This is a genomic window from Vibrio sp. LQ2 (genome assembly GCF_023920125.1).
Taxonomy (GTDB): Bacteria; Pseudomonadota; Gammaproteobacteria; order Enterobacterales; family Vibrionaceae; genus Vibrio; species Vibrio fluvialis.
Genome location: NZ_CP085308.1, coordinates 3,280,157 through 3,395,499, shown reverse-complemented (window position 1 = coordinate 3,395,499; position 115,343 = coordinate 3,280,157). Strand labels below are relative to the sequence as shown.

The window sequence follows — 115,343 nt, the reverse complement described above, 5'->3', positions numbered from 1 at the left end:
GATACGCTTCCACCCGGCTGCGGGCACGGGCGAGGATCTTCATGCGCGGGAAATGATGCTGACACAGCTCGACAATTTTCATCACTTCATCCGGTGCGTCGGTACAAATCACGATGGCTTCCGCCTCATCCGCTCCCGCCGCGCGCAGCAGTTCGAGATGTGTGGCATCGCCGTAAAACACCTTGTAACCATATTTGCGCAGCAGTTTAATCTGACTCGGGTCACTCTCCAGCACGGTGATTTTAATCTTATTCGCGTACATCAGACGACCGACAATTTGGCCAAAGCGGCCAAATCCGGCAATGATCACACGGGGTTCTTTGTTGACGATATCACTGTCGAGCGCTTCATCTGCCGATACATTGAGGTTGCGCGCAAACCATTTGCGTTGCGCAGCGAGGATCAGCGGTGTCGTCACCATCGACAAGCTCACGACCACCAGCAGGAATGACACCTGCTCACTGTGCAGTAAACCTTCACCCCTGGCCGCAGTGAAGATCACAAACGCAAATTCACCGCCCTGACTGAGAATCGCCGCCATGTTACTGCGCGCTTTAGCCCGCGTGCCGGATAAACGGGCCAGCAGATACAAAATCAGCCCTTTGACCACCACCAAGCCAACGACCGCCAGCAGCACCTGCACGGGCAATAAAGCCAGCAGGCCGAGGTCAACCGCCATACCGACCGCGATGAAAAACAGACCGAGCAACAGACCTTTAAACGGCTCAATCGCAATTTCCAGTTCATGGCGAAATTCACTCTCCGCCAGCAGTACACCCGCAAGGAAGGTACCCAGCGCCATCGATAAACCGAGATTTTGCATCAGCAGCGCAATGCCGATCACCAGCAACAGCGCAGCGACGGTGAACAACTCACGCACGCCACTCAGCACAATATAACGAAACAGCGGACTGAGCAGATAATGACCGCCAACCAGCAGACCAACTATGCCACACAGCATCCACACGCCATCCAGCCAGTTTCCCGCAGTATTCCCCGCCAACACTGGCATCAATGCCAGCATCGGGATCACCGCGATATCCTGAAACAAGAGCACCGCAAATCCCGACTGCCCGGTTTCACTGCGCGACAGCCCCTGCTCTTCAATCACACGCAGCGCAATCGCGGTCGAAGAAAGCGCCAGCCCCATTCCGACCACTAGGCTGCTCTGCCAGGCAAGCCCCAATAAATGAGAAACACTGGCCAGCACTGCCCCCGTGACCAACACCTGCGCGCCGCCCAGGCCCAGAATCGGACCGCGCATCTGCCACAGTTTTTTCGGGTTCAACTCAAGACCAATCAGAAACAGCAGCAGCACCACGCCAAATTCGGCGAAATGCAGAATCGCGTTCACATCGCTGATGAGTCCCAGCCCCCACGGACCAATCGCGACCCCAGCCAGCAAATAGCCGAGTACCGACCCCAAGCCCGCGCGCTGCGCCAGCGGCACTGCCACCACAGCAGCCGTCAGGAACACCACTCCGCTCTGCAGGAAATCTCCGGTTAACGAGGCCATGTTACAGTCCTCCTCCGCTGAATGGGTCTTGCAGCCACTGATAATATTCTTCCGCGTGCTGATAACGTTCTACTTCGCTGACGTTGCGCGCCCAGTACAACACCAACGGTTCCACCCACTGCATGCAGCACAGTGCTGCGGTCAGTTCAAATGGCTGGAGAATTTCGCCGATGGTATAGCGGTTGTAGCCCTCTTTGGTGAATGCATCCCGATGACCACCGGTGGTCACCACGCTACGCCACACTTTGTCTTTCATCGCGCTTTCATTGCCGAACGCAAAGCCTTTGCCGAGCACGCGGTCAATCCACTCTTTCAACAGTGCCGGGCAGGAATACATGTACAACGGATGCTGGAACACAATGACGTCATACTGCAGCACACGCTGGTGCTCGGTATTCACATCAATGAAGAAGTCAGGATAAGTGGCATAAAGATCGAGGATAGTGACGTGTTCCAGTGTGGCGATCTTTTTGATCATCACCTGATTGGCAACCGAATGATCCGGCTCAGGGTGTGCGTACACCACCAGAACTCTGGGCTTATTGGCTGTGAACGTTTCAGCGTTTGTCATTCCTTGACCACACTCCGTTTTGTTAACAATAAGTGACTTAGCATCATAACCCAATTTGCATAATGATCGACATTTATCCTTATTCCCCCTACTATTCCGGGCGAAAAAGTTTAAGGCCAAGACAGACGATATTTTTATGATTACCTTCTCTGACATTCAGTTACTGCGCGGTGGAAAACCACTGCTCGATCAGGCTTCGGCCACCATTCAGCTCGGCGACAAAGTCGGCCTGGTCGGGAAGAACGGCTGCGGTAAATCCACGCTGTTCGCACTGCTGAAAGACGAACTGAGTATTGATGCCGGTTCGTTCAGTAAACCGGCGCAATGGGAACTGGCCTGGGTGGCACAGGAAACTCCGGCACTGGATCGCAGCGCACTGGAATACGTCATTGACGGCGATCGTGAATACCGTGATTTAGAACGCCAGTTGGCCCAAGCCGAGCTGGCGGATAACGGCAACAAAGTGGCCGAGCTGCACGGCCACATCGAAACCATCGGCGGCTACAGCATTCGTGCCCGCGCTTCCGAGCTGCTTGATGGTCTGGGCTTTTCTCAGGAACAGATGAGCTGGAGTCTGACTCAGTTCTCCGGTGGTTGGCGTATGCGCCTCAACCTGGCTCAGGCGCTGATTTGCCGCTCAGACCTGCTGCTGCTCGACGAACCGACCAACCACCTGGATTTGGATGCCGTCATGTGGTTGGAACGCTGGTTACAAAGCTATCCGGGCACGCTGATCCTGATCTCGCACGACCGCGATTTTCTTGATCCGATCGTCGGCCGCATCATTCATATCGAAAACGAAAAGCTCAACGAGTACACCGGTAACTACTCATCGTTTGAAACTCAGCGCGCGCAGAAGATGCTGCAACAACAAGCCATGTTCCAGAAGCAACAAAAGCAGATGGCACACATGCAAAGTTACATCGACCGCTTCCGTTACAAAGCATCCAAAGCCCGCCAGGCGCAGAGCCGTATTAAGGCTCTGGAGCGGATGGAGAAAGTGCTGCCGGCGCAATTTGATAACCCGTTCAGCTTTGAGTTTCGCGAGCCATCGGCGCTGCCAAACCCCATTCTGATGATGGATGAAGTCAGCGCAGGCTACGGTGATCATCTGATTCTGGAAAAAATTCGCCTCAATCTGGTCCCGGGCAGCCGCATCGGTCTGCTGGGTCGCAACGGCGCCGGTAAATCCACGCTGATCAAACTGCTGTCGGGTGAACTGAAACAGCAAGGCGGTGACCTGACCTATTCGCAGGGCGTGAAGATCGGTTACTTTGCCCAGCATCAACTAGAAACACTGCATCCGGAAGAAACGCCGCTGCAACACATGATGCAGATTGCCCCCGACAAGAACGAGCTGGAACTGCGTAACTATCTGGGCAGCTTCGGTTTCCACGGCGACAAAGCACTGGATAAAGTTGGCCCGTTTTCCGGCGGTGAAAAAGCGCGTTTAGTCTTAGCGCTGATCGTGTGGCAAAAACCCAACCTGTTATTGCTCGACGAACCGACCAACCACCTGGATCTCGACATGCGACAGGCGCTGACGTTTGCACTGCAAAGCTTTGAAGGCGCAATGGTGATCGTCAGCCACGACCGCTACCTGCTGCGCGCCACGACCGATGATCTGTACTTAGTGCATGACCACCAAGTTGCGCCGTTTGATGGTGACCTGACGGACTACTACAAGTGGCTGACCGATCAACAAAAAGCCGAACGTAAAGAGACACAGGCGCAAGCTCCGGCGAAAGACAACACCAACAGCGCCGCGGCGAAGAAAGAGCAGAAACGCCGTGAAGCCGATTTTCGCAAACAAACCGCACCAATTCGCAAAAAGCTGACACAGCTGGAAACGAAAATGGATAAGTTGAATGCCATTGTCGCCGAGGCTGAGGAACAATTGTCCGATTCCTCACTGTATGATGCGGAAAATAAAGCTAAACTTACTCAAGTACTCGCTACTCAGGCCAGTGCCAAGTCCGAACTCGAAGAAATCGAAATGGACTGGATGGCAGAGCAGGAAGTCTTGGAAGAGATGGAACAGGAGTTCAACAGTCAATGAGCCAAGAGCACGTCAGAATCCCTCTAACGCTGGAAAGATTATGGCAATTCAGTTTGCAGTATTACAGCGTGCGCGAGGTGAAAGAGGCGTGCTTAAGCCTGCAGAATAACTTCAACGGCAACGTCAATCTGCTGCTGCTGCTCAAGTACCTCGACGAGCAGCAGGTGACGCCGCAGGAACACGACTGGCAACAGGTGGTTGACTGTCTCAGCCGCTCCGAAACACTGATCCACAGCTATCGCGACATGCGCCGCAAGATGAAAGCGCATCTGCCGGATACGCTCTACCGCGAAGCGCTGCAATTTGAACTGCAACTCGAAAAACAGCAGCAATCGGATTTGGTCGACTGCATCAATCGGCTGACGCTGGAAAATAGCCACGGTGAAGCCCTGACACTGCGTTACTGTCGCCAACTCGGCGCAGAGCATCTGGGCACCGTGTTTATGAAGCCAGTACCACCATCCTTCTGATCCCGCCTGTTTTGGGCAACGCTTCATAAAAAACCACCACGACTCGCCGAATACGCCAATCTGGGGTAACTTGGGTATATACTCATTAAATCACTTTGTATTGGTTTGAATTATGACCCAGTTTGTTGCCGCAACCGGCCTGAAAAACCCGCATCTGCAAACGCTGTTTCCGCGTTTTATTCGAAAGAAAGCACTGTTTGAACCGGTGTGGCAGACGCTGGATACTCCGGACGGCGACTTTCTCGATCTCGCCTGGAGCGAAGACCCACACCACGCTAACGCGCAAAACAAACCGCTGTTTGTGCTGTTTCACGGTTTAGAAGGTTGCTTCTACAGCCCTTATGCCAATGGCCTGATGCACGCGTTTGCCCGCGACGGCTGGCTGTCAGTGATGATGCATTTTCGTGGCTGCAGCGGCAAACCGAATCATCTGGCTCGCGCTTACCACTCCGGAGAAGTGCAGGATGCGCGCTTTGTGCTGGAAACCCTGCGCGAACAATTTCCTGAGCAGACCATGATTGCGGTCGGCATTTCGCTCGGCGGCAATATGCTGGTCAACTATCTGGCCGAGTTCAATGCCGATCCCATAGTCAGCGCAGCGACCGTGGTCTCGGCGCCGCTCGATCTCGCTGCCTGTTCTGAGCGCATTGAACGCGGCTTTTCCAAGCTCTACCGCACTTACCTGTTGTCGTCGCTCAAACACAATGCGCTGCAAAAGCATCACCTGCTCAAGGGCGAACTGGGCTTGTCCTATCACAGCATCAAACGCGTGACCCGTTTGCAGGAGTTTGATGACCTGATCACCGCGCCGCTCCACGGTTTCAAGGACGCGCAGGATTACTACCAGCGCTGCTCGGGGATCAACAAGCTGAAAGACATTCGCGTGCCCACGCAAATCATCCATGCCAAGGACGATCCGTTCATGACCGATGCGGTGATCCCGAAATTTGTCCTGCCGGAAAACATCGATTACCGTCTGTTTGATCAGGGCGGCCATGTCGGCTTTCTCAGCGGGTCGCTGCTCAAGCCGCAATTCTGGCTCGAACAATCCCTGCCGGCTTACTACGCCAGTCTGCGCGATAAAACCTAGTGCGTTGCCAAGTTGCTGCGACCTGACGCTGGACCGCTGAGGCGTTATACTTGGCAGCATTCAACCACGAACATAAAAGCAAGAGGTATTTATGATCGTTCCGTGGCAGCAAATTGCGCCCGATACGCTCGACAGTCTGATTCGTGAATTCGTGCTGCGCGAAGGCACCGATTACGGTGAAGTCGAGATTTCTCTGCAAGATAAAGTCGATCAGGTTAAGGCTCTGTTGCAATCCGGAGAAGCCGTGATCGTCTATTCAGAATTGCATGAAACCGTTGATATAAAAGTCAATCATCGTTAACGGGTGACAACAGCAAAGTTTTACGTGCTATAGTGATTCGGCTTGGGCTGTACTGATACAGCCCTGTTTTAAGGACTCAGAGACAAGGTTTGTCATGTCAGCGAAACACCCAATTATTGCCGTCACCGGTTCGTCGGGCGCCGGCACAACCACGACCTCAGAAGCGTTCCGTAAGATGTTCAATATGATGGACATCAAGCCCGCTTGGGTGGAAGGCGACAGCTTCCACCGCTTTACCCGTCCGGAAATGGACGTCGAGATTCGCAAGGCGCGCGAGCAAGGCCGCCACATCAGCTATTTTGGTCCGCAAGCCAACGACTTTACCGCACTGGAAGACTTTTTCCGCCAGTTTGGGAAATCCGGCACCGGCCAGGTCAGACGCTATCTGCACTCGTTTGACGAAGCCGTGCCCTACAATCAGATGCCGGGCACCTTTACCCCATGGCAACAACTGCCGGAAAACTCCGATGTACTGTTCTACGAAGGACTGCACGGCGGCGTGGTGGATGGCGAAGTGAACGTCGCGCAGCACGTCGATTTTCTGATTGGCATGGTGCCGATTGTGAACTTGGAATGGATTCAAAAATACGTACGTGACACGCGCGATCGCGGCCATTCCCGGGAAGCGGTGATGGACTCCATCGTGCGTTCCATGGACGATTACCTCAACTACATTACGCCGCAGTTCTCGCGCACCCACATTAACTTTCAGCGTGTGCCGACCGTCGATACCTCCAACCCGCTCAACGCGAAAGGCATCCCCAGTCTGGATGAAAGTTTTGTCGTCATTCGCCTGCGTGGGATTAAAAACGTCGACTACCCTTACCTGCTGGCGATGATTGATGGTTCGTTCATGTCGCGTCACAACACCATCGTGGTGCCGGGCGGGAAAATGGGATTTGCGATGGAGCTGATCGTCAGGCCGCTCCTGCAACAATTGATAGAATCAGGGAAAATTGGCTAGTCAACGCCCTACTGTGTCGATTACTTTTCATACCGTGATCATGTGCACAGTTTTGCGTAGATTATCCCCTGTCCTACACGATTAAAATCAAGAAATCGTTTTGGAAAAAGGATACTATTCCATACCGAAACACAAGATAACTTGCAGCAATAAGAAAGTCCTCTTATTCTAGTGAATCCAAATAAGGCTTCGCTAAAATATGGATAGCAGCAAGCGTACCCTGCAGAGGAAGTGAGATATTATGGTTCTAGGTAAACCTCAAACCGACCCGACACTAGAGTGGTTTCTTTCACATTGTCACATTCATAAGTACCCTTCAAAAAGCACGCTAATTCACGCGGGCGAAAAAGCAGAGACTTTGTACTACATCGTTAAAGGTTCTGTTGCGGTACTGATCAAAGATGAAGAAGGTAAGGAGATGATTCTGTCTTACCTGAACCAAGGTGACTTCATCGGTGAGCTTGGCTTGTTTGAAGAAGGTCAGGAGCGTACTGCCTGGGTTCGTGCAAAATCTCCTTGTGAAGTCGCGGAAATTTCATTCAAGAAATTCCGTCAGCTGATTCAGGTTAACCCGGACATCCTAATGCGCCTGTCTGGCCAGATGGCTCGCCGTCTGCAAGTGACTAGCCAAAAAGTGGGTGACCTGGCGTTCCTAGACGTAACTGGTCGCATCGCGCAGACCCTACTGAACCTGGCGAAACAACCAGACGCCATGACCCATCCAGACGGTATGCAAATCAAGATCACTCGTCAGGAAATCGGTCAAATCGTTGGTTGTTCTCGTGAAACCGTTGGCCGCATCCTGAAGATGCTGGAAGAGCAGAACCTGATTTCTGCACACGGTAAGACTATCGTGGTATACGGTACTCGTTAATCGTCACCGAGACAGAATAAGAAAAGCCACCTTGCGGTGGCTTTTTTATTTGCTTGTGGCCAGGAGAGAGGAAGGTTGTCCGCCACTGGACTACAGACAACCCAAAGCCACTCGCGAAATTACTTGCTGTCGGTACTTTCGAAAATCTTGTCTGCAGAAGCGGCCACAAAGCCGGTGTAAAGTTCACCGTTGCCCATTGGGTAGCGCTTGGCAAACTCATAAAAGCCGCCCGGAATGATTTCTATGCCTTCAATGAAGGTCACCGGCACTTTGTCTGCCATCGTTGATGACTGCTCCAGCAGCACCTCTGGTGAGCCCTTCACTTCGCCACCAGATTCGTTGATGGTAAAGCCTGCGCTGCGCAGATGATCGTTCACCTGTTTCACTTCATCCAACGCATTCAGCTGGTTAACGCTCACCGTAAAATGGTTGGCACCATAACCGTGTGCTGCCAGCCAAGAGGCGTATTCGCTCTCTTTCGCCAGTTGCAGATAATCGGCATAGCTCAGATCCCACAGACGGCCACCGTAGAGGAAAGCATCGCCTTCCAGCTTCGTGGCATCAACTTGCGCCACCAGCTTAGCAACAATCGCTTGTAGCTCTGGTGAACACTCTTCCACTTTCAATTCACTGATGAACACTTTGGGTTGCAGCGGATCCGGATGCTCGAAATGTTTCGCTACCAGTTTTTTGCTTTCAAACACGTAATCACCGCACGGCTTGTAGCCCAGCGCCAGAAACGGTTTCGCCAACGTATCAATCCCCAGCGGTGCCACGTTAAACGTACGCAGGGCGATGTGATCGTTGATCAGCGCTTCGTCTTCCTGAAGCAACTGGTGTACTTTGTCGGCCGACGGGCAAAGACGTCGAATATAGTCATTCCATAGGGATTCAAAGAGAACTGCTGGCGTCATAACGCCTCCTTGTCTGCGCTGCTCTGCAAGCAACCTGGGTTATTGGATTCTGTTGCCCAAGTGACCACTCACTACTTGGGGCTAATATGAATATTTATTGTTGTAATAGTAAAAAGTGGCTACCCGGTCCGAAGCCCGAGAAGGACCGGGTAGCCTTCAGCCTGTGACGTTAGCTAAATCATCAATTACAGTTCGATACCCGGACTCAACGTGGCTGGCAGTTCGGTTGCCGAACCTTCCATCGACGCCATCGGGTAGGCACAGTAGTCCGCCGCGTAGAACGCGCTTGGACGCAGGTTACCCGACGCACCCGGACCACCGAATGGCGCATCGCCACTCGCGCCCGTCAGCTGACGGTTGCGGTTCACAATGCCGGCGCGAATGTGGTCAACAAAGTATTCCCATTCGCTGTCATCGGTGGTGACCAGGCCAGCCGACAGGCCAAACTGGGTGTCATTGGCCAGTTCAACCGCCTGAGCCAACGTTTCGTAACGCACCACTTGCAGCAGCGGGCCGAAGTACTCTTCGTCCGGCAGCTCGGCAATCGGGGTCACATCGATAATACCCGGAGTCACAAACGCCGCTTCCAGACCGCGCGCTTCAACCAGAATTTCGCCGCCTAAAGATTGCAGGTTTGCCTGCGCTTTGAGAATAAAGTCCGCGGCCGCTTTGGATATTTGTGGCCCCATAAACGGTGCGGGTTCAGCAAATGGCTGGTCGATGCGCAGTTTCTGAGTCGCTTCAACCAGACGCGTGATCAGCGCATCGCCTTTATCGCCGTGTGGTACGTACAAACGACGAGCACAGGTACAACGCTGACCGGCACTGATGAAGGCCGATTGAATGATGGTATAAACGGTGGAATCCAGGTCGCCGTAGTGATCAGAGATCACCATCGGGTTGTTGCCGCCCATTTCCAGCGCCAGCATTTTACCTGGCTGACCCGCAAACTGACGGTGCAGCAGATGACCCGTGTTGGCACTGCCAGTAAACAGCAGCCCATCGATACCTTTTGACTGTGCCAGCGCAATCCCGGTCTCTTTACCGCCTTGTACCAGGTTCAGAACGCCCTTAGGCAGACCCGCTTCTTCCCACAGTTTCATCGCGACTTCACCCGTCCAAGGTGTTTGTTCAGACGGTTTGAATACCACGGTGTTACCCGCCAGCAGCGCTGGAACGATGTGGCCGTTTGGCAGATGGCCCGGGAAGTTGTACGGCCCAAAGACCGCCATCACGCCCAGCGGACGATGACGCAGCACGATTTGGTTGCCCGCCGCTTCACGCACGGTTTCACCGGTACGGTCGTGGTAAGCACGAATCGAGATCGCAATCTTACCAGCCATCGCAGCGGCTTCCGTGCGGGTTTCCCAAATCGGTTTACCGGTTTCTTTAGCAATCACTTCAGCGATCGCTTCAGCGTTGGCTTTGACCTTTTCAGCAAACGCCAGCACTACTTTTTCGCGTTCCGCGAATGGCAGTTTCTTCCACTCAACAAACGCAGCGCGCGCGGCTTTTACGGCATCTTCAACCTGAGCTGGCGTGGCACTGTCGCCCTGCCAGACAATTTCGTTGTTGTATGGGCTCAAAGAGGTGAAGTGTTCACCCTGACCAGCCACCCATTGACCGGCAATCCACTGAGTCATTGTCTTATCCTTCAATTCGTTACTGTGCTCTGACTATTGAGCAAGGATGCGCAGGAAGTCGCCATTGTCGACTTGCAGCGCTTCAGCCACTTTAGGCGCAATAATCACGGTTCCACGCTCACGGTTATAGGCTGCTTTCGCCGCCGTCGCGCGGAAATGTTCAAAAGAGGTATTACACATCAGGAAATCCTGCGAGCTGGAGTGCTCGGCGATTTCCACTTTGGCACGCACGGAATCACGTACCGATTCGATATTGCGCAGGTCACATTCTACTGACGGGCCCGCATCAAAAATGTCCACATAGTTGCGGCAAGTGAAGCCTTCTTTTTCCAGTAGCGCCAGCGCCGGGCGGGTTTTCTCATGCACCTGACCAATCACTGCCTGCGCTTCTTTGCTCAGCAAGTTGATGTAAATCGGCAGTTTCGGCATCAGATCGGCAATGAAGCCTTTCTTGCCAATACCTGTCAGGTAATCCGCCATGGTGAAGTCGATTGAGAAAAAGTGTTCCTGCAACCATTTCCAGAACGGTGAGTTACCCTGTTCATCAGAGACACCGCGCATTTCAGCGAAGATGGTTTTAGAGAAACGATGCGGATGTTCCGCCATCATCAGGAAACGACATTTCGACATCAGACGCCCGTTCAGGCCTTCACGGAACGGAGCGCGCAGAAACAGCGTGCAGATTTCCGAACAACCGGTGTAGTTGTTACCAAACGTCAGCAGCTTAACCACATTGTTGACGCCCAGTTTTGGCGATGCGTGCACGATGGTGCTGATGTGGTAAGAGTAAAACGGAATATCCCAGCCCACGGAAGCTTCAACGCCTGTGGTGCCCGCAACTTCCCCCGTTTCGGAATCAAAGCCAACCATCAGGTAGCCTTCATCGCCCGGCTGGTTCACGTCGGGTTTGGTAAAGCTGTATTCGGAATGTTTAATGCGATTGGTTAACAGTTCTTCGTTAACCGGCAATGAGGTGAATCCATGACCCGATTCCACTGCGCAGGTGTGCAGCGCCTCGTAGTCTGAAATTGCAATAGGGCGAACAACTAGCATCAATACTCCCTCCAGATGCAAACAGGTCTGAATGCCTCGACCTGATAACGTCGCCATACCGCCCCCATCCCATGGGTTTGGTATGGCGTACGGGCTCGCTTAAACTAGGGTAGCAATTGCTTTGTCTAGTCGTGCTAAGCCTTCTTCGATTTCTTCTTTAGTAATAATCAATGATGGGGTCATACGAACAACGTTCGCACCGGCCACCAACAGCATCAGACCTTGTTTACCTGATGCGACCAACACGTCACGCGCACGGCCTTGCCACTCGTCGTTCAGCGCCGCACCTAACAGCAGGCCCTGACCACGAACTTCTTTGAACAGGTTGTACTTCGCGTTGATCTTTTGCAGACCTTCACGGAACAGTGCTTCACGCTCTTTGACGCCAGCCAACGTTTCTGGCTTGCTCACCACATCCACGACGGCTTCTGCAACCGCACATGCCAGCGGGTTACCGCCGTAGGTCGAACCGTGCACGCCCACTTTCATGTGCTCTGCCAGTTTCGATGTTGTCAGCATCGCGCCGATTGGGAAACCGCCGCCCAGTGATTTGGCTGTGCTCAGAATGTCCGGCGTCACACCGATACCTTGGTAAGCGTAGAAGTGACCGGTACGACCGTTACCCGTTTGCACTTCATCGAAAATCAGCAGCGCATTGTGTTTGTCACACAGCTCACGCACAGCCTGAACAAATTCTGGTGTTGGCGACACAATACCGCCTTCGCCTTGCAGAGGTTCCATCATGACAGCACAAGTGCGGTCAGAGATGTGCGCCTGCAGCGCTTCCACATCGTTGTATGGCAGATGCGTCACATCACCTGGTTTTGGACCAAAACCGTCCGAGTAAGCCTCTTGGCCACCCACAGTCACGGTGAAGAATGTACGGCCGTGGAAACCTTGTTTAAATGCAATGATTTCAGACTTTTCAGGGCCATAAACATCCGCAGCGTAACGACGTGCCAGCTTCAGTGCCGCTTCGTTTGCTTCGGCGCCCGAGTTAGCAAAGAACACTTTTTCCGCAAAGCTGATTTCAGTCAGCTTCTTCGCCAGACGCAGTGCTGGTTCGTTTGTCATCACGTTGCTCAGATGCCAAAGCTTGTTGCCCTGCTCTGTCAACGCGTTCACCATTGCTGGATGACAATGACCTAAACAGCTCACCGCGATACCGCCGGCAAAATCGATGTACTCGTTGCCCTGCTGATCCCACACACGTGAGCCCTGTCCCTTAACCGGGATGAATTCCATCGGGTTGTAACAAGGCACCATTACCTCATCAAACAAACCGCGTTCTACTTTAATTTCCACTGTCATTGCACATTCCTTCTCGATACCGCATGCCTGGCAGAAAGGCAGTCCTTTCACAAAATCCCGACGTTGAGATTTTGTTTTGCATATAAGCCGATGCAGCATTGTATTTACAAATTATTAACCAATTCAATAGTGATTTATTCTTTCAGCCAGCCGATTCAGCTCACAATCTTCACCACTCGTGATTATTTATGCACCAAGTAAACGCTTTTATGAAGTACTTTTTCATTATGGGTAAAAAAAGCCGTGCCACACCACGGTCAGATCAGGCGTAGCAATGGATCGGCAGGATCTACGGCGAATAAATTTTCAATGTAGAAAAAAAGAAATTTAGATGACGAAAATGTTAAGAATAGTGATCGTGATCAGGAAAAATCGCGCAGGCACCCACGACCACGATTCGGCGGCAGCGTACGGTTTTACTGGGATGAGGGATTATCGGCGCAGGAAATTGGCCAGCAGTTCATGGCCTTGCTCGGTTTTGATCGATTCCGGATGGAACTGCACTGCATCAATAGGCAGAGTTTTATGCTGGTAGCCCATGATCTCGTCCGGAGTGCCATCCGGCAGCTCCGTCCAAGCCGTCAGCTCAAAACAGTCCGGTAAGGTGCCGTTTTTCACCACCAGCGAATGGTAGCGCGTGACGGTGAGCGGATTATTGAGTCCGGCGAACACGCTGCGCCCAGTATGACGCACCGGAGAAGTCTTTCCGTGCATCACCTGACGGGCACGCACCACTTCACCACCGAACACCTGCGCAATCGCCTGATGGCCGAGGCACACCCCCAGAATCGGCAGCCGGCCGGCAAAATGCTCAATCGCCGCCAGTGAAATGCCGGCTTCATTCGGCGTACATGGCCCCGGTGAAATCACCAGATGGCTTGGCGCCAGCGCTTCAATTTGCTCCAGCGTGACTTCATCGTTACGCACCACTTTCACCGTCGCACCCAACTCGCAAAAGTACTGGTAGAGGTTGTAAGTGAATGAGTCGTAATTATCGATAATCAGAAGCATAACGTCGCCAGCGTGAGACAAGAATCCCTCGCATTCTACAAATCAGCGCGCCAGATTCAATCAATAAAGCAGATTTCATCACGTTTCTCTCATCTTCGACTTAAGAATAATGGCACGGCCATTTTCATTAGCTACCATTAATTTAGTTATTGCTAATTAATAAGGAAGAACGAGATGAAGAGGACCATCGTTATCGGCGCCGGGTTAGGCGGCATGTCCGCCTGCTACGAACTGCGACAAAAACTGCCTGCTGACCATGAAGTCATGTTGATCAACGAAGGCTCTGAATTTCACTTTATTCCGTCCAATCCCTGGGTCGCATTGGGAGAACGGACCAAAGAGCAGGTGATTCTCGAACTGAGCCCCTACGTAGACAAATTCGGCATTCCCTTCAACACGTCCGGGGTCACCGCCATCGACGCCCAAGCGCACTCACTGAGTACTGGAGATGGTCAGCAGTATCGCTACGACTACCTTGTCATTTGCAGCGGTCCGAAACTGGCATTTGAAGCGGTACCGGGATCAGGGCCGGAGAACGGCTACACCCAATCGATCTGCACGGTTGATCACGCGGTGAAAGCTTACCAAGCTCTACAGCAACTGGTCGACAATCCGGGACCGGTCATCGTTGGCGCCATGCAGGGTGCAAGCTGTTTTGGCCCCGCCTACGAGTACATTTTGTCGCTCGAAAGCCATCTGCGTAAACTCAGAATCCGCGATAAAGTGCCTATGACGTTTGTCACCAGCGAGCCCTATATCGGCCACATGGGCCTGGGTGGCGTGGGGGACTCCAAAGCGCTGATGGAACATGAATTCCGTGAACGCGGTATCAAATGGATTTGCAATGCTCGCGTCACTCAATTTGAAGCAGACGTGGCACACATTGAAGAGCTCAATCGCAAAGCCGAAGTCGATTTCGAACATGCACTGCCCTTCAGCATGGCGATGTTCCTGCCTCCGTTTAAAGGCTCAGCGGCGATTGCGGCCGTACCTGACCTGTGTAACCCGAAAGGTTTTGTCATGACTGATGAATACCAGCGCAGCCCGGTGTACGACAATATTTTTGCCGCTGGCGTGTGTGTGGCTATTCCGCCTCTGGAGCAAACTCCCGTGCCGGTGGGTGCTCCCAAAACGGGTTTTATGATTGAATCGATGACCACGGCCATTGTGGAGAATATTCTCAGCTTGGAGCGCGGTGAAGCGATGCACACCAAGCCGACACTCAATGCGGTGTGTCTGGCAGATATGGGCGATAAAGGGGCAGCTTTTGTCGCATTGCCACAAAATCCTCCGCGCAACACGAACTGGACGGGGATGGGGCAATGGGTGCATTTGGCCAAAATTGCGTTTGAGAAATACTTTCTCTACAAAGTGAAGAAAGGCACCAGCGAGCCGATTTATGAGAAATACATAATGAAAGCAGCCGGCATTGAGCGCACCAAATAGCCGTTAGTGCTTACCTGCCCCGGCAGCAGACACAAAAAGGGGAGCATTATGCTCCCCTCAGTTTATCACTCGACTTAAGCCGATTTACGACGCCACCAACCTAAACCCAGTAGCAACCCCAACCCTGCCACGCTGAATGAGCCGCCGTAGATATTGAGCTCAACCACGGCTGGATCATGGTCAGAAGCGCGGAAATGGTCCTCATATTTCGGCAGATCGCCTTTGTATTCATCGTTGTAGTCAAACAGCGTCGATTCGCCGCCGTTGATGTGCCAGTCAATGGCATCGACGACACGCAGCTTCAGACTGTCGCTGACCAACAGATGATCGAGCGCGCCCACTTCGTCGTTGTACGAGTAGCTCCAGCTGTTGTCTTTGTGCGCCAGTTCCATCGCACTCAGGTAACCGAAACCTTGCGTGATCACCGCGCCGTCATCGCCAAACTGGGGTTGTTCACCAATCACGGTATTGCGCGCTGCCTTAATGACTTTGCCGTATTTCTCTGGCGTGTAGTCAGTCAGAACCAGCATCGGATCTTCCTTGCCGTACGAGTTCATGTCGCCAAGAATCACTTTGTGACCGTCGATTTTCGCCAACGCTTCACCCAGTGCCACCGCTCCGGCAACACGGAAGTTCTCACACGAACCCTGCAGATCGGCATCCGCGCCGCCCTGCCCGCCTTCACTGACCGGCGCCGCATCTTCCCAGCAAGCTGAACCTTTGGATTTAAGGTGGTTGACTGCAACGGTGATGGTCTCGTTCCCGCCTTTGACTTTAAAGGTCGGCGCCAGCGTATCACGCTGGTAGTTCTTACCATCTTCAATCACTTTGCCTTCCTCATTCAGCACTTCAGGTGCTTGCTGACTCGGCATTGGGATCACTCGGCTTTGCAGCAGTTTGACCACTTTGTCGCGATAAATTACGCCCGTGGTGATCGCGTCGCTGCCAACCGAATCTTTCTCATCGGTCTGACCATCCTGATTCGAATCCACAGCTACAAACTGGTAGCGTTTTTTCTTGTCATCGATACGTTCATTGAGTTGATCGACCAGTTGGCGAATCGCCGCACCATCACCAAAACCGTTGTTCTCAATTTCCATCAAGCCGACGATGTCCGCATCCAGACGCAAAATCGCATTGACGATCTTCGCCTGCTGCATCGAGAACTCAGTAAAGTTGCTGGCACCGCGGTTATCACCGTGCTGATTCGCGTCACCACCATAAGGAGAATTGAAGTAGTTGAGGACGTTAAACGACGCGATGCGCAAATCCCCTTCGTACATCTTAGGTTTTGCGGTACGCGGATCGTTGTGGACCAGATTGTCCTGGCTGATGGTGTTGGTCACCACCAGACGGTATTCGCCGTAGCTGTAGGTCACCACGCCTTCCACATCGAACAGCGTATCATCCACACGAATGTAGTCTTCCGTTGAGCCATCCTGATCGATATCGCTGCGGCCAAATTGCGGGTAGTAAGGGATCTGACCATCACCCGCTTTGGCATCCGATTCGACAAACAGTCGGCGCTGAGCGTTGTCGAGGCTCTGTTGCTGAGCCTGTTCGGAACCTGCCGGGAACAACTGGTTCGGCTGCATGTTCACACGCCCTTGGGCGAGCACCATATTGTTGCGGCGCGCATCGTAATCGTAACCAAAGGTGCGGGTGACACGCATATCCAGCGCTTTAGGCAGCGTCACCAACATGCCTTCGTAGCGTTCCATGGTTTGGGCAAAGTGCTCGTCGCTGCCCAAAATGGTGACCTCGTGTGCGGTCGGTGCGGCTTGTTCGGACAATTTTTCCCACTGATTGTTCTCTACTTTCAGTTGGGTCAGATTGTAGTACTCCTGCACTTTACCGCGGGTACACACGACATCCCCCGGCTGAAGATCGCTCGACGACTGACCGGTAAACACAAACAGCCCTTCTGAAGTCAACGGATTGTTATCATCGTCCAACGCTTGCAGATAGAACCCTTTGGTCAGGCCACCCGTCACCGCACTGACCACCCCTTTCACCGTGTATTCGTCGTCGGTGATGTACGGATAACCGTTGATAAACGGTGACGTATCGCCCTCGCCCTGAATATCCTGAATAGAGGTAAAGGTTGGCTCGTTGCCATCCTGATTACAGGTGAACGCCTCAGGCAGCTCTGTATCAAGCGAACCCAAACCGTCGATGACATTGGCATCCCACACCATCCACTGCTGTGGCTGATACACCGCCGATGGCGTCAGCGCATCAGCTTGGCGCACCAGAGTGCGGTCTTTCCCGAAATCGGCGCCGCCCATGTCGCCAATGACATCATGCACGGAACCATCACTGTTAAGCAGCGCCACCGGGTCGTTGCCGTTAAAATTGATCACGCTGTTGTTGCTGATATCGGTGACCGCCTGAATGTCACTGTTGGCGCCGGAGTTAGACAGCACCAACACATCGTGTGCGGCGATCACTCGGCCGCTCAGCGGCAGGGTTTTATCCCAGCTGCCACTGCCGTTGGCCGACATTGCCAGCGAGTAGCCATCCAGACTGACCGACGCGTCGCCCGTGTTGGCGATCTCGATCGCTTTGTTGTAACTGCTGCCCTCAACGTATTGCGACAGCACAATCTCCGCGCGCGCTGGCGCACTGAGTCCCGCCGCAATGGCCAGCGCCAGTGCCGAAAAAGAAACTGAAAAAGTGGGTTGGGTATGCATGATTAGCCTCGTCATCCCTACGATGTAATCTAGGTATGAAGTTAAGTGCGATGTGTCACATTCATCACTGCAACACGGTTAAAAACATCAACCAGTGTTGTGCTTTTGACTGCAAAGACAAACCATTCACTATGCATATCGAGACATATCTCGCATTCTTATGATCAATGTTTGAACCGAACGCAAAGTTTCAACAGTTAACGTAAAAACTTAAATGAAGGTTAGATTAAACATTGATTACAAAGAGATTTCTTCAAGGCATAAAAAAGCCCCGGACAATGCCGGGGCTTTTTACATTCAGAGAAAGTTTACGGGCGAGCCACAAAACCAACGGCATCAAACACTTTCTTCAGGGTTTGCAGTGCACGCGCTGAGGCCTTCTCTGCGCCATCACGCATCACACTGTCGAGGTACGCGCGATCCGCACGCACGCGATGATATTCAGCTTGAACCGGTTCTAACATCGCCACCAGCGCTTCACCGACGTCTTTCTTAAACGGACCGTACATTTCCACGCCCGCGTATTGCGCTTCAATTTCGGCAAACGTTTTACCAGTAGCCGCTGCGTACAGCCCCATCAGGTTCGAGATGCCTGCCTTCGCTTCTACATCGTGTGCGATGCGTGGCGGCGTGTCTGTGTCTGTCTGGGCTTTGTTGATCTTCTTAATGATCGACTTCGGATCTTCCAGCAACGTGATCACGTTCTTGCGGTTGTCATCCGACTTCGACATTTTCTTGGTCGCATCTTGCAGGCTCATCACGCGTGCATTCACGGTCGGAATGTACGGCTCCGGCACTTCAAAGATTGGCGTTTCAGGACTGTAGATGTTGTTGAAACGGGTGGCGATATCGCGCGCCAACTCCAAGTGCTGCTTCTGGTCGCTGCCTACAGGCACTTGGTGCGCGCCGTACAACAGAATATCCGCAGCCATCAGAACCGGGTAGTCAAACAGACCGGCGTTTACATCGTTCGCGTAACGCGCAGACTTGTCCTTAAACTGAGTCATGCGGCTCAGTTCGCCCATTTGTGTGTAACAGTTAAGAACCCAACCCAATTGAGCATGCTCTGGTACATGTGACTGAACAAATAGCGTGCTCTTTTTCGGATCAACACCAACGGCCAGACAGATTGCCAATGCATCCAGTGTTGCTTCATGCAGCGCTTTCGGATCCTGACGAACCGTGATCGCATGCAAATCCACTACACAGTAGTGACAATCATAGTCGTCTTGCATCTGTTGCCATTGACGTAGAGCACCCAAGTAGTTACCGATACTTAGTTCACCTGACGGTTGAACACCACTCAATACGATGGGTTTGCTCATGAGTATGATTTCCTTGTTACTTAATATGAGATAAGACAGAACAAATCTGTGAAAAAGGCGCGCCCAGACCACTCTGAGCGCGCTTTTATTTGAAAAACATCAAACCAGCAGTGTACTCATTAACGAGTATTTTGCCAGCGAAGATTGCGGTCTTTTACGCAGAAACGAGCACAACATCGAGCAATTGCGCAATGTTATCCGCCACCACATCCGGCTCAGACACAGCGATTGGCTCACCGTGGTTGTAACCGTAAGTCAGACCGAACGACGCACAGCCGGCATTTTTCGCAGCCAGAATGTCGTTCTTGGAATCACCGACCATCAGCATTTCGCTGGCGCTCAGCTGGTGTTTGTCCAGCAGCCAGTTCAGTGCCATCGGATCCGGCTTCTTGTTCGGGAAGGTATCGCCGCCAATCACGTCACTGAAGTAGCCATCAATACCATGCTGAGCCAGCACGTGCGGCACAAACTTCGACGGTTTATTGGTCACCAGCGCCAGAGTGAAACCCGCGCGGTGCAGCTGCGCCAGCGTCTCTTTAACATTGGCGTAAAGGTGGCTCAGCTTGTGGCCAGTCTGCTCATAGAAATCATCAAACAGCACGCGCGCTTTGCTGCGCACTTCGTCGCTCAGTGACGGGTCAATCGTCAGGCTCTGGCTCAGAGAGCGGGCAATCAGCACATCGGCACCATTACCGACATAATCGCGCACCTGCAGTTCAGTCACGCCAGGGAATCCCATCGCGCGCACCGCTTGATCGGCGGCAACCGCCAAGTCTGGCACGCTGTCGAGTAACGTGCCGTCGAGATCAAAAGCGATCAACTTAATTTGGTTCAAAACAATCTTCCTAAGGCTTTTTAATTGTAATCGGTTGTTATTCTACGCGAGCCAGCTCTGCACGCATCGCGTCCACGACCGCTTTGTAATCTGGCTGACCGAAAATCGCCGAACCAGCCACGAACATATCCGCACCGGCTGCCGCGATTTCGCGAATGTTGTCCACTTTCACACCGCCGTCGATTTCCAGACGAATATCACGGCCGCTGTCATCAATCAGTTTGCGCACCGCACGCAGTTTATCCAGCGTATGCGGAATGAATGACTGACCGCCAAAACCCGGGTTGACCGACATCAGCAGAATCATATCCACTTTGTCCATGATGTAATCCAGATGGCTGAGTGACGTTGCCGGGTTAAGCACTACGCCCGCTTTACAGCCGTGCTCTTTGATCAGTTGCAGTGTACGGTCAACGTGCTCAGACGCTTCAACATGGAAAGTGATCATCGAAGCGCCGGCTTTAGCGAAATCAGGAATGATGCGATCGACCGGTTTGACCATCAAGTGAACGTCAATCGGTGCGGTAATGCCATAATCACGCAGCGCTTTACAAATGGGCGCGCCAAACGTCAGGTTAGGTACGTAGTGGTTGTCCATCACGTCAAAGTGAACCACGTCGGCACCCGCCGCCAGGACTTTTTCGACGTCTTCCCCGAGACGGGCAAAATCTGCAGAGAGAATGGATGGAGCAATGAGAAAATCTTTCATACCTGACCTCTTAGGCGATGGAATGCAGTGAACAGTTTATGTTCGACATTCTACCTAAGGGAGCGGAGAGATCCTAGCGCCAAGGGCCAAGCCAGCAGGCAAATCTGCACATTCGGCGCCAGTTATTACAAATCCTGTTGAGCCGGGCTGAACAGCGCCAGCAGTTCGTCCACCTTGTTGCGACCCGCGCCGTTGCGGCTGATGGTACGCTTCACTTTCACCACATTGAGCTGCGCGCCATGGTACAAACGGCGGGTCAGAATGGTGTCGTGGTTGGAAATCAGCACCGGAATGCCGCGTTCTGTCGCGGTTTTTTCGGCGATATCGGCCAACGCTGCCTGGTCATCAAGTGTAAAGCCATTGCCCGCGTAAGACGTAAAATTGGCCGTCGATGACAGCGGCGCGTACGGGGGATCGCAATACACCACGCTGCTGGCTGCCGCGCGGCGAAACGTCTCGTCGTAACCAGCACAGATAAAGGTCGCGCGCTGCGCTTTTTCGGCAAAGAATTCCAGTTCTGCTTGCGGAAAATAAGGTTTTTTGTATGAACCAAACGGCACATTGAAACCGCCTTTTTTGTTGTAACGGCACAAGCCGTTAAAGCCAAAACGGTTCATATACAGAAAGGCCAGTGAGCGGTACATGATATCGTCCGTCTGATTAAACTGCTGACGAATCGACAGGTACGCTTCTTTGCGATTGTTTTCCGGCGTAAACCAGCGCTTGGCTTCGTCGATGTAATCGCTTGGACGCTCTTTAAGCAGATTGTAGAGATTGATCAGATCCGGATTGATATCCGCTAGCAGGTAATGCTTAAACTCGGTGTTGAGGAAGATAGACCCAGCGCCGACAAACGGTTCAACCAGTTCATCAGCCGGTGGCAGGTGGCGTTGAATGTCTTCGACGAGGCCAAACTTTCCCCCCGCCCATTTCAGAAAGGCACGCTGCTTTTTCATCTACTGCTCTAATCAATCACCGAAAAAATAAGGCTGCGGAATGTAACACATTTTGAGGCCAGACCCAACGTAAATGGCACCTAACGACGCAGCCTTACTGGCCACGCTCAATTTCCCGGTGTACCTGACTGAGCGATTTGGCCCATGGCCCCATCGCCTGCAACGATTTCGGCAGCGTTTCCACCGCATCGCGCGCCATCTGAATGGTTGGGTAGTTATTGTAGGTAATGATGTACCACTCGACATCGTTGCGCAGTGTCGGGTAGACATTCACTTTACCTTGCAACTGATGACGTTCGATGAACGTCTGCACTTCGGCCAGCGAGTTGACCGCCGCCAGTTGCAACGTGTAGCTGCGTGGCGACATCGCTTTCAGCTCTTCACGGCCAAAAGAGAAAGTAATCTTGGTTTGCGGTGGCGTTTGCTCTGCTGCGGCTGGTTGTTCTACCGCCGGTGGTGATGCCGGTTGCGCCGCTTGTACTGTTTCTGCGGCCACTTCTGGTTGTGCGTCAACTTGAGGCGCCGCTGCCACGACCTTATCGATCGCTGAGGTATCGGCGGCCTGCGGTTTGCCTTCCAGCAACGCATCAACAACATCAGAGGTGATCACGACACGCTGCTGAGTACTGTCTGCCTGACCCACACCTTCGGTGGACTCTTTCACATCCGGTGGCAAGGCAGAAGAATCGTCTTCTAACTGCGCGGGCTGAGTATCGCTCTCTGCCAGCACTGAATCCATTTTGGTTGACGAACCGGAAGCCGTGTTGAGCGTGGGAATCGCCGTTTGTTCCTGATTTTGCGCCAGTTGCTGCGCTTTGTCGTCCGGTGATGGCTGCGACAGCATCCACCAGTAACCACCGCCAATCAGCAGTAACAGAATCAGCACCAGCAGCGTAATCTTCAACGGCGAACCGATGATGGAACGAATCACAATACGTTTTTCCATTTTCTGATCTGCGAGTGCCATAATCTCTCCCGGTAACGGCTGCACTTTTTTGTAGGCCTGACGAACCTGACGTTCCATATCGTCTTCAACATAACGCATGACGCGCTGCTCAAACAGCCTGTCACACTCATCTTGTGAGAGCGCCTCAATTTCGAGGTCAATCGGTTTGAGTTCCTGACCATAGCTCAGACGAGTCAGCAGAGCGTCCAGACTGTTGGACTGCGCAAACAGCACAACGTTCACTGTCCAGCGCGGGTTGCTCTGCGCTTCCAGCACCCACATCCACAATTCTGAAATCATCGTGTCCGTGAGCAGATGAGCGTCGTCGACCACCACCACGATATCGCAGCTGCTGTCTTCAAACAGGCGGGAAAAGCTTTCGACCAGGGAGTCTTTAGGATTGAACAGCGGTTCCGACACCAGCTGGGTCAGCAACGTGGTGCGGCGCTGCTCGTCATCCTGATTCGGATGGCACATCAATAGCGACTGGTTTTTGTCGTCTGCCCAATGTTCCAGATAACGTTGGGCCAGCCAGGATTTACCCGCACCCAGCGGACCGACCACATTGACGAAGTTGGAACCAAAACGGGTCAGCAGCTGCAAGCGTTCAAGCAGCTCCACCTGGGAATCCAACGTCAACTCATGTGCCAAACTCATGAAGATTCCTAATGACAGTCAGTAGTCATACTGAAAAAGTTCGAATTACACCGTACGGCAGTAGTCGATGGCTTGTTCAATCACCGCTTCAGGTACCCCTTTGACCACGTCGGATGTACCGATACTGGTCGGTAATACCAAGCGTAGCTCACCTGCCAACACTTTTTTGTCGCGCATCATGTGTTTCATGAAATCGTCGAACGACATGCTGTCCGGTGTATGAACCGGAAGGTTGGCTTTTTGCAAAATCGCCTGAATGCGATCCAGTTGCTCTTGAGAGATAAGCCCTTGAAGCTGAGCGGTTTTTGCCGCCATCACCGTACCTGCTGCCACGGCTTCACCGTGTAGCCAGTTACCATACCCCAGTTCTGCTTCGATCGCATGACCAAATGTATGACCCAGGTTCAACAACGCGCGAATACCCGACTCTTTTTCATCCTGCGCCACCACTTCCGCTTTGATCTGGCAGCAGCGGGCAATCGCATAGGAGAGTGCCTGTTCATCCAGCGCATAGAGTGATTCCATGTTCTGTTCCAGCCAGACAAAGAAGTCGTAATCATAAATGATGCCGTATTTGATCACTTCCGCCATTCCCGCCGCAAATTCACGCGCAGGCAGTGTCGACAAACAGTTGGTATCAATGATAACCGCTTTAGGTTGGTAGAAAGCACCAATCATGTTTTTGCCCAGTGGATGGTTCACCGCGGTTTTACCACCAACGGAAGAGTCCACTTGCGAAAGCAGTGTAGTGGGAATCTGAATAAAATCGACACCGCGTTGATAGCAGGCAGCTGCAAAGCCAACCAAGTCGCCAATCACGCCACCACCGAGAGCCACAATCACCACATCGCGGCTGTAGTTGTGCTCAAGCAGATAGCTCATAACGGTATTGAAGGTATCGAGGCTTTTGTATTGCTCGCCATCCGGCAGTTCTAACACTGCAGACTGACAGCCTTTTTGATCGAGCAGAGCCGTGATTTTACCAGCATACAGCGGAGCCACTGTATGGTTGGTGATGATCAGAACTTTTTGTTTTGCGGATAAAGAAAGAAGAGCCGGATCATTGAATAATCCGGCACCAATTGAGATTGGGTAGCTACGCTCATCTAAACTGACCGTAATCCGTTCCATGGTTCGTACTCCAGGTAAAAGAACAACTTAATGTTCTTCTAGCATTTTTACGATCTGGTTGGCTACCACTTTTGCACTTTGATCGTCGGTACGTACCGTAATATCTGCAATTTCTTCGTACAGAGGGTTGCGCTCACCCGCTAGGGTTTCAAGAACTTCGCGCGGATTATCAGTTTGCAGCAACGGGCGTTTCTTGTCGCGGTTAGTGCGCGCCAGTTGTTTTTCAATCGTCGTCTCAAGGTAAACAACAATGCCACGTGCAGAAAGACGGTTGCGGTTCTCTTTACTCTTTACGGAACCACCACCTGTGGCAAGAACAATACCTTGCTCTTCAGTGAGATCGTTAATCACAGCTTCTTCGCGTTTGCGGAAGCCTTCCTCACCTTCGACATCGAATACCCATGCGATATCGGCACCTGTGCGTTCTTCAATCACTGTATCAGAGTCGACAAACTCCATATGCAGTTGTTGAGCAAGGTGTCTACCAATTGTGCTTTTGCCGGCGCCCATTGGGCCAACAAGGAAAATATTGCGTTTTTCAGCCATGTTTAGCAGTAATTTACAACGTTAATTCAATGACATCGCCACAAGGTTGCGCCAGACAGCAGTCAGCGATAGGAATGCTTGTGGCACCTATTCCTCACAGATATTTCGTGATAAGACCCGAAATTATCTAGATCTGGTGCCACTAATGCAACTTTAATTTTCTTTGGCTGACAAGAATGACGATAAGTTACTGAATCACAACTTTCGGTGTTACGAAGATCAGCAGCTCACTTTTGCCCATTTGTTCGTAGCTGCGACGGAACAGCGCGCCTAACACGGGCAAGTCCCCCAGCAGCGGCACCTTGTCGACTGAATTCGTAATACTGTGCTGGAAAATGCCGCCCAGAACCACGGTTTCACCGTTGTTGACCAGCACCTGTGTACCAATACGCTGCGTGTTGATCGCCACCGCCTCGCCAGTGCCGGTTTTCACCACTTCACCCGGCCGATCCTGAGTGACGCTCAAATCCAGCACCAGACGGTTATCGGGGGTGATTTGTGGCGTCACTTTGAGGCTGAGTACTGCCTTCTTGAAGGCCACACTGGTGGCGCCACTGGATGAGGATTCCAGGTACGGAATCTCAGTACCCTGCTCAATATACGCCGGCTGCTTGTTGGTCGTGATCAGTCTCGGACTGGAGATGATTTCCGCTTTTGACTCGCGTTGCATGGCTGACAGTTCAAGATCGAGCAAGGTATCGGCGCCGAGCTTGGCGACCTGAAACGCAATGCTGGACGCATTGGCTGAGGTGGCTGCGAGGTTAACATTGAGGAAATCATCAATCGCAACGCCATCACCAGAACCGCCACTATTATTACCGCCATCGTACAAACCAATTGCCCCCAGATTGCTTTCAATCGAGCCACCCGTGGTCGTGCTGCCATTGGTGGAGCTAAAACCCCAGCGCACACCCAGTTCATCCAAGTTACCTTCATTGACCGTCACAATACGCGCTTCAATCTGTACTTGCTTGACCGGAATATCGAGCGATGCCACGATATCGCGAATCACAGCAATGTTCTCCGGCAGTTCACGAATCAGCAGCGCATTGGTGCGTTCATCAATGCTGATCGAGCCACGCTCCGACAACATATTGACCGCCCCATCGCCGCCAATCATCTGCGCAATGTCAGACGCTTTGGCAAAGTTGATGATGAGAATATCCGATTGCAGATCGCCGAGTTCTTCCGCCATGCGGGCTTTTTCCAACTGCTGCTTTTCACGCAGATCCAGCTCTTCTTTGGGCGCCACCAGAATCACATTGCCGTCGACGCGCTTATCCAGACCTTTGACTTGCAGAATAATGTCCAGCACCTGCTGCCAGGGCACGCCATCAAGGCGCAGCGTCAGGTTGCCGCGCACTGAATCGGAAACCACCAGATTGAACTCATTGTAGTCTGCGATCAACTGCAGCACATTGCGCACCGGAATATCCTGAAAGTTAATCGAAATCAGCTTGCCTTCTTTTTCTAGTACGCTTTTGGGTTTGGCTTTCTCCTCGGCTTTTAGCTTGCGGATCACCACTTCCAGATAGTTACCCTTCAGACTGTAATCATAATTGAACTCCCCCTGCACCGTTGCGACCAACAAGGTGCTGGGCTGCTGGCGGAACACTTCGATGTTTTCCACGGCGGTGGCAAAGTCGCGCACATCGAGCAGGTAGAGTTTGTCGTCGCTGACATCGGTTTTCAGCAGTTCGATATTCAGGCCTTGCTCGGTTTTCTGCACATCCACCACGGCCGAGGCGGAAGCCAGTTCGACAATCAGTACCGCCGCTTTGTCTTTGTTGATGCGAAAATCGATATTCTTCAGCTGATTGGCCGCCGCCTCCTGAGCAAGTGTGGCGGCAGATAACAGCAGGCATACGCCCACAAACAGACAACGTATTCCCCACGCCGTGGAGGCATTTAGTCCTTTAATCATAGTTATGTCTCTAAACTCAAAATTTTATTTCAAAGCCAATTTAACGTTGCGTTGATTCCAACATCCCAATCCATCCGGCAGGGTTTCTTTGATCAGCAGATAATCGTCTGCCACGCGGGTCACTCGACCGTTGTTCAATCCCAGGTACTGTCCTGCTTTAATTTTCATTACCGAACCTTGCGGCGTTTGAATCAACGCGGAGACAGAGCCACCACTGCTCATGACACCTCGTAAACGCAGTTGACTGAGAGGGTAACGCTCCAGCGAACCACTTTTGGCGCGCGGTGAAGGTTGCCAGCAATCCGATTTCATTCGCGGCTGGTTTTGCACCAGCGCTTCCTGAGGCAAGACAAACGGCTCACGCTGATGATGTTGGGCATAATGAAACACGTCGAACTGAACTACCGGAGCCAGTGTCGCCACTTCACGCTGCGCCTGCTGTTCGACGTGTTTAACGTAATCGGATAGCGATTCCTGATTGGCTTTACAACCACTGAGCAGTAGTGCTCCTAACAGCCAGCAGCGCTTATTTTTCATCGCTCACCTCCGGTTTGAACTGATAGGTGTAAGCGCGGACGCGAAAGTGCAGCGTGCTGCTCTCCTGACTGACGCGCTGCCAATCGACATCGTCAAAGTTGATGATGCGTGGCAAGCGCGCAATCGCTTCGGAAAAGTCGCCGATGTTGTGATAATTGCCGGTCAGTTCGATATTGAGTGGCAGACGATAGAGGAATTCCTGATTCTGCTTCTCCCCCCAGTCAATCCGCGTGAACGTCAGCGTATTTTCCAGCCCCAGCTCGTTAACCGACGCCAGCATACTGGCAAGCTCTTTTTGCACCGGCAGTTGACGCAGCAGGAAGTCATACCGTTCTGCCAGTTCATCCAGTTGGGTTTTGAGTTTGGGTAACGTGGCCACTTTGCTGGCTTTGATACGTATCGTCGATTTGAGCGTTTGTTCCTGCTGTTTTAAACCTTCGAGCGCATCCTGCTTGGGCAACATATATAACCAATAGCCCGCACCTTGCAGCGCCAGAACCAGCAGTAACAACACGGCCAGCTGAGGCAACAAAGGCCATTCAGCGATTTCATCCAGTTCCAGTTCCTGCAAGTTAGCCATGTTTCTCTCCTGTCACGATGGCGAGCGGTTTATGAGCTGACGCATGAAACAGAAATGACACCTTAAAGCTCTGAAATTGTTTACCAAAACGTCGATTACCTGACACGATCGAATGCATACCGACCTCAGACAGTTGGGTCGATTTTTCCAGATTGTCGAGCATGGTGGCGAGTCGGGCAGTACTGTCACTGATGCCGCTGATTTCAATTTCTTCGCCGTTCATTTTGATCTTGTCGACGTAGACACCTTCCGGAATCAGTTGCGGCATCAGGTTCATGAACTCTGTGGTCTTATTGCGCTTTTGCTGTAACGATTCGACGATATTGAGCCGGGTCAGCAGCGCTTTATGTTCTTGCTCGGTCACTTTCAGCTCGGCAATCTGCGCATCCAGTTGGTGAATGTGCTGATTGAGAAATGCCAGTCGCTGCTGCTGAGCCTGAGTTTGCTGATCGAGATAAAAGCCAGCGCCCCACTGCACGCCCAATGCCACCATCAACGCGAGCACGCACAGTCCGACGAAGCGGCGTTTGTGCGCCTCGCGCTGCGCTTCACGCCAGGGAATAAGGTTAATGTTATCCAGCATGGCCGTTCTCCAGCCAATTCAGGCCGCGCAGCGCCAAGCCGGCCGCAGTACTGAAACGCTGCAAATCAGCCTGAGGCTGGCGGCGTAGCGATGCGCGGCAAGTAAACTCCGCCAGAGGGTTAAACAGCTCGCAAGACAGAGCCAGACGTTCGCTAATCGCCTGCGCCAAACCTTCCGTTGCCGCGCCGCCACCGGATAGCCAGATACCGGCCAGCGGTTGATGGCCTTGCAGAGAAAGAAACAGCTGGATCTGGCGCGCCAGACGATCAACCAACTCCTGAATGAAGTGTGCTTGCGGGCTGGTAAGGTCAGCGTTACCACCGGAGGTCGCCGCAACTAGTTGGCGGGTTCCCAACGGAATGTCTTTGTAAAACGGCGTTTTATCGGCAAAGTCGATGCACAATGAGGTTTGGCTGAACCCGACATCGACCAGCATCCAATCGGTGCGTTGCTGAGCACGGCTGACCCATTGCCAGATATTGAGCAGGCCGTGAATCTGCATATCAAACAGCAGCGGCTCAAAACCCGCTTTGCTCATCGCAGACAAACGGTTGTCGATCACTTCACGTCGGGTTGCATAGACCTGATACGTCAACGAACTGCTGCGCCCCAGTGTTTTTTCTCCGGTGACAACGAAATCCAGGCTCAACTCTTCGATGGGTAGCGGAGATTGATGGGAAAAAGCCTGATAGACCGCGAACTCTTGTTCGCTGGCATCCAGTTCGCTATCTATCTGTAATACCTTACTTATTACTGCGTTGTCCGGTACAGCCAGCGCCACTTTACGACTAAATAGCGGTAATCCCTTTTTTAGTTCTTTGAGTTTCTTTACAATTTTCTGATAATTCAGCGTGTGGTTATCAGCGAAAATATCCTCGGATACGACTATCTCTTGGTAACCGACCAGCGAATACGATTCGCCTTTCGGTTTTAAAACCACCGCTTTAATACTGTGGTGGCCAATATCGACACCTGTAACTAATGATTTACCCATGCCATTTACTCCGGTGACTACACTCAGTGGCGCGCATTTATTTATTTGAAAAATAGTCACGCTACATTTTTAAGTGCTGCGTTTTTAGTCTAGAGTACAAGGGTTTGCATTAGGGCAGCCTCTACTAAACAGGGATTCTCCGGTGAAGTTCATAAAGCGTTTATTAGTATTTTCATTGATTTGCATTATTCTTGGAGTCACTACAATCTTTGGCTTCTACTTCTATGTGAAGTCTGATCTCCCAGATGTGGCAACGCTGCGCGACGTGCAGTTGCAGACGCCAATGCAGGTTTTCAGTCAGGACGGTAAACTGATTGCTCAGTTTGGGGAAAAGCGTCGTATTCCACTCAAACTGGATGAAATGCCGAAAGAGCTGATCGAAGCGGTCATCGCAACCGAAGACTCCCGTTTCTACGAACACTATGGTTTTGACCCGATTGGTATTACCCGTGCGGCGTTTGCGGTATTGGCGTCCGGTAGTGCTTCTCAGGGCGCGAGTACTATTACTCAGCAGCTCGCTCGTAACTTCTTCCTCTCGAACGAGAAGAAGATCATGCGTAAAATCAAAGAGATTTTCATCGCTGTCCACATCGAGCAACTGCTGACCAAAGACGAAATTCTTGAGCTTTACCTGAACAAGATCTACCTCGGCTACCGTTCATACGGGGTTGGCGCCGCAGCTCAGGCTTACTTCGGTAAAGAAGTGAAAGACCTGACGCTGGGTGAAATTGCGATGATTGCCGGCTTGCCAAAAGCGCCGTCGACCATGAACCCGATCTATTCTGTTGAGCGTGCGACCAACCGTCGTAATGTGGTTCTGCTGCGCATGCTGAACGAAAAATACATCACCCAAGAGCAGTACGATGTGGCGCGCAACGAGCCGATGGAGTCACGTTATCACGGTGCGGAAATCGAGCTTAACGCCCCGTATGTGGCGGAAATTGCCCGCGCGTGGATGATCGACCGCTACGGCGAAGATGCCTACACCTCCGGCATGAATGTCTATACCACGGTGGATTCAAAACTGCAGAAAGCGGCAAACAAAGCCGCGCTGGATAATCTGCTGGCGTACGATGAACGTCACGGTTTCCGCGGCGCGGAAAAAGAGCTGTGGAAATCAGGGCAAGCCGCCTGGGATGAAGACAAGATCGCTGACCACCTGAAAAACGAGCCGACTTACAACGACCTCTACCCAGCGGTGGTTCTGAAAGTCGACAGCAAATCAGCGCAAATATGGGTGAAGGGCTCGGGCCTGCAAACCATCGCTTGGGATGATATGAACTGGGCTCGTCGTTTCATTACTGATGAACGCCAGGGCCCACTACCAGGCACAGCGGATGACATTCTGGCTGTTGGCGAACAAATTTGGGTTCGACAGCTACACGAAGACGGCGCCGAGCAACAACACTGGAAACTGAGTCAGGTTCCGAATGCGCAAACAGCCTTTGTCGCCATGAATCCGGAAAATGGAGCCGTACTGGCGCTGGTTGGCGGTTTCAACTTTGTGCACAACAAATTTAACCGCGCGACCCAATCGGTACGTCAGGTGGGTTCAAGTATCAAACCGTTTATCTACTCAGCGGCATTGGAGAAAGGTCTGACGCTGGCGACGCTGATCAACGACGCGCCAATTAACCAGTGGGATGAAAGTCAAGGCACCGCATGGCGTCCGAAGAACTCGCCACCAACTTACGGCGGCCCGACTCGCGTACGCATCGGTCTGGCCCAGTCGAAAAACGTCATGGCGGTACGCGTGCTGCGTGAGGTCGGCCTTGACGATACCCGTCAATACCTGACTCGTTTTGGCTTTGAACTCGACAAACTGCCTCGTTCTGAAACTATTGCACTGGGCGCAGGCAGCCTGACCCCGGTCAAAATGGCGCAAGGTTATTCAGTCTTTGCTAACGGCGGCTACTATGTGGAACCGTTCTACATCAGCAAAGTTGAAGGTCCTTATGGCGACCTGGAATTCGAAGCCAGCCCGAAAGTCGTGTGTCACAGCGGTTGTGAGTCAAGACTGAGCAACGGCGTTGACGAGCAGGATGTGGATACTCCGTACGCACCAAAAGTGATCTCTGAACAGAACGCTTTCCTGGTTCGTCAGATGATGTACAGCAATATCTGGGGTGGCGGTGACTGGCGTGAAGGCACCGGCTGGAACGGTACTGGCTGGCGGGCACAGGCGCTCAAGCGCCGTGATATCGGTGGTAAAACTGGTACGACAAACGATTCGAAAGACGCATGGTACAACGGTTATGGCCCGGGTATTGTCGCCACCGCCTGGGTTGGTTTTGACGAGCACAGCCGCAACCTCGGCCACACTGTCCCTAACCCGGCGATTGAAGATGATGTCTCGGGTGCCGAAGCGGGTGCGAAAACCGCACAGCCAGCGTGGATTGAGTTCATGGGCTTAGCTTTGAACGGCGTGCCTTATCAGGAACAAAGTATTCCAGATAATATCGTCCGCGTTCGTATCGACCGTGATAGCGGCTTACTGACCAACAAGCTTGATTCCAGCTCCATGTTTGAGTACTTCATTGACGGAACTGAGCCAAAAGACTACGTGACGGAATCGACGACCAACAGTATCTACACCAGTGAAGACAACGAATCGCTGTTCTGATGGCAGAAAATAAAAAAGAGGCTGAATATTCAGCCTCTTTTTTTATGCGTAGCATCAGAGTCAGTGCACGGTTGCCATCAAGCAGTCACGCATCGCACTGGCCAGATTTTCAAATCGTTGACGCAGCGGAGAACCCGGGCGGTACACCAGCACCAAACGGCGCGACGGTACAGGGTTGACTGCTTTGATGTAACACACGCCATCTTTTTCTTTTTCCCCCGGCAGAGACAATTGCGGCAACAGCGTAATACCAGCACCCGCCGCGACCATATTACGCAGCGTTTCTAAACTGGTGGCTTTGAAACGTTCGTCATCTTTGGCGCCTGCGGCGAAGCAGAAACCCAGCGCCTGATCGCGCAGGCAGTGGCCGTCGCCAAGCGCCAGCACGGTTTTACCATTCAGTTCCAGCATGTCCACTTCGTCACGTCCGGCCCATTCATGGCCGCACGGCACTGCGATGCTCATCGGTTCGCTGAAAATCTCAATCTCTTTAAACGGCGCGGTCTCTTCCACCGATGCCAATACCAGACAATCCAGCTTACCCTCTTCCAGCTGGCGCACTAACTGGTGAGTCTGCGCTTCGTGCAGATACAGCTCCAGTTCCGGAAAACTCTCTTTCAGGGTCGGTACAATCCGCGGCAGCAGATAAGGCCCCAGAGTCGGAATAAAGCCAATATGCATCGGGCCAGTCATCGCGCCACTCTGACCGCTCGCCATATCTTTAAACGTTTTAACTTCCGTCAGAATCCGCTTGGCCTGATCCACCAGCTGCAAGCCCGCATCGGTAAACAGCACGCGGCGACTGCTACGCTCAAGCAACACGGTTCCCAGTTCGTCTTCCAGCTTACGAATTTGACCACTTAAGGTAGGCTGACTGACAAAGCAGGCCTCAGCGGCTTTACGAAAATGCTTGTGCTCAGCCAATGCCACCAAGTATTCAAAATCTCGAATGTTCATCTTGTACCTCGATAGAATGCACCTATCAAAACCATAACATCAAACGATTAGAGCTATCAAAGTTTTTCTTTAATAATAACCACAACTTTACGGAGACCACGCTCTCCCTTGAACCTCATTTCAAAACTTAAGAAGGAAAAACCATGTTTGCATCGAAAGAAGGCCAGGCTGTCCCACAAGTGACCTTTCCGGTTCGTCAGGGTGATACTTGGGTCAACGTGACCAGCGATGAGCTGTTCAAGGGTAAAACCGTGATCGTATTCAGCCTGCCGGGCGCTTTCACTCCAACCTGTTCATCCAGTCATCTGCCGCGCTACAACGAGCTGTTTCCGGTATTTAAAGATCACGGTGTAGACAGCATTCTGTGTTTGTCGGTCAACGACACCTTTGTAATGAATGCATGGAAACACGATCAGGAAGCGGAACACATTCAGTTTGTTCCTGATGGTAACGGTGAGTTTACCGATGGCATGGGCATGTTGGTCGATAAAAAAGAACTCGGCTTTGGCAAACGTTCATGGCGCTATAGCATGCTGGTCAAAGATGGCATCGTTGAGAAAATGTTCATCGAACCGAATGAGCCAGGCGACCCATTCAAAGTATCGGACGCCGATACCATGCTCAGTTATCTGGCCCCGGACTTCAAAACGCAGGAGTCAATTACCGTCTTCACCAAACCCGGTTGCCCGTTCTGTGCCAAAGCCAAACAAAACCTGATTGACGCCGGTCTGCAATACGAAGAAGTGATTCTGGGCAAAGATGCCACCAGCGTGAGCCTGCGCGCTATTACCGGCCGTACCACAGTGCCGCAAGTTTTCATCGGTGGACGCCACATTGGTGGCAGTGAAGAGTTAGAAGCGCACTTGCTCAACCGCTAATTTCATGCCGATAGCCCCTTCGTTCAGGGGCTTTTTTTCGTCTGCATCGGGATGATTTCGCTTTGCCGCTCTGCTTACGTATACTGAGTGCGGTGTCGTATCAGAAAATATCAAAGTGAGGCGATTCGATGGCGTGTAATGATTGCCGCGAAAACTGGTTCTGGAAAAAAATTGGCCGCTGTCAGCGCTGCATGGATCAACTGACGACGCTGTCGGTCCTGTGTTGGGTGGTGTGGTACTTTGCATTCAAAGACGATCCGCGCAGCATTCAGTCGATCGCCTTGATCGTTGCCGGTTTTGCGTTTAACGCGTTGCTGTTTCTGCATCTGTGGATGAAGTATGTCATTCTGCCATGGCGCAAACGCCAAGGTAATGATAAGCCGGGTGAATAGCAGGCTAAAACTTTGATTTGGCGGGGCCAGAAAAGAAAAAAGCCCTAAAACGAATCTTGTTTCAGGGCTCTCTTAGATTCTTCTAAGAAAAAGCAGTGGTACAGTTATAGACCGAGCTTCCTCTCAATGGTTCCCCAAAAAATCGATCTTTTTTTGATCTTTTTGAGCAATAAAATCTAACTCTTTATATTCAATCGCTTATGCAACACTAGCCTTAATGATCAATTGATCATCCAGATTCACTTCCAGTGCCACTTCATCACACGCATGCTGACGCGGACACTGCTCGCAATCTTTCAGCACTTTCTCAGGCAGCAATGTTTTCGAAGTCGGAATGAAGTCCAGCTTCATAAAGAACTCTGGTGTACGCGTCAGCACAAACACTTTCTTGATCGCCATCTGACGGGCTTTCTTGACGAGATAATCGACAATCGCAGTGCCTTGACCTTGCCCCTGCCAGCCAGCTTCAACACCCAGTGAGCGAATCTCGGCTAAGCCGGAGTCATACACATAGAGTGACGCGCAACCGGTGATTTCACCATTATGTTCCGCAACGGCAAACGAACCGATATCGCGCACAATTTCATTACGTGAGCGCGGCAGGTTTTCCCCCATGTTAGCCCAGTAAGTGACCATGCCTTCCAACGTTTCAATGTCGGTCAGACGTGCAGGACGTACTTTCACCGATGACGCATCACGTTTGGACAGACGTTTCTCGGCCTGTTCCACCGCATACGCGACCTGATGTGGAGCCACGCCGCCGAGAGCGCTACGTTTTTCCAGACACGACTCAATGGTCAGAATCGCATACACATCATTTTCAATCACTGGTGAGAAGGCTTTCAACTCTTCCAGTGACAGCTCTTCCAGCGCGCAGCCTTTGGCAATGGCACCCACGACCGCAACCCCGACAATATGGTGCGCTTCACGGAAAGGAATGCCTTTCGCGACCAGATAGTCTGCCAGCTCAGTGGCGTTGGCATAACCTTGTTTCGCCGCTTCCAGCGTACGTGCACCGTTCACTTTGATGCCTTCAAAACACAGTGCCGCCATTTCCATACAATCGTTCCAGGTGTCGAGCGCGTCGAACAGACCTTCTTTGTCTTCCTGCATGTCTTTGTTGTACGCCAGTGGCAGCGCTTTAACGGTCATCATCATACCGGCCAGTGAGCCATACACACGGCCGGTCTTGCCACGAATCAGCTCCAGCGCATCCGGGTTTTTCTTTTGTGGCATCAGTGATGAACCAGAAGTGACGGTATCCGCCAGTTCAATAAAACCCGATTCACCTGAGTTGTAGAAGATCATGTCTTCAGCCAGACGTGACAGGTGCAGCATTGAAATTGACGCGGTGGTCATCAGTTCCATCACGTGGTCACGGTCCGATACGGAATCGAGCGAGTTACGGGTCGCACGACGAAAGCCGAGATTGTGTGCCAGTTTTTCACGGTCAATCGCATAAGCGGTCCCCGCCAGCGCGCCAGAGCCCAATGGGCAAGTATCCAGACGTTTGATGGCATCACTCAGACGTGAGTAGTCACGCTCAAACATTTCGACATACGCCAGACACCAGTGCGCAAATGTCACTGGCTGAGCGCGTTGCAGGTGAGTGTAGCCCGGCAGAACCGTGCCCTGATGTTCTTTGGCCACTTCCACCATTTTGTTTTGCAGGCGGTCCAGCGCGATCAGCAATTGCTGGCCCTGTTGACGACACCACAGTTTCAGGTCGGTGGCCACCTGGTCGTTACGCGAACGGCCAGTGTGCAGTTTTTTTCCTAAATCGCCGACTTTGCTGATCAGTTGCTGCTCAACCCAAGAGTGAATATCTTCCGCATCCGACAGCAGAATCTGTTCAGGATCTTCCATCACTTCCAGCTTGAGCTCATTGAGTGCCAGTTCCAGCTTTTGCTGCTCTTCTTCACTCAGGACATTCACTGACAGCAAAGCTTTAGACCAGGCTATTGAGCCGACAATATCCTGCTCAGCCAATCGGTAATCGAAGCGCAATGAATCATTAAAGTCTTTGAATCTTGTATCTGCCGCTTGGGTAAATCTTCCGCCCCATAATGCCATTGCGTGTCTCCTAATGCTCACTCGTCACTTGCTGTGCTAGTATAATATCCGACCTGAATCAGGCGATTTATTGTGTTTGTCAAAGTTACGGGAAGTTGAACAAAAAATAAAGTAAAAATTCATTTTTTAAACATAGTTATTCAATAGCCATTCCCACATAAATCTGCTTATTATCTCAGACACAACAAAGCCCGCTTGCTACGCAAACGGGCTTTTATATTTATGTCAGGTTTTGACTATTTATTTCACTGATTATTTCTTCGCCGCGGCGCTTAACGCACGGATACGGCTAGACAGTGAGTACAGACGGATGAAGCCGCCAGCGTGGCTTTGGTCGTACACGTCGTCCGCACCGAACGTTGCAAACTCTTCAGAGTATAGGCTGTTTTCAGAACGTTTCTGAGTCGCCGTTGCCTGGCCTTTGTAAAGCTTGATCACCACTTCACCATTCACGTCCTGCGCTAGCTCTTCTGCCGCGGCAAACACTGACTTACGCAGTGGCGTAAACCAACGGCCATCGTACACCAGGTGAGACGCTTTGATGCCCAGCTCTTCACGGAACTCAAACGCGGTTTTGTCCAGAACAAGCTGTTCTACTGCACGCAGCGCTTCCATCATGATGGTGCCCCCCGGAGTTTCGTAACAGCCGCGAGACTTCATGCCCACCAGACGGTTTTCCACGATATCGATACGACCCACACCGTGTTTCACACCTTTCTCGTTCAAAGCAACCAGTGCGTTGTAAGGTGACAGCGCTTGGCCATCAACCGCAACCACTTCACCTTTCTCAACTTTCAGCGTCACGTATTCCGCTTCGTTTGGTGCTTGCTCTGGATCGACTGTCCACGCCCAGCAATCCTCGTTAGGTGCGTTCCAAGTGCTTTCCAGCACGCCACCTTCTGTGGAGATGTGCCATGCGTTCGCGTCACGCGAGTAAATCTTAGTCAGTGAAGCCGCACATGGAATGTTACGCTCTGCGAGGTAATCCAGACACTCTTCACGGCTGACCAGATCCCATTCACGCCAAGGCGCAATCACGTGCAGATCCGGAGCCAGAGCCGCAAAGGCACCTTCGAAACGAACCTGATCGTTACCTTTACCGGTACAACCGTGAGCCAGTGCATCCGCACCCACTTTACGTGCGATTTCAACTTGCGCTTTAGCGATCACCGGACGCGCCATTGAGGTTCCCAATAGGTATTTACCTTCGTAGTAAGCACCGGTTTTCAGCGTTGGGTAGATGTAGTCTTTGACCAACTCTTCTTTCAGATCGACGACGTAACACTCAGAGGCACCTGATGCGATCGCTTTCTCTTCGATGCCGACCAGCTCGTCCGCGCCTTGGCCGACATCGGCCACGAACGCCACGACTTCACAGTCATAGTTTTCTTTCAGCCATGGAATGATGACTGATGTATCCAGACCGCCAGAATATGCGACAACCACTTTGTTTACTTGAACTTTGCTCATTACTTCTCTCCAACTTCCTGGCTCTGCGCTTGGCGGTCAGTGCTCAGGTTTATGTCCATTAATTCGTTTGTTATTTCAATTCGTTTATTCAGGCAGAAACTGCGTGCCGATGCTTTGTCCGGCGAACAGCTTGGCCAGCTTTTCCGGATAGCGCCAGGTCGCCACTTCAATCGGGCGGCCCAGATCTTTGGCCGCTTCCAGCGCTGCTTTGACCTTAACGATCATGCCGTCAGTAATCACTTTGCCGGCAATCAGGGCATCCGCCTGCTTCTCATCCATGCTTGGGATCAGATGACCTTTGCCATCCAACACACCACTCACATCCGACAGCAGCACCAACTCTGCGTCCAGCGCGCCAGCAACGGCAACCGCTGCCTGGTCAGCATTGACGTTCATCATCTGCCCCTCAGCGGTCAGGCCGATTGAGCTGATGATTGGCAGTGCACCCGCCGTCAGCAGCGCTTCAACAATCTTGGCATCGCCCGCTTTCGCCAGGCCCACCGCGCCCAGTTCCGGATCCAGCTCGACCACCTGACACAGGCCGCCGTCAGCCAGACACAGGCCCACCGCATTGAGACCATCTTTGATCGCCTGCCCTTGCAGCATTTTGTTCGCTGTCCCCGCCAATGCTCCGGCAATCACCGGGATCTGGTCATAAGGCGTCACACGTAAACCGTCTTTTTTCACGGTTTTCAGCTGCAGTTTTTCCATCAGTTCGTCCACGAGGTAACCACCGCCGTGTACGATCACAATTCGTCGCTGTGCTTGGGCTTGATACTGGGCGATTGCGCCGAAAAGCTTGCTGAGTGTCTCTGCACACGACAGAGCGGCACCACCTAACTTAATCACCAATGGATTTTGCTTTGTATCCGTCATTTTTAACCCTTACACCAAAGCGGTTAGTTCATCGAAACCGTAGTGAATGTTTAAACACTGCATCGCTTGACTCGATGCACCTTTCAATAAATTGTCTATCGCCGAAACGACGATGATGTGCTCACCCTGCACTTTCCAACCGATATCGCAGAAAGGTGTGAATTCCACATCCTGAATTCTTGGCAGTGTGCTGGTATGCAGACGCACTGCTGGTTTGCCGTGGTATGCCTGCTCAAACGCTTTAGCAACCTGAGCCGCCGTCACACCCGCGGCGAGCTTCATCGTGATGGTGGCCAGAATGCCACGCTTAAAGTTGCCCAGATGCGGAGTAAAAATCACATCGCAATCGAGATGCGTCGCGATTTCAGGCTGGTGACGATGGGTAAACACACCGTAAGGCTGCAGGCTGACTTCGCAAAAGCTGTTGGTCATGCTGGCTTTACGCCCGGCACCGGAAACACCGCTTACCGCATTGATGACTGGCCACTGAGATTTATCCACCAGGCCCGCCACCAGCAGCGGCTTAATCGCCAGTTGCGATGCGGTTGGGTAGCATCCCGCAACTGCGATCAGCTGACTATTAAGAATAGCTTCCTGATTCCACTCGGCCAGTCCGTAAGCCGCTTCAGACAACCAGTCACCATGCTGGTGTTCGAAGCCATAAAACTGTTGATAGAAACCTTCACTTTGCACGCGGTACGCACCTGACAGGTCGAATACCTGACAGTTGTTGGCGAGAAACACTGGCGCTAGGTCATGGCTGACTTCATGCGCGGTCGCAAGAAACACCACGTCCGACGCTTTGGCCACCTGCTCTACATCCAACAGCGCATGGACGGGCATATCCACCAGCCCAGCCAGTTTGCCGTGCAATTGAGCAATCGACTTTCCGGCATCTGCGCTGTTGGCGGAAACGTATAAACCTGATAGCGTGAGCTCTGGGTGTTTGTGAACCATAAGAGCGAGCTCTGCTCCGGTATAACCGCTTGCGCCGATGATGGTGGTTTTTAGCATCTCAAAACATCCAAAAAGAAGGTGAATAACAACATTTAAAACTGACTATTAATTTCAAAAAAGACCACTTTAATCGGTTTTTTATTCATTAAAAGTGATTTAATATGTGTTTTACATTTTCAGCGTTATTCTGTCAATAGTAGGAGCGAAGATAATATGCAATTACCCAGTTTCCTCGAAGTCTATGAAGGCTTGATTTCGACCCCGTCGATTAGCGCCACGGATCCCAAGTGGGACCAAGGTAATGAGCAGGTGATTGCCAAACTGGCAGGCTGGCTGGCCGATCTCGGCTTTAAAGTAGAGATTGATCAGGTTGCGCCGGGTAAACAGAACCTGATCGCCAAAAAGGGCGAAGGTGAAGGCGGCCTGTTACTGGCTGGCCATAGTGATACCGTTCCGTTTGATGAAGGGCGCTGGAACTACAATCCTCATGCGCTCACGCAGGATAACAACCGTTTTTACGGGCTCGGCACCGCCGACATGAAAGGCTTCTTTGCCTTTATTTATGAAGCCGTGAAGAAGGTGGACTGGAGCAAGCAGAGCAAGCCGTTGTATGTGCTGGCGACCTGTGATGAAGAAACTACCATGCTGGGCGCGCGCCACTTCACGCAAAACGCGCCGTTCAAACCGGATTACTGCATCATCGGTGAGCCGACCAGCTTAATACCGATCCACGGCCATAAAGGTCATGTGGCCAACGCCATTCGGGTGACAGGTAAATCGGGCCACTCATCCAACCCGGCACTGGGTGTGAACGCGATTGAGATCATGTACGAAGTGCTGTTTGCGATGATGCAACTGCGCGATAAGTTGGTGAAAGAGTACCATCATCCGGGATTTGAAATTCCTACCCCTACGCTGAACCTTGGCCATATTCACGGCGGCGATGCGCCCAACCGTATCTGTGGCTGCTGTGAACTGCATTACGATGTACGTCCGCTGCCGGGCATCAGTTTGGATGGCTTGGATAATATGCTGCGCGGCGCGCTGAAAGAGGTGCAAGAGAAATGGCCGGGCCGTATCGAACTGGAGCCGCTGCACGAAGCGATTCCAGGTTACGAATGCGCGCACGATCATCCGTTTATTACCGGAGTAAGTGAAATTTGTGGTCATGAACCACAAACCGTTAACTACTGTACGGAAGCACCGTTCTTGCAAGGGCTGTGTCCGACTTTAGTCTTAGGCCCGGGCTCAATCGATCAGGCACATCAGCCGGACGAATTTCTGGCATTTGACTTTATCGATCCGACCATCAATGTGCTGTCCAAAGCCATGGTCAAATACTGCTTTTAAAGTGTGAACAAGCTGTTACGTGGCCCTGAGGCGGTTTTACCCTTCAGGGCTTTTTGTAAGAAAATTTCAACAAAAATGGATATTTATCCTAACAGATGTTCAAAAGATCCAACCGAGAAATAAATGGAATCTTAGTCTGCTGCGTTTGACGGCACTAGACAAATTTCGTTAGATTGTGTACTTAAAGAAAAGAACAATGGATGTAATTTTTTTACAAGGCAGGATGACAATGAACGAAAAATACGCCGCGCTCAAAAGTAACGTGAGCATGCTCGGTCGACTACTGGGTCAGACTATCCAGGATGCGGATGGTGACGTTATTTTAGAGAAAGTGGAGACCATCCGAAAACTTTCTAAATCTGCCCGCGCCGGCAATCAAGCTGACCGCGAGAATCTCATTGAAGAGATTAAAAGCCTGAATAACGATGAGCTGACTCCGGTCGCTCGCGCCTTCAACCAATTCCTGAATCTGACCAATATCGCCGATCAGTACCACACCATTTCGCGTCATTGCGAAGAGCATGTGTGTGAACCGGATGCGGTGCATTCGCTGTTCAGCAAACTGAGCCAGAACGGCATCAGCAAGCTGGATACCGCGCAGGCGGTTCGCGATCTGAATATTGAACTGGTATTGACTGCGCACCCGACGGAAATCACCCGTCGCACCATGATCAACAATCTGGTCAAAATTAACGAATGTCTGTCCAAACTGGAACTGAGCGATCTTTCTTCTAAAGAACGCCTAAAAACTGAGCGTCGTTTAGAACAGTTGATTGCCCAGGGCTGGCATTCTGATGTCATCCGTAAACAGCGTCCAACCCCGCTGGATGAAGCCAAATGGGGCTTCGCTGTGGTTGAGAATTCACTGTGGCAAGCCGTGCCAGAATTTTTGCGTGAACTGAATGAGAGCGTAAAAGAGTATCTGGACGAAGGCCTGCCTATTGATGCCCGCCCAGTGCACTTCTCATCGTGGATGGGCGGTGACCGCGACGGCAACCCGTTTGTCACCCACTCCATCACACGTGAAGTAATGCTCCTGTCGCGCTGGAAAGCCGCGGACCTTTATCTGGGTGACATTAACGAGCTGGTTGCCGAGCTGTCGATGACCAAGTGCAATGATGCGCTGCGCGCGCAGGCTGGTGAAGAAGAACATGAACCGTACCGCGCGGTACTGAAACGCGTTCGTTCCCTGCTTCAGGAAACACTGGAAATTCTGGATGCGAAAATTCACGGCCAGAAGCTGGCAGTGAAAGCACCGCTGCAGAATGTCAGCCAGCTGTGGGACCCTCTGTACGCGTGTTACCAATCCCTGCATGAATGTGGCATGGGCGTGATCGCCGACGGCTCACTACTCGATACCCTGCGCCGCGTCAAAGCGTTCGGTGTTCATCTGGTACGCCTCGACATTCGTCAGGAAAGTACTCGCCACGCCGATGCGCTGTCTGAACTGACTCGTTACCTTGGTATCGGTGATTACAATCAGTGGAGCGAACAGGATAAGATTGCCTTCCTGACCAACGAACTGGCCTCAAAACGTCCGCTGTTGCCGCGTGACTGGGAGCCGTCAGCACCGGTCAAAGAAGTGTTCGACACCTGTAAAATCGTTGCCGCGCAACCGCGTGAGGCGTTTGGCGCTTACGTCATTTCGATGGCGCGCACCGCATCCGACGTGTTGGCGGTTCACCTGCTGCTGCAAGAATCCGGCTGCCCTTACCGTATGGACGTATGTCCGCTGTTTGAAACGCTGGACGACCTCAATAACGCTGAAAAAGTCATTACCCAACTGATGGGGATCGATCTGTACCGTGGCTTCATTCAGAACCATCAGATGGTGATGATTGGCTACTCTGACTCAGCCAAAGATGCCGGTGTCATGGCGGCGGGTTGGGCTCAGTACCACGCGATGGAGTCACTGGTTAAAGTGGCCGAAGAAGCGGGTGTTGAACTGACCCTGTTCCACGGCCGTGGCGGTACCATTGGTCGTGGCGGCGCTCCTGCGCACGCAGCACTGCTGTCTCAGCCACCGAAAAGCCTCAAAGGCGGTCTGCGCGTGACGGAACAGGGTGAGATGATTCGCTTTAAACTCGGTCTACCGGAAGTGGCGGTCAACAGCTTCAGCCTGTACGCCAGTGCAGTGCTGGAAGCGAACCTGCTGCCACCACCAGAGCCAAAACAGGAATGGCGCGATCTGATGAACGTGCTGTCGGAAGTCTCATGCGAAGCTTATCGCGCCGTGGTGCGCGGCGAGCCGGATTTCGTCCCGTACTTCCGTCAGGCCACGCCAGAACTGGAACTGGGCAAATTGCCGCTCGGTTCGCGCCCGGCAAAACGTAACCCGAACGGGGGCGTAGAGAGCCTGCGTGCGATTCCATGGATCTTCTCCTGGAGCCAGAACCGTCTGGTGCTGCCAGCCTGGCTGGGTGCCGGTGAAGCGATTCAATATTCGATCGATAAGGGTCATCAAGCACTGCTGGAAGAGATGTGTCGTGAGTGGCCGTTCTTCTCGACCCGCCTGGGTATGCTAGAGATGGTGTACACCAAATGTAACATGGACATTGCACGTTATTATGATGAGCGTCTGGTGGATGAATCACTGCGTCCACTCGGTCAGCGTCTGCGCGATCAACTGCAAAAAGACATTAAGACGGTGCTCAACGTAGAGAACAATGAGAACCTGATGCAGAGCGATCCGTGGGGCCATGAGTCAATTCGTCTGCGCAACATCTACGTGGAGCCATTGAACATGCTTCAGGCCGAACTGTTGTACCGTACGCGTCAATCTCAGGATGCGGATCCGGAACTGGAAGAAGCGTTGATGGTGACGATTGCGGGTATCGCAGCAGGTATGCGCAATACTGGCTGATTACCAGCATAAAAATCCAATTGTTAACAAAAGATCGCCAAATGGCGGTCTTTTATTTTTTGGGATGATTTTATTGAGAATAATATCAGTTTTTTTATGAAAAACGTCATTGTATTCTACTTTATGCTTATTATTTAGATATACTACTGCTCCTCTGCGACATCTATTCAAACACTACAAGTCGCAGTCCGATATGCAAAGACATATCAATCCTAGGTGATAAACGGCTTTAAAGGTGACAAGGACAGCACTCCGTTGCTGGCAAGACTCAAACCCAGAATCTTAGTGTACCAATAGAAGTATGCACGATGGCTGAGTCTACTGTTAGAAGTTTATTAACCATTTGGATTGAAGACATGTCATTACCACACGTTATCCTTACTGTTCTTAGCACACGCGATGCAACCGGATACGACATCACTAAAGAGTTTTCTGCAAGCATTGGCTATTTCTGGAAAGCCAGCCACCAACAAGTTTACCGCGAACTGAACAAGATGGGTCAGCAAGGCCTGGTAACTTGCGTACTGGAACCTCAGGAAGGCAAACCGGATCGTAAAGTTTATTCGATCACGGACTCTGGCCGCAGTGCTCTGGGCGAATGGTTCGATCAACCAACCGCGCATCCGACAGTAAGGGATGAATTCAGTGCTAAATTGATGGCTTGTGCCGTTCAGCCAGCCGACCCATACCGTGTTCAGCTTGCTGAACTGGTGGAAGAGTCACGCAAACTGGTCGCACATTACAAAGAAATCGAAGCGGCGTACTATGCTAATCCAGCGGTCATGGACAAGCAGCAACGTCTTGAGCGTCTGACTCTGCGCCGCAATCTGCTGGTGCGTCAGGCCTGGATTCAGTGGGCCGAAGAAGTGGTCGCTGAGCTGGACGCCATGGCGTAAACAGAAAAAAGGGATGATGCTCAGCACCATCCCTTTTTTGTTGTCTGTAACCGGCGGATCAAATACCGTCGCCACCGATGAAGGTTTGTGAGCGACCGTTAAAGTTCTGGTCCATATCCAGTGAAGGTTTGTCGGTTTTCGGACGACCGACGATACGCGCAGGTACACCGGCCACAGTGGTGTGCGGCGGAACCGGTTGCAACACCACCGAGCACGAGCCGATTTTCGCCCCTTCGCCAACTTCGATGTTGCCAAGAATTTTCGCCCCGGCACCAATCATCACCCCTTCGCGGATTTTCGGGTGACGGTCGCCGCACTCTTTACCAGTACCACCCAGCGTCACGTCTTGCAGAATAGACACATCGTCTTCCACCACCGCCGTTTCACCGATCACAATACCAGTAGCGTGGTCGAGCATGATGCCGCGGCCAATACGCGCTGCCGGGTGAATATCCACCTGACACGCGACAGAAATCTGGTTTTGCAGGTAGGTCGCCAACGCCTGACGTCCCTGGCGCCATAGCCAGTTAGCCACTCGGTAGCCTTGCAGCGCATGATAGCCTTTAAGATACAGCAGCGGCATCGAATACATGGACACTGCCGGGTCGCGGTTCACTGTCGCACAAATATCACACGCCGCCGCTTCAGTAATTTTAGGATCGGCGGCAAACGCCTCCTCCACCACTTCACGCACAGCCATCGCCGGCATCGACGCGGTATTGAGCTTATTCGCCAGAATATAACTCAGCGCCGCCGACAGGCTTTCATGTTTAATAATGGTCGCATGGTAGAAGCTCGCCAGCATCGGCTCCTGCTCTGACTGCTCGCGGGCCTCATTAATGATGGTCTGCCAGACTTTGTTTTGTGCGCACTGTTTCATTGATCACTCTGCCTCGGGCTTTTCCCGGCATGGCCTCACGCCGGGTCGCTCTTTTAATCCTTCAAAAAATGCCAAGCAGCTTAGAAGCTGTGGTTATCGTTCTGCTTTTTTATCGCGCGCCAGCAGATCTTGTGCTGCCATACGTGCGTCTTTTCCTTGATACAATACTTGATAAATTTGTTCAACTATTGGCATCTCAACACCCATGCGTTGAGCCAGCAGCCACACCTCTTTGGTGTTGCGATAACCTTCCACCACCTGGCCGATTTCCTGCTGTGCCGTATCGACATCTTTACCTTGACCTAAGGCCAGACCAAAGCGGCGGTTACGCGATTGGTTATCGGTACAGGTCAGCACCAAATCACCGAGTCCAGCCATGCCCATAAAGGTTTCCGGCTGCGCGCCGAGTGCTGCGCCCAGGCGAGTCATTTCCGCCAGACCACGGGTAATCAGTGCGGTACGCGCATTGGCACCAAACCCAATACCATCAGACATCCCCGCGCCAATCGCAATCACGTTTTTCACCGCGCCGCCAAGCTGCATACCGATGAAATCGCTGTTGGCATAGACACGGAACGTTTTGCTGCAGTGAATTTTCTCCTGCAACTCTTTGACAAACTGCGCATCCGGTGATGCAACCGAGATAGCGGTTGGCATCCCCATGGCTAACTCTTTAGCAAACGTCGGACCCGATAGCACCGCCAGCGGGTGCGATTCGCCCAACACTTCGTGAGCCACGTCCTGCAGGAGGCGTCCGGTTTCCGGTTCCAGACCTTTGGTTGCCCAGCAGATACGAGTGTCTTCACGCAGGTAAGGTTGCAGATTCTTAAGCACAATCGCAAACACATGGCTCGGTACAACCACCAGCAGATCGCGGCTCGCTTGCACCGCTTTTTGCAGATCAGACTCAATGATCAGCGACGGTGGAAAATCGATACCCGGCAGAAACTCGTGGTTCGCCCGATCAGCTTGCAGCTGCGCCATATGCTCGGGATCGTGTCCCCACAGCACGACATTCGCGCCATTACGAGCCAGAGAGATGGCCAGTGACGTACCGTACGAACCCGCGCCAATGACGGTCATTGAAATCGCTTTACCGTAGGCATTGTTTGTGTGTGAATCGGTCATTGTTCCGCCTGATGGATAACAGTTGTTCTAATTCTATACCCAAAACACCTTGGCATGCAGACGCAGCTTGGTATTTCTCCGGGGGTAAAAACAAAAATGCACATCGCACCATGCTAGGAAGATGCGCTGTGCATTAGCGTTGCCCCTCAACGCCTATGGTGAAGAGAGGCATGCAGTGAGAAGCGGCAGCTTATGCTTGCGCTTCTTCACCTTGTGCAGCTTGTTGTTGCAGGTAGTTCATGAACAGAGCGTCAAAGTTCACTGGCGCCAGGTTCAGTTGTGGGAACGTACCTTTCACAACCAGGCTAGCAATAGTTTCGCGCGCGTATGGGAACAGGATATTCGGGCAGAATGCACCTAGGCAATGTGCCAGTTGGCCAGCTTCCATTTGGTCTGCAGTAAAGATACCCGCTTGTTGTACTTCACACAGGAATGCGTTTTCTTCTGCGTTTTTCACGGTCACAGTCAGACGTAGCACCACTTCGTATACACCGTCGCCCAGTTCACGGCTTTGCGTGTCCAGATCCAGTTTCACATCTGGGTTCCACTCTTTTTGGAACATCGTTGGCGAGTTTGGTGCTTCAAAAGATACATCTTTCAGGTAGATGCGTTGAATTGCGAAGTTTTGTTGTGGAGCTTGTTGTTGTGCTGCTTCAGCCATGATTTTGTCCTTAATACAGAGAATTTCGAGTCATTGTCCTGAGACTAACCGAGAGCAGGCGGGATCACTAGAGGGGAAACCCAATCCGTGCCAAGCATCACAACTCTTGGTTTCAGGCGCCGACATTTTATTCAGCGCCTGTTACAGAACGTTCGTGACCGATTATTTTTTGCCACGAACCAGAGGTAGATTCGCTTCGTTCCAAGCTACCAGACCATTTTTCAGCAGGTTGACGTTTGCAAAGCCTGCTTTCGCCAGCAGCTCAGCACTTTCACGCGCTGTCTGACCAGTTTTGCATACTACGATGATTGGGTCAGATTTGTGGCTTTCAAGGGCAGCCAGGTTACCGGCTTTGATGTCCGACGGTAAAATGTGAACTGCGTCGGTAATGTGACCACGTTTGTAATCTTCTTTGGTGCGAATATCCACCACCACACCGTTTTCACGGTTCATCAGGTGCGTCACCTGAGAAGCGGTCACTTCTTTGTAAGCAGCCGTTGATGATTTATAGATGCTGACGATCAACGCCACCAAAATACCTACCCAGGCCAGTGATAGGATCATGTTCTGTTGGAAAAACTGAATGTATTCTTGCATATCCTGCGCTCTTGCAATGGTGGATCAAAACAGCCAAAGAGTATAACGAGGTTGCCAGCCTGACGCGAGCGCTTACCGCGCAGAATCGCTGACTTAGGCCACGAAAATGATCCTCGTCAGGCTGCCAACTGGCCAACCGTCTTCATTCGGGGTCAGCCAGTTTGTCTGTGTTACGCACGTGGAAACGGAAACGCGGTAACTGTATCAATATGATCTTCACCCAGCGCCAGCATGATTAAACGGTCGATACCCAGCGCCACACCAGCACACTCGGGCAACCCGGCTTCCAGCGCGGCAATCAGATGATAGTCAATCGGTTGTGGCGTAAGCCCCATTTCGATGCGTTTGGCATTGTCGGCTTCAAAGCGCGCCAGCTGTTCGCGAGGGTTATCCAGTTCGTGGAAACCGTTCGCCAGTTCAATACCTTTGAAGTAGACCTCGAAGCGATCCGCCACACGCGCATCGTTCGGGTTAATTTTCGCCAGCGCCGCTTGCGAGGCCGGGAAATCATACACAAATGCCGGCACGTGCTGACCAATCTTCGCTTCAATACCCATGCTAAACAGTAATTGCAGCAATGTATCGCGATCCTGTTCCGGCTCGGCGATATCGCTCAGCCCCAGCGTTGCCGCGGCCTGCTTGAGCTCGGTCATGCAGCCTTCCAGCGGGCACACGCCCAGCACATCAAGAAAGGCCTGCTGGTAGGTCATGCGTTCGGCGGGGCCGGTTTGCAACGTCATTTGCAACAGCGCATCCATCTCATCCATCAGATCGTGATGGTCGAACCCGACTCGATACCACTCCAGCATGGTGAATTCAGGGTTGTGGTAGCGGCCGTTTTCTTCATTACGGAACGCTTTCCCCATCTGATAAATCGAACCACTGCCGGCAGCCAGCAAGCGCTTCATGTGAAATTCCGGGCTGGTCATCAAGTGCAGCTTACGTCCGTCGGCGTAACCCGGGCCGACAAATTCGGTCTGAAAAGTATGCAGATGCACATCGGTCACGGTGGCATGACTCATCGCTGGTGTATCCACTTCCAGCACATCACGCTCAGCAAAAAACTGACGAATGCTACGCAGCAGCGTGGCACGTTGTTTGAGTTGCTCAATTGATGCGGTCGGCATCCATTCTGACTTGCTCATATTCGGTCTTCACATAATCACAGAGGAGGCCGATTTTACTCTGAAGTAGAAAAAATCCAAACCCGTGCGTGATCGAAATCACACAAAGAGGAATAAGTATGCTCGCACTTGCATTACCGAAGCAAAAGCCCAACAGAATCAATTTTTTCAGCCTACTCCTCTTCTACACTAGCCCTACCACTTTGGTACAAGTGGAAAGTAGCGAGTACCGAGAAGAAGCTTCCCTTCATATCGAACAAGCTGCGAATAATAATCAGGGACCGTTGTCTGGTCCCAATAAAAAACTCACTACACTGGAGGATAACTGTGCAAACTATCACCACAGATATCGCAGTCATCGGCGCCGGCGGCGCTGGTCTTCGTACTGCTATTGCAGCGGCTGAAGCAAACCCGAACTTGGAAGTCGCGCTTATTTCCAAAGTTTATCCAATGCGCTCTCATACGGTCGCTGCAGAAGGTGGCTCCGCAGCAGTTATCAAGGAAGAAGACAGCCTGGACAACCACTTCAACGATACCGTTGGCGGTGGCGACTGGCTGTGTGAACAGGATGTTGTTGAATATTTCGTTGCGAACTCGACACGCGAAATGATCCAAATGGAGCAATGGGGTTGCCCTTGGAGCCGTAAAGAAAACGGCGAGGTCAACGTGCGCCGTTTTGGTGGGATGAAGGTCGAACGTACTTGGTTCGCGGCCGATAAAACCGGTTTCCACATGCTGCACACCCTGTTCCAGACTTCAATGAAGTACCCTCAAATCAAACGCTTTGACGAATACTTTGTGGTTGACCTACTGGTGGTTGACGGCGAAGTGCAGGGTCTGATCGCCATTCACATGTCAGAAGGTGAACTGGTGACCATCAAAGCGAAATCTGTCGTGCTGGCGACTGGCGGTGCAGGCCGTGTTTATCACTGCAACACCAACGGTGGCATCGTAACCGGAGACGGCATGGCGATGGCTTATCGCCACGGCGTTCCACTGCGTGACATGGAATTCGTGCAATACCACCCAACGGGTCTGCCAGGCACTGGTATCCTGATGACCGAAGGTTGTCGTGGTGAAGGCGGTATTATCGTCAACAAAAACGGCTACCGTTACCTGCAAGATTACGGTATGGGACCGGAAACACCGGTTGGGCAGCCAAAGAACAAATACATGGAACTGGGTCCACGCGACAAAGTTTCTCAAGCGTTCTGGCATGAGCAGCAAAAAGGCAACACCATCAAACACCCACTGGGTGATGTGGTGCACCTCGACCTGCGTCATCTGGGCGAAGAATATCTGCAAGAACGTCTGCCATTCATTTGTGAACTGGCGAAAGCGTACGTCAACGTCGATCCGGCGAAAGAGCCAATTCCAATTCGTCCGACCGTGCACTACACCATGGGTGGTATCGAAACCAACGGCGAATGTGAAACGCGTATTCAGGGTCTGTTCGCGGTAGGCGAATGTGCATCGGTCGGTCTGCACGGTGCAAACCGTCTCGGTTCTAACTCGCTGGCTGAATTCGTGGTGTTTGGTCGCGTCGCGGGTGAACACGCCGTGAAACGCGCAGAAGCCTTCCAAGGCTGGAATGACAGCGCCATCGACGAGCAAGTGAAAGCGGTTGAAGCACGCATCCAGGCACTGCTGAACCAAGAAGGCGACGAAAACTGGGCTGACATCCGTACTGAAATGGGCCATACCATGGAAGCGGGTTGTGGTATCTACCGTCAGGAAGATCTGATGGAAGAGACCATTAAGAAATTGGCTGAACTGAAAGAGCGCTACAAGCACATCAGCATTAAAGACAAAGGTAAAGTGTTCAACACTGACCTGCTGTACGCCATCGAAGTCGGTTACGGCCTGGAAGTCGCGGAAACGATGGTTCACTCTGCGCTGCTGCGTAAAGAATCCCGTGGCGCGCACCAACGTCTCGACGATGGCTGCACAGAGCGTGACGATGTGAACTTCCTGAAACACTCGCTGGCGTTCTACCAAAACGGTGATGCACCGAAGATCGATTACAGCGCGGTCACCATCACAAAATCTCAGCCAAAAGCACGTCTATACGGTGAAGCGGCAGAGAAAGCCGCAGCGGCCGAAGCAGAGAAGAGCGTAGAGGAGCAGAAATAATGTCAGCGAACCGCATTCAAAAAGTGGAAATCCTGCGCTACGACCCGGCAAAAGATGCAGAACCACATCTACAAGGGTTTGAAGTTCCGTTTGATGAAACCATGTCGGTACTGGACGCGATCGGTTATGTGAAAGACCATCTGGATAAAGATCTGTCTTACCGCTGGTCTTGTCGTATGGCGATCTGTGGTTCATGCGGCATCATGGTCAACGGCGTGCCAAAGCTGGCATGTAAGAGCTTTTTGCGTGACTACCCAGACGGCGTGAAAATCGAGCCACTGGCGAACTTCCCGATCGAGAAAGACCTGATTGTTGACATGACCCCGTTCATCGAGCGTCTGGAAGCCATCAAACCTTACATCATCGGTAACGATCGTAAACCGGAAGACGGCACCAACCTGCAAACGCCGGAGCAGATGGCGAAATACAAACAGTTCGCTGGTTGTATCAACTGCGGTCTATGCTACGCAGCCTGTCCTCAGTTCGGTCTGAACCCAGAGTTCATCGGCCCTGCGGCTCTGACACTGGCTCATCGTTACAACCTCGACAGCCGTGACAACGGTAAAGCCGAGCGTATGAAGCTGATCAACGGCGAAAACGGTGCCTGGGGCTGTACGTTTGTCGGTTACTGCTCTGAAGTGTGTCCAAAACACGTTGACCCAGCAGCTGCGGTAAACCAAGGCAAAGTGGAGTCTTCCATGGACTTCGTCATTGCAATGCTGAAACCACAGGAGGCCTGAGGATGAGTAATCGTAAACCTTATGTTCGTGAAGTGAAACGTACCTGGTGGAAAGATCATCCGTTCTACCGCTTCTACATGGTGCGTGAAGCGACCGTACTGCCGCTCATCCTGTTTACCCTGTTCCTGACCGTCGGTCTGGGTGCATTGGTGAAAGGGCCTGAAGCGTGGGATAGCTGGCTGGCCTTCATGGCGAACCCAATCGTCATCGCGATCAACATCGTTGCGCTGGCAGGCAGCCTGTTCCATGCGCAAACCTTCTTCAGCATGATGCCGCAGGTGGTGCCAATTCGCCTCAACGGCAAGTTGCTGGACAAGAAAATCATCGTACTGACTCAGTGGGCAGCGGTAGCTTTCATCTCACTGATTGTTCTCTTCGTGGTGTAAGGAGCCTATTGTGATTAATACCAATCCAAAACGTTCAGACGAACCCGTATGGTGGGGCCTGTTTGGTGCCGGTGGTACTTGGTTTGCCATGATCACGCCAGTGACCATTCTGGTGTTGGGTATCCTTGCGCCGCTCGGCATCATTGATGCTGAAGCGATGAGCTACGAACGTGTGTCTGGCTTTGTCACCAGCATCATCGGCGCGCTGTTTGTGATCGGCACATTGGCGCTACCGATGTGGCATGCGATGCACCGCGTGCACCACGGCATGCATGACCTGAAATTCCACACTGGAGTGGCAGGTAAAATCGCGTGTTACGGCTTTGCGGGCATCATTTCAGCGCTGGCTGTTGTGTTTATCTTCATGATCTAACACGCTGTAAAAACGCAAAAGGCAGGTATCTCACCTGCCTTTTTTTGTGCTCAATTCCTTTTCAGGCAACAAAAAACCAGCGCTAAGCGCTGGTTTTTTTATCAAGCGTTAACTTACTTCACGCGGCTTACGTATTCGCCGCTGCGAGTGTCAACTTTGATCACTTCACCGATTTGGATGAACAGTGGAACACGCACAACTGCACCAGTTGATAGTGTTGCTGGTTTACCACCTGTACCCTGAGTATCGCCTTTCAGGCCTGGGTCAGTTTCAGTGATTTCCAGTTCCACGAAGTTTGGTGGCGTGACTGAAATTGGGTTACCGTTCCACAGAGTCAGCGTACACGTGTTGTTCTCTACCAACCATTTTGCGTTTTCGCCAACCGCTTTCATGTCAGCTGGGATCTGCTCGAACGTTTCGTTGTTCATGAAGTGATAGAACTCACCGTCGTTGTACAGGTAGTCCAGGTCGATATCCATGACGTCGGCAACTTCAACAGTGTCACCAGACTTGAATGTTTTTTCCAGAACTTTACCAGAAAGCAGTTTACGGATTCGTACGCGGTTGAACGCCTGACCTTTGCCCGGTTTTACATACTCGTTTTCGAGAATGACACACGGCTCATTATCAAGCATAATTTTAAGACCGCCTTTAAATTCATTCGTGCTAACAGTAGCCATTATTTCCTCTTACATTCTTCGAGTTAAAGTTAATGCCGCACATCATAACCCGAAAAGTCGATTCTGTTGAGCAAAACTGGATCCAACAGCTCGCGAATGGGATCTCCGATCCTGCTCAATTACTTCAGCAGCTCGGCATCGATCCTCAGCCATGGCAAAACGGCTTTGACGCGCGCAAATTGTTTGCGCAGCGGGTGCCGCAAAGTTTTGTCGATCGGATGGAAAAAGGCAATCCGTACGATCCGCTGTTGCGTCAGGTACTGCCGCTCAGTGAAGAGTTTGAGGTCCATCCGGGCTACTCCGAAGACCCGCTCGAAGAGCAGAACAACACCGTACCTGGTTTGTTGCATAAGTATCGCAACCGCGCGCTGATGATCGTCAAAGGTGGTTGTGCGATTAACTGTCGTTACTGTTTTCGGCGTCACTTTCCCTACGCCGACAACAAAGGCAGCAAAGCGGTATGGCAGCAAAGCCTGGATTACATTGCTTCGCAACCAGAGCTCAATGAAGTCATCCTTTCCGGTGGCGATCCGCTGATGGCCAAAGATCAGGAACTGAGCTGGCTGATTGAGCGTATCGGCGCCATCAGCCACATCAAACGCCTGCGCATTCACTCGCGCCTGCCCGTGGTGATTCCGGCCCGAGTGACCGATGAACTGGTAGAACTGCTGGCGAATACCCGCCTTCAGGTGGTACTGGTGACGCACATCAACCACGCCAACGAAATCAATCTCGAACTCAAACAGCAGATGGCACGCCTGCGTGCGGTCAATGTTACCCTGCTGAATCAAGGCGTGATGCTCAAAGGTGTGAATGATAGCGTTGCAGCGCAAGTGGCGCTGAGTGAAACCCTGTTTGATGCCGGCATTCTGCCTTACTACATGCACGTGTTGGATAAAGTGCAGGGCGCGGCCCATTTCTACATCAGCGATGCAGACGCCAAAGCCATCATGAGCGGGCTGCTGGAACGCGTCTCCGGTTATCTAGTACCAACCTTAACGCGTGAGATTGGCGGCCGTAAGAGTAAAACCCCTCTCGATCTTCACCTTGAGTAACAAGTAACCGTTATCCACACCACTAAAAGCTTTTATTCGCTTCGGATTCTGATTGCGCGCATACTGCGCGTTTTTGTTCCTCAGTACGTTTAAGGCCATTATGTTTTCGTTGGATACTGTTTTTGATTTTGGCCCGTTCAGTTGGCCAGCGCTGATGTGCTGCGCGATTAACGGTTTGCTGATTGGCATTGAGCGCCAAACGCGCGGCAAGCCCGTCGGCATTCGAACCTCGATTCTGATTATTTCCGGAACCTATCTGTTTATGGCAATGGCGGTATCGCTCTCCCCCAACACGCTCGATCAGGCGCGCGTATTGGGCCAGATCATTACCGGCGTCGGCTTTCTTGGTGCGGGCGTGATGATGACTCAGGATGGCAAGATTCACGGTGTGACGTCCGCGGCAGTGATCTGGGTGTTGGCCGCGCTCGGGCTGATGATTGGTTTGGGGTATCAGTTGCAATCGGTGGTGATTACCCTATTGGTGCTGTGCGTGTTGTACGGGGTGGATAAGGTCGAAAATACCTTTCAGGGTCTGCGCCGCGGCGTACATCAGCGTTTTCGCCGCCGCCATTAAACTCCCTAGAAATAAAAAAGCGTTGCTCACAGGCAACGCTTTTTTCATTCAACCAACGCTTATTTCGCGAAGTTGATGATCGGGAAACATTTGAAGAAACCGTTGTCGGCGCAGTTGATCAGGCCAACCTGCACCCCTTCAATCTTCGACGTTTTGTTAAAGATACCGACCTGCACGGTTGAGGTGTCAGAGAAGTTCGCTGCACCTACATCCACCATGGTGTTGCCTTCTGAGTAGTTCACAAAGCTGACGTTTGCCCCTTTCACATCATTGGTGATGTTGACCGCACCGACGTTCGCACCCACCGTTTTACCGGTGTTCCAGTTAAACAGACCCAGTGACGCACCAGTCATTTCTTGGTTGATTTTGTGCGCGCCGAAAATACCCAGGTTCACACCTGTGGTGGTTTGCGTTTCTGACATACCGATGATGGCTAAGTCCAGGCCTTTGACCTGATCCACATTGCCGTACAGTGCCGCCACGCGCACACCCGCAACCGCGTTATCATCCGGGGCATTAAAGTTGTTGATTGAAGAGAACATGACCGGCGTTGATGCCATCGCAGAAGTTGAAGCCAGAGCGGCAGCCACTGCCAGCGCTGAAACGATCTTTTTCATACTAACCTCCATCGTTGGGATAGTTTTGCTTGTCTACCCGCCTATTATGGCCGACAAATTGACCAACAATTGTTAGTTTTCGGTCATGCTTATGGCTAACCAACTGAATTCACGCTGTTGAGTGAATTTTCACGCAGTAGCCTCCACACTCCTGAGCCTCGAAGTCGACAAAATGCTGAATCGCATCCAGTGCATCTTCCTCGTGGTGCGTCACATACAACAGTTGGCTAATTCCCGCTGAGGCAATACGATTGAGCGCGTGAAACACCAGCTTGCGATTCAGGTAATCCAGCCCTTGATACGGTTCGTCGAGGATAAGCAGTGCGGGCTGTTTTATCAGCGCGCGGCCAATCAGCAGCAGACGCTGCTGGCCGTAATCAAGATTGCGGAAGCCGACTTTCTCCAGTTCACTCATCTCCAACAGTTGCAGCCACTCACGAGCCAACAGAATCTCTTTTTTGCTCGGCTGCTGATAGAGGCCAATCGAGTCGTAAAAGCCCGATACCAACACTTCCAGCGCACTGCAATTGACGCGGTATTGCAGATGCAGCGCCGACGACACCACGCCAATGTGCTTTTTGACATCCCAGATGGTTTCGCCGCTACCGCGCTTCATGCCAAGCACAGTAATATCATTGCTATAACACTGCGGATGGTCACCGAGAATCAACCCGAGCAGCGTGCTCTTACCACACCCGTTGGGCCCGCGAACCTGCCAATGCTCACCCTGCCGAATCTGCCAGTTTACGCCATGAAAAATGGGCGCATCGACGTACTCAACCGTGACATTGTTCATTTCCACCAGCGGATCCGGATAACTGTGCGCGCTCTGATGAGCCTCCAACAGTGCCAGCATAGCGTCACTGCGGCTGTGCGACAGCGCTTTCATTTGCGCCATCAGCGGATGATTGAGCCAGGCATCGCGAGTCAGTGTCTGCGACAAGCTTTGCTCGTCAAACAGAGCGACATGAGTAACAAACGGCGGCAATTCATCTTCGCGCGAAGTCACAATCAGCAGTTGCATTTGCTGCGCCAGTTCCTCAAGTAGTTGAGAGAGATGCGCGCGGTGGGCAATATCTAACCCGGAATAAGGTTCATCGAGGATCAGCAGTTGTGGCTTGAGCGCCATCGCCCGCGCCAGCATCACGCGGCGGGTTTCGCCAGTGGAAAGCTGACGAAAACCGCGCTGACGCAATGCCAGCAGATCGGTTGGCATCAACAAGGCCTCCAGTGCCTCTTCACCACAGCCGGTTTCCAGAATCAGCTCCTGCACCGTCGAACCATAATCAATCTGGTCCATAAAATCGGTGTCGTCTTTTTCCAGTTCCAAATCCAGCAACCGCTGCTGCTCATGCAGCGAGACACACGCCACCACACCCGGCATGTCACTCACCTCACCTTGTTGCGGCGTCAGCTCCCCACTCAGAATACGCCCCAACAACGAGGCGGCGTGGCTGTGGGTAGAAAACATGCCCCAGTGTTCACCCTTGGCTAACGCCCAGTGATCGATAGACAGTGAAACCGATTCGGTGTGATGCTTAAGCTGCTGAATTTTCATATTTACCTTTCCTTGGAGACTGATTTTTCAGTGTGCAGAAACACAGCACAAATTTCTAGCGGATTTTCAGGCATAAAAAAAGCCGGAGTATTCACTCCGGCTTTTTCGTTTCAGGTTGGGCGCGAATTACATCATGCCGCCCATGCCACCCATACCGCCCATATCAGGCATTGATGGGCCATCTTTCTTCGGCAGATCAGTCACCATCGCTTCGGTAGTGATCATCAGGCCAGCCACAGACGCTGCGAATTGCAGTGCGCTACGAGTCACTTTGGTTGGATCCAGAATACCCATTGCGATCATGTCGCCGTACACGCCAGTTGCCGCGTTGTAACCGTAGTTACCTTCGCCAGCTTTCACGTTGTTAGCAACCACTGAATCTTCGTCACCTGCGTTTTTCGCGATTTGACGAATTGGTGCTTCCATCGCACGCAGAGCAACACGAATACCCACGTTTTGCTCTTCGTTGTCGCCAGTCAGTTCAGTCAGTTTTGATGCTGCGCGAATCAGTGCAACACCGCCGCCTGCAACCACGCCTTCTTCCACTGCTGCGCGAGTTGCGTGCAGAGCGTCTTCAACGCGGTCTTTCTTCTCTTTCATTTCAACTTCAGTCGCTGCGCCCACTTTAATTACTGCAACGCCGCCAGCCAGTTTCGCTACACGCTCTTGCAGTTTCTCTTTGTCGTAGTCTGAAGTTGCATCTTCGATTTGTTGACGAATCTGAGCAACACGGCCCTGGATCGCTACTTCATCACCTGCACCGTCGATAATCGTGGTGTTTTCTTTGGTGATGGTCACGCGTTTCGCTTGACCCAGATCTTCCAGCACTGCTTTTTCCAGTTCCAGACCGATCTCTTCAGAAATCACCGTACCGCCAGTCAGAATCGCGATATCTTGCAGCATCGCTTTACGACGATCGCCAAAGCCAGGCGCTTTCACTGCCGCAACTTTCACGATGCCACGCATGTTGTTCACAACCAACGTTGCCAGCGCTTCACCTTCCACGTCTTCTGCGACGATCAGCAGTGGACGAGAGGCCTTCGCGACGCCTTCCAGTACTGGCAGCAGTTCGCGAATGTTCGATACTTTTTTGTCAACCAGCAGGATGAACGGGCTTTCCAGATCCACGCTGCCTGCTTCTTGGTTGTTGATGAAGTAAGGAGACAGGTAACCGCGGTCAAACTGCATACCTTCTACCACGTCCAGCTCGTCTTGTAGAGCCTGACCTTCTTCAACAGTGATAACGCCGTCGCGACCCACTTTTTCCATCGCTTCTGCGATGATGTTGCCAACGCTTAAATCCGAGTTTGCAGAGATAGTACCTACCTGTGCAATCGCTTTGGTGTCTTCACATGGCACAGACAGCGCTTTCAGCTCTTCAACCGCTGCAATCACGGCTTTATCGATACCGCGCTTCAGGTCCATTGGGTTCATGCCGGCAGCAACAGCTTTCAGACCTTCGTTAACGATAGCCTGAGCCAGTACGGTTGCAGTTGTCGTACCGTCACCCGCTGCGTCGTTGGCTTGAGAAGCCACTTCTTTCACCATTTGTGCGCCCATGTTCTGGAATTTGTCTTCCAGTTCAATTTCGCGCGCAACAGATACACCATCTTTGGTGATGGTTGGTGCACCAAAAGATTTATCCAGTACTACGTTACGGCCTTTAGGGCCCAGGGTAACTTTTACTGCATCAGCCAGAACGTTTACACCTTCCAGCATTTTTACTCGAGCGTCATTACCAAATTTTACGTCTTTAGCAGCCATTTTGTATTTCCTCTCTAGAATTCGGTTTTAGTTAGTTTGCTGGGGAGCAATTACTCAACGATTGCCAGGATGTCGTTTTCAGACAGAATCAGTACTTCTTTACCGTCGATTTTCTCTGATTTCGTGCCGTAGCTTTCAGCAAAAATCACAGAATCGCCAACTTTCACGTCCAGAGGCAGAACTGTACCGTTTTCTAGAATGCGGCCTTTGCCGACTGCAAGTACTTTACCGCGTGTTGATTTTTCTGCCGCAGAACCAGTGAGAACAATTCCACCAGCAGATTTTGATTCAACTTCTTGGCGTTCAACGATAACTCGGTCATGTAATGGACGAATATTCATCGGTCGTCTCTCCTGATTAAATTTTCCGTTTGGTTAATAAAACGCTGATTGACCAGCTTGTGAATGTTATGTGGGGTATCAAACGCCATATCCCAAGGGGTAAGCGCGAAAAAAGTGTGATGAAATTAACGAATCCGTGGCGAAGTCTTCCAATTGATGAGGTTTCTGCCGCTTTACGCCAGCGCGTATAGTAAATAATTTGCTTTATTAACCTGAATATCCATAATAGTCAGAGAATAAAGAGGGATATGATGAAGACGATCGACCGGATTTTACACACCATCAAACGTGAAGGTGCCGTGACCGCCAAACAGCTCGCCGATGACCTGGGTATGACGACCATGGGTGCGCGTCAGCACCTGCAGGCTTTGGAAGACGACGGCGTGCTGGCATTTCACGATGTGAAAGTCAAAGTTGGCCGTCCGACTCGTCATTGGTCTCTGACACGTAAAGGTCATGATCAGTTTGCCGACCGCCATGGCGAACTCACCATTCAGGTGATTGAAGCGGTGGAGCATATCTTTGGCAAAGAGGGCTTGGCCAAAGTAGCGGCCGAACGCGAAGCGCAAACTCTGGCGCAATACCAGAACGTGCTGGCGGAGTGCACCGATCTGCACAGTAAACTGGCAACGCTGGTTGAACTGCGTGAACAGGAAGGCTACATGGCTGAGCTGGAGCAAACCGAGCACGGTTATCTGCTGATCGAAAACCACTGCCCGATTTGTAAAGCCGCTAAGCGCTGCCCGAATCTGTGCCAGTCGGAACTCAATATCTTCCAGCGTCTGTTGGGTGAAGAGTACCGTATTGAGCGCAGCGAACACATCATCGAAGGCCAGCGCCGCTGCACCTACCTTATCGCTGCCGCTTGACCTTGTCTCATTTGTGAGAACAACGATATTCGTTCCACCTTTAGGACATTTCCTCACTTATGCTTGAAGTGTTGATAATTTAATCAACGTACGACCTTGCAGAGGAGTGAACTATGTCCCCCCCTCAATCAAACGTAGCGAACCAGACCCTGCCATCCTTTGATGAACTGGTAGAGCTGGCGCAGCAGGATCCTGAAGCATTCAGCCGTTTTAAACGCGATATGTGCCAGGAGATGATCCTTTCCGCATCCGATGGCATGCAGAATCGATTGTGGGCGCAGCAAAGTCATATCGACCTGATTCTGAGCCAATGCAAGAATCCAGACCACGCGAACGTCACCCTGATGCGAGAACTCAGTCTGCAAATGGCCAAATTTCGCGACGCACTTGATGGTGAGATCATCGAGGAGAAACCGAGCGCGGATGTGATTCCCTTCCGCCCGAAATCGGATTCGTGGCGCTAAATAAAAAGGAGGCGAATGCCTCCTTTTTTCATCATTTGAATCGCCTTATTCCGGCGCTTTACCAAAACGGTTATCGCCGTCGCTTCCGGCCAGAAAACCACATTCAATCAGTATCCAACTACCACACAACAGAGCCGCGAGTGAGATACCGGTATCGAGTAAATTGGGCGTGGTCGTCATACTGGCCTCTCCCATTGGCACTGTCATTCGGCCTATTACCAACGGTACATTGAGCAGCAGCCACCAGCTCGACTTATCCCGGTCATGCCAGCGCTTGGCAGTCACCGCCAAATCCGGTACCAGAATCAGCAGCATAAACAGCGGCAATACATACGGCGCGAGTCCCGGCAACCAGCGGTTGAGCAGTACAATCACGCTGACAATGGCCAGGTAATAGCAGACATTCCAGATCCAGTAAGTCTGGCGTCCGATGCGTCCCTGAAATGAGAATAACAGTGTTTGATAAGACATACGTGTTTCCTGTTAAAACGGAATCAACTCGCTGTCAATTCGTGACCTTCTGAAAACATGCCCGGTCCATGTCACGAATATTCACCGTCAGACTGCGGACATGACTGGCTTGTGCAACCAAGACGTCCATCAACTGGCGTGACAGCTCGCGTTTTTGCTCGGAGGTGCGCCCGTCCAGCATCTCAAAACTGATATGAATAAAATCCACGCTGTCCGCTTCATCCCCCACCAACCAGTGGTGGCAACGCAACGCACGGGATTTGATGGATGGAATATCGAACAAACCGTACTCCATCACCACCTGATGCAAATCTTCCAACAGCCCCTGCACATTGACGCGCTCATCCACAGAGTTGGAATACTCAAGCACCAAATTAGGCATATCTACTTCCTTGTTTGTTATTTTCCCCATACTGAACTGACAGTAATAACAAGACGCAGCACAAAATCCGAGCGAATGGCCTCTATTCTGTATAGCAGATCACTTCCCGGCCTTGCGCCTCATCAAACAAGATCCCAGAAAGTCATGACCGGAGTCATGATCTGCGTAGTTTTATCTGTTATATTCTTTCGCAATCACGTTTTTTTTATTCATTTAAATTGGAGATATTCCTATGCGTCGTCCTGTAGTGATGGGGAACTGGAAACTGAATGGCAGCAAAGCAATGGTTACTGAGTTGCTGACTGGTCTGAATGCGGAACTTGAAGGTGTAACGGGTGTTGACGTGGCAGTAGCTCCACCAGCACTGTACCTGGATCTGGCTGAGCGTCTGATTGCAGAAGGCGGCAACAAAATGATCCTGGGTGCACAGAACACTGACCTGCACAACAGCGGTGCGTACACTGGCGACATGTCTCCAGCCATGCTGAAAGATTTCGGTGCGTCTCACATCATCATCGGTCACTCTGAGCGTCGTGATTACCACAACGAATCAGACGAGTTTGTTGCGCAGAAATTCGCATTCCTGAAAGAAAACGGTCTGACTCCAGTTTTCTGTATCGGTGAAACTGAAGCACAAAACGAAGCGGGCGAAACGGAAGCAGTATGTGCACGTCAAATCAACGCAGTGATCGACGCATACGGCGTTGAAGCTCTGAACGGCGCAATCATCGCTTACGAACCAATCTGGGCAATCGGTACTGGTAAAGCAGCAACTGCTGAAGATGCACAACGCATCCACGCCTCTATTCGCGCTCTGATCGCAGCAAAAGACGAAGCCGTTGCAGCACAAGTCATCATCCAATACGGCGGTTCTGTTAAACCAGAAAACGCAGAAGCTTACTTCTCACAACCAGACATCGACGGTGCCCTGGTTGGCGGCGCATCTCTGGATGCGAAAAGCTTTGCAGCGATCGCGAAAGCAGCAGCAAAAGCAAAAGCGTAATCGCTTATTGAAGAAAAAAGGTCGGCATCGCCGGCCTTTTTTTGTTGAAGCTCCGTGAACTTGGCTCGGCTAGTGCCCGCAGGCAAGATCGAGTATCCTAGCGACTTCTTCCCTGTAACTGGCTGCCTGCTTACCTGAGTGACGCACGTTGCCGCGTGATGTAAGAAGGGTATATGCACGACAAACACGGCCTGCTCTCCGCCCCTATTCCCAATGTACTGCGCCAGATGACGATCCCGATGATTTTCGGCATGGTCGCGATCTTGATGTTTAACTTGGTCGACACCTTTTTCACCTCGCTATTGGGCACCGATGCACTGGCCGCCATCAGTTACACCTTTCCGGTGACCTTCGGCGTCAACTGCATCACCATGGGCATAGGCGTGGGGCTGTCGACCAGTATCGGTCGTCTGCTGGGTCAGGGCGATACCTCTAATGCCGCGCGCTTTTCTACTCACGGGTTACTGCTTGCGGTCACCTTGGTCGCCATCGCCTGTACGGCGGGCTTTTTCACCATCGAACCGCTATTTTTGCTGCTCGGCGCCAAAGCCGAACTGATTCCGCTGATTGAGCAGTACATGCAGGTCTGGTATCTCACTATTCCGCTGCTGGTCATTCCGATGGCGGGCAACAGCGCGATTCGTGCCACTGGCGATACCAAAACTCCGGCTAAGATGATGATGCTGGCAGGCGCGATTAACGGCTGTCTCGATCCGCTGCTGATTTTTGGTTATGGCCCGTTTCCGGAACTCGGCATTCAGGGCGCTGCCATTGCCAGCGCCTTTTCCTGGCTGGGCGCCTTGATTGGCTCACTCTACGTATTAGTCAAACGCGATCGTCTACTGGCACCGCCACATTTTGCCTCTCTGCGCCACGACTGGCAGCAGATCCTCAAGATTGGCACGCCAGCAGCGCTGTCTACGGCGATGAGTCCGATTTCCGGAGCACTACTGATGATGATGCTTTCCAGCCACGGTACCGCCGCAGTGGCCGCATACGGTGCGGCGCAGCGCATTGAATCGATTCTGATCCTGGTGCTGATGTCGCTTACTTCCGCCCTGACGCCGTTTATGGCGCAGAACTTCGGCGCACAAAATCCGACCCGCAGCTTTTCCGGCCTGTTTTTAAGCCTGCGCTTCTCGCTGATTTTTCAGTTGTTGGTTTTCATCATGATGGTACCGCTGAGTATTCCGCTGGCCGCGCTGTTTTCGCAGGAGCAAGCGGTGCGCGATCTGCTGTGGCATTACCTGCTGGTGGTGCCGTTCAGTTATGGTTTTCAGGGTGTGGTGATGATGCTGGTGTCGGCGCTCAACGCGCTTCATTTACCGCTCAAAGCTTTCCAGTGGAGCTTCATGCGCCTGTTTCTGTTCACTCTGCCATCTGCATGGCTCGGGTCGACTCTGTACGGCATTGAAGGGCTGTTCGTCGGGATTGCGCTCGGCAACGTTCTTGGCGGGTTGTCGGGCTATCTGTATGCGTTATTACTGCGCCGCCGCTATCTGCGCGAAGGCATGGCACTGCCCGGTCAACACTAACTCAGACCAAAGTGATAGCAACAAAAAAGCCAGCTCAATGCTGGCTTTTTTCAATCTGATTCAGAGAAGTTCGTCTTCCACTTCATCTTCTTCGCTGTCGAGGTCAGCCGTATTGAGCGGCTCCTGCGACAGGATGATACCGGTATTGTCGGCGTAGAGGTAATCTTCCGGCAGGAACGTCACGCCACCAAAGTTAACCGGTATATCCACTTCACCGATACCTTGTGATGGAGCGCCAACCGGTATCGATGCCAACGCCTGAATGCCGATGCTCATGTCTTCCAGCTCATCAACTTCACGCACGCAGCCGTACACGACAATCCCTTCCCATTCGTTCTCTTCGGCTATGGCCGCCAGTTCAGCATCAAGCAGAGCACGGCGTAGTGAACCACCACCGTCGATCAGCAGTACACGCCCAAGGCCATCTTGTTCGAGCGTCTCACGAATGAGGCCGTTATCTTCAAAACACTTGATGGTCGTGACCTGGCCGGCAAATGACGCGCAGCCACCGAAATTGCTAAACATGGGTTCTACCACATCCACTTGGTCGAGATAGATATCACATAACGCAGAGGTGTTATATTCCATAGCCTTAGTCTCTTTACGAACAGTCTTTCAACGAGTATATCGGGTCAGTAAGTCAATGCAATGACAGAGTGCAAATTAACTCGTCAGAGTTTGAGCTATAACCACTCCAACAAACAAAAGGTTAGTGACGAGTGAACACTTGACGATCACTGGCAACATCGGAGCAATCTGCGCTGGTTTCTCAGAGACCCACACTGCTCGGCCATGCTTGGTCACCATAATGAGGCTCAGCAGAAACGGTAAGCTGATCCACAGCGGCTTGCCTTGCATCAGCAGGTAACTGGCAAACGCCAGCACAGCGCCTGTCAGCAGCAGAAAGTGGTAGGTTTTCGCACGCTGCTGCCCCAAACGCACAGGTACGGTACGCTTGCCGCACTCGGCGTCGTTTTCGATATCGCGCATGTTGTTGACGTTGAGCACCGCCACCGCCATCAAACCGCAACCCAGCGACGGCAGAAACAGGCTCCACTCGATGTGGCCAGTGTGCAGGAAGTAAGTGCCAGACACGCCCAGCAGACCAAAGAACAGGAACACCGACAAATCACCAAGGCCCACGTAACCGTAGGGTTTGTTGCCTACGGTGTACGCAATCGCCGCCATCATCGCCAGCACGCCTAAGCCAATGAAGGCCAGAATGCTTTCCAGACTATCCAGCGCGTAGAACACTAACGCCAGCCCGGCGATAATCGTCAGAGCGATATTGATGACTATCGCCCGCTTCATGTCGGCCAGCGACACTTCGCCCGACTGAATGGCGCGCATGGGGCCGAGACGTTTTTCGTTATCGGTGCCTTTTACTGCATCGCCGTAATCATTAGCCAGATTGGACAGAATTTGTAATAAGGTGGCGGTCAGCAGGGCCAGCAACGCAATCGGCAGTGAAAAGTGCCCGGACGAAAACGCCAGTGCGCTGCCGGTAAAAATGGAAACCAGTGCCAAAGGCAACGTCTTAGGACGTGCGGCATCAAACCAGATACGTAATGAGTTATTCATGAGAACGAACAATTGATCAACATTGGCTTCAGTATACGCCCAAGTGCGTAATATGAAAAAGCCCACCAGATCAAGGTGGGCTCAGAAATTACAGAATAAAGCGGCTGAGATCTTCGTCTTCGACCAGTTCCCCGAGTTTGGAGCGCACATAAGCCGAATCAATCGTCAGACTTGCACCGGCTTTCTCGGTGGCGTCAAACGAGATTTCATCCATCAGACGCTCCATTACCGTATGCAGGCGGCGGGCACCGATATTTTCGGTGGTTTCATTCACCTGCCATGCGGCTTCAGCAATCTGTTTGATGCCATCTTCCGTGAAAGAGATGTCAACGTCTTCCGTCTTCATCAGTGCCATGTACTGTTCGGTCAGCGAAGCTTTTGGTTCAGTCAGAATACGTTTGAAGTCATCGCTTGATAGCGCTTCCAGTTCAACGCGGATTGGCAGACGGCCTTGCAGTTCTGGGATCAGGTCCGAAGGTCGCGCCACCTGGAATGCACCCGACGCAATAAACAGAATATGGTCGGTACGAACCATGCCGTGCTTGGTGGATACTGTGCTGCCTTCAATCAGGGGCAGTAAGTCGCGTTGTACGCCTTCACGAGAGACATCAGGGCCAGACACTTCACCGCGCTTACAGATCTTGTCAATCTCATCGATAAACACGATGCCGTTGTTTTCAACGTTGTAAATCGCCTGCTCTTTCAGCTCTTCCTGATTAACCAGCTTCGCCGCTTCTTCTTCCGTCAGCGCTTTGAACGCATCTTTGATTTTCAGTTTACGTTTTTTCTTGGTGTCACCACCCAGATTCTGGAACAAGCCCTGCAGCTGGTTGGTCATTTCTTCCATACCAGGAGGCGCCATGATTTCCACGCCCATCTGCGGCACTGCCACGTTCACTTCGATCTCTTTGTCATCCAACTTGCCTTCACGCAGTTTCTTACGAAATACCTGACGCGTGTTGGAGGATTCATCGTTCTGTTCCGCTTGGCCCCAGGCATCACGTGCCGGTGGCAGCAAAGCATCAAGAATGCGTTCTTCCGCTTGCTCTTCAGCGCGGAACTTCACTTTTTCCATTGCTTGTTGGTGGGTCATCTTCACAGCGACGTCGGTCAAATCGCGAATGATGGTTTCCACCTCTTTGCCCACATAGCCCACTTCGGTGAACTTGGTGGCTTCAACTTTGATGAACGGCGCATTGGCCAGTTTCGCCAGACGGCGGGCAATTTCGGTTTTACCCACACCCGTTGGGCCGATCATCAGAATGTTCTTTGGCGTAACTTCCACACGCAGGCTCTCTTCAAGCTGCATACGGCGCCAGCGGTTACGCAGAGCAATTGCAACCGCGCGTTTTGCTTTGTCCTGACCGATGATGTGACGATTCAGTTCATGGACAATTTCACGAGGAGTCATTTCAGACATAATGGTTTCCTTCAAATTCGGTGGCAAATCACACGCGATTATTATTCTGCCGCTGCAGGCAATAAGCCTTCAGGAATTTCCAGTTCTTCGATGGTGTGATGATGGTTAGTGAACACGCAGATATCACCGGCAATCGTCAGCGCTTTTTCTGCGATTTCACGTGCGTCTAAATCGGTATTTTCCAACAGGGCAATCGCTGCCGCTTGAGCAAAGTTACCGCCGGAACCAATCGCAATCAGATCGTGTTCTGGCTGCAACACATCACCATTACCCGTGATGATCAGCGATGCCGTTTCATCGGCTACCGCCAAAATGGCTTCAAGGCGACGCAGTGCGCGGTCGCTGCGCCAATCTTTGGCCAGCTCTACCGCGGCTTTTGTCAGGTGCCCCTGATGCATTTGCAGTTTGCTTTCAAAGCGTTCGAACAGCGTGAATGCGTCCGCCGTACCACCCGCGAATCCGGCCAATACTTTGTTGTTGTACAGACGACGAACTTTACGCGCATTGCCTTTCATTACGGTATTGCCAAGCGAGACTTGTCCGTCACCTGCGATGACAACTTTGTTATTACGACGTACAGATACGATGGTAGTCACGATGAACCCCTTTGTGGTTTTCACTATCAAGATAGTGGATATATGAGGCTGGAAAATCAAAATTCAAGGATTGAATCGTCAGCACAAAGTAAAAACGCCCGGCACAAAGTCCGGGCGTTTCTGTTGTTCACGAGATTACTGCTGCTCTTTCCAAATCGCACAAGGTTCAATTTTAGCGCGTTGCAGTTTGTGCTTATCACGCTCCGCATCGCGTTTGAATTTGTACGGACCGAGGACCACGCGATACCAGCTGCTGTCTTCTTTCTTGCGGATTTTGCTACTCAACCCCTGGAAGGCGATATCCAGTTTACGCGCTTCAGCCTGCTGCATATTTTTGTACGCGCCGCACTGCATCACGTAAGGAATATCGGAGACCTGCAGCTCTTTGGCTTTGACCTCAATCTCACGACTCGGCAGTGATTCAACATAATCCCACTTCTCCGTCGGAGGCGGTGGCAATTCATTGGTTGCTTTAGGTTTGCTGACGGACTTCGGCTTGGTATCCACCACGACCGGGGTGGGTTTCGGCGGCTCAGGATCCTGATTGAGCAGATACAGCCCATAGCCAAAACCGGCAACCAATAGCGTCGCCAACAGGCCACTACGCCAAGGTTTTCTACGTCGAGGAGCTGCTTTTTTTGGGGTCGGCTTTTTCGGACTACGACCGCGCCTTACATAATCTTTATTAGCCACAGACAAATTCAAAAGTTGACAATTTTGCCCACATGTTAAAGCAGTTTCGCGGCAGATAACAGAGCGGAAATGGAAGCGGCGCATCAAAATACGCCGCTTATTTCAAGGAAATGTCAGGTTTTAAGCTGCTTACATCGAACGAGGCGGCGCTGCGCTCTCACGCACCACCAGCTGAGTTTCCAGCAAACGTGAGCCGGCACGCACGTCATGACCACGCAGCAATTCCAGCATCATCAGCATCGCCTGACGGCCAATCTCGTAGCGAGGCTGAGAGATGGTCGTCAGCGGTGGATCGCAGTACTGGGCGAATTGAATGTCATCAAAGCCCACCACAGAGAGATCCTGCGGTACGCGCAGTCCCAGACGTTTCGCTTCCTGAATCGCGCCAATCGCCATGGTATCGTTGTGACAGAAGATAGCCGTTGGTGGCTCAGGCAGGGCCAATAATTGACGCACCGCTTTGGCTCCGGACTCAAAAGTAAAGTCACCACTTATACTGTAGGTCGGATTGCGAGTGATACCCGCACGACGCAGCGCCTGCTGATAACCTTGCTGACGAAACTGACACAGCACCGCGGCTTCCGGTCCGGCGATTTGTGCCACACGTTTGTGCCCCATCTGCGTCAGATAGTTCACCGCTTCAAAGGCAGATGTCAGGTTATCGATATGCACCGTCGGCAATTCAAGTTCTGGCGCAAACTCACACGCCATCACCATCGGTGGCAGGTTTTTCTGCTCGGGTTTGCTCACATCAAACGGCAAGTCAGTCCCCAGCAGTAACATGCCGTCCGCTTGTTTGGTAAACACCAGGTTCACAAATGAGCTTTCACGTTTTTTCTGCTGTCCGCTGTCGCCCAGCAGCACCAGATAACCGTGTTCCATTGCAGCATCTTCGATACCACGAATGATCTCTGTGTAATAAGGGTCACAGATATCCGGCACTATCGCGACAATGGTTTTTGACTCATTGCGGCGCAGATTTCGGGCCAAAGAATTCGGTGAATAGCCAGCTTCTAAAACTGCCTCCTCGACCCGCTTACGGGTTGAGGCTGAAACTTTTTCGGGATTCATCAGAGCGCGCGAGACCGTCGCCGTCGAAACGCCTGCAAGCTGGGCAACATCCTTCATTGTCGCCATGTGTAATTACCCTCTTTCTCGGTTCTCATCGTGCAATTGCACTTTTTTATGATTATAGGATTGCGAGTTGTCCAATTACATTCAGAAGTTCGGCACTCCTTTTACCCAACGTCTGATACCGCTTTGGACGAACTTAAGCTCGATTTTATGCAGCGAAAACGTTTCACTGACAAAATGTTGCGAATAGTCTATTCGTTTCCGCATAGAAAGTTACGGTCTGATTAACAAATTTTGCATCACAAGCGTGATTTTAATCACGATAAGAAGGATTTTACTTTTCTGACAAAAGCAACAATAAGCAAAATCAGCTCAGATCCTGCGGTTCGATGTCCAATGACCAGCGAACTTTCCCCGCCAGTGGTAGCAACTGAATCGCAGGTTTGGCACTGGCGAGCAGCTTTTGCATCACTGAACGGCTCGGCGCCTGCAGCAATAATTGCCAGCGGAATTTGCCCGCACGTTTTGCCAAAGGTGCAGGAGTTGGGCCGAGCACCATGCAGCCCTGTTCACTCAGCGGATGCGCTTCTAAGGTGTGTCTCACCTGGCGCAGGAAGTCTTCCACCATTGGCGACTGGTTGCCTTCGGCGCGGAACAAGGTCAGATAAGTGTACGGCGGCAATTGCGCCAGTTTGCGCTCAGCCAACGCCTGCTCGGCAAAATGGTTGTAGTCGTTATTCAGCAAAGCTTGCAGCAAACTGTGCTCAGGATGATGCGTCTGCAATACCACTTCGCCGGGTTTACTCGCTCGGCCCGCACGGCCGGCGACCTGAATAAACAGCTGCGCCAGACGCTCAGAGGCACGAAAATCGCTGCTGTACAGCGAACCATCGACATCCAGTAGCGCCACCAGCGTCACATCGGGGAAGTGGTGACCTTTGGCCAACATCTGCGTGCCGATCAGAATCTGATATTCGCCGCGGCGAATCGCGCTGAGTGCCGATTCGAGACTGCCTTTGCGGCGCGTGCTGTCGCGATCGATACGAATCGCTTTGTATTCCGGAAACAGCTCACCGAGCTGCGCTTCCAGTTGCTCGGTGCCGACACCGACGGTCACCAGATGCGTCGAGCCGCAGCCCTGACATTGGTGAATCACCGGACGCTGCGAACCACAATGGTGGCAGCGGATTTCATTGCTGTACTGATGATAGGTATAGTAGGCATCGCAGCGCTGACAGTCGGCAATCCAGCCACATTCGTGGCACATCAGCGCGGGCGAAAAACCGCGACGGTTGAGGAACAACAGCACCTGATTGCCTTGCGACAAGTGGCGGCGCATTTCGGCGATCAGCGGTGCCGACAGACCACTTTCAAGATATAAGCCTTTGACGTCTAACACCCGGTTAGTGGTCGGCAGTGCCGCTCCGGCGCGCTGCGTCAGTTGCAGATGATGATATTTCCCGGTCAGCGCATTGTGCAGCGTTTCCAGAGCCGGCGTGGCCGAACCCAGCACAATCGGCACCTGCTCAAGATTAGCGCGCATGACGGCGACATCCCGCGCGTGATAACGCAGGCTGTCTTGTTGTTTATAAGAGGCGTCGTGCTCTTCATCGACAATAATGATGCCGAGATCGGCAAACGGTGTCAGCAGCGCCGAGCGCGTGCCAATCACAATGCCCGCAATTTTATCGCGCGCCGCCAGCCAGGCATTGAGGCGTTCCGTTTCATTCAGCCCCGAGTGAATCACTTCGACTGGCACATCGAAACGCTTGCGAAAACGATTGATGGTCTGTGGCGTGAGGCCGATTTCCGGCACCAGCACCAACGCTTGCCGCCCAGCCTCCAGCACTGGCTTGATGAGATTGAGGTAAACCTCCGTTTTACCCGACCCCGTGACGCCTTGCAGCAGATAACAACCAAAACCACGCTGACTGTTCACCGATGCAATCGCAATCGCCTGCTCCTGATTGAGCCTAGGTTTATCCACCTGAGCTTCAATCGCCTTCGGCCACGGGCGAAACTGCGGCTGCTTTTCAGTGACTTCAATCCAACCTTTGTCTTGCAAGGTATTCAATGTGGCACTGGACACTTCTTCATCCAGCATGATCTGATGCGCCACCGGACCTGATTGCACCAAATGCATCACACGAGCCTGTTTAATCGCCCGGCCAAACCCCTGCATCAGTTGATCACGGCCACGTTCGGTAATCTGCCACTCTTTACTGCTGGCAAAATCGGCTGGTTTGCCTTTGCGCAGCGCACCCGGCATCGCATTGGCCAGCGTGTCGCCGAGTGGATACTGATAAAACTGGCTACACCAGTGCAGCAGGCGGTACAGGGTCTCCGGCCACACGGGCTGCGAATCCAGCACCGCTTTGATCGCTTTTAACTGCTCACGCGGAAATTCCGATTCCTGCACCAGTGCCGTGACGATGCCGACCAGCGTCTGGCGGCCAAACGGCACCGACACCCGTCCGCCGATGATCGGAAACAGATGGCTGGGAATCAGGTAATCAAATTGCTTATCCAGTGGCACCGGCAAGGCAACACGGGCAATAGTTGGGCGCATAACAGTCCGTCAGCAGTCAAAAATGGTGAGAAATCACAGTCTACTGGATGCGGATGGGAAATTCGACCCACAATAGTGGCGAAAATAACGCCGAAAGCGGTTGATCCGAAGCGGTGGATTCATTAATATATCGCGCCTTGAAGATGCTTGGTCAACAAGGCTGAGTATCGAACAGTATCATTAACATTACGTGTGGTGTCCGACGTTGATTCGGATAGCGACACGGCCTAAATTGAGGTTATCCCATGAAAGCTGGTATCCACCCAGAATACAAAGCAGTAAACGCGACTTGCTCTTGCGGCAACTCTTTCGTTTTCAACTCTACTCTAGGTAAAGACTCTCTGCACCTGGACGTATGTGACAAGTGCCACCCATTCTACACTGGTAAACAACGTGTTGTTGACACTGGCGGCCGTGTTGATCGCTTCAACAAGCGTTTCGGCGCACTATCAAGCAAGAAGTAATTACTGCTTCACGCGAAGATTCAGAAAAGGACGCTCCGGCGTCCTTTTTTCATGCCTGCAATTTCTCCTCACGGCGATCACAAAACAGCTGGTCTTATCAGATTAAATCAGTCAAGTTTTGTACGATTGACTCGCAATCCTGCCTAGGCAGCTTGACAGACATCAATTAGAATAATTCTCCTTTTCCAAAACAATAAGAGAACCTCCCCCTATGTCCGATGACAATCGCCAACAACTGACTCCGGAAGAAACTTTCCGCCAACGCGCACTGGATTACCATGCCCTACCTATTCCAGGAAAAATCGCTGTTTCTCTAACGAAACCAGCAGATTCTGCTGCTGACCTTGCTCTGGCTTACAGCCCGGGCGTGGCGGAACCGGTGCGTGAAATCGCACAAAATGTCGACAACGTATACAAGTACACTGCAAAGGGAAATACCGTTGCAGTTATCTCCAACGGAACGGCGATTCTCGGTCTGGGTAACCTGGGCCCGATGGCATCCAAACCGGTCATGGAAGGTAAAGCCCTGCTGTTCAAACGTTTTGCGGGCCTGGATTCTATCGACATTGAAGTGAAACACCGCACCATCGACGAGTTCGTCGATACCGTCGCGAACATTGCCGACACCTTTGGTGGTATCAACCTGGAAGACATCAAAGCCCCGGACTGTTTTGAAATCGAACGCCGCCTGATTGAACGCTGTGACGTACCCGTGTTCCACGATGACCAGCACGGTACCGCGATCGTCACCGCTGCCGGCATGCTGAACGCGATTGAGCTGCAAGGTAAAAAGCTGGAAGAGTGCATCATCGTCTGTCTGGGTGCCGGCGCCGCTGCCGTCGCTTGTATGGAACTGCTGATCAAATGTGGCGCAATGCGCGAAAAGATCTACATGCTGGATCGCAAAGGTGTGATTCACACCCGTCGTGACGACCTGAACGAATACAAACAACTGTTCGCGAACAACACCGACAAACGTACGCTGGAAGATGTGATCGCCGGCGCTGACCTGTTCCTGGGCGTTTCCGGTCCGAACCTGTTGCCAGCCGACGCACTGAAACTGATGGCCGACAAACCGGTGGTGTTTGCGTGTTCCAACCCAGATCCAGAAATCAAACCAGAACTGGCTTACCAAGTGCGCAGCGATCTGATTATGGGTACCGGCCGCAGTGACTACCCGAACCAGGTGAACAACGTGCTGTGTTTCCCATTCATCTTCCGTGGTGCGCTGGATGTCCGCGCCAGCGAAATCAACGATGAGATGAAACTGGCTGCGGTCGACGCGATTCGTCAGCTAGCCAAAGAAGAAGTGCCAGCAGAAGTACTGAAAGCCGCGGGCGTCGACAAATTGTCTTACGGCAACGACTATATCATTCCAAAACCAATGGATCCTCGCCTGCTACCACGCGTAGCAAAAGCGGTGGCTCAGGCTGCCGTGGATTCGGGCGTTGCTCGCATCGAAATGCCACAAGGCTACATGGAAGCCTAAGCACTCTTTGCTTCAAGTGAAGACAAAAAAACCCTGGCCAATGCCAGGGTTTTTTAATGCGTGTCGGTCCGTGGGATCAGTCGTCGTACGCTTCGAACTCAATGCCCATTGCGGTCATCAGTTCTTTCACTTCCGCCGGAATGTCATCCGGGCGGTCTTTACGCAGATCTTCATCCGTTGGCAGCGGCTGGCCTGTGTAGGCATGCAGAAACGCTTCACACAACAGTTCACTGTTCGTTGCATGACGCAGGTTATTGATTTGGCGGCGAGTACGTTCATCCGTCAGCACTTTCAGCACCTTAAGCGGAATCGATACGGTGATTTTTTTCACCTGCTCGCTCTTTTTCCCATGCTCCGCGTATGGGCTAATATATTCGCCATTCCAGTCTGCCATTGCGCACCTTCGTTGTTGGATTCGAGTTGAATATTTTCAAAGTCCCCAATTTTAGCGGGATTTACTGCCATAAGCAAAGACATATAGACGTCCAGAAGTATTGACGTCTTCTTTTTTGGTCAGTAAAGTGTGATGTTATTCAGCGGGGTGAACAGAAATATTAAGGTTCACTGCCGACTTGGAAGCCAAAACACCGTCAATCAGGAAAGGAAACGCTCATGACCAATCGCAAGCCAGCGACCGTTGCGGTCCGCACGGGTATTGAATCTGACACTCAATACCACGCTGTTGTTCCACCCATTTATCTCTCGACCAACTATGGCTTTCCTGCGTTTGGTGAAGTGCCAAAATACGATTACACCCGCTCTGGTAACCCGAACCGTGGTTTGCTGGAACAAGCACTGTCTGAACTCGAATGCGGTGCCGATGCGGTGGTCACCAACTGCGGCACTTCGGCGCTCAACCTTTGGGTCAGCGCGTTTCTTTCTCCACAAGATTTAATCATTGCGCCGCACGACTGTTATGGCGGCACTTACCGTTTGTTTAACACCCGCGCGAAGAAAGGCGACTTCAAAGTGCTGTTTGTCGATCAATCCGATGAACAGGCTTTGGCGGCGGCGATGGCCCAAAACCCGAAACTGGTGCTATTGGAAACCCCGTCCAACCCATTGGTGCGTGTGGTCGACATCGAAAAAATCTGCCAGCAAGCCAAAGCCGTCGGTGCCTTGGTGGCGGTCGACAATACCTTTTTGACACCGGTGTACCAAAAGCCTCTGACGCTCGGCGCTGACTTTGTGGTGCACTCCACCACCAAATACCTGAACGGTCACTCAGACGTGATTGGCGGCGTGATCATCAGTAAAGATGCCCAGCATGCCGAAGAGCTGAAATGGTGGGGTAACTGCATCGGCGCAACGGGTACGCCGTTTGACAGCTACATGACGCTGCGTGGCTTGCGCACGCTCGGCGCACGTATGCGCGTGCATGAAGAAAGCTCACAGCAAATCCTTAACTATCTGCAAAGCCAGTCATTGGTAAAAGTGATTTATCACCCTAGCCTGCCAAACCATCCAGGTCACGAGATTGCGAAAAAACAGCAGGTCGGTTTTGGTTCAATGCTGAGTTTTGAGTTTGGCGGTTCGTTTGAGCAACTGAAATACTTCGTCGGCGAACTGGAACTGTTCTCGCTGGCAGAATCACTCGGCGGTGTAGAGAGTCTGGTATGTCACCCCGCCTCAATGACTCACCGCGCGATGGGCGAAGAAGCTCTGGCGGAAGCGGGCGTCTCACAGCAACTGCTGCGTTTGTCAGTCGGTCTGGAAGATGCTTCCGACCTGATTGCCGATCTGGATCAGGCGTTTAATAAAGCCAAGGAGGCCTTTTAATGACAATTTCGCGTCAGCTGCATAAATTTGGTGGTAGCAGTCTCGCAGACCCGGAATGTTATCAACGCGTCGCCCATATTCTGCAGGAATATTCACAGGCCGACGATCTCGTGGTGGTCTCCGCGGCGGGTAAAACAACCAACCGCCTGATTGCCTTTCTCGATGCTCTGAATAAAGACGGCCGTATTGCGCACGAAGCGCTGCAATCCCTGCGTCTATATCAAAGCGAACTGATTGAAGGTTTGCTGGACGGCGACACTGCCGATCAGCTGCTCACCCAACTCAACAACGAATTTGTCGCCCTGGGCGAGCTTGCCGCTCCGCTGAACAAAGCGCAACAAGCGGCGGTGCTCGGTCACGGCGAAGTGTGGTCATCACGCCTGTTGGCAGCGCTGCTCAACCAGCTCAAACTGCCAGCGGTCGCTCAGGACGCTCGCGCTTTCCTGCGCGCCGAGAGCGGCACGCAACCGGAAGTCGATCGCGCGCGCTCTTATCCGCTGATCAAGGAAGTACTGGCACAACATGCCCATCATCGCGTCATCATCACCGGTTTTATGGCGCAGAACGAAGCAGGCGAAACCGTGTTGCTCGGCCGTAACGGTTCTGACTATTCCGCGACCGTAATTGGCGCGCTGGCCGAAGTGGATCGCGTCACCATCTGGAGTGATGTCGCAGGCGTGTACAGCGCCGACCCGCGTCTGGTCACCGATGCCTGCCTGCTGCCACTGCTGCGTTTGGATGAAGCCAACGAACTGGCTCGCCTGGCCGCACCGGTACTGCACAGCCGTACTTTACAGCCTGTGGCACAAAGCGCGATGGATCTCAGCCTGCGTTGCAGTTATCAACCAGAATCCGGATCCACCCGCATCGAGCGCGTGCTGGCTTCGGGCCGCGGCGCAAAAATCATCACGTCGTTGGAAGAAGTTCTGCTGATTGAACTGGCGTTTGTGCATGGTCACAACTTCCAGCGCGCTCAGCAAGACGTGCTGGAAAAACTCCAACGGGCGCAGTTGGAACCGCTGGCATATGAAGTTCAGGCCGACCAACAATACCTGCGTCTGGCCTATACCGCAGAAATTGCCTCCGGTTCGCTGGCCTTCCTGCAAGATTTAGGTATTGAGGCGGAAATCAAACTCAAAGAAGGTTATTCCATGGTGGGCGCGGTCGGTGCAGGTGTCACCAAAAACGCGCAGCACAGCTATGGGTTCTTCCAACAGCTCAAAACCGCGCCGGTTGAATTTGTGTGCGAAGCGGAATCCGGTCTGAGTCTGGTCGCCGTGCTGCGCCATACGGCTGTCGAACCACTGGTCACCGGCCTGCACACGCAACTGTTCCAGGCACAAAAACGGGTCGCGCTGGCTCTGTGCGGGAAAGGCAACATCGGCTCCAGCTGGCTGAAGCTGTTTGCTGAGCAGAAAGAAGAGCTGGAAAAGCGTCATGGCATGAACTTCGAACTGGTAGCGGTGATTGACAGCCAGACTTACTGCTTCAAACCACAAGGTATCGACGCAGCAAAAGTGTTTGCTCACTATAACGACGAAGCCGTACCGAACGATGGACAAACTTGGTTGACGCAACTGGGGAATATTCAGGGCTTTGACGAAGTGGTGGTGCTGGATGTCACCGCGAGTCAGGAACTGGCGAGCCGTTATCTCGATATCGCCGAACACGGCATGCATCTGATTTCGGCCAACAAAGTGGCGGGATCGGCCGCGGGTGATTACTACCAGCAAGTGAAAGACGCATTTGCCAAAATCAGTCGCCATTGGTTGTACAACGCGACCGTTGGTGCCGGCTTACCCATCAATCACACCGTGCGCGATCTGCGTGAAAGCGGCGATGAAATTACCGCGTTGTCGGGTATATTCTCTGGCACGCTGTCGTGGCTGTTCCAGCAATACGATGGTCAGGTGCCGTTCAGTGAACTGGTCGATCTCGCCTGGCAACAAGGCCTGACCGAACCGGACCCACGCTGCGATCTCGATGGCTCTGACGTAATGCGTAAGCTGGTGATTCTGGCGCGTGAATCGGGGCTGGAAATCGAACCCCAAAACGTACGCGTTGAATCCCTGGTGCCGGAAGAGCTGCGCGATCTGTCACTGGATGATTTCCTCGATAAAAGCCAGTTGCTCAATGAGCGCCTGGCCGAACGTCTGGCGAAAGCACAGCGTCAGGATAAAGTGCTGCGTTATGTGGCGCGCCTCGAAAAAAATGGCAAAGCCACCGTTGGCGTGGAAGCACTCGATAAAGAACACGCGCTGGCGAATCTGCTGCCGTGTGACAACATCTTTGCCATCGAGAGCAAATGGTACCGCGACAATCCGCTGGTGATTCGCGGCCCGGGAGCCGGACGTGAAGTCACGGCAGGCGCGATTCAGTCGGATCTCAACCTGCTCGCAGGCCTGTTGTAAGCATGATAAAGCTCGCCAAATTGGCGAGCTTTTTGTTGTTTATTCTACTATTAATTTCTATATCAGCACATTCGTCGAACTTGAAGGTTACAGGCAGAAAATGCGACTAACGTGCTGAGAACGTTGTTGAATTAACCTCACGATCAACATGAAAAATATTCATATTGGCAAGGTTGACATTAAAATGCATTCAAGACATTCTGTAGCCATATAGACGTCTAAACGTCAATTTTTAAGAAGTGTTCGCGTTGTGGCACGTTGCCACAGGGAGAGGAAAAATGGGTTACACGCACGCCAGTCATATTGACGCTTTAAACCAGAATATTGCTGATCTTTCAGACATCAATGTATCGTTTGAATTTTTCCCGCCGAGCACGCCACAAATGGAAGAAACCTTGTGGAACTCTGTTCACCGCCTGAAAACGCTGAAACCGAAATTTGTTTCGGTCACTTACGGTGCCAACTCCGGCGAACGTGACCGTACCCACTCGATCATCAAAGCCATTAAAGATCAGACTGGCCTAATTGCAGCGCCGCACCTGACCTGTATCGATGCCAGCCGCGAAGAACTGATTCAGATTGCTGACGATTACTGGAACAACGGTATTCAGAACATCGTCGCACTGCGCGGTGACATTCCTCTGGGTGGCGGCAAACCTGACATGTACGCATCGGACTTGGTGACTTTGCTGAAATCACGTCATGACTTCGATATCTCGGTGGCAGCCTTCCCGGAAGTTCATCCGGAAGCGAAAAGCGCGCAAGCCGATCTGCTCAACCTGAAACGTAAAGTCGAGGCTGGTGCAAACCGCGCCATTACGCAGTTTTTCTTTGATGTGGAAAGCTACCTGCGTTTTCGTGACCGCTGTGTGACCGCCGGCATCGATGTTGAAATCGTACCGGGCATTCTGCCCGTCTCGAACTTTAAGCAGGCATCGCGTTTTGCTGCGCAGAACAACGTTAAGGTGCCGAGCTGGATGGCGAAACAATTTGATGGGCTTGACGACGATCCTGTGACCCGTCAGCTCGTGGGCGCCAGCCAAGCAATTGACATGGTGCGCATCCTGTCGCGTGAAGGCGTGAAAGATTTCCACTTCTACACACTTAACCGTGCCGAAATGACTTACGCGCTATGCCACACGCTGGGCGTTCGTCCAAGCCTGTAAGCGAATGTGAGAAACAAAAAAACGCCGACAACCGTCGGCGTTTTTTTATAGATTCGATATCGTGGCAATCGGTGGATTATTCCACGTCGTCCATTTTACCCAGCAGATTGCGAATACGCTCTTGCCATGCCGTGTGTTCTTGTTGAATTTGCTGCGCGCGCTGCTCCAGAGCTTCACGGCTGGCTTTCAGCTCGTTTGCTTCTTCAGTCAGCTTCACTTTTTCTTCTTTTAGCTCTTCAACTTCCATTTGCAGCAACGCGATTGTATCAACCGCGGTTTGGATTTTTGCTTCTAGTTGTTCTAGTACTTCAAAAGACATGGTACTTACCCTTTTTTGATTCGGTTGCGGTGAACTCACTTCACTTAATTTCCCCATTCTACTCAGCCAAGCGCAGAGAAACACTCACTATATTCGATATTTTGCGCTATTCGGTTAAAAAAACGGCGCAAATTGACCTGACGCTTACTTTGCATGCGTGAAGGGGGAAACTATGCCTGAAAACAGAGGCTATCGTAGCGAGTTTTGATCGAGTGCAAGTCTCGTGGGTGTCAAAAAGCAAACGTTTCCTTTCGAATATGCTAAGATCCGCCGCAAATTGTCCCTATTACTGATCCTTGGTTTGGAGTAAGCATGAAACGCGATTTGGCAATGGCATTTTCACGCGTCACGGAAGGCGCTGCATTGGCAGGATATAAATGGCTTGGCCGCGGCGATAAAAATGCCGCAGACGGCGCTGCAGTTGAAGTGATGCGCACCTTATTAAATAAAACCGAAATCAAGGGTGAGATCGTCATCGGCGAAGGCGAAATTGACGAAGCGCCAATGCTGTACATCGGTGAACAAGTGGGCGTCGGTGGCGATGAAGTCGATATCGCGGTGGACCCGATTGAAGGCACACGCATGACGGCGATGGGCCAGTCCAACGCGCTGGCCGTACTGGCGGCGGGCGAAAAAGGCAGCTTCCTCAAAGCGCCGGACATGTACATGGAAAAACTGGTAGTGGGCCCGGGTGCGAAAGGTTGCATCGACCTGCACAAACCTTTGCAGGAAAACCTGGAAAACATCGCTGCGGCGCTGGGTAAACCGCTCAGTAACCTGACTGTGATTACGCTGGCCAAACCGCGACATGATAACGAGATTGCCCAGATGCAAAAACTTGGCGTACGCGTGTTTGCGGTGCCGGATGGTGATGTGGCGGCTTCTATCCTGACCTGTATGCCAGACAGTGAAGTCGATGTGATGTACTGTGTGGGCGGCGCGCCGGAAGGGGTTGTCTCTGCGGCCGTGATTCGCGCGCTGGACGGCGACATGAATGGTCGCCTGCTGCCGCGCCATAAAGTCAAAGGCGAGACCGAAGATAACCGCATCTGGGGGGCTCGTGAGCTTGAGCGTTGTGAGCAGATGGGCGTAAAAGCCGAAGTCGTTCTGAAACTGGAAGACATGGCGCGCAGCGATAATGTCATCTTCGCCGCGACTGGCATCACCAAAGGCGATCTGCTGGAAGGCATTACCCGCCAAGGCAACATTGCCACCACCGAAACTCTGCTGATCCGCGGTCGCTGCCGCACTATTCGCCGCATCAAATCGATTCACTACCTGGAGCGTAAAGATCCGGAAGTGCGCGAAATTATTCTCTAACAACCAAAAACAAAAAAAGACCGCCAAGGCGGTCTTTTTTACGAACTGAGTTCAGGTTAGCTGTGCTTAGAACAGCTCTTCAGCCACCTGGAACAGATCTTTGCGTACTGGACGCTTCATGTTTTCAATCGCATCGATGATGTCGTGGTGAACCAGTTGTTCTTTCTGAATACCAACACAACGGCCGCCGTGACCTTCCAGCAACAGGTGAACCGCGTAGTTACCCATGCGAGAAGCCAGAACGCGGTCAAACGCCGTTGGTTTACCACCACGCTGAATGTGGCCAAGAATCGTTGCGCGAGTCTCACGACCCGTTGCCTTTTCAATCTCTTTTGCCAGCTGGTTCGCGTCCATCATCAGCTCTGTCAGCGCGATAATCGCGTGTTTCTTGCCTTTCTTGATGCCGTCCTGAATGTTAGAGATCAGTTGATCCATATCCAGGCCAGTTTCTGGCGTGATGATGTATTCACAACCACCCGCAATCGCAGACATCAGAGTCAGGTCACCACAGTGACGGCCCATGATTTCTACGATAGAAATACGCTGGTGAGAAGAAGACGTGTCACGCAGACGGTCGATAGACTCGATAACCGTGTTCAGAGCAGTCAGGTAACCGATGGTGTAATCCGTACCTGCGATGTCGTTGTCGATCGTGCCTGGCAGACCGATACATGGGTAACCCATTTCAGTCAGCTTCTTCGCACCCATGTACGAACCGTCACCACCGATCACAACCAGTGCATCAATACCGTGTGTTTTCAGGTTTTCGATCGCTTTTTCACGAACAGATTCTTCACGGAACTGCGGGAAACGCGCAGAACCCAGGAAGGTACCACCACGGTTAATTACGTCAGACACGCTTGAACGATCCAGCTGCTTGATGCGGCCTTCATACAGGCCCTGATAGCCATCGTAAATACCAAATACTTCAAGACCTGCGCCCAAGGCTGTACGAACCACGCCGCGAATTGCAGCATTCATGCCTGGGGCGTCACCGCCACTTGTCAAAATACCGATCTTCTTAATCATGCTCACCCTCGATTTTTGGGAACTTAATATAATTTTTTGGGCCGCCTGCTAACGACATTCAGACGGCAAAAGCATTCATTATCTGTGCGTTATGTTACATTTCCTAATTAGGAATACTACTGTTATTTGCACGAAATTCTGTAAGTTTTCTACTTATGTAAGAGTATTACAGTTTTAACCATCATCGTTGTTGATTCACATCAGGATCATGTTTTTTAGTCGATTGGAGAAAAGATAGCCAACGTTGCAGGCTTTTTCCTTACCACCCTTGGAATTTTTGCTTTCTCTCCGGTCCGAAGACCACAGAATACGGATCCTGATGGATTAAAACATCAGCACCCGGGAAATTTTTGCGCAGTTTGGCTTCCACCATGTCTGAGATGCGATGTGCTTCAATTAACGGGATCTTGTCATCGAGTTCCAAATGTAACTGGATGAATCTTACAGGCCCCGACATCCGGGTGCGCAGTTGATGCACGCCCATAACCCCTTCCACCGACAGTGACAAGGTACGGATCTGCATCAGTTCGTCGTCCGGCAGTTTGCGATCCAGTAGCGTTTGTACTGCGCTGTGTGCCATGCGATACGCGCTGTAAAGAATGTAGATGCCAATCCCGACCGCAAATACCGCGTCCGCCTGTGTTATACCAAACCAGCTCAGACCTAACGCCACCATGATCGCCGCGTTCATGAACAGATCTGACTGATAATGCAGTGAGTCTGCCGCAATCGCCTGACTGCCAGTTTTCTTCACCACCTGACGCTGGAACATCACCAGCGCAAACGTCACCACCATGGCAAATCCACTGACGTAAATGCCGTATTCCGGCGACTGCAGTTCATGCGGGCGGAAGAAGCGGTCAATACCGTTCAGGATCAAGAAACAGGCCGAGCCCGAAATAAACATCGCCTGCGCCAGAGCGGCCAGCGACTCCGCCTTGCCATGGCCAAAGGTGTGCTCCCGGTCTGCCGGTTGGAGCGAATAGCGCACCACAATCAAGTTGACTACCGATGCGGCGATGTCGAGCAGCGAGTCGATAAGAGACGCCAACAAGCTGACTGAGCCGGTCACCCACCAGGCAGCAATTTTGATGATCAGCAGCAACGTCGCAACCGTGGTTGCCGTCCATGCCGCGAGGGTAACCAGTCTGGCGTATTCCTGTTTCATAGTATGATATCCAAGCAAATCAATGGCGTAATTATACGCAAAAGCCTGTTTAATGTGCGTTAAATCTCATCGAACATCCGGTAACAAAACGCAAAAAAGGCAGCCTAAGCTGCCTTGAATGAGAGTTGGAATTATTCACCTGCTGGTGGCGCTGGCGGCATCATGTTCTGACCTTTTGATCCTTTGCCACCATGATGACCTTCACGTGGGCCGTTTTCCCAACATTTCGCCATGCGTTCCTGTTGCAGATTCTGGAACTGTGTTTTTTGTTCAGGGGTCAATACGCTCAGCATCTGATGACGTTTTTCCATCATCTGTACGCGGCGTTCCACCTGCATATCTACCATCTGTTTGGCCAGTTCGGTGGCCTGCGCTTTGTCGAAGTTGGGTGCCAGCATCAGCGCACGTTCTTTATCACGCATCGCTTTCATCTGTTCTGAAGGACCAGCCTGACGTTTTTGCTGCATCTGCTCACGCCCTTCTTCACGCATCTGACGTAGTTTCGCATGTTGTTCTGCGGTCAGGTTAAGCTGTTTGAAGATACCGCGTTCACCATCCGGGCCGCACATTTCGCCATCCGGACCTTTATTTTTACCACCGGCAGCCAGTGCACTCGCTGAACCCAGCACAATCGGTAGAACGACAGCTGCAAGCATCAATTTTTTAGCCGTTTTCATAATCATATCCTCAATCGTTGAACTCTTACTTACGGGCTGCCCTCGCAGCGCTTGAGTGTAGAATACGTCCTGCTAAGTAAAGTGACGTTTAGGCAGCGTAAAGATTCGTAAAGAGTGAAATTAGCTCTGATTCAGAACAAAATTTCACAGTAAACTAGAGTTAACCCCAATGTTTTAAGAGGCAGTTATGGCGCACATTCTTCTTATTGATGACGACACCGAACTCACCAGTTTGCTCAAAGAGGTGCTGAGCTACGAAGGCTTTGAAGTCTCCGAAGCCAACGACGGCGAAGCGGGTTTGCTGGCGGTGAGTGAACGCATCGATCTGATTCTGCTTGATGTGATGATGCCCAAGCTCAACGGTATGGAAACGCTGAAAAAGTTGCGTGAGAAATGGCAGACACCCGTGCTGATGTTGACTGCGAAAGGCGAAGAGATCGACCGCGTGATTGGCCTGGAACTCGGCGCTGACGACTACCTGCCTAAGCCGTTCAGTGACCGCGAGTTGCTGGCACGCATTCGCGCCATTTTACGCCGCACTGGCAATCACACCCAAAGCAAGCCGACGGATGTGATTGAATGCCAGGACCTGCAACTCTATCCCGGCAGGCAAGAAGCATATTGTCAGGGGGAACTGCTCGATCTCACCACCACGGAATTTGCTCTGCTGACCCATTTTGTCCAGAACCCGGGCGAAACACTGACGAAAGAAGCGCTGAGTCTGGATGTGCTTGGCAAGCGACTGGCAGCGTTTGACCGCGCCATCGACATGCACGTTTCCAACCTGCGTAAAAAATTGCCGGAACGCAGCGACGGGAAAGCGCGCATCAAAACCCTGCGCGGTCGCGGCTACCTGATGATTGTGGAGGATTGATGCGTCTGCCTAAGATCAACAGCCTGTACGGCCGCATCTTTGCCATCTTCTGGTTTACCATGATGTTGGTGGTTGTGGCGGTGCTGTCACTGCCCCATCTCGATCCGCGCAAATCACGCGATATTCCGCCGGAGGGTTATCAGCGCCTGTTGGAATACAAAGACTCGATTGAAGATCGCTTCGGCAGCGAAACCAATCTGGCGCGCATTCTGATGATTCTGGAAGGCAACGGTGGCCCGCAGGGCGAAGGGCGCCCGCGCTTTTTCCTCACCGATCAGGAAGGCAACATCCTCACCACCAAGAAACACGCAGATTTTAAACTCAAAGCGCTGCAAAACTTCACCACCAGCATTGAATCGGTGGATAAGCCGCAGCAGCGTCTTTATGGCCGCTACATGATTGCCGGCCCGCTGCCGATTGTGCTCGCCAAACGCGACTTGCTGCTGTATGTCGGTCTGCGCTGGGATGAGCCACCGCCGTTCCTGCTGCGCCTGTTTGATCGCCCATTGCACCTGCTGCTGGCGGTCATGGTCGTCAGCACACCGCTGCTGTTGTGGCTCGCCTGGGCATTGAGTAAACCGGCGCAAAGGCTGGCGCTGGCCGCTCAACGTGTGGCACGCGGCGAGTTCGTGGTCGACCCGAATCTGGAAAAAGGCACCACCGAGTTTCGCCAGGCTGGCCGCAGCTTCAACCAGATGGTCGAAGCGGTCAATCTGATGATTTCCGGCCAGCAGCGTCTGTTGTCCGACATCTCGCATGAGCTACGATCGCCGCTGACCCGGCTGCGCATGGCCAATGCACTGGCGACCCGTAAACAAGGCACCAGTACGGAGCTGGAGCGCATAGACACCGAAGCGCAGCGTCTTGAGCAGATGATTGGTGAATTGCTCGAACTGTCGCGCATGCAGACCAACAGTCATCTCAGTCGCGAAGTCCAGCCACTCAGCAGCCTGTGGGAAGAACTGCTCAGTGATGCTCAGTTTGAAGCTGAGCAGATGCACAAAACCCTGACTCTGGACGAGATTCCCGAACGCAATATTTCCGGCAATCCGAAACTGTTGATGAGCGCGCTGGAAAACATCGTACGTAACGCCATTCACTATGGGCAGGATAAGATTGAGGTGCATTTTTCCGCCACCGCGCAGCAGCTCACCGTCACCGTAGAAGATAACGGTGACGGCGTGCCGGAAAGTGAACTGGATGAAATATTCCGCCCCTTCTACCGCGTGTCGACTGCTCGTGATCGCCACAGCGGCGGGACAGGCTTGGGGCTGGCGATCACTGAAAGCGCGATTCGTCAGCACAGTGGCGAGATTGCCGCCAGCCGCAGTCGCCTCGGCGGCTTAAAAGTGCAGTTCACCCTGCCTTTAGATGCGTAACGAAAGACCTTACAAAAGACATAGTTGATAATGAGATTGATTATCAGTAACGTTAAGTTAATCAAACGGAGGATCAACTATGTCTCATATTTTCCCAGAGTTGCCATACGCCTACGATGCACTGGAACCGTACATCGACGCGAAAACCATGGAAGTCCATTACAGTAAGCACCACCGGACTTACTACGACAAATTCATCACCGCCCTCAAAGGCACTGAACACGAACACACCCCGCTCACGGAGCTATTTGCCCAAATCTCCACTCTGCCCCCGGCGCTGCGTAACAATGGCGGCGGCTACTACAACCACATTCTCTACTGGAACTGCATGACGCCCAATGGTGGCGGCGAACCGCAGGGCGAGCTGGGTGAAGCGATTCGCGCCACCTTTGGCAGCTTTGATGCGTTCAAAGAGCAGTTTGCTCAAGCGGCACTCAACACCTTCGGTTCGGGCTTTGCGTGGCTGGTGGTCAAAGAAGGTGCGCTGTACATCAGTTCCACCAGCAATCAGGATAACCCGCTCATGGATGTCGCCAGCGTGCGGGGCGAGCCGATACTGGCGCTGGATGTGTGGGAACACGCCTATTACATCAGCTATCAGAACCGTCGCCCGGAATACATTGATGCGTGGTGGAACGTGGTCGACTGGGAAGCGGTGAGCGAAAACTACGCGGTCGCCCAAGCACTCTCGGCCTGAGCGGCTCTCTCGCATCTTGCGGCGACTTGGGTATATACTCCGTCGCTCAGCAAGAGAGGAACTGACGCGCTATGTTTGATATCGCCCTGTATGAACCGGAGATCGCACCGAACACCGGTAACATCATTCGTCTGTGTGCCAACTGTGGTGCCAACCTGCATCTGATTGAGCCGCTGGGTTTTGATCTGGAAGAGAAGAAAGTGCGCCGTGCCGGGCTGGATTATCATGATCTGGCACGCGTGACCCGCCACAAAGATTATCAGGCGTTCATCGATTTTCTCGAAGCACGGGGCGATTACCGCATTTTTGCCTGCACCACCAAGACTACCGGTCATCATGTCGATGCGCAGTTTCAGCGCGGTGATGTACTGCTGTTTGGCCCGGAAACCCGAGGGCTGCCCGCTGACCTGATTGAAAGCCTGCCCATGGCGCAGCGCATCCGAATTCCGATGATGCCCGAGGCGCGCAGCCTGAACCTGTCAAATGCGGTGGCGATCATCGCGTTTGAAGCCTGGCGTCAGATGGGATTTGAAGGCGCGCAGTGAGCGCTCAGTGCAAGACACAGACCGAATAAAAAAGCTCTCCATTGGAGAGCTTTTTTGTCTGCTGAGCTCAAGGGCGATTGAGCTTGTCCTGATCGTCATCCTGCTTGCGTTCAAACTCACCGTCAAACGTCTGGCCATGTTGCTGGGACGAATGAGAGTGAAAATCGCGCTCAAATTGGCTGGATTGAAAGCCGGATGACATATTGGTCACCACCACTTTGCTCATCAGATATTTGGCCAGCATCGCACGTGGCGCAGGCAGCAGAATCAGCATCCCCATCGCGTCGGTCATAAAGCCCGGCGTCAGCAGCAACACACCCGCAACGGCCAGCATCACGCCTTCCACAATTTGTTGCGCCGGTATTTCACCGTTCTGCATACGTTGTTGCACCGTCATCAGCGTGTGTAATCCCTGGCTGCGCACCAGAGACGCGCCAACAAACGCGGTGATCAAAACCAGCGCAATCGTCGGCCACAGCCCCAGCACGCCACCCACCTGAATAAACAAGCCGATTTCGATCACTGGCACCGCAATAAATAGAATCAGTAGTATCGGAAACACAGTCCCTCCTTAGTTGGCTACAACCTTAGCGCCAAGCCCTGAGCACTTCAAGCGCTCGACGCAAGGCAAAAATGTAGCGAATTGTTGCCTGTGAGGAAAATTTCTCTGAATAGAAATCAAATGGATAGAGTGAAACGCCCGTTTTTACTGGATTTCGCAATGGAAAATAAGCAAAGGCTTAACTATTTTTAAACCAGATTTCAGACAGCGTGAGTTGCAATGAAACGAGTTGCCAAAACTCTTAAACAGGCTTTAGTGCTATGGGTAGGATTATCACTGATCCCCATCGCCTACTATTATCATTTATCGGACAAAGCGCATCAGTTTCTGCTCAGCAGAATGGAAGCGCAGGGTTCTCAGTTTCTGTCGTTTGTTGAAACCAAAGCCACTCGCCTTCACCATCAAATCGAAAAGACTTTTTATGGCCTCAGCCATTCTCCCTTGTTGGTGGACTTTGCTCTGACCAACAATCCCAAGTACCGCGGTTTTCTCGAAAGCCAATGGTATCTGACTTCCTTAAACTCTGGTCTGTTTTATCAGCTTCGCTACCTCGACAACACAGGCAAAGAGGTGATTCGTGTCGATAGCACGCCGCAGATGACACATCCGTTTATCGTGCCTATCGGGCAGTTGCAGGATAAGGGCCAGCGCGATTACTTCAATTACGCGCAGCAACTCACGCCGGGTGAACAAGGATACTTTGGTATCGATCTGGAGTACGAACACGGCCTGCCCGTGATTCCATACAAGCCGGGGTTTCGCATTCTCTACCCCATCGACACCCTGACTGGCCGTCAGGGCTATTTTATTGCCAACTTGGACGTGATGAACGTGATCCATCAGATCACGGAAAATAATCAGGATCTGAACGTCGACTTTATTGATCAACACGGATTCTTTGTCGTCAGCAGCGATGAGAACAAATTGTTCGGCGATCTGATTCAGGCACGCGCCTCGCACAATCTACCCAATGAATACCCGCTGGTGTGGCAAGCCATTCAGGCGACCGGACGAGCTAACGGCAGCGTGATGACCGACGAAGGCTTGTTCATTTTCCAGCCATTCAATAATCAGCTGTTCTCTTCAGTCGGCGGCATGACGTTATTAACCCACTACTCACCACAAGTCCTGCAGCAAACCTTTAAGGTACGCGATAAGCAGATCCTGTCCGACAGTATCGTCATCTGGCTCGGGCTCGGGTTGATCTCCGGCGTGCTGGGAATGATGCTCGAAGCGCATCGCCGCATGCGCATGGATCAGACCTACGCCCAGTTTGTGATGGAGAATGGCGTCGCGATTGCGTTTACCAACCGCGAGCACCGCATATTGCGCGCCAACACCCGCTTTAGTGAAATGGTCGGGATTGAGATGCATCTGCTGCCAGGCCGGATGATTCTGGATCTGTTGCCCTCGGGCCACAAGCAGAAACTAATGCTCGGCCATCTGCAGCAAACAGGCGAATGGAAAGGCCAGTACAGCCTGCAGGATCCAGAAGGTCATGAAGTGGTATGCAAAACCGAAGTGCGTGCGTTGGCCGGAAAGCTGTCCAAAGTACACTATTACGTCTACTCGTTTACCGATATTTCCGAGCATTACAATGCGATTGTTGAACTCAAAGAGCGCAGCGAACGCGACCCGGCCACCTCACTGTGGAACAAGAAGAAGTTTGAAAACACACTGCAATATTACGCGCGTCTTAAACAGCGCTACCAGAACCAGCCGCCAACCTGCCTCGCCATCATCGATATCGACTCCTTCAAAGAAGTGAACGATTCGCTCGGCCATGCCGTTGGCGATGAAGTGATTCGCTATGTCGCCACTCAGTTACAAGCCTTGCTGCGTGACACCGACTTTATCGCCCGCATTGGCGGTGATGAGTTTGCCGTCATTATTCAGCACACCGATATTCACCAGGCGATCAAGCTGATGCAGCGCGTATGCGTGGCCATTTCGTCCTGGCCGCAGCACAAAGTCACCATCAGCGTTGGGGTTGCGGAAGTTTTGGCAGAAGCATCACAAACCATGACCCATGCCGACCAAGCGATGTATCGCTCCAAGCGCAAAGGCAAAAATTGCGTCTCTGCCCATGGTTTTGAAAACCTGACGGTGGTTGAGTCACACCACGTATAAATCTTTCCGCCAATTGACGTAAAAAGTGATCCAGTTCCTATTTTTAAAATACTACTCAAGTATTATGTGCCACAGAAGTCAGGACGGATTTTCCAGCCAAAAATTCTGATGAATGGATTCTTAAGGCAGAAATGGCTAAGCATTTTAAATCTAATCAGAATAATTATCTTAAGGATCCTGTTATGGCTACCCTATCTGATGCCCCTATGACATCCACCCCAGCCACACGTATCGAAGAAGATCTACTAGGCCAACGTCACGTACCCGCCGACGCTTACTACGGCATTCATACCTTGCGCGCAATGGAAAACTTCAACATCTCAAATATGACTATTTCAGATGTGCCTGAGTTTGTACGCGGTATGGTCATGACCAAGAAAGCAGCGACGCTGGCGAACAAAGAACTGAGCGTAATTCCTAAGGATGTGGCGAATTACATCATTCAAGCGTGTGATCTGATTCTGGAAACCGGCAAATGCATGGACCAGTTCCCTTCAGACGTTTACCAAGGCGGCGCGGGCACTTCGGTGAACATGAACACCAACGAAGTGATTGCCAACGTTGCGCTTGAGCTAATGGGCAAAGAAAAAGGTCAGTACGAGTTCATTAACCCGAACGACCACGTGAACAAGAGCCAGTCGACTAACTGTGCGTACCCTACCGGTTTCCGTATCGCGGTTTACAACAGCGTACAAAAACTGATTGATGCGATCGAGTATCTGAAAGGCGCATTTGAACTGAAAAGTATCGAGTTCAAAACCATCCTGAAGATGGGCCGTACTCAGCTACAAGACGCAGTACCAATGACTGTGGGTCAGGAATTCCACGCTTGGGCGGTCACGCTGAACGAAGAAATCCGTGCCCTGCAATACACCTCTAAACTACTACTGGAAGTGAACCTGGGCGCAACTGCGATCGGTACTGGCCTGAACACAGCACCGGGCTACCAAGCGGCGGCGGTGAAACACCTGGCTGAAGTAACCGGTTTGGAAGTAGTTCCAGCTGAAGACCTGATCGAAGCGACGTCAGACTGTGGTGCTTACGTGATGACTCACGGCGCACTGAAACGCCTGGCGGTGAAACTGTCTAAAATCTGTAACGACCTGCGTCTGCTCTCTTCCGGCCCACGTGCAGGTCTGAACGAACTGAACCTGCCTGAACTGCAAGCTGGCTCTTCTATCATGCCTGCAAAAGTAAACCCGGTTGTGCCAGAAGTGGTCAACCAAGTGTGCTTTAAAGTTCTGGGTAACGACAACACCGTGTCTTTCGCAGCCGAAGGCGGCCAGCTACAGCTGAACGTGATGGAGCCTGTGATTGCACAAGCCATGTTCGAATCCATCTCTCTGCTGTCTAACGCGTGTGTGAACCTGCGTGACAAATGTATCGACGGCATCACAGTCAACAAAGAGATCTGTGAAGGCTACGTGTTTAACTCTATCGGTATCGTGACTTATCTGAACCCGTACATCGGCCACCATGAAGGTGACATAGTCGGTAAGATCTGTGCTGAAACCGGTAAGAGTGTACGCGAAGTCGTGCTGGAGCGTGGCCTACTGACCGAAGAAGAACTGGATGACATCTTCTCAGTACAAAACCTGATGCACCCGCAATACAAAGCGAAACGCTACGAATAACACTCTTTCATCAGGCCCCATCCGGGGCCTGTTTTGCTCACCATTTTTTGGTGGCTCGCAACGGACCTGCTCTAGCCGAACCCGCTTTAATTATCTGAGGATTTATCCTCACTGAGTTTTCAGATAATTAAATTCATAATATTACACGAGGTATCACTATGGTTTGGGTTGAACTGTTAGTTGTTCTGCTCTTTATCTTTTTGGGAGCACGTATCGGCGGTATCGGTATCGGTTTTGCCGGTGGCGCAGGTGTCATTGTCCTGTCTCTTGTTCTGGGCGTTCCGACCAGTCAGGCATTCATTCCTGTCGATGTTATTCTGATCATCATGTCTGTGATCACCGCCATTGCTGCTATGCAGGTAGCGGGGGGTATGGATTGGTTGGTTCAGGTGGCTGAAAACTTTTTGCGTAAACATCCGGAACGCATCACCTTTTACGCCCCGATTGTCACCTTCCTGATGACACTGATGGCGGGTACTGGTCACACCGCATTTTCTACCTTGCCCGTAATTGCCGAAGTGGCCAAAGGTCAGGGCGTACGTCCTTCTCGCCCATTGTCTATCGCAGTGGTCGCTTCACAAATTGCCATTACGGCGTCGCCAATCTCGGCGGCCGTGGTCGCGTTTGCGGCGATGCTGGTGCCGTTTGGCGTTGATTACCTGACTCTGCTGGCCATCTGTATTCCTACCACGTTCGCCGCTTGTATGGTCGGTGCATTTGTCGCCAACTTCATGGGTTGTGAGCTGAAAGACGATCCGACTTATCAGGAGAATCTGGCTAAAGGCCTGGTGAAACTGGAAAACAACGAGAAACGTGAAATTCTGCCAACCGCGAAAACAGCGACCTACATCTTCCTCGCCGCGATTGCGTTTGTGGTGTGCTACGCCGCCGCCATTTCTAAATCGGTGGGTCTGATTGAGAACCCGGCGCTGGGCCGTAACGAAGCCATCATGACCGTCATGCTGGCGGCAGCGGCGGCGATTGTGCTGTTCACCAAGATCGACGCATCGAAAATCTCTTCTGCGGCAACATTCCGCTCCGGTATGACTGCGTGTGTGTGTGTACTGGGCGTCGCGTGGCTGGGGTCAACGTTCGTCAACGCGCACGTGGCAGGTATTAAAGAAGTGGCCGGTGCACTGCTGGCTGATTATCCATGGATGCTGGCGCTGGTGCTGTTCTTTGCTTCTATGCTGCTCTACTCGCAAGGTGCAACCACGGTTGCTCTGATGCCTGCGGCACTGGCGATTGGTGTTGCGCCGCTGACGGCCGTTGCATCATTCGCAGCGGTGAGCGCGCTGTTCGTACTGCCAACCTACCCAACGCTGTTGGCGGCGGTTGAAATGGACGACACCGGTTCAACCCGCATCGGCAAATACGTCTTTAACCACCCGTTCTTTATCCCGGGTGTGGTAACCATCGCTTCAGCGGTTGCCTTTGGCTTCCTGTTTGGCGGTCTGTTCATCTAAACGAATAAAGTGCAAAGCAAGGGGAGCTTCGGCTCCCTTTTTTTATGGCCGCGCCAAGCTGCTCGCGTTAGCGCTGCTTTTGTGCCCGAATACCGTTTAGTGTCCGATACCGTGACTTGATTTAAATCAAGCATTGGTTCGAAAGTTATTTTCCTGCCACTGAAATAGCAATTGAATAAAATTCCCTATTTTTTATTCACCCGGAGAAAAGTCACGAGTAACCGTGCACAAGGGGAATATTTAAAGAATAGAATTTCATTATTTATAGCCAATTACCCCGCTTTATTTTTCTGGTTATTTCCGGCCAATTTATTACCCCAATATTTTGTGAACCACCGCTAAGATAATCCGCCTCAGGCTCTTTAGAATTTCTTTAACGATGAAGTGAAATTCACTTTATCACCATGAATAACAATAAAAGTTTTCACCATATTTATTACAAGTCCTAAGCTTTATTCCACGAAATACGTTGCCATATTGAATAGTATTGCAATAAACGTTTTCTAAATGAGTGAATTGAGGTGTGGGCCTGATGATGCAAACATATCTTCTCTGTTTCCGCTCTGATATTTGTTATGCATCACCGCGCCTCAACTCTTCAGGCAGAAAGCCATCAGGTGAATAGAGAATATTAGCCACCAAACGCGTTCAGAGCGCTTCATTTTCTGAATGTAAGGAGACAGCTATGACAACCCAAACTGCACCCACAGAACGTAAAGGCGGCTTCCTGGCCAACTTTAAGTTCCCTTCCGCTTACACCATTCTCTTTATACTGATCGCTCTGGTAGCGATGCTCACCTGGATTGTTCCGGCTGGCCAGTATGACCGTGCCATGAACGAAGACCTCGGCCGTGAAGTGCCGGTGGCAGGCACCTACCACCCAGCCGAGGGTAACCCTCAGGGCGTGATTGATGTGCTGCTGGCACCCATTGACGGCTTCTACGATCACAACAGCTATGAAGCGGCGGCGATTGACGTCTCACTGTTCATCCTGGTGATCGGTGGTTTCCTGGGGTTGGTGACCAAAACCGGCGCGATTGACGCGGGTATCGAACGTGTTACCGCCCGTCTGGAGGGACGCGAAGAGTTGATGATTCCGATCCTGATGGCGCTGTTTGCCACCGGCGGCACCGTGTATGGCATGGCGGAAGAATCGCTGCCATTCTACACCTTGCTGGTTCCGGTCATGATGGCTGCACGCTTTGACCCTGTGGTTGCCGCTGCAACAGTCTTACTTGGCGCAGGTATCGGTACGCTGGGTTCTACCATCAACCCGTTTGCCACCGTTATTGCCGCGAACGCAGCAGGCATTCCGTTTACCGACGGTATCTGGCTGCGCGCTGCGATTCTGGTGGTCGGCTGGATCATCTGTGTCATGTACGTGATGCGCTACGCCAAAATGGTGCGTGCAGACCAAAGTAAATCCATCGTGTTTGATAAATACGAAGAGAACAAAACCCACTTCCTGGGCAGCCGTAGTGATGAAGCTCTGGAGTTCACCGGCACACGCAAAGTGATTCTGACTATCTTCGCTGCTGCCTTTGCCGTGATGATTTATGGTGTATCTGTTGCGGGCTGGTGGATGGCTGAAATCTCCGCCATGTTCCTTGGCGCAACCATCATCATTGGTCTGGTGGCACGCATGAGTGAAGAAGAGTTTACCTCCAGCTTCATTGATGGCGCTCGTGACCTGCTTGGTGTCGCCCTGATCATCGGTATTGCGCGCGGTATCGTGGTGGTGATGGACCGCGGTATGATCACCGACACCATTCTGAACTCCGCCGAGCAAATGGTGACTGGCCTATCGTCAGTAATCTTTATTAACGTGATGTACTGGCTGGAAATTCTACTGTCATTCCTGGTGCCTTCATCTTCAGGCCTAGCTGTATTGACTATGCCAATCATGGCGCCGCTGGCTGACTTTGCTGGTGTGGGACGTGAACTGGTCGTAACCGCTTACCAATCAGCATCAGGTATCGTCAACCTCATCACACCAACGTCTGCGGTGGTGATGGGTGGCCTGGCCATTGCCCGCGTCCCTTACGTTCGCTGGCTGAAATGGGTCGCACCACTGCTGGGTATTCTGTGTGTGTTCATCATGGTCATGCTCAGTGTCGGTGCCTTCATGTAAGCACAACCGCTCTACTTTTCCTCTCTCAAGCCGCGCTCTGCGCGGCTTTTTTTCGCTCTGCGTGTACATCATTGCCAGCTTCGTTCGTCTTCAGGTCAGGCGTGCGGTTTTGCCCATCAGCGCCATTGTTTTCCTGCGTTGCCCACTCCCAGCTCTTCTCGCCGCACGCAATGACCGCAGTGGATTAACCGTCATTCTGTCCGACTGGCGGGTTTATTAAGCAGCGGTGTCAGTGAGTCATTCAACAGTAATGGATAATTACCACCGGAATAAGAAAGTTTATTCTCTGGTATTTTTTATCCCTGTTTACGCCAGTCAGAATTTCCCTGTTTATTCGCCTCTACTTAAGGTTTTCCGTGCTCAAATCAGGCTTTATTGCATCGGTTTGAGTTTGTCTCAGATCAATATTTTGGCCGATATTTTTGTTACATCGGACGTTTTTATTCGCCCTAAAGTCACTATCTACCCTTTAGAAATGCATACTTCGGTGCTATTGAGTGAATAATAAGGAAAATGAATTTGCATAAACTTCCTCAACTATCAATTCATCCTCCTAATTTCATGAATATTCTTTATTTATCCCGATTAAACTTCCACAAAATCCGCACAACCACCCAACAAGATAATCTTCTATCAGATGAATAAACATTGTTAAAAAACACTAGATTTCATGCTTTTTTAATAAAAATCGAACTGTGATCGCTCTCTAAGAAAGACCTCTCTGACGGGGTAATATGAATATCAGAACGAAACAATGAATTAATTAAAACCCAATTAAATTCATTACCAAATCCCTACAAATAAATATGTATTTCAAATAAAGAAATACACAGAAAATAAGAGAGATACGATTATGAGTAAGTTATACGTAGGTTCTGAAATAGGTCAATTACGTCGCGTTTTAATTCACCGCCCACGCCGCGCGCTCACCCATCTGACCCCATCAAACTGTCACGATCTGCTGTTTGATGACGTATTGGATATCGAACGTGCAGGTAAAGAACACGACGTTTTTGCCCAAACACTTCGCGACCAAGGCGTTGAAGTATTGCTACTCACTAATTTGCTCGCTGAAACACTGGATGTGCCTGAAGCCAAAGAATGGCTGCTGAATACGCAAATTTCTGATAACCGTTTTGGTCCAACATTCGCTAACGATCTGCGCTGCTACCTGGCTGACCAGCCACACATGGATCTGGCGAAAATTCTGACTGGTGGCCTGTCTTACGGTGAACTGCCCATTCAATCTTCGTCTATTCTGCAGGCGATGAACAAAGCGAATGACTTCATCATCAAACCGCTGCCAAACCATCTGTTTACCCGCGACACTTCTTGCTGGGTTTACGGTGGTGTCTCTATCAACCCAATGGCGAAAGTGGCCCGTCAGCGTGAAACCAACCACCTGCGTGCGATCTACCGTTGGCACCCAACCTTCGCTGGCCAGGACTTCATCAAGTACTTCGGCGACGAAGAGCGTAACTACGACAAATCCACCATTGAAGGCGGTGACGTGCTGGTTATCGGCCGCGGCGCAGTGTTGATTGGTATGTCTGAACGTACCACGCCACAAGGTGTTGAGCAGTTGGCTTCTTCTCTGTTCAAACATGGTCAGGCGAAACAAGTCATCGCGCTGGAACTGCCAAAAGACCGTTCTTGCATGCACTTGGATACCGTGATGACGCACATGCGTGAAGACACCTTCTCCGTGTATCCAAACGTGATTCCGGATGACGTGAACTGCTGGAGCCTGACCGGTGATGAATCTGGCCGCGTGAAAGCTACTCAACAAGAGTCTTACATTCACACTATCGAAAAAGCGTTGGGCGTCGGAAAACTGAACATGATCACTACCGGTGGCGACAGTTTCGAAGCAGAACGTGAACAGTGGAACGATGCAAACAACGTGCTGACCGTTCGTCCTGGCGTGGTGATTGGTTACGAACGTAACACCTACACCAACGAGAAATACGACAAAGCCGGCATCACCGTTCTGCCAATTCCGGGTGATGAACTGGGCCGAGGCCGTGGCGGTGCACGCTGCATGAGCTGCCCAATTGAACGTGATGACATCTAGTGACTAACTCGGGCCGGGGCTGATTTTCCTCTGCCAGCTTCGGCCCACATAATAAGAGATACAACCATGACTAAACAAACAGTAGTCGTCGCATTAGGTGGTAACGCATTGCTTCGTCGCGGTGAACCGTTAGAAGCGGATGTACAACGCCACAACATTGAAATTGCAGCCAAAACCATTTCTGAAATTGCCAAAGAGTACAACGTGGTACTGGTACACGGAAACGGTCCGCAAGTGGGATTGCTCGCGCTGCAAGGTTTGGAATACAAGAAAGTAAACCCTTACCCACTTGACGTGTTGGGTAGCGAAACTCAGGGCATGATCGGTTACATGCTGATGCAGGAATTCAAAAACCTACTGCCAGAACGCAACGTGACTTGCATGCTGACTCAGATGTCGGTCGATCCGAACGACCCGGCCTTTGCCGACCCGACCAAACCGATTGGTCCGGTCTACGAAGAAGCCGAAGCGCGTGAAATGGCAGAGAAATACCACTGGACGGTGAAACCGGACGGCAAATACTTCCGCCGCGTGGTACCCAGCCCTCAACCGACCGGCATCATCGAACATGAAGCGATCACCACCCTCATTGATGAAGGTCATCTGGTGATCTGTACTGGCGGTGGCGGCATTCCGGTCAAACGTGAAAACGGCAAACTGGTCGGCGTAGAAGCGGTGATCGACAAAGACATGTCGGCGGCCTTCCTCGCCAAACAAATCGGCGCCGATGCGCTGCTGATCCTGACTGATGCCGATGCCGTGTACCTTGACTGGGGTAAACCAACTCAGACTGCACTGCGCAACACCACGCCAGATGAGCTGGCGAAATACCAGTTCGATGCCGGCTCCATGGGGCCAAAAATCGAAGCATCGTGCGAATTCATTCGCAAAGGTGGCACCGTAGTCGGTATCGGCGCGCTGCAAGATGGTCTGCGCATCCTGGAAGGTAAAGCAGGCACCAACATCACTCGCGATCAGTAATCACCCGTGCAGTTGTCACTGGTAAGCAAACATTGAATTTTCAGCGCTTAGGCGAGATAGCGTAAGCGCTTCCCAGATGAGGATAAGATCATGGCTTTTAACCTACGTAACCGTAACTTCCTGAAACTACTCGACTTCACTCCACGCGAAATTCAACACATGTTGGACCTGGCGGTGGAACTGAAAAAAGCCAAATACAACGGCTATGAACAACCACGCCTGAAAGGCAAAAACATCGCACTGATCTTTGAAAAAACCTCCACTCGTACTCGCTGTGCGTTTGAAGTGGCGGCGTTCGACCAAGGCGCGCAAGTCTCTTACCTTGGCCCATCAGGTTCTCAGATTGGTCACAAAGAATCGATGAAAGATACCGCCCGTGTGCTGGGTCGCATGTACGACGGTATTGAATACCGTGGTTTTGGCCAAGAGATCGTCGAAGAGCTGGGTGCTTACGCTGGTGTGCCAGTGTGGAACGGCCTGACTGACGAATTCCACCCAACCCAAATTCTGGCAGACTTCCTGACTATGATGGAACACAGCCGCGGTAAACAACTACACGAAATCAAATTCGCTTACCTCGGTGATGCGCGCAACAACATGGGTAACTCTCTGATGGTTGGCGCAGCGAAAATGGGCATGGACATTCGCCTGGTGGCGCCAAAACAATTCTGGCCAACCGAAGAATTAGTGGCCACTTGCCGCGAAATCGCCAAAGAAACCGGCGGTAAAATCACTCTGACTGACGATGTGCAAGAAGGCGTGATTGGCTGTGACTTCCTGTACACCGACGTTTGGGTCTCTATGGGCGAAGCGAAAGAAGCATGGGCAGAGCGCATCAACCTGATGCTGCCTTACCAGGTGAACATGAACGTCATCAAAGCGACCGGCAACCCGAATGTGAAATTCATGCACTGTCTGCCAGCATTCCACGGCGAAGACACCACAGTGGGCAAACAACTGGCGCACGACTACCCAGTACTGAAAGACGGCTGTGAAGTGACCAACGAAGTGATCGAATCCGACTACTCAATCGTGTTCGATGAAGCGGAAAACCGCATGCACACCATCAAAGCCATCATGGTGGCAACACTGGGCGACTAACCCAAAATCAATTGACTTCCTTTACATACCTACCAATGCGGGCTGAATAAAGCCCGCATTTTTTTTCAGCGGCTTTTTCGCCATTTTTCTTAAAAAACCACCACCAAGCCAGACGCATAAACTGGTGGTTAAAATTCAGCAAATCTCAGCAAAATTCGCATAAAAATCCATAACTTGAATATTTTTCAAAAGCTATTGCACCGGTGTTTTTTGTCCGTATAATCCTCCGCAATTTGTCTACAGGGAACAAAAAATGAGCGTATTCAATCGAGCATCGCGTTTGAAAAACCGTCCGTATTGGGCGCGTCACGCCGTTTTGTTTTTCTGTGGTGATCGTTGTTAAAGCCTCCTATTTCAGGGGGCTTTTTTTTGAGTTTTTTCGTCCTCAGCCCATCGGCCGAGCCATGAACCTACACAAAAGGAAGAGACGTTATGGCACACTCGCTGTTTAACCGACACATCATTTCGATTCCGGAATTCACTCGCAGTGAATTGGAACTTATCGTCGATACGGCCGCCCGCCTCAAAGCGGAGCCAAATCCTGAGCTACTGAAAAACAAAGTGGTGGCGAGCTGTTTCTTTGAGCCATCGACCCGTACCCGCTTGTCGTTTGAAACCGCAGTGCAACGCCTCGGCGGCACCGTGATCGGTTTTGACAACGGCGGCAACACCTCGCTGGCGAAAAAGGGCGAAAGCCTGGCGGACTCGGTGCAGGTGATTTCCTCTTACGTCGACGCGTTTGTGATGCGCCACCCGCAAGAAGGCGCCGCGCGTCTCGCTTCCGAGTTCTCCAACGGCGTGCCGGTGGTTAACGGTGGTGACGGCGCCAACCAGCACCCGACCCAGACTCTGCTCGATCTGTTCTCGATTTACGAAACGCAAGGCACGCTGGATAACCTCAACGTCGCGTTCGTCGGCGATTTGAAATATGGCCGCACCGTGCACTCGCTGACTCAGGCACTGGCGAAATTCACCAACATTCGTTTCTTCTTCATCGCCCCGGAAGTGCTGGCGATGCCGGATTACCTGTGCCAGGAACTGGAAGAAGCGGGCATTGCGTTCAGCACTCACGCCAGCATTGAAGAAGTGGTACCCGAGCTGGATATTCTCTACATGACTCGCGTGCAGAAAGAGCGTTTTGACGAGTCCGAATACGCGCACATGAAGTCGGCTTACATTCTGTCTGCCGACACATTGAAAACCGCGCGTCCGAACCTGAAAGTGCTGCACCCGCTGCCACGCGTGGACGAAATCACCACCGACGTGGATAAAACACCGCACGCGTACTACTTCCAGCAGGCCGAAAACGGCGTCTACGCCCGTGAAGCCCTACTCGCCCTCGTTCTGAACCCAAATCTATAAGCAGGAGATGTCATCATGGTAAAAGAGAACCAACTACAGGTAGAAGCGATCCGCAACGGCTCAGTGATTGACCACATTCCTGCCAATCTGGGCATCAAGATTTTGTCGCTGTTCAAACTGCACGAAACCAATCAGCGCATCACCATTGGCCTCAACCTGCCGTCGTCAGCGCTGGGTCATAAAGATCTGATCAAGATTGAGAACATTTATCTGAGCAAAGAGCAGGCCAACCAACTGGCGCTGTATGCACCGAACGCGACCGTGAACCAGATTGAAGAGTATCAGGTAGTGAACAAGCTGACGCTGACACTGCCAGAGCGCATCGATGGTGTGTTTGCCTGCCCGAACAGCAACTGTATCTCACACGGCGAGCCGGTCAGCAGCCGCTTCCGCGTGATTCTGAAACAAGAAAATGTTCAACTCAAATGCCACTACTGTGAAAAAGTATTCTCGCGCGAAATCATGACCGAGAACTGATTCCGCGTCAGCCACTCAGCCGCCTGCTCTGGCGCTGAGTGGCCGTTATGGTCGCGCATAAAACGATGCATAAACTTGCACCACTTCAATATAAATCACCAAACAACAAGCATTTACCCAGATTATTATTTGGTGATCCTATTCAAAAAGCCGCATTTTTATTAATGGTATGCTTCTTTCACCAACAATGACTATCCCAGTGCTCAACACAGGTTTCCCGCACCATGGCGAATACATTCGTCACTGGCGGGTTGTCACACTCTAAGGCTTTGGGAGTGTGCTGACAGGGTATGGAACACCAGAATGTCTCACGCCTCGGCGTGACTGGATAAGGAGTTACCCGTGAACAGAAAAATGCCTCACAGTGCCATTGCGCATGAGGATGAATCTCTGGCGGCGGCCTGCAAACGTCTGCTGCAACAGCAGAGTTTTGCCAATCAGAATGAACTGCGCGAAAAACTCATCGAGCTGGGCTTCGACGGTATCAGCCAGTCGACGGTGTCGCGCCTGCTGTCACAGCTTGGCGTGGTCAAAGTGCAGAACGCCTGCGGTAAGAAAGTCTACTGTATAACGGTCGAAACTGCGCCGGTACGCGTGGAGTCATCCATCGCCTCACAGATTGAGTTCATCACCCACAATCAGGCGATTGTGGTGGTCAAAACCCATCCCGGCAGTGCCCAACTGGTGGCCCGCCTGGTGGACATCGATCCGCACAGCGAAATTCTCGGCACCGTCGGTGGCAACGACACCGTGCTGGTGATCCCGCGTGACGCCAATAACGTTGAAGCGTGCGAACGCGTCGTCAAAACGCGTCTTGGTGTTGCCTGACTCAGGCACCCGCCCTGCGCGGGTGCTTGCTCACGCTTTTTCAGCTTATTGACTCCGTTTCATGCCCGACATGAAACCAAATCCCCTTCACTCCGGTCTCATCGAACATAGCGTCCAAATGCCGTCCGGCGCGCCTGATGTTGCACAGAATTTGACACCAACAGGCGCAGTCACGAATATTTTGGGTATAGTATGACTGTCCACTTTTTCAGAATGTCTTGATGATGCGTATATTTTTCTCTTTCTTACTGCTGGTGTGTTCCGCTCTGAGCCAACCGGCACTGGCGGCGTTTGGTAATAATAACCCTCTCTCGCTCGGCAGTAACAACCAGTTTGTGACCGTGGATGAAGCCTTTCCGTTCAGCTATTTCCAGCAAGGCAATCAGGTCTATCTCGATTGGCAGGTCAAAGACGGCTACTACCTGTATCAGGATCGCATCAGCATCAGTGCAGACAAAGTCACACTCGGCGACTATCAGTTGCAGCAGGGCCAGCCGTATCATGATGAGTTCTTTGGGGATGTCACCATCTACACCACGCCACTGTCTGTCACACTGCCACTGAGCGACTATCAGGACGGTGCGCGGCTGATTGTGCAGTATCAGGGCTGCGCCAAAGCCGGCTTCTGTTATCCGCCGGAAACCCGCGTGATTACGCTCGACAGCTTTAGTTTTGATCAGCCCGCCGAAGTCACACCGGCACCATCGGCCTCGGCGAACAATGCAGCCGTCACCACAGACAGCGCACCAGCGTCTCAACAGGATTCACTGGCTTCACAACTGGCCGATGCCTGGTGGACACCGCTGCTGTTCTTACTGCTGGGGATCGGGCTGGCGTTTACTCCGTGCGTACTGCCCATGTACCCGATTCTGACCAGCATCGTGCTCGGCGGCGGTCAGTTGTCGCACCGCCGCGCGCTGCTGCTGAGTTTTGTGTATGTGCAAGGCATGGCGCTGACCTACACCCTGCTCGGGTTAGTCGTTGCTTCGGCCGGGCTACAATTTCAGGCCGCCTTGCAACACCCTTACGTGCTGATCGGCCTCAGCGCGCTGTTTGTGCTGCTCGCCGCGTCGATGTTTGATCTTTACACCTTACAACTGCCAAGCCGCATGCAGACCTGGCTCAGCAACCTGAGTAATCAGCAGCAAGGGGGCAGCCTGGCGGGCGTATTCGCTATGGGCGCGATTTCCGGTTTGGTGTGTTCGCCCTGCACCACTGCGCCGCTGTCCGGTGCGCTGCTGTACGTGGCGCAAAGTGGGGATTTGCTGACAGGTGGCGTAGCGCTCTACGCACTGGCACTCGGTATGGGCATTCCGCTGATTCTGGTTGCGGTATTTGGTAACCGTCTGCTGCCACGCGCGGGTATGTGGATGGAGCGCGTGAAAACGCTGTTCGGCTTTATTCTGCTCGCAGCACCGATTTTCCTTCTGGAGCGTCTGCTGCCAGAGTTCTGGTCCACCGCACTGTGGTCACTGCTTGGACTAGCCGCGTTTGGCTGGCTGTACCATGTCAAAAACAGTCTGCCGTTTGCCGGCTGGAAACAGAGCCTGCTGGGCATTATTGCCATTCTCGGCCTGCTGGCCTCTGCACAACCGTTACTCAATCACTGGATGATGCCAGAACAAGCGGCCACGCAAGCACAACCTGCGATTGCATTCACTCGAATTGCCAATGTTGACGACCTCAACCGTGAATTAGCCAGCGCCAAAGCGGCGGGCAAACCAGTGATGCTCGATTTCTACGCCGACTGGTGTGTGGCGTGTAAGGAGTTTGATAAGTACACCTTCCACCATCCGGATGTGGAGCAGAAATTGAAAAACTTTGTCTTACTTCAAGCCGACGTAACACGAAATCAACCGCAAGACATTGAATTACTGAAACAAATGCAAGTGCTCGGTTTGCCGACTATTGAGTTCTGGAATGCGCAGGGCGAACGCGTTTCAAACGCGCGCATCACCGGCTTTCAGCCCGCCGAGCAATTTTTGCAGCATCTGAACAACCACCAGCTCTGATTTCTCCATTAGTGCTCATCCGGTTCGGGACCCCGCTGTCAAACAGGGTGAGCGCTATTCATCTTCATGCAGATAAAAAGTGGATACAGTTCAGACTTTTAGTGTGTGAACATTGTCCATATTTTCAAAGCGGACAATAATTTCTTTAACTAATTTGTTAAAAGTGTTTAACGTCATGGACTCGACCTACACCATCATCATTGCCGATGATCATCCGCTATTTCGCAATGCCCTGTTCCAATCTGTGCACATGGCAGTCAGTGGGGCGAACCTTCTTGAAGCTGATTCTCTCGATGCGCTGCTGGCGCTGCTCAATAAAGGCTCTGAGCCGGATCTGCTGCTGCTGGATTTGAAAATGCCCGGCGCCAACGGTATGTCAGGGCTGATTCACCTGCGCGCCGAATACCCGGACTTGCCGATTGTGGTGGTGTCTGCCAGTGAAGAGCCGTCAGTGGTATCACAAGTCAAAAGCCATGGCGCGTTCGGCTTTATTCCTAAATCGAGCGACATGCGCAGTTTGATCAGCGCAATTAATCAGGTGCTGAACGGCGAACCGTATTTTCCGGAAGGGCTGATCGCCGATGCGGGAGCTTGTAACGATCTGGCGGAGAAAATCGCCGCCCTGACCCCACAGCAATACAAAGTGCTGGGCATGTTGTCGGACGGCTTACTGAATAAGCAGATTGCTTATGAACTGAATGTTTCGGAAGCCACCATCAAAGCACATATGACGGCGATCTTCCGTAAACTTGGGGTGAAAAACCGCACTCAGGCAGTGATCCTGCTGAAAGAGATGAGCGAATAACGCTACTCGCCCGCCTCCACCACATCATCTTCCGCTGGCAGACGTAAACCAATCTTGGTCACCTGCCAGTCCACCACGTCGGCCACCACCCAATGCAGGCCATGCCATTCGAAGTGGTCACCCAGTACCGGGGTGGTGCCAAGGTGTTCGGTCACTAAATCTTTCAGCGTTTTGTCGTCGCTCAGCTCGCCCAAATCGAGACCATAAGCCATCGCGATATCCACCAATTTGGCTTCAATATCGAGGAAGAAGTCACCAAAGAAGCGCGCCAGTGAGGCTTTTTCCGGTGCTTCACTGAACAGTTGGCTGAGCGCTTCAAGATCTTTTTCCTGCGCCAGCACACACAGCGTATCCCCTTCTTCAAGCTTAGTACTGCCCGACGGGTGAAGCAGTTGCTGCTGACGGAATACCGCCGCAATCCGCGTACCATCCGGCATGAACAGGTTACGCAGCGGCTCACCGATGCACCATTTGTCTTGCTTCAGATTGTAGATAAACAGCTCCCACTCGCTGGTCGGGAAAATCTCGACACCCGTGCGCGAAATCGGCTCCGGCTTTGATGGCAGCTCTACCTTGGCCAGCGACATCGCCTTGGTCAGCGTTCCGCCTTGCACAATCAGCGATACCATGACCACGAAAAACGCCAGATTGAAGTAAAGCTGTGCATCCGGCAATCCGGCCATCATTGGGAACACCGCCAGAATGATCGGAACCGCGCCGCGCAATCCGACCCAGGAAATGAACCATTTCTCACGGGCGGTAAAGCTTTTGAACGGCAACAAGCCAATCCATACCGACACCGGACGGGCAAACAGAATCATGCCAAACGCCAGCGCCAGCCCCGGCACCATGATCGCCACCAGATTTGACGGTGTGACCAGCAGACCCAACACCAGGAACATGCCGATTTGCGATAACCAGGTCATGCCATCCAGCACGTTCAGAATCGAATGACGGCTGCGGGTTGGGCGGTTACCGATCAGCAGACCAACCAGATAAATCGACAGAATGCCGCTGCCGCCGAGCGCGTTCGACAACGCAAAAATAATCAGGCCGCCGCTCACGGTCAGAATGGAATAAAGCCCTTCGGGTAACTGACTGCGATTGATCAGTTTCCACAATAACCAGCCGCCACACAGGCCGAGTAACGCACCGAGACCAAACTGTTTCACAAAGCTCAGCGCCAGGAAACCTGCGCTCAGATCGCTGCTCTGGCTGCCCAGCACTGCAATCATGGTGACGGTCAGAAACACGGCCATCGGGTCGTTGGTACCCGATTCAATTTCCAGCGTGGCTCCGACACGCTCGTTGAGACTGCGACCTTTGAGCAGCGAGAACACCGCCGCCGCATCGGTTGAACCGACAATCGCACCCACCAGAATGCCTTGCAGCAGATCGAGATCAAACAACCAAGCTGCCATCAATCCGGTCAGCATCGTGGTAATCGCTACCCCGACAGTCGCCAAAGACACCGACGGCCAGAATGCGACCCGGAAACTCGCTACCCGGGTGCGCATCCCGCCATCGAGCAGGATGATCGCCAGCGCTAGGTTACTCACCAGATACGCTACCGGATAGTTATCAAATAAAATGCCACCGACCCCGTCTTCCCCAGCCAACATACCGACGGCAAGAAAAACCAAAAGAATAGGAATCCCCAGTTTTGAGGATACCGGGCTCAGGAGTACGCTGAGCGCAATGAGTAATGCGCCAACCAGAAAAAAGCTGTTGATGGTAATCGCGTCCACACTCCCCCTCCCTTAATTAAATTGTTGTTATATACGGTGGATTCCACCGCGCTACTGCTTGCCTATTGTGCACGAAAACCTAGCAGTTTGACGAAAAGTTTATGTAAACAAATACCACCTAACCTAAGTGTGGCAAGCGCTGCCGATCGGCGCGCAACACAAATTCCGCATTGCCGACACTAAAAAAGTGCCGCCGACACGACTTTTCTGGTGCGGATTTCTTAGACCTTTGGCTAATTTAACATAGTTTTAACACACAACCTGCATCACAAACCCGCCATGAAGCCTTGATTTTCCATCGTTTTAAACAAAAACCGTCACGACTAAAGTTGCACAGATCCCTTGATTAAACACTGCTAAATTACAAACCGTAACATTGCGTTAACACAACATCTAACAGGAAGGAGAAGGCCATGGCGTTCGAATCTACAGAACATGCTCAAGCCTACTGGAAAGAAAACTTGGGGATTATGGGGTCACTGCTCGCAGTGTGGTTCTTAGTATCTTATGGCGCGGGCGTGTTATTCGTCGATGCGCTCAACAGCATTCATTTAGGCGGCTTTAAGCTTGGATTCTGGTTTGCACAACAGGGCTCAATTTACACCTTCGTCGCTTTAATCTTTATTTACGTTGCGCGGATGAACTCGCTCGACAAAAAGTACAACGTGCACGAAGACTAAGAGGTTTTAGCAATGGATATTCAAACTTGGACGTTTCTTCTCGTTGGTCTCTCTTTCGCTCTGTATATTGGCATCGCCATCTGGGCTCGCGCGGGATCAACCAGTGAGTTCTATGTCGCAGGCGGTGGTGTACACCCTGTCGCGAATGGTATGGCGACCGCAGCAGACTGGATGTCAGCCGCATCGTTCATCTCAATGGCAGGTATCATCTCGTTCATCGGTTACGATGGTACGGTTTACCTGATGGGTTGGACAGGCGGTTACGTTCTGTTGGCTCTGTGTTTAGCGCCTTACCTGCGTAAATTTGGTCAGTTCACTGTGCCAGATTTCATCGGCGAACGTTACTACTCGAAAACGGCTCGTATGGTAGCGGTATTCTGTGCGATCTTCATTTCCTTCACCTACGTAGCAGGTCAAATGCGCGGTGTGGGCGTGGTATTCTCCCGCTTCCTCGAAGTTGACATCAACGTGGGTATCGTTATCGGTATGGCGATCGTGTTCTTCTACGCCGTACTGGGTGGCATGAAAGGCATCACTTATACACAGGTAGCTCAATTCTGTGTGCTCATTTTCGCCTTCCTTGTACCAGCTATTTTCACTTCAATCATGATGACCGGTAACCCGCTGCCACAAATTGGTATGGGTTCAACCATCTCAGGCACTGATGTTTATCTGCTTGATAAGCTTGATGGTCTGACGCAGGAGCTTGGCTTCACAGCGTACACTGAAGGCAACAAGAGCATGGTGGATGTGTTCTTCATCACGGCGGCTCTGATGGTGGGTACAGCTGGTCTGCCACACGTCATCATTCGCTTCTTCACGGTACCTAAAGTGCGTGATGCGCGTATCTCTGCGGGTTGGGCACTGCTGTTCATCTCTCTGCTGTATACCACTGCACCAGGTGTGGCTGCGTTTGCTCGCGTGAACCTTATCGAAACCATCAACGGTCCGGACATGCAAGGTGTGACGGCTGAGCAAGCACCAAGCTGGTACAAAAACTGGGAAAGCACAGGTCTGGTTAAGTGGGAAGATAAGAACGGCGATGGTCGCATGTTCTACTCGGGTGATGCTCGCAACGAAATGAACATCAACCGTGACATCATCGTACTGGCTTCTCCAGAGCTGGCGAAACTGCCTAACTGGGTTGTAGGTCTGCTGGCAGCAGGTGGTTTGGCAGCAGCACTGTCTACAGCGGCAGGTCTACTGCTGGTTATCTCAACGTCTATCTCTCATGACTTGTTGAAGAAAGGCTTCAAGCCAAATATGACCGACAGACAGGAATTGATGGCTGCGCGTGTCGCTGCAATTGTCGCCATCGTCGGCGCCGGTTACTTGGGTATTAACCCTCCGGGCTTCGTGGCTCAGGTGGTCGCCTTCGCCTTCGGCTTGGCAGCAGCCTCCTTCTTCCCTGCCATCATCCTGGGTATTTTCTACAAGAAGATGAACAAAGAAGGGGCGATTGCAGGTATGGTGGCAGGTATCGCGTTCACTGCGGCTTACATCATCTACTTCAAGTTCATCAACCCGGCAGCAAGTACGCCTGACAACTGGTTCTTTGGTATCAGCCCAGAAGGCATCGGTACGCTGGGTATGTGTCTGAACTTCGTGGTCTCAATCGTGGTGAACAAATTCACGGCTGAAGTACCGACTGAAGTCCAAGACATGGTTGAGTCTATCCGCTATCCAAAAGGCGCTGGCGCGGCTCACGACCATTAATCCTCTCCAGAGCGAGTGAATTGTAGGGATTCTCTCCACAAAAAAGCCCGGGCACTGCCCGGGCTTTTCTTTATCTTGGTTTACGCTTTCGCGACAGTGAAATTCGGGTTCACCGCCGTCAGTTTGCGAATCAGATAATTGAGCAGAACACCATACATCGGCACGAACAGGCCAAGGCTGATGATCAGCTTGAAGCTGTAATCCACCAACGCGATTTCCGTCCAGTGCTGCGCCATAAACGGATCCGGGCTCTGGTAGAACGCGATGGCGAAGAAAGCGATGGTATCCAACGCATTACCAAATAAGGTGGATGCGGTCGGTGCCACCCACCACTGCTTCAATTGACGCAGGCGGTTAAACACATGCACATCCAGAATCTGACCCAGTAAGTAAGCCATAAAACTGGCGGCGGCAATACGCGCCACAAACAGGTTGAACTCACTCAGCGGCGCCAAACCCTGAAACTGGCCTTCAAAGAACACCACAGACAACAGGTACGACACCAACAGCGCTGGCAGCATCACCAGAAAGATGATTTTGCGTGCCATCGGCGCACCAAAGATACGTACAGTCAGATCGGTCGCCAGGAAAATAAACGGGAAAGTGAAGGCGCCCCAGGTGGTATGAAAACCAAAGATGGTAAACGGAATCTGCACCAGGTAGTTGCTCGAGGCAATGATCACCAGGTGGAACAGAACAAGATAGGATAAAGCTTTGCGCTGCTGCGCAGGGGTAAAGTTACTCATATTGTACCTTTTTAGTTTGTTTTGGGGGCGAGGGAACCCAAATTGAAGCCGTAGCTTCACTCATCTATGTTAGTCGCTGACACTCATCTGGCTCACAGCCAGCGTCAGGGGCGGCGATTATACCTTAATCAATTGGCCCTGCAAGTGAGCAAAAAATAGCAAACGTTTTTACCATCAAATAATTGCGCGAGTCCCCTTTCGCTCACTCAGCGAAGCCGATCTCAGCCTGTGACCTTTTGCTTGAGAAGATCCAAAGGATCGTGCTAATCTTCGCCTCCATTTTTCTGGCCTAAAATTCATCCTCCGAATGAACAAATGCGGGTCAGTGCTATCTTTTAGGGTGTTGAACGCGCAAGCTTCAGCACACAATCCCCAACCCAACGTGGAACCGAACAGATGGGCAAAGGTACTCTATATATCGTCTCTGCACCGAGCGGCGCAGGCAAATCAAGCTTGATCGCGGCGCTGTTGGAACGCAATCCGACTTACGCGATGAAAGTGTCTATTTCGCATACCACGCGCGGCATGCGTCCTGGCGAACAAGATGGTGTGCATTACCATTTTGTACAGAAAGAGCACTTCGAAGACCTGATTGGTAAAGGCGAGTTTCTGGAGTACGCCGAAGTGTTTGGTAACTACTACGGCACTTCTCGTGTCTGGATTGAGGAAACCTTAAACAAAGGTATCGATGTTTTTCTCGACATTGACTGGCAAGGCGCGCGTCAGATCCGCGAGCAAATGCCAGCGGCGAAAAGCATCTTTATTCTGCCGCCATCCAAAGAAGAGCTGGAGCGTCGTTTAAACACGCGCGGCCAGGATAGCGAAGCAGTGATTGCAAAACGTATGAACGAAGCGCAGTCGGAAATTTCGCACTACAGCGAATACGATTACGTGATCGTCAACGACGATTTCGATGTCGCACTGATGGATTTTAAAGCCATCATGCGTGCAGAAAGATTGAAGCAGGATAAGCAAGCTGCTAAATATAGCAGTATGCTGGCTGCACTTCTGGCGGACTAAGCCCGCCACCATGAAATTGGCCAGCCTCTCGCTAGTATCTCAACGCGTTAGGCTGTATACTTTCTCGTCATTCAACATTTTAGTTAACTATTTGGAGTTCTCATGGCACGCGTAACTGTTCAAGACGCTGTTGAAAAAGTTGGCAACCGTTTCGACCTAGTTCTGATTGCGGCTCGCCGCGCTCGTCAAATGCAAACTGGCGGTAAAGACTCACTGGTGCCGGAAGAGAACGATAAGCCAACGGTTATCGCTCTACGCGAAATCGAAGAAGGTCTTATCACGAAAGATGTGCTAGACGCACGTGAACGCCAAGAGCAGCAAGAGCAAGAAGCAGCAGAATTGGCAGCGGTAAGCAGCATCGTGCACAACCGTTAATTCTGCATCAGGAATTAATCAACACTCGGGCCTGAAATTTGTATCTATTCGATAGCCTCAAAGATGTTGCCCAGGAATATCTCACAGAGCCTCAAATTGAGGCTCTGCGCCAATCTTATGTAGTGGCAAGAGATGCCCATGAAGGGCAAACCCGCTCAAGCGGCGAACCTTACATTATCCACCCTGTTGCTGTAGCTCGAATTCTGGCAGAAATGCGTCTGGATTTAGAAACGCTGCAAGCCGCGCTCCTGCATGATGTTATCGAAGATTGTGACGTCACCAAAGAAGACCTCGAAGCTCAGTTTGGCCATGCCGTGGCAGAACTGGTGGACGGCGTATCTAAGCTCGACAAACTCAAATTCCGCGATCGCAAAGAAGCACAGGCTGAGAACTTTCGAAAAATGGTCCTGGCCATGGTACAGGACATTCGCGTTATCCTGATCAAACTGTCAGACCGGACCCACAATATGCGTACGCTGGGCGCTCTTCGCCCGGACAAAAAACGTCGCATCGCCCGTGAAACACTGGAAATCTACGCTCCGCTGGCACACCGCCTCGGTATTCATAACATCAAAACCGAGCTCGAAGAGCTGGGCTTTGAAGCTCTGTATCCCAACCGTTATCGCGTTCTCAAAGAAGTGGTGAAAGCCGCGCGCGGTAATCGTAAAGAGATGATTCAGCGCATTCACAGTGAAATCGAAGGTCGCCTGCAAGACGTGGGCTTGCCCGCTCGCGTGGTGGGCCGCGAGAAAAACCTGTTCTCCATCTACAACAAGATGAAAACCAAAGAGCAGCGGTTTCACACCATTATGGATATTTACGCGTTCCGCGTGGTGGTCGACAGCGCCGATACCTGTTATCGCGTGCTTGGCCAGGTACACAGCCTGTACAAACCACGTCCGGGGCGTATGAAAGATTACATCGCGGTCCCGAAAGCCAACGGCTACCAATCGCTGCACACCTCCATGGTCGGCCCGCACGGCGTGCCGGTGGAAGTGCAGATCCGTACCGAAGATATGGATCAGATGGCTGACAAAGGGGTCGCGGCACACTGGTCTTACAAAGCCAACGGCGATCGTGCTGGCACCACCGCGCAAATTAAAGCGCAGCGATGGATGCAAAGCCTGCTTGAGCTGCAACAAAGCGCTGGTAACTCATTCGAATTTATCGAAAACGTCAAATCCGACCTATTCCCAGACGAAATTTACGTCTTCACGCCAAAAGGCCGCATTGTGGAACTGCCTGTCGGTGCCACCGCGGTTGACTTCGCTTACGCAGTGCATACCGACGTAGGTAACACCTGTGTCGGCGCTCGTGTCGATCGCACACCATACCCACTGAGCAAACCACTGAAAAACGGCCAGACCGTGGAAATCATCAGCGCACCGGGTGCCCGCCCGAATGCAGCATGGCTCAACTACGTGGTGACCTCGCGCGCACGTACCAAGATTCGTCAGGTACTAAAAACCATGCGCCGTGAAGAGTCGATTACGCTGGGACGTCGTCTGCTCAACCACGCTTTGGGTGATTTGTCGCTGAGCGACATCAGTGCCGACAACATCAAGCATGTTCTGAGCGACCTCAAGATCGCCAGCGAAAACGATCTGTTGGCCGCAATTGGTCTGGGCGAACTGATGAGTATCGTGATTGCCCGCCGTCTGTTGGGCGATGCCGATGAGTTGACGGAAACCGAAAGCAAAGATGGCAAACCGAAGAAGAAACTGCCAATCCGCGGTGCGGAAGGCATTCTGCTGACGTTCGCGAACTGTTGTCACCCGATTCCGGATGACTCGATCATTGCGCACGTCTCTCCGGGCCGAGGTTTGGTGGTGCATCGTGAAACCTGTCCGAACGTACGCGGCTATCAGCGCGAACCGGATAAGTACATGGCGGTAGAATGGACCCGTGATTACGATCAGGAATTCATTACCGAGCTGCGAGTCGATATGCAAAACCGTCAGGGTGCGCTGGCTGAGCTGACCAATGTCATCTCCAAAACCGGCTCCAACATCCACGGCCTGTCGACCGAAGAACGTGATGGCCGTCTGTATACGGTGACCGTACTGCTGACCACGAAAGATCGCGTCCACTTAGCAGGCATCATGCGGAAGATCCGCACCATGCCAAATGCGCTGAAAGTGAGGCGCAGAAAGTACTAAACGTACGCTTGAACTGCCCTTGATAGCCACCTATCAAGGGCTTTTTTATTTTCGATTATGTTCAAACGACTTCACCCGTCGTCACCTTAGTGACCCCCTTTGAAGTCGTTTGGGTATAAAGGTAAAAACTTCAGAGTCCTAACCATGAACTTAGACCGTTATTCCCGAATTCAGGAAGTCTTAAAAGCCCGCCAAACCGACTTAACCGTCTGTCTGGAAGAGGTGCACAAACCCAATAACGTCTCCGCGGTCATTCGTACTGCCGATGCGGTCGGCCTGCACAAAATTCACGCCATCTGGCCGAATGAACAGATGCGCACCCTGACCCACACTTCCGCCGGTGCCCGTAACTGGGTTGAACTGCAAACGCACGACAGCACACTGGAAGCGATTCAACACCTCAAAGATCAGGGTATGCAGGTTCTGGTGACCAATCTGTCGGACGATGCGGTTGATTTTCGTGACATCGACTACACCAAACCAACAGCCATCATTCTCGGCAGTGAAAAAGTGGGCATTTCCAAACAAGCGCTGGCCCTGGCAGATAAAGACATCGTGATCCCGATGGTCGGCATGGTGCAATCACTCAATGTCTCGGTGGCTGGCGCGCTGATTCTGTATGAAGCGCAGCGCCAACGTCAGCAAGCGGGCATGTATGAGCGCGACGAAAGTCCACTGCCCGCAGAAACCATCAACCGTATTCTGTTTGAACGCGGCCATCCGGTGCTGGCGAAAGTCGCCAAGCGCAAGAAGCTTGACTATCCACAGCTGGATGACGAAGGCCAGATCGTGGCCGACGAGGCGTGGTGGAAAGCGATGCAGAGCGCGTAATTGGCCTACCGGGCCGAATTACCCCTGTACAAATAGACAGCTCAGTGTTTGAATAGTTACCCAGTCAATTGGTTACGTGGTTGAATCTATGTCGCAGCTTCTTTCAGCAATTCCGTTAAGTTCACTCTCCGGCGTCGGTGCCAAGGTGGCCGAGAAGCTGGAAAAAATTGGTTTGAACAGCGTTCAGGACTTGCTGTTTCATCTGCCGCTGCGCTATGAAGATCGCACCCGTATCTACCCGATTATCAAACTGCATCCGGGCCTGTGGGCTGCGGTGCAGGGCAAAGTGATGGCGGTCGACACCACCTTTGGCCGCCGCAAAATGCTGACGGTTAAAATCAGTGACGGCAACGGGACACTGACGCTGCGTTTTTTCAACTTTACCGCCGGTATGAAGAACAACTTCGCCGACGGTAAGTTAGTGCACGCTTACGGTGAAATTAAGCGCGGTAATGGTGGGCTGGAAATCATCCACCCGGATTACAAATTTTTCGCCCCGGCGCAAAGCCCCGATGTCGAACCCAACCTGACTCCGGTCTATCCGACCACCGATGGCCTGCGCCAGATCACGCTGCGTAACCTGACCGATCAAGCACTGGCCTTGCTCGACAAAGCCGCCGTGCAGGAGCTACTGCCCTCGGGCCTGTATGACCACCAAATCACCCTCGCCCAAGCGCTGCACACCATTCATCGCCCGTCAGCGGACATCGATCTGAGCCTGTTTGACGAAGGCCGTCATCCGGCGCAAATTCGCCTGATCATGGAGGAGCTGCTGGCGCAGAATCTGTCGATGCTCGCCGTACGCAGCAAAGGTCAGCAGGACATCGCGCTGCCGCTGCCAGAAACTCAGCAGCTAAAACAGCAGTTGCTGGCACAGTTACCCTTCTCTCCGACCAATGCGCAAGCACGCGTGGTACGTGAAATCGAAGCCGATCTCGCCAAACCG

General features: G+C 52.0%; 104 protein-coding genes (2 of these 104 running past the window's edge). 52 read left to right on the top strand and 52 right to left on the bottom strand.

Features of this window, described 5'->3' with window-relative positions:
* Together kefB and kefG are read right to left on the bottom strand one after the other, a co-directional pair.
* On the bottom strand, positions 1 to 1,516 hold the 5' portion of the coding sequence (gene kefB / locus LGV68_RS15815) for a glutathione-regulated potassium-efflux system protein KefB (RefSeq protein WP_252535661.1). Its footprint begins 287 nt before the window's first position; the window shows 1,516 of its 1,803 coding nt (coding positions 1-1,516); its start codon is at positions 1,514 to 1,516; the stop codon falls past the left edge of the window.
* A gap of 1 nt (position 1,517) precedes the next feature.
* On the bottom strand, positions 1,518 to 2,087 hold the full coding sequence (kefG, locus tag LGV68_RS15810) for a glutathione-regulated potassium-efflux system ancillary protein KefG (RefSeq protein ID WP_055451931.1): 570 nt from the start codon (positions 2,085 to 2,087) through the stop codon (positions 1,518 to 1,520).
* 136 nt (positions 2,088 to 2,223) lie between these two features.
* Here kefG and LGV68_RS15805 point away from each other — a divergent pair, with 136 nt between their 5' ends.
* The 6 genes from LGV68_RS15805 to crp all read left to right on the top strand — a co-directional run bounded on the left by LGV68_RS15805 (position 2,224) and on the right by crp (position 7,845).
* Entirely contained in the window at positions 2,224 to 4,146 is a 1,923-nt protein-coding gene (locus LGV68_RS15805; protein WP_252535660.1) for an ABC transporter ATP-binding protein, read from the top strand.
* Positions 4,143 to 4,616, top strand: a complete 474-nt coding sequence (locus LGV68_RS15800; RefSeq protein ID WP_020329463.1) for a TIGR02444 family protein — start codon at positions 4,143 to 4,145, stop codon at positions 4,614 to 4,616. The genes LGV68_RS15805 and LGV68_RS15800 overlap by 4 nt, the downstream gene beginning before the upstream one ends.
* 112 nt (positions 4,617 to 4,728) lie before the next feature.
* On the top strand, positions 4,729 to 5,706 hold the full coding sequence (locus LGV68_RS15795; RefSeq protein ID WP_020329462.1) for a hydrolase: 978 nt from the start codon (positions 4,729 to 4,731) through the stop codon (positions 5,704 to 5,706).
* Between the two features lie 91 nt (positions 5,707 to 5,797).
* The gene (locus tag LGV68_RS15790; RefSeq protein WP_020329461.1) at positions 5,798 to 6,007 is read left to right on the top strand and encodes a YheU family protein; all 210 of its coding nucleotides are present in this window, start codon (positions 5,798 to 5,800) and stop codon (positions 6,005 to 6,007) included.
* A gap of 94 nt (positions 6,008 to 6,101) precedes the next feature.
* On the top strand, positions 6,102 to 6,971 hold the full coding sequence (locus LGV68_RS15785) for a phosphoribulokinase (RefSeq protein WP_004728583.1): 870 nt from the start codon (positions 6,102 to 6,104) through the stop codon (positions 6,969 to 6,971).
* A gap of 241 nt (positions 6,972 to 7,212) precedes the next feature.
* Positions 7,213 to 7,845, top strand: a complete 633-nt coding sequence (gene crp / locus LGV68_RS15780) for a cAMP-activated global transcriptional regulator CRP (protein ID WP_004728582.1) — start codon at positions 7,213 to 7,215, stop codon at positions 7,843 to 7,845.
* A 119-nt stretch (positions 7,846 to 7,964) separates the two neighbouring features.
* Here the strand turns inward: crp and LGV68_RS15775 are convergent, their stop codons facing one another.
* The 5 genes from LGV68_RS15775 to LGV68_RS15755 form a co-directional block, all read right to left on the bottom strand.
* Entirely contained in the window at positions 7,965 to 8,759 is a 795-nt protein-coding gene (locus LGV68_RS15775; protein ID WP_252535659.1) for a DUF1338 domain-containing protein, read from the bottom strand.
* A 185-nt stretch (positions 8,760 to 8,944) separates the two neighbouring features.
* Entirely contained in the window at positions 8,945 to 10,402 is a 1,458-nt protein-coding gene (gene astD, locus LGV68_RS15770) for a succinylglutamate-semialdehyde dehydrogenase (protein ID WP_020329459.1), read from the bottom strand.
* Positions 10,403 to 10,435: 33 nt separating this feature from the next.
* On the bottom strand, positions 10,436 to 11,455 hold the full coding sequence (gene astA / locus LGV68_RS15765) for an arginine N-succinyltransferase (protein ID WP_020329458.1): 1,020 nt from the start codon (positions 11,453 to 11,455) through the stop codon (positions 10,436 to 10,438).
* Positions 11,456 to 11,554: 99 nt separating this feature from the next.
* Positions 11,555 to 12,766, bottom strand: coding sequence for an aspartate aminotransferase family protein (locus LGV68_RS15760; protein WP_158147082.1), 1,212 nt, complete (start codon positions 12,764 to 12,766; stop codon positions 11,555 to 11,557).
* Between the two features lie 432 nt (positions 12,767 to 13,198).
* The gene (locus LGV68_RS15755) at positions 13,199 to 13,777 is read right to left on the bottom strand and encodes an aminodeoxychorismate/anthranilate synthase component II (RefSeq protein WP_024374087.1); all 579 of its coding nucleotides are present in this window, start codon (positions 13,775 to 13,777) and stop codon (positions 13,199 to 13,201) included.
* 174 nt (positions 13,778 to 13,951) lie between these two features.
* On the opposite strand from LGV68_RS15755, the gene LGV68_RS15750 reads away from it, so the two are divergent.
* The gene (locus tag LGV68_RS15750) at positions 13,952 to 15,223 is read left to right on the top strand and encodes an FAD/NAD(P)-binding oxidoreductase (RefSeq protein ID WP_222755359.1); all 1,272 of its coding nucleotides are present in this window, start codon (positions 13,952 to 13,954) and stop codon (positions 15,221 to 15,223) included.
* A 74-nt stretch (positions 15,224 to 15,297) separates the two neighbouring features.
* Here LGV68_RS15750 and LGV68_RS15745 read toward each other — a convergent pair whose 3' ends face one another.
* The 13 genes from LGV68_RS15745 to pilM all read right to left on the bottom strand — a co-directional run bounded on the left by LGV68_RS15745 (position 15,298) and on the right by pilM (position 29,639).
* Positions 15,298 to 17,916: an ExeM/NucH family extracellular endonuclease gene (locus tag LGV68_RS15745; protein ID WP_252535658.1), complete on the bottom strand. Its 2,619-nt coding sequence runs from the start codon at positions 17,914 to 17,916 to the stop codon at positions 15,298 to 15,300.
* A gap of 308 nt (positions 17,917 to 18,224) precedes the next feature.
* On the bottom strand, positions 18,225 to 19,241 hold the full coding sequence (gene trpS / locus LGV68_RS15740; RefSeq protein WP_004728575.1) for a tryptophan--tRNA ligase: 1,017 nt from the start codon (positions 19,239 to 19,241) through the stop codon (positions 18,225 to 18,227).
* A gap of 154 nt (positions 19,242 to 19,395) precedes the next feature.
* Positions 19,396 to 20,076, bottom strand: a complete 681-nt coding sequence (locus LGV68_RS15735) for a phosphoglycolate phosphatase (protein WP_020429281.1) — start codon at positions 20,074 to 20,076, stop codon at positions 19,396 to 19,398.
* Positions 20,077 to 20,113: 37 nt separating this feature from the next.
* Positions 20,114 to 20,785 (bottom strand): ribulose-phosphate 3-epimerase, encoded by a 672-nt coding sequence (rpe, locus tag LGV68_RS15730; RefSeq protein ID WP_020329451.1) that lies wholly within the window; start codon positions 20,783 to 20,785, stop codon positions 20,114 to 20,116.
* Positions 20,786 to 20,910: 125 nt separating this feature from the next.
* Entirely contained in the window at positions 20,911 to 21,741 is an 831-nt protein-coding gene (locus LGV68_RS15725; RefSeq protein WP_020329450.1) for a Dam family site-specific DNA-(adenine-N6)-methyltransferase, read from the bottom strand.
* Between the two features lie 94 nt (positions 21,742 to 21,835).
* Complete coding sequence (locus tag LGV68_RS15720) at positions 21,836 to 23,344, bottom strand: AAA family ATPase (protein ID WP_252535657.1); 1,509 nt, start codon at positions 23,342 to 23,344, stop codon at positions 21,836 to 21,838.
* A gap of 45 nt (positions 23,345 to 23,389) precedes the next feature.
* Complete coding sequence (gene aroB, locus LGV68_RS15715; protein WP_024374091.1) at positions 23,390 to 24,475, bottom strand: 3-dehydroquinate synthase; 1,086 nt, start codon at positions 24,473 to 24,475, stop codon at positions 23,390 to 23,392.
* 27 nt (positions 24,476 to 24,502) lie between these two features.
* A complete protein-coding gene (aroK, locus tag LGV68_RS15710) occupies positions 24,503 to 25,021 on the bottom strand; it encodes a shikimate kinase AroK (RefSeq protein ID WP_004728569.1) in 519 nt (172 codons plus the stop codon).
* A gap of 187 nt (positions 25,022 to 25,208) precedes the next feature.
* Entirely contained in the window at positions 25,209 to 26,945 is a 1,737-nt protein-coding gene (locus LGV68_RS15705) for a type IV pilus secretin PilQ family protein (protein WP_024374092.1), read from the bottom strand.
* Between the two features lie 24 nt (positions 26,946 to 26,969).
* Positions 26,970 to 27,482, bottom strand: a complete 513-nt coding sequence (locus tag LGV68_RS15700; RefSeq protein WP_020429290.1) for a pilus assembly protein PilP — start codon at positions 27,480 to 27,482, stop codon at positions 26,970 to 26,972.
* Positions 27,472 to 28,062 (bottom strand): type 4a pilus biogenesis protein PilO, encoded by a 591-nt coding sequence (gene pilO / locus LGV68_RS15695; protein WP_020429291.1) that lies wholly within the window; start codon positions 28,060 to 28,062, stop codon positions 27,472 to 27,474. Before pilO ends, LGV68_RS15700 begins: the two co-directional genes overlap by 11 nt.
* Positions 28,055 to 28,645, bottom strand: coding sequence for a PilN domain-containing protein (locus LGV68_RS15690; protein ID WP_252535656.1), 591 nt, complete (start codon positions 28,643 to 28,645; stop codon positions 28,055 to 28,057). The genes pilO and LGV68_RS15690 overlap by 8 nt, the downstream gene beginning before the upstream one ends.
* Positions 28,635 to 29,639 (bottom strand): type IV pilus assembly protein PilM, encoded by a 1,005-nt coding sequence (gene pilM, locus LGV68_RS15685; RefSeq protein WP_252535655.1) that lies wholly within the window; start codon positions 29,637 to 29,639, stop codon positions 28,635 to 28,637. The genes LGV68_RS15690 and pilM overlap by 11 nt, the downstream gene beginning before the upstream one ends.
* Positions 29,640 to 29,781: 142 nt before the next feature.
* Here pilM and LGV68_RS15680 point away from each other — a divergent pair, with 142 nt between their 5' ends.
* Entirely contained in the window at positions 29,782 to 32,262 is a 2,481-nt protein-coding gene (locus LGV68_RS15680) for a PBP1A family penicillin-binding protein (RefSeq protein ID WP_252535654.1), read from the top strand.
* Between the two features lie 60 nt (positions 32,263 to 32,322).
* Here the strand turns inward: LGV68_RS15680 and oxyR are convergent, their stop codons facing one another.
* Entirely contained in the window at positions 32,323 to 33,219 is an 897-nt protein-coding gene (gene oxyR / locus LGV68_RS15675; RefSeq protein WP_020329438.1) for a DNA-binding transcriptional regulator OxyR, read from the bottom strand.
* Between the two features lie 143 nt (positions 33,220 to 33,362).
* Here oxyR and LGV68_RS15670 point away from each other — a divergent pair, with 143 nt between their 5' ends.
* Together LGV68_RS15670 and LGV68_RS15665 are read left to right on the top strand one after the other, a co-directional pair.
* Entirely contained in the window at positions 33,363 to 34,097 is a 735-nt protein-coding gene (locus LGV68_RS15670) for a glutathione peroxidase (protein ID WP_020329437.1), read from the top strand.
* Between the two features lie 128 nt (positions 34,098 to 34,225).
* Positions 34,226 to 34,489, top strand: a complete 264-nt coding sequence (locus tag LGV68_RS15665; protein ID WP_020429299.1) for a DUF3624 domain-containing protein — start codon at positions 34,226 to 34,228, stop codon at positions 34,487 to 34,489.
* 198 nt (positions 34,490 to 34,687) lie between these two features.
* On the opposite strand, the gene argH is transcribed toward LGV68_RS15665, so the two are convergent.
* The 4 genes from argH to argC form a co-directional block, all read right to left on the bottom strand.
* Positions 34,688 to 36,562 (bottom strand): argininosuccinate lyase, encoded by a 1,875-nt coding sequence (gene argH, locus LGV68_RS15660; RefSeq protein ID WP_020429301.1) that lies wholly within the window; start codon positions 36,560 to 36,562, stop codon positions 34,688 to 34,690.
* Between the two features lie 252 nt (positions 36,563 to 36,814).
* A complete protein-coding gene (locus tag LGV68_RS15655) occupies positions 36,815 to 38,032 on the bottom strand; it encodes an argininosuccinate synthase (protein ID WP_158129943.1) in 1,218 nt (405 codons plus the stop codon).
* Between the two features lie 84 nt (positions 38,033 to 38,116).
* On the bottom strand, positions 38,117 to 38,908 hold the full coding sequence (gene argB / locus LGV68_RS15650) for an acetylglutamate kinase (RefSeq protein WP_020429303.1): 792 nt from the start codon (positions 38,906 to 38,908) through the stop codon (positions 38,117 to 38,119).
* Positions 38,909 to 38,917: 9 nt separating this feature from the next.
* Positions 38,918 to 39,922 carry an N-acetyl-gamma-glutamyl-phosphate reductase gene (gene argC, locus LGV68_RS15645; protein ID WP_032081689.1) on the bottom strand — a complete coding sequence of 335 codons (1,005 nt, stop codon included), beginning with the start codon at positions 39,920 to 39,922 and terminating at the stop codon, positions 38,918 to 38,920.
* 156 nt (positions 39,923 to 40,078) lie between these two features.
* Here argC and argE point away from each other — a divergent pair, with 156 nt between their 5' ends.
* From argE to LGV68_RS15630, 3 genes are all read left to right on the top strand, one after another.
* Positions 40,079 to 41,215 carry an acetylornithine deacetylase gene (gene argE, locus LGV68_RS15640; RefSeq protein ID WP_252535653.1) on the top strand — a complete coding sequence of 379 codons (1,137 nt, stop codon included), beginning with the start codon at positions 40,079 to 40,081 and terminating at the stop codon, positions 41,213 to 41,215.
* A gap of 229 nt (positions 41,216 to 41,444) precedes the next feature.
* A complete protein-coding gene (gene ppc / locus LGV68_RS15635; RefSeq protein WP_252535652.1) occupies positions 41,445 to 44,078 on the top strand; it encodes a phosphoenolpyruvate carboxylase in 2,634 nt (877 codons plus the stop codon).
* 356 nt (positions 44,079 to 44,434) lie between these two features.
* On the top strand, positions 44,435 to 44,974 hold the full coding sequence (locus tag LGV68_RS15630) for a PadR family transcriptional regulator (RefSeq protein WP_020429311.1): 540 nt from the start codon (positions 44,435 to 44,437) through the stop codon (positions 44,972 to 44,974).
* A 58-nt stretch (positions 44,975 to 45,032) separates the two neighbouring features.
* On the opposite strand, the gene cysE is transcribed toward LGV68_RS15630, so the two are convergent.
* From cysE to epmA, 5 genes are all read right to left on the bottom strand, one after another.
* On the bottom strand, positions 45,033 to 45,854 hold the full coding sequence (cysE, locus tag LGV68_RS15625; protein WP_020329428.1) for a serine O-acetyltransferase: 822 nt from the start codon (positions 45,852 to 45,854) through the stop codon (positions 45,033 to 45,035).
* Between the two features lie 93 nt (positions 45,855 to 45,947).
* Positions 45,948 to 46,982: an NAD(P)H-dependent glycerol-3-phosphate dehydrogenase gene (gpsA, locus tag LGV68_RS15620; RefSeq protein ID WP_024373665.1), complete on the bottom strand. Its 1,035-nt coding sequence runs from the start codon at positions 46,980 to 46,982 to the stop codon at positions 45,948 to 45,950.
* A 190-nt stretch (positions 46,983 to 47,172) separates the two neighbouring features.
* Entirely contained in the window at positions 47,173 to 47,643 is a 471-nt protein-coding gene (gene secB / locus LGV68_RS15615) for a protein-export chaperone SecB (RefSeq protein WP_020329425.1), read from the bottom strand.
* Between the two features lie 162 nt (positions 47,644 to 47,805).
* Positions 47,806 to 48,240 (bottom strand): rhodanese-like domain-containing protein, encoded by a 435-nt coding sequence (locus tag LGV68_RS15610; protein ID WP_020329424.1) that lies wholly within the window; start codon positions 48,238 to 48,240, stop codon positions 47,806 to 47,808.
* Between the two features lie 170 nt (positions 48,241 to 48,410).
* Positions 48,411 to 49,385, bottom strand: a complete 975-nt coding sequence (gene epmA / locus LGV68_RS15605) for an elongation factor P--(R)-beta-lysine ligase (RefSeq protein WP_154183954.1) — start codon at positions 49,383 to 49,385, stop codon at positions 48,411 to 48,413.
* 306 nt (positions 49,386 to 49,691) lie between these two features.
* On the opposite strand from epmA, the gene frdA reads away from it, so the two are divergent.
* From frdA to frdD, 4 genes are read left to right on the top strand one after another with little or no spacing between them, the layout of a single operon-like run.
* Complete coding sequence (gene frdA / locus LGV68_RS15600) at positions 49,692 to 51,497, top strand: fumarate reductase (quinol) flavoprotein subunit (protein ID WP_020329420.1); 1,806 nt, start codon at positions 49,692 to 49,694, stop codon at positions 51,495 to 51,497.
* Complete coding sequence (locus tag LGV68_RS15595) at positions 51,497 to 52,237, top strand: succinate dehydrogenase/fumarate reductase iron-sulfur subunit (protein ID WP_020329419.1); 741 nt, start codon at positions 51,497 to 51,499, stop codon at positions 52,235 to 52,237. Before frdA ends, LGV68_RS15595 begins: the two co-directional genes overlap by 1 nt.
* A 2-nt stretch (positions 52,238 to 52,239) precedes the next feature.
* Positions 52,240 to 52,623 (top strand): fumarate reductase subunit FrdC, encoded by a 384-nt coding sequence (frdC, locus tag LGV68_RS15590; protein WP_020329418.1) that lies wholly within the window; start codon positions 52,240 to 52,242, stop codon positions 52,621 to 52,623.
* Positions 52,624 to 52,633: 10 nt separating this feature from the next.
* The gene (gene frdD / locus LGV68_RS15585; protein WP_020329417.1) at positions 52,634 to 52,996 is read left to right on the top strand and encodes a fumarate reductase subunit FrdD; all 363 of its coding nucleotides are present in this window, start codon (positions 52,634 to 52,636) and stop codon (positions 52,994 to 52,996) included.
* 113 nt (positions 52,997 to 53,109) lie between these two features.
* Here frdD and efp read toward each other — a convergent pair whose 3' ends face one another.
* Positions 53,110 to 53,676 (bottom strand): elongation factor P, encoded by a 567-nt coding sequence (gene efp / locus LGV68_RS15580; protein WP_020329416.1) that lies wholly within the window; start codon positions 53,674 to 53,676, stop codon positions 53,110 to 53,112.
* Between the two features lie 32 nt (positions 53,677 to 53,708).
* On the opposite strand from efp, the gene epmB reads away from it, so the two are divergent.
* Together epmB and LGV68_RS15570 are read left to right on the top strand one after the other, a co-directional pair.
* Complete coding sequence (gene epmB / locus LGV68_RS15575; protein WP_020329415.1) at positions 53,709 to 54,731, top strand: EF-P beta-lysylation protein EpmB; 1,023 nt, start codon at positions 53,709 to 53,711, stop codon at positions 54,729 to 54,731.
* Positions 54,732 to 54,831: 100 nt separating this feature from the next.
* The gene (locus LGV68_RS15570; RefSeq protein ID WP_020329414.1) at positions 54,832 to 55,305 is read left to right on the top strand and encodes an MgtC/SapB family protein; all 474 of its coding nucleotides are present in this window, start codon (positions 54,832 to 54,834) and stop codon (positions 55,303 to 55,305) included.
* Positions 55,306 to 55,364: 59 nt separating this feature from the next.
* On the opposite strand, the gene LGV68_RS15565 is transcribed toward LGV68_RS15570, so the two are convergent.
* The 4 genes from LGV68_RS15565 to LGV68_RS15550 form a co-directional block, all read right to left on the bottom strand.
* Positions 55,365 to 55,922, bottom strand: coding sequence for a hypothetical protein (locus LGV68_RS15565; RefSeq protein WP_020329413.1), 558 nt, complete (start codon positions 55,920 to 55,922; stop codon positions 55,365 to 55,367).
* A gap of 109 nt (positions 55,923 to 56,031) precedes the next feature.
* Positions 56,032 to 57,480 carry a molybdate ABC transporter ATP-binding protein ModF gene (gene modF / locus LGV68_RS15560; RefSeq protein ID WP_252535651.1) on the bottom strand — a complete coding sequence of 483 codons (1,449 nt, stop codon included), beginning with the start codon at positions 57,478 to 57,480 and terminating at the stop codon, positions 56,032 to 56,034.
* Positions 57,481 to 57,606: 126 nt separating this feature from the next.
* Positions 57,607 to 59,244, bottom strand: a complete 1,638-nt coding sequence (gene groL, locus LGV68_RS15555; RefSeq protein ID WP_020329411.1) for a chaperonin GroEL — start codon at positions 59,242 to 59,244, stop codon at positions 57,607 to 57,609.
* A gap of 50 nt (positions 59,245 to 59,294) precedes the next feature.
* Positions 59,295 to 59,585: a co-chaperone GroES gene (locus LGV68_RS15550; RefSeq protein ID WP_020329410.1), complete on the bottom strand. Its 291-nt coding sequence runs from the start codon at positions 59,583 to 59,585 to the stop codon at positions 59,295 to 59,297.
* A 251-nt stretch (positions 59,586 to 59,836) separates the two neighbouring features.
* Between LGV68_RS15550 and LGV68_RS15545 the strand changes: the two genes are divergently transcribed.
* A complete protein-coding gene (locus LGV68_RS15545; protein WP_020429328.1) occupies positions 59,837 to 60,454 on the top strand; it encodes a metalloregulator ArsR/SmtB family transcription factor in 618 nt (205 codons plus the stop codon).
* A 113-nt stretch (positions 60,455 to 60,567) separates the two neighbouring features.
* Positions 60,568 to 60,918 carry a DUF3135 domain-containing protein gene (locus LGV68_RS15540; protein WP_020329407.1) on the top strand — a complete coding sequence of 117 codons (351 nt, stop codon included), beginning with the start codon at positions 60,568 to 60,570 and terminating at the stop codon, positions 60,916 to 60,918.
* A gap of 45 nt (positions 60,919 to 60,963) precedes the next feature.
* On the opposite strand, the gene LGV68_RS15535 is transcribed toward LGV68_RS15540, so the two are convergent.
* Both LGV68_RS15535 and LGV68_RS15530 read right to left on the bottom strand, forming a co-directional pair.
* On the bottom strand, positions 60,964 to 61,389 hold the full coding sequence (locus LGV68_RS15535) for a DUF805 domain-containing protein (RefSeq protein WP_020329406.1): 426 nt from the start codon (positions 61,387 to 61,389) through the stop codon (positions 60,964 to 60,966).
* 34 nt (positions 61,390 to 61,423) lie between these two features.
* Entirely contained in the window at positions 61,424 to 61,771 is a 348-nt protein-coding gene (locus LGV68_RS15530; RefSeq protein ID WP_222724983.1) for a 5-carboxymethyl-2-hydroxymuconate isomerase, read from the bottom strand.
* 232 nt (positions 61,772 to 62,003) lie between these two features.
* On the opposite strand from LGV68_RS15530, the gene tpiA reads away from it, so the two are divergent.
* Positions 62,004 to 62,774 carry a triose-phosphate isomerase gene (gene tpiA, locus LGV68_RS15525; protein WP_020429329.1) on the top strand — a complete coding sequence of 257 codons (771 nt, stop codon included), beginning with the start codon at positions 62,004 to 62,006 and terminating at the stop codon, positions 62,772 to 62,774.
* A 173-nt stretch (positions 62,775 to 62,947) separates the two neighbouring features.
* Positions 62,948 to 64,309 carry an MATE family efflux transporter gene (locus LGV68_RS15520; protein ID WP_252535650.1) on the top strand — a complete coding sequence of 454 codons (1,362 nt, stop codon included), beginning with the start codon at positions 62,948 to 62,950 and terminating at the stop codon, positions 64,307 to 64,309.
* A 60-nt stretch (positions 64,310 to 64,369) separates the two neighbouring features.
* Here the strand turns inward: LGV68_RS15520 and rraA are convergent, their stop codons facing one another.
* The 7 genes from rraA to priA form a co-directional block, all read right to left on the bottom strand.
* Positions 64,370 to 64,897, bottom strand: a complete 528-nt coding sequence (gene rraA, locus LGV68_RS15515) for a ribonuclease E activity regulator RraA (RefSeq protein WP_020329402.1) — start codon at positions 64,895 to 64,897, stop codon at positions 64,370 to 64,372.
* A 75-nt stretch (positions 64,898 to 64,972) separates the two neighbouring features.
* Positions 64,973 to 65,890: a 1,4-dihydroxy-2-naphthoate polyprenyltransferase gene (locus tag LGV68_RS15510; RefSeq protein ID WP_020329401.1), complete on the bottom strand. Its 918-nt coding sequence runs from the start codon at positions 65,888 to 65,890 to the stop codon at positions 64,973 to 64,975.
* 88 nt (positions 65,891 to 65,978) lie between these two features.
* Complete coding sequence (gene hslU / locus LGV68_RS15505) at positions 65,979 to 67,310, bottom strand: HslU--HslV peptidase ATPase subunit (RefSeq protein WP_020329400.1); 1,332 nt, start codon at positions 67,308 to 67,310, stop codon at positions 65,979 to 65,981.
* 41 nt (positions 67,311 to 67,351) lie between these two features.
* Positions 67,352 to 67,906 (bottom strand): ATP-dependent protease subunit HslV, encoded by a 555-nt coding sequence (hslV, locus tag LGV68_RS15500; RefSeq protein ID WP_020329399.1) that lies wholly within the window; start codon positions 67,904 to 67,906, stop codon positions 67,352 to 67,354.
* A gap of 135 nt (positions 67,907 to 68,041) precedes the next feature.
* Positions 68,042 to 68,599 carry a cell division protein FtsN gene (gene ftsN / locus LGV68_RS15495; protein ID WP_024373673.1) on the bottom strand — a complete coding sequence of 186 codons (558 nt, stop codon included), beginning with the start codon at positions 68,597 to 68,599 and terminating at the stop codon, positions 68,042 to 68,044.
* A 129-nt stretch (positions 68,600 to 68,728) separates the two neighbouring features.
* Entirely contained in the window at positions 68,729 to 69,736 is a 1,008-nt protein-coding gene (cytR, locus tag LGV68_RS15490; protein WP_055451895.1) for a DNA-binding transcriptional regulator CytR, read from the bottom strand.
* Positions 69,737 to 70,040: 304 nt separating this feature from the next.
* On the bottom strand, positions 70,041 to 72,242 hold the full coding sequence (priA, locus tag LGV68_RS15485; RefSeq protein WP_252535649.1) for a primosomal protein N': 2,202 nt from the start codon (positions 72,240 to 72,242) through the stop codon (positions 70,041 to 70,043).
* Between the two features lie 245 nt (positions 72,243 to 72,487).
* Here priA and rpmE point away from each other — a divergent pair, with 245 nt between their 5' ends.
* Both rpmE and LGV68_RS15475 read left to right on the top strand, forming a co-directional pair.
* Positions 72,488 to 72,706: a 50S ribosomal protein L31 gene (gene rpmE, locus LGV68_RS15480; RefSeq protein WP_020329395.1), complete on the top strand. Its 219-nt coding sequence runs from the start codon at positions 72,488 to 72,490 to the stop codon at positions 72,704 to 72,706.
* A gap of 211 nt (positions 72,707 to 72,917) precedes the next feature.
* Positions 72,918 to 74,195 carry a malic enzyme-like NAD(P)-binding protein gene (locus LGV68_RS15475; RefSeq protein WP_024373675.1) on the top strand — a complete coding sequence of 426 codons (1,278 nt, stop codon included), beginning with the start codon at positions 72,918 to 72,920 and terminating at the stop codon, positions 74,193 to 74,195.
* 76 nt (positions 74,196 to 74,271) lie between these two features.
* Here LGV68_RS15475 and metJ read toward each other — a convergent pair whose 3' ends face one another.
* Positions 74,272 to 74,589 (bottom strand): met regulon transcriptional regulator MetJ, encoded by a 318-nt coding sequence (metJ, locus tag LGV68_RS15470; RefSeq protein WP_020329393.1) that lies wholly within the window; start codon positions 74,587 to 74,589, stop codon positions 74,272 to 74,274.
* 218 nt (positions 74,590 to 74,807) lie between these two features.
* Here metJ and LGV68_RS15465 point away from each other — a divergent pair, with 218 nt between their 5' ends.
* The 3 genes from LGV68_RS15465 to metF all read left to right on the top strand — a co-directional run bounded on the left by LGV68_RS15465 (position 74,808) and on the right by metF (position 79,551).
* Entirely contained in the window at positions 74,808 to 75,974 is a 1,167-nt protein-coding gene (locus tag LGV68_RS15465; RefSeq protein WP_020329392.1) for an O-succinylhomoserine (thiol)-lyase, read from the top strand.
* A complete protein-coding gene (locus LGV68_RS15460) occupies positions 75,974 to 78,385 on the top strand; it encodes a bifunctional aspartate kinase/homoserine dehydrogenase II (protein WP_238782009.1) in 2,412 nt (803 codons plus the stop codon). The genes LGV68_RS15465 and LGV68_RS15460 overlap by 1 nt, the downstream gene beginning before the upstream one ends.
* A gap of 278 nt (positions 78,386 to 78,663) precedes the next feature.
* Complete coding sequence (gene metF / locus LGV68_RS15455; RefSeq protein WP_202660556.1) at positions 78,664 to 79,551, top strand: methylenetetrahydrofolate reductase; 888 nt, start codon at positions 78,664 to 78,666, stop codon at positions 79,549 to 79,551.
* Positions 79,552 to 79,627: 76 nt separating this feature from the next.
* On the opposite strand, the gene zapB is transcribed toward metF, so the two are convergent.
* Positions 79,628 to 79,870 carry a cell division protein ZapB gene (zapB, locus tag LGV68_RS15450; protein ID WP_020329387.1) on the bottom strand — a complete coding sequence of 81 codons (243 nt, stop codon included), beginning with the start codon at positions 79,868 to 79,870 and terminating at the stop codon, positions 79,628 to 79,630.
* Positions 79,871 to 80,182: 312 nt separating this feature from the next.
* On the opposite strand from zapB, the gene glpX reads away from it, so the two are divergent.
* Positions 80,183 to 81,190 (top strand): class II fructose-bisphosphatase, encoded by a 1,008-nt coding sequence (gene glpX, locus LGV68_RS15445; protein WP_020329386.1) that lies wholly within the window; start codon positions 80,183 to 80,185, stop codon positions 81,188 to 81,190.
* Positions 81,191 to 81,256: 66 nt separating this feature from the next.
* On the opposite strand, the gene pfkA is transcribed toward glpX, so the two are convergent.
* The 3 genes from pfkA to LGV68_RS15430 form a co-directional block, all read right to left on the bottom strand.
* On the bottom strand, positions 81,257 to 82,219 hold the full coding sequence (gene pfkA / locus LGV68_RS15440) for a 6-phosphofructokinase (RefSeq protein ID WP_020329385.1): 963 nt from the start codon (positions 82,217 to 82,219) through the stop codon (positions 81,257 to 81,259).
* A gap of 259 nt (positions 82,220 to 82,478) precedes the next feature.
* Entirely contained in the window at positions 82,479 to 83,387 is a 909-nt protein-coding gene (fieF, locus tag LGV68_RS15435; RefSeq protein ID WP_020329384.1) for a CDF family cation-efflux transporter FieF, read from the bottom strand.
* 131 nt (positions 83,388 to 83,518) lie between these two features.
* Positions 83,519 to 84,064, bottom strand: coding sequence for a CpxP family protein (locus LGV68_RS15430; RefSeq protein WP_020329383.1), 546 nt, complete (start codon positions 84,062 to 84,064; stop codon positions 83,519 to 83,521).
* Between the two features lie 187 nt (positions 84,065 to 84,251).
* On the opposite strand from LGV68_RS15430, the gene LGV68_RS15425 reads away from it, so the two are divergent.
* The 4 genes from LGV68_RS15425 to trmL all read left to right on the top strand — a co-directional run bounded on the left by LGV68_RS15425 (position 84,252) and on the right by trmL (position 87,559).
* On the top strand, positions 84,252 to 84,938 hold the full coding sequence (locus tag LGV68_RS15425; protein ID WP_020329382.1) for a response regulator: 687 nt from the start codon (positions 84,252 to 84,254) through the stop codon (positions 84,936 to 84,938).
* Positions 84,938 to 86,317 carry an envelope stress sensor histidine kinase CpxA gene (gene cpxA, locus LGV68_RS15420; protein ID WP_020329381.1) on the top strand — a complete coding sequence of 460 codons (1,380 nt, stop codon included), beginning with the start codon at positions 84,938 to 84,940 and terminating at the stop codon, positions 86,315 to 86,317. The genes LGV68_RS15425 and cpxA overlap by 1 nt, the downstream gene beginning before the upstream one ends.
* 79 nt (positions 86,318 to 86,396) lie before the next feature.
* The gene (locus tag LGV68_RS15415) at positions 86,397 to 87,014 is read left to right on the top strand and encodes a superoxide dismutase (RefSeq protein ID WP_171933988.1); all 618 of its coding nucleotides are present in this window, start codon (positions 86,397 to 86,399) and stop codon (positions 87,012 to 87,014) included.
* Between the two features lie 71 nt (positions 87,015 to 87,085).
* Positions 87,086 to 87,559 carry a tRNA (uridine(34)/cytosine(34)/5-carboxymethylaminomethyluridine(34)-2'-O)-methyltransferase TrmL gene (gene trmL / locus LGV68_RS15410; RefSeq protein WP_055451900.1) on the top strand — a complete coding sequence of 158 codons (474 nt, stop codon included), beginning with the start codon at positions 87,086 to 87,088 and terminating at the stop codon, positions 87,557 to 87,559.
* A 67-nt stretch (positions 87,560 to 87,626) separates the two neighbouring features.
* Here trmL and LGV68_RS15405 read toward each other — a convergent pair whose 3' ends face one another.
* Positions 87,627 to 88,121, bottom strand: a complete 495-nt coding sequence (locus tag LGV68_RS15405; protein WP_100267581.1) for an FxsA family protein — start codon at positions 88,119 to 88,121, stop codon at positions 87,627 to 87,629.
* A gap of 219 nt (positions 88,122 to 88,340) precedes the next feature.
* Between LGV68_RS15405 and LGV68_RS15400 the strand changes: the two genes are divergently transcribed.
* From LGV68_RS15400 to LGV68_RS15345, 12 genes are all read left to right on the top strand, one after another.
* The gene (locus LGV68_RS15400; RefSeq protein ID WP_020329377.1) at positions 88,341 to 90,251 is read left to right on the top strand and encodes a GGDEF domain-containing protein; all 1,911 of its coding nucleotides are present in this window, start codon (positions 88,341 to 88,343) and stop codon (positions 90,249 to 90,251) included.
* 182 nt (positions 90,252 to 90,433) lie between these two features.
* Positions 90,434 to 91,885, top strand: a complete 1,452-nt coding sequence (gene aspA / locus LGV68_RS15395; RefSeq protein WP_020329376.1) for an aspartate ammonia-lyase — start codon at positions 90,434 to 90,436, stop codon at positions 91,883 to 91,885.
* 158 nt (positions 91,886 to 92,043) lie between these two features.
* Positions 92,044 to 93,351 carry an anaerobic C4-dicarboxylate transporter gene (locus LGV68_RS15390; protein WP_020329375.1) on the top strand — a complete coding sequence of 436 codons (1,308 nt, stop codon included), beginning with the start codon at positions 92,044 to 92,046 and terminating at the stop codon, positions 93,349 to 93,351.
* A gap of 685 nt (positions 93,352 to 94,036) precedes the next feature.
* Positions 94,037 to 95,482: a YfcC family protein gene (locus tag LGV68_RS15385; protein ID WP_020329374.1), complete on the top strand. Its 1,446-nt coding sequence runs from the start codon at positions 94,037 to 94,039 to the stop codon at positions 95,480 to 95,482.
* A gap of 853 nt (positions 95,483 to 96,335) precedes the next feature.
* On the top strand, positions 96,336 to 97,556 hold the full coding sequence (gene arcA / locus LGV68_RS15380) for an arginine deiminase (protein WP_020329373.1): 1,221 nt from the start codon (positions 96,336 to 96,338) through the stop codon (positions 97,554 to 97,556).
* Between the two features lie 66 nt (positions 97,557 to 97,622).
* Positions 97,623 to 98,537 carry a carbamate kinase gene (gene arcC, locus LGV68_RS15375; RefSeq protein ID WP_020329372.1) on the top strand — a complete coding sequence of 305 codons (915 nt, stop codon included), beginning with the start codon at positions 97,623 to 97,625 and terminating at the stop codon, positions 98,535 to 98,537.
* 90 nt (positions 98,538 to 98,627) lie between these two features.
* A complete protein-coding gene (locus LGV68_RS15370) occupies positions 98,628 to 99,638 on the top strand; it encodes an ornithine carbamoyltransferase (RefSeq protein ID WP_020329370.1) in 1,011 nt (336 codons plus the stop codon).
* A gap of 432 nt (positions 99,639 to 100,070) precedes the next feature.
* Positions 100,071 to 101,000: an aspartate carbamoyltransferase gene (gene pyrB, locus LGV68_RS15365; protein WP_020329369.1), complete on the top strand. Its 930-nt coding sequence runs from the start codon at positions 100,071 to 100,073 to the stop codon at positions 100,998 to 101,000.
* Positions 101,001 to 101,015: 15 nt separating this feature from the next.
* Positions 101,016 to 101,477 (top strand): aspartate carbamoyltransferase regulatory subunit, encoded by a 462-nt coding sequence (gene pyrI, locus LGV68_RS15360; RefSeq protein WP_020329368.1) that lies wholly within the window; start codon positions 101,016 to 101,018, stop codon positions 101,475 to 101,477.
* A gap of 354 nt (positions 101,478 to 101,831) precedes the next feature.
* Positions 101,832 to 102,305, top strand: coding sequence for an arginine repressor (locus LGV68_RS15355; protein ID WP_171933990.1), 474 nt, complete (start codon positions 101,832 to 101,834; stop codon positions 102,303 to 102,305).
* Between the two features lie 224 nt (positions 102,306 to 102,529).
* Complete coding sequence (locus LGV68_RS15350) at positions 102,530 to 104,317, top strand: protein-disulfide reductase DsbD (protein ID WP_289781665.1); 1,788 nt, start codon at positions 102,530 to 102,532, stop codon at positions 104,315 to 104,317.
* A gap of 175 nt (positions 104,318 to 104,492) precedes the next feature.
* Entirely contained in the window at positions 104,493 to 105,122 is a 630-nt protein-coding gene (locus LGV68_RS15345) for a response regulator transcription factor (RefSeq protein WP_020329364.1), read from the top strand.
* A gap of 2 nt (positions 105,123 to 105,124) precedes the next feature.
* Here the strand turns inward: LGV68_RS15345 and LGV68_RS15340 are convergent, their stop codons facing one another.
* On the bottom strand, positions 105,125 to 106,870 hold the full coding sequence (locus tag LGV68_RS15340; protein ID WP_020329363.1) for a potassium/proton antiporter: 1,746 nt from the start codon (positions 106,868 to 106,870) through the stop codon (positions 105,125 to 105,127).
* Between the two features lie 413 nt (positions 106,871 to 107,283).
* Between LGV68_RS15340 and LGV68_RS15335 the strand changes: the two genes are divergently transcribed.
* Positions 107,284 to 107,550, top strand: a complete 267-nt coding sequence (locus tag LGV68_RS15335) for a DUF4212 domain-containing protein (RefSeq protein ID WP_020329362.1) — start codon at positions 107,284 to 107,286, stop codon at positions 107,548 to 107,550.
* 12 nt (positions 107,551 to 107,562) lie between these two features.
* A complete protein-coding gene (locus LGV68_RS15330) occupies positions 107,563 to 109,266 on the top strand; it encodes a sodium:solute symporter family protein (protein WP_044363295.1) in 1,704 nt (567 codons plus the stop codon).
* An 80-nt stretch (positions 109,267 to 109,346) separates the two neighbouring features.
* Here LGV68_RS15330 and LGV68_RS15325 read toward each other — a convergent pair whose 3' ends face one another.
* Positions 109,347 to 110,012 carry a 7-cyano-7-deazaguanine/7-aminomethyl-7-deazaguanine transporter gene (locus tag LGV68_RS15325; protein ID WP_020329360.1) on the bottom strand — a complete coding sequence of 222 codons (666 nt, stop codon included), beginning with the start codon at positions 110,010 to 110,012 and terminating at the stop codon, positions 109,347 to 109,349.
* Positions 110,013 to 110,408: 396 nt separating this feature from the next.
* Here LGV68_RS15325 and gmk point away from each other — a divergent pair, with 396 nt between their 5' ends.
* The 5 genes from gmk to recG form a co-directional block, all read left to right on the top strand.
* Positions 110,409 to 111,032, top strand: coding sequence for a guanylate kinase (gene gmk, locus LGV68_RS15320; RefSeq protein WP_020329359.1), 624 nt, complete (start codon positions 110,409 to 110,411; stop codon positions 111,030 to 111,032).
* Positions 111,033 to 111,134: 102 nt separating this feature from the next.
* Positions 111,135 to 111,407, top strand: coding sequence for a DNA-directed RNA polymerase subunit omega (rpoZ, locus tag LGV68_RS15315; RefSeq protein WP_004728487.1), 273 nt, complete (start codon positions 111,135 to 111,137; stop codon positions 111,405 to 111,407).
* 38 nt (positions 111,408 to 111,445) lie between these two features.
* Positions 111,446 to 113,566 carry a bifunctional GTP diphosphokinase/guanosine-3',5'-bis pyrophosphate 3'-pyrophosphohydrolase gene (gene spoT / locus LGV68_RS15310; RefSeq protein ID WP_020329357.1) on the top strand — a complete coding sequence of 707 codons (2,121 nt, stop codon included), beginning with the start codon at positions 111,446 to 111,448 and terminating at the stop codon, positions 113,564 to 113,566.
* 144 nt (positions 113,567 to 113,710) lie between these two features.
* Positions 113,711 to 114,397, top strand: a complete 687-nt coding sequence (gene trmH, locus LGV68_RS15305; RefSeq protein ID WP_020329356.1) for a tRNA (guanosine(18)-2'-O)-methyltransferase TrmH — start codon at positions 113,711 to 113,713, stop codon at positions 114,395 to 114,397.
* A gap of 88 nt (positions 114,398 to 114,485) precedes the next feature.
* Positions 114,486 to 115,343, top strand: the start of a protein-coding gene (gene recG / locus LGV68_RS15300; RefSeq protein WP_020329355.1) for an ATP-dependent DNA helicase RecG. It continues 1,221 nt past the right edge of the window; the window shows 858 of its 2,079 coding nt (coding positions 1-858); its start codon is at positions 114,486 to 114,488; its stop codon lies beyond the right edge, outside the window.

Bases quoted from the DNA above. Each gene is read 5' to 3' on its own strand.
- kefG (WP_055451931.1), bottom strand. From the start codon at position 2,087: ATGACAAACGCTGAAACGTTCACAGCCAATAAGCCCAGAGTTCTGGTG.
- LGV68_RS15805 (WP_252535660.1), top strand. From the start codon at position 2,224: ATGATTACCTTCTCTGACATTCAGTTACTGCGCGGTGGAAAACCACTG.
- LGV68_RS15800 (WP_020329463.1), top strand. From the start codon at position 4,143: ATGAGCCAAGAGCACGTCAGAATCCCTCTAACGCTGGAAAGATTATGG.
- LGV68_RS15795 (WP_020329462.1), top strand. From the start codon at position 4,729: ATGACCCAGTTTGTTGCCGCAACCGGCCTGAAAAACCCGCATCTGCAA.
- LGV68_RS15790 (WP_020329461.1), top strand. From the start codon at position 5,798: ATGATCGTTCCGTGGCAGCAAATTGCGCCCGATACGCTCGACAGTCTG.
- LGV68_RS15785 (WP_004728583.1), top strand. From the start codon at position 6,102: ATGTCAGCGAAACACCCAATTATTGCCGTCACCGGTTCGTCGGGCGCC.
- crp (WP_004728582.1), top strand. From the start codon at position 7,213: ATGGTTCTAGGTAAACCTCAAACCGACCCGACACTAGAGTGGTTTCTT.
- LGV68_RS15775 (WP_252535659.1), bottom strand. From the start codon at position 8,759: ATGACGCCAGCAGTTCTCTTTGAATCCCTATGGAATGACTATATTCGA.
- astD (WP_020329459.1), bottom strand. From the start codon at position 10,402: ATGACTCAGTGGATTGCCGGTCAATGGGTGGCTGGTCAGGGTGAACAC.
- astA (WP_020329458.1), bottom strand. From the start codon at position 11,455: ATGCTAGTTGTTCGCCCTATTGCAATTTCAGACTACGAGGCGCTGCAC.
- LGV68_RS15760 (WP_158147082.1), bottom strand. From the start codon at position 12,766: ATGACAGTGGAAATTAAAGTAGAACGCGGTTTGTTTGATGAGGTAATG.
- LGV68_RS15755 (WP_024374087.1), bottom strand. From the start codon at position 13,777: ATGCTTCTGATTATCGATAATTACGACTCATTCACTTACAACCTCTAC.
- LGV68_RS15750 (WP_222755359.1), top strand. From the start codon at position 13,952: ATGAAGAGGACCATCGTTATCGGCGCCGGGTTAGGCGGCATGTCCGCC.
- LGV68_RS15745 (WP_252535658.1), bottom strand. From the start codon at position 17,916: ATGCATACCCAACCCACTTTTTCAGTTTCTTTTTCGGCACTGGCGCTG.
- trpS (WP_004728575.1), bottom strand. From the start codon at position 19,241: ATGAGCAAACCCATCGTATTGAGTGGTGTTCAACCGTCAGGTGAACTA.
- rpe (WP_020329451.1), bottom strand. From the start codon at position 20,785: ATGAAAGATTTTCTCATTGCTCCATCCATTCTCTCTGCAGATTTTGCC.
- LGV68_RS15725 (WP_020329450.1), bottom strand. From the start codon at position 21,741: ATGAAAAAGCAGCGTGCCTTTCTGAAATGGGCGGGGGGAAAGTTTGGC.
- LGV68_RS15720 (WP_252535657.1), bottom strand. From the start codon at position 23,344: ATGAGTTTGGCACATGAGTTGACGTTGGATTCCCAGGTGGAGCTGCTT.
- aroB (WP_024374091.1), bottom strand. From the start codon at position 24,475: ATGGAACGGATTACGGTCAGTTTAGATGAGCGTAGCTACCCAATCTCA.
- aroK (WP_004728569.1), bottom strand. From the start codon at position 25,021: ATGGCTGAAAAACGCAATATTTTCCTTGTTGGCCCAATGGGCGCCGGC.
- LGV68_RS15705 (WP_024374092.1), bottom strand. From the start codon at position 26,945: ATGATTAAAGGACTAAATGCCTCCACGGCGTGGGGAATACGTTGTCTG.
- LGV68_RS15700 (WP_020429290.1), bottom strand. From the start codon at position 27,482: ATGAAAAATAAGCGCTGCTGGCTGTTAGGAGCACTACTGCTCAGTGGT.
- pilO (WP_020429291.1), bottom strand. From the start codon at position 28,062: ATGGCTAACTTGCAGGAACTGGAACTGGATGAAATCGCTGAATGGCCT.
- LGV68_RS15690 (WP_252535656.1), bottom strand. From the start codon at position 28,645: ATGCTGGATAACATTAACCTTATTCCCTGGCGTGAAGCGCAGCGCGAG.
- pilM (WP_252535655.1), bottom strand. From the start codon at position 29,639: ATGGGTAAATCATTAGTTACAGGTGTCGATATTGGCCACCACAGTATT.
- oxyR (WP_020329438.1), bottom strand. From the start codon at position 33,219: ATGAACATTCGAGATTTTGAATACTTGGTGGCATTGGCTGAGCACAAG.
- LGV68_RS15670 (WP_020329437.1), top strand. From the start codon at position 33,363: ATGTTTGCATCGAAAGAAGGCCAGGCTGTCCCACAAGTGACCTTTCCG.
- LGV68_RS15665 (WP_020429299.1), top strand. From the start codon at position 34,226: ATGGCGTGTAATGATTGCCGCGAAAACTGGTTCTGGAAAAAAATTGGC.
- argH (WP_020429301.1), bottom strand. From the start codon at position 36,562: ATGGCATTATGGGGCGGAAGATTTACCCAAGCGGCAGATACAAGATTC.
- LGV68_RS15655 (WP_158129943.1), bottom strand. From the start codon at position 38,032: ATGAGCAAAGTTCAAGTAAACAAAGTGGTTGTCGCATATTCTGGCGGT.
- argB (WP_020429303.1), bottom strand. From the start codon at position 38,908: ATGACGGATACAAAGCAAAATCCATTGGTGATTAAGTTAGGTGGTGCC.
- argC (WP_032081689.1), bottom strand. From the start codon at position 39,922: ATGCTAAAAACCACCATCATCGGCGCAAGCGGTTATACCGGAGCAGAG.
- argE (WP_252535653.1), top strand. From the start codon at position 40,079: ATGCAATTACCCAGTTTCCTCGAAGTCTATGAAGGCTTGATTTCGACC.
- ppc (WP_252535652.1), top strand. From the start codon at position 41,445: ATGAACGAAAAATACGCCGCGCTCAAAAGTAACGTGAGCATGCTCGGT.
- LGV68_RS15630 (WP_020429311.1), top strand. From the start codon at position 44,435: ATGTCATTACCACACGTTATCCTTACTGTTCTTAGCACACGCGATGCA.
- cysE (WP_020329428.1), bottom strand. From the start codon at position 45,854: ATGAAACAGTGCGCACAAAACAAAGTCTGGCAGACCATCATTAATGAG.
- gpsA (WP_024373665.1), bottom strand. From the start codon at position 46,982: ATGACCGATTCACACACAAACAATGCCTACGGTAAAGCGATTTCAATG.
- secB (WP_020329425.1), bottom strand. From the start codon at position 47,643: ATGGCTGAAGCAGCACAACAACAAGCTCCACAACAAAACTTCGCAATT.
- LGV68_RS15610 (WP_020329424.1), bottom strand. From the start codon at position 48,240: ATGCAAGAATACATTCAGTTTTTCCAACAGAACATGATCCTATCACTG.
- epmA (WP_154183954.1), bottom strand. From the start codon at position 49,385: ATGAGCAAGTCAGAATGGATGCCGACCGCATCAATTGAGCAACTCAAA.
- LGV68_RS15595 (WP_020329419.1), top strand. From the start codon at position 51,497: ATGTCAGCGAACCGCATTCAAAAAGTGGAAATCCTGCGCTACGACCCG.
- frdC (WP_020329418.1), top strand. From the start codon at position 52,240: ATGAGTAATCGTAAACCTTATGTTCGTGAAGTGAAACGTACCTGGTGG.
- efp (WP_020329416.1), bottom strand. From the start codon at position 53,676: ATGGCTACTGTTAGCACGAATGAATTTAAAGGCGGTCTTAAAATTATG.
- epmB (WP_020329415.1), top strand. From the start codon at position 53,709: ATGCCGCACATCATAACCCGAAAAGTCGATTCTGTTGAGCAAAACTGG.
- LGV68_RS15570 (WP_020329414.1), top strand. From the start codon at position 54,832: ATGTTTTCGTTGGATACTGTTTTTGATTTTGGCCCGTTCAGTTGGCCA.
- LGV68_RS15565 (WP_020329413.1), bottom strand. From the start codon at position 55,922: ATGAAAAAGATCGTTTCAGCGCTGGCAGTGGCTGCCGCTCTGGCTTCA.
- modF (WP_252535651.1), bottom strand. From the start codon at position 57,480: ATGAAAATTCAGCAGCTTAAGCATCACACCGAATCGGTTTCACTGTCT.
- groL (WP_020329411.1), bottom strand. From the start codon at position 59,244: ATGGCTGCTAAAGACGTAAAATTTGGTAATGACGCTCGAGTAAAAATG.
- LGV68_RS15550 (WP_020329410.1), bottom strand. From the start codon at position 59,585: ATGAATATTCGTCCATTACATGACCGAGTTATCGTTGAACGCCAAGAA.
- LGV68_RS15545 (WP_020429328.1), top strand. From the start codon at position 59,837: ATGAAGACGATCGACCGGATTTTACACACCATCAAACGTGAAGGTGCC.
- LGV68_RS15540 (WP_020329407.1), top strand. From the start codon at position 60,568: ATGTCCCCCCCTCAATCAAACGTAGCGAACCAGACCCTGCCATCCTTT.
- LGV68_RS15535 (WP_020329406.1), bottom strand. From the start codon at position 61,389: ATGTCTTATCAAACACTGTTATTCTCATTTCAGGGACGCATCGGACGC.
- LGV68_RS15530 (WP_222724983.1), bottom strand. From the start codon at position 61,771: ATGCCTAATTTGGTGCTTGAGTATTCCAACTCTGTGGATGAGCGCGTC.
- tpiA (WP_020429329.1), top strand. From the start codon at position 62,004: ATGCGTCGTCCTGTAGTGATGGGGAACTGGAAACTGAATGGCAGCAAA.
- LGV68_RS15520 (WP_252535650.1), top strand. From the start codon at position 62,948: ATGCACGACAAACACGGCCTGCTCTCCGCCCCTATTCCCAATGTACTG.
- rraA (WP_020329402.1), bottom strand. From the start codon at position 64,897: ATGGAATATAACACCTCTGCGTTATGTGATATCTATCTCGACCAAGTG.
- LGV68_RS15510 (WP_020329401.1), bottom strand. From the start codon at position 65,890: ATGAATAACTCATTACGTATCTGGTTTGATGCCGCACGTCCTAAGACG.
- hslU (WP_020329400.1), bottom strand. From the start codon at position 67,310: ATGTCTGAAATGACTCCTCGTGAAATTGTCCATGAACTGAATCGTCAC.
- cytR (WP_055451895.1), bottom strand. From the start codon at position 69,736: ATGGCGACAATGAAGGATGTTGCCCAGCTTGCAGGCGTTTCGACGGCG.
- priA (WP_252535649.1), bottom strand. From the start codon at position 72,242: ATGCGCCCAACTATTGCCCGTGTTGCCTTGCCGGTGCCACTGGATAAG.
- rpmE (WP_020329395.1), top strand. From the start codon at position 72,488: ATGAAAGCTGGTATCCACCCAGAATACAAAGCAGTAAACGCGACTTGC.
- LGV68_RS15475 (WP_024373675.1), top strand. From the start codon at position 72,918: ATGTCCGATGACAATCGCCAACAACTGACTCCGGAAGAAACTTTCCGC.
- metJ (WP_020329393.1), bottom strand. From the start codon at position 74,589: ATGGCAGACTGGAATGGCGAATATATTAGCCCATACGCGGAGCATGGG.
- LGV68_RS15465 (WP_020329392.1), top strand. From the start codon at position 74,808: ATGACCAATCGCAAGCCAGCGACCGTTGCGGTCCGCACGGGTATTGAA.
- LGV68_RS15460 (WP_238782009.1), top strand. From the start codon at position 75,974: ATGACAATTTCGCGTCAGCTGCATAAATTTGGTGGTAGCAGTCTCGCA.
- metF (WP_202660556.1), top strand. From the start codon at position 78,664: ATGGGTTACACGCACGCCAGTCATATTGACGCTTTAAACCAGAATATT.
- zapB (WP_020329387.1), bottom strand. From the start codon at position 79,870: ATGTCTTTTGAAGTACTAGAACAACTAGAAGCAAAAATCCAAACCGCG.
- glpX (WP_020329386.1), top strand. From the start codon at position 80,183: ATGAAACGCGATTTGGCAATGGCATTTTCACGCGTCACGGAAGGCGCT.
- pfkA (WP_020329385.1), bottom strand. From the start codon at position 82,219: ATGATTAAGAAGATCGGTATTTTGACAAGTGGCGGTGACGCCCCAGGC.
- fieF (WP_020329384.1), bottom strand. From the start codon at position 83,387: ATGAAACAGGAATACGCCAGACTGGTTACCCTCGCGGCATGGACGGCA.
- LGV68_RS15430 (WP_020329383.1), bottom strand. From the start codon at position 84,064: ATGAAAACGGCTAAAAAATTGATGCTTGCAGCTGTCGTTCTACCGATT.
- LGV68_RS15425 (WP_020329382.1), top strand. From the start codon at position 84,252: ATGGCGCACATTCTTCTTATTGATGACGACACCGAACTCACCAGTTTG.
- cpxA (WP_020329381.1), top strand. From the start codon at position 84,938: ATGCGTCTGCCTAAGATCAACAGCCTGTACGGCCGCATCTTTGCCATC.
- LGV68_RS15415 (WP_171933988.1), top strand. From the start codon at position 86,397: ATGTCTCATATTTTCCCAGAGTTGCCATACGCCTACGATGCACTGGAA.
- trmL (WP_055451900.1), top strand. From the start codon at position 87,086: ATGTTTGATATCGCCCTGTATGAACCGGAGATCGCACCGAACACCGGT.
- LGV68_RS15400 (WP_020329377.1), top strand. From the start codon at position 88,341: ATGAAACGAGTTGCCAAAACTCTTAAACAGGCTTTAGTGCTATGGGTA.
- aspA (WP_020329376.1), top strand. From the start codon at position 90,434: ATGGCTACCCTATCTGATGCCCCTATGACATCCACCCCAGCCACACGT.
- LGV68_RS15390 (WP_020329375.1), top strand. From the start codon at position 92,044: ATGGTTTGGGTTGAACTGTTAGTTGTTCTGCTCTTTATCTTTTTGGGA.
- LGV68_RS15385 (WP_020329374.1), top strand. From the start codon at position 94,037: ATGACAACCCAAACTGCACCCACAGAACGTAAAGGCGGCTTCCTGGCC.
- arcA (WP_020329373.1), top strand. From the start codon at position 96,336: ATGAGTAAGTTATACGTAGGTTCTGAAATAGGTCAATTACGTCGCGTT.
- arcC (WP_020329372.1), top strand. From the start codon at position 97,623: ATGACTAAACAAACAGTAGTCGTCGCATTAGGTGGTAACGCATTGCTT.
- LGV68_RS15370 (WP_020329370.1), top strand. From the start codon at position 98,628: ATGGCTTTTAACCTACGTAACCGTAACTTCCTGAAACTACTCGACTTC.
- pyrB (WP_020329369.1), top strand. From the start codon at position 100,071: ATGGCACACTCGCTGTTTAACCGACACATCATTTCGATTCCGGAATTC.
- pyrI (WP_020329368.1), top strand. From the start codon at position 101,016: ATGGTAAAAGAGAACCAACTACAGGTAGAAGCGATCCGCAACGGCTCA.
- LGV68_RS15355 (WP_171933990.1), top strand. From the start codon at position 101,832: ATGCCTCACAGTGCCATTGCGCATGAGGATGAATCTCTGGCGGCGGCC.
- LGV68_RS15350 (WP_289781665.1), top strand. From the start codon at position 102,530: ATGCGTATATTTTTCTCTTTCTTACTGCTGGTGTGTTCCGCTCTGAGC.
- LGV68_RS15345 (WP_020329364.1), top strand. From the start codon at position 104,493: ATGGACTCGACCTACACCATCATCATTGCCGATGATCATCCGCTATTT.
- LGV68_RS15335 (WP_020329362.1), top strand. From the start codon at position 107,284: ATGGCGTTCGAATCTACAGAACATGCTCAAGCCTACTGGAAAGAAAAC.
- LGV68_RS15330 (WP_044363295.1), top strand. From the start codon at position 107,563: ATGGATATTCAAACTTGGACGTTTCTTCTCGTTGGTCTCTCTTTCGCT.
- LGV68_RS15325 (WP_020329360.1), bottom strand. From the start codon at position 110,012: ATGAGTAACTTTACCCCTGCGCAGCAGCGCAAAGCTTTATCCTATCTT.
- gmk (WP_020329359.1), top strand. From the start codon at position 110,409: ATGGGCAAAGGTACTCTATATATCGTCTCTGCACCGAGCGGCGCAGGC.
- rpoZ (WP_004728487.1), top strand. From the start codon at position 111,135: ATGGCACGCGTAACTGTTCAAGACGCTGTTGAAAAAGTTGGCAACCGT.
- trmH (WP_020329356.1), top strand. From the start codon at position 113,711: ATGAACTTAGACCGTTATTCCCGAATTCAGGAAGTCTTAAAAGCCCGC.